The sequence below is a fragment of the Phaeobacter sp. 11ANDIMAR09 genome, from assembly GCF_001294455.1.
Lineage (GTDB): Bacteria > Pseudomonadota > Alphaproteobacteria > Rhodobacterales > Rhodobacteraceae > Pseudophaeobacter.
Window position 1 is genome coordinate 115,344 of record NZ_LIKT01000007.1, and the last position, 96,562, is coordinate 211,905.

Annotated in this window: 85 protein-coding genes and 1 riboswitch (1 of these 86 running past the window's edge); of the genes, 35 read left to right on the forward strand and 50 right to left on the reverse strand. The window is 58.9% G+C overall.

Going from position 1 to position 96,562, the window contains the following annotated elements; translation table 11 throughout:
• The 7 genes from AN476_RS08170 to bioB all read right to left on the reverse strand — a co-directional run.
• Positions 1 to 1,008: the 5' end (the start) of a proline/glycine betaine ABC transporter permease gene (locus AN476_RS08170; RefSeq protein WP_054460590.1), read on the reverse strand. Its footprint begins 1,044 nt before the window's first position; 1,008 of the gene's 2,052 nt are visible here — the first part of the coding sequence; it begins with the start codon at positions 1,006 to 1,008; the stop codon falls past the left edge of the window.
• Positions 1,005 to 2,060, reverse strand: coding sequence for a glycine betaine/L-proline ABC transporter ATP-binding protein (locus tag AN476_RS08175; protein WP_054460770.1), 1,056 nt, complete (start codon positions 2,058 to 2,060; stop codon positions 1,005 to 1,007). Before AN476_RS08175 ends, AN476_RS08170 begins: the two co-directional genes overlap by 4 nt.
• A 5-nt stretch (positions 2,061 to 2,065) precedes the next feature.
• Positions 2,066 to 3,025, reverse strand: coding sequence for an ABC transporter substrate-binding protein (locus tag AN476_RS08180; protein WP_054460592.1), 960 nt, complete (start codon positions 3,023 to 3,025; stop codon positions 2,066 to 2,068).
• Between the two features lie 400 nt (positions 3,026 to 3,425).
• Positions 3,426 to 4,724 (reverse strand): adenosylmethionine--8-amino-7-oxononanoate transaminase, encoded by a 1,299-nt coding sequence (gene bioA / locus AN476_RS08185; protein WP_054460594.1) that lies wholly within the window; start codon positions 4,722 to 4,724, stop codon positions 3,426 to 3,428.
• On the reverse strand, positions 4,724 to 5,347 hold the full coding sequence (gene bioD / locus AN476_RS08190) for a dethiobiotin synthase (protein WP_054460596.1): 624 nt from the start codon (positions 5,345 to 5,347) through the stop codon (positions 4,724 to 4,726). Before bioD ends, bioA begins: the two co-directional genes overlap by 1 nt.
• Complete coding sequence (locus AN476_RS08195) at positions 5,344 to 6,513, reverse strand: 8-amino-7-oxononanoate synthase (RefSeq protein ID WP_054460598.1); 1,170 nt, start codon at positions 6,511 to 6,513, stop codon at positions 5,344 to 5,346. Before AN476_RS08195 ends, bioD begins: the two co-directional genes overlap by 4 nt.
• Positions 6,510 to 7,550, reverse strand: a complete 1,041-nt coding sequence (gene bioB, locus AN476_RS08200) for a biotin synthase BioB (RefSeq protein WP_054460600.1) — start codon at positions 7,548 to 7,550, stop codon at positions 6,510 to 6,512. The genes AN476_RS08195 and bioB overlap by 4 nt, the downstream gene beginning before the upstream one ends.
• Positions 7,551 to 7,755: 205 nt before the next feature.
• Positions 7,756 to 7,882, forward strand: a riboswitch (TPP riboswitch).
• 119 nt (positions 7,883 to 8,001) lie between these two features.
• Here bioB and thiC point away from each other — a divergent pair.
• Genes thiC through AN476_RS08235 form a run of 7 tightly spaced genes read left to right on the forward strand, consistent with a single transcriptional unit; the run spans position 8,002 to position 14,041 of the window.
• Positions 8,002 to 9,828: a phosphomethylpyrimidine synthase ThiC gene (gene thiC, locus AN476_RS08205; protein ID WP_054460602.1), complete on the forward strand. Its 1,827-nt coding sequence runs from the start codon at positions 8,002 to 8,004 to the stop codon at positions 9,826 to 9,828.
• Positions 9,825 to 10,778, forward strand: coding sequence for an FAD-dependent oxidoreductase (locus AN476_RS08210; protein WP_054460604.1), 954 nt, complete (start codon positions 9,825 to 9,827; stop codon positions 10,776 to 10,778). Before thiC ends, AN476_RS08210 begins: the two co-directional genes overlap by 4 nt.
• Positions 10,775 to 10,972, forward strand: coding sequence for a sulfur carrier protein ThiS (gene thiS, locus AN476_RS08215; RefSeq protein WP_054460606.1), 198 nt, complete (start codon positions 10,775 to 10,777; stop codon positions 10,970 to 10,972). The genes AN476_RS08210 and thiS overlap by 4 nt, the downstream gene beginning before the upstream one ends.
• Before the next feature lie 3 nt (positions 10,973 to 10,975).
• Positions 10,976 to 11,743, forward strand: a complete 768-nt coding sequence (locus AN476_RS08220) for a thiazole synthase (protein WP_054460607.1) — start codon at positions 10,976 to 10,978, stop codon at positions 11,741 to 11,743.
• Positions 11,743 to 12,333, forward strand: a complete 591-nt coding sequence (locus tag AN476_RS08225) for a thiamine phosphate synthase (protein WP_054460772.1) — start codon at positions 11,743 to 11,745, stop codon at positions 12,331 to 12,333. The genes AN476_RS08220 and AN476_RS08225 overlap by 1 nt, the downstream gene beginning before the upstream one ends.
• The gene (locus tag AN476_RS08230) at positions 12,333 to 13,307 is read left to right on the forward strand and encodes a HesA/MoeB/ThiF family protein (protein ID WP_172684808.1); all 975 of its coding nucleotides are present in this window, start codon (positions 12,333 to 12,335) and stop codon (positions 13,305 to 13,307) included. The genes AN476_RS08225 and AN476_RS08230 overlap by 1 nt, the downstream gene beginning before the upstream one ends.
• The gene (locus AN476_RS08235; protein WP_054460611.1) at positions 13,304 to 14,041 is read left to right on the forward strand and encodes a hydroxymethylpyrimidine/phosphomethylpyrimidine kinase; all 738 of its coding nucleotides are present in this window, start codon (positions 13,304 to 13,306) and stop codon (positions 14,039 to 14,041) included. The genes AN476_RS08230 and AN476_RS08235 overlap by 4 nt, the downstream gene beginning before the upstream one ends.
• 34 nt (positions 14,042 to 14,075) lie before the next feature.
• Here AN476_RS08235 and AN476_RS08240 read toward each other — a convergent pair whose 3' ends face one another.
• From AN476_RS08240 to AN476_RS08280, 9 genes are all read right to left on the reverse strand, one after another.
• Positions 14,076 to 16,583 (reverse strand): response regulator, encoded by a 2,508-nt coding sequence (locus AN476_RS08240; protein ID WP_054460774.1) that lies wholly within the window; start codon positions 16,581 to 16,583, stop codon positions 14,076 to 14,078.
• A 349-nt stretch (positions 16,584 to 16,932) separates the two neighbouring features.
• Positions 16,933 to 17,526, reverse strand: coding sequence for a DUF2478 domain-containing protein (locus AN476_RS08245; protein ID WP_054460612.1), 594 nt, complete (start codon positions 17,524 to 17,526; stop codon positions 16,933 to 16,935).
• 81 nt (positions 17,527 to 17,607) lie between these two features.
• A complete protein-coding gene (locus AN476_RS08250) occupies positions 17,608 to 18,408 on the reverse strand; it encodes a peptidylprolyl isomerase (protein ID WP_054460614.1) in 801 nt (266 codons plus the stop codon).
• 15 nt (positions 18,409 to 18,423) lie between these two features.
• On the reverse strand, positions 18,424 to 19,155 hold the full coding sequence (gene narI, locus AN476_RS08255) for a respiratory nitrate reductase subunit gamma (protein WP_054460617.1): 732 nt from the start codon (positions 19,153 to 19,155) through the stop codon (positions 18,424 to 18,426).
• Between the two features lie 11 nt (positions 19,156 to 19,166).
• Positions 19,167 to 19,880, reverse strand: a complete 714-nt coding sequence (gene narJ, locus AN476_RS08260) for a nitrate reductase molybdenum cofactor assembly chaperone (RefSeq protein WP_054460619.1) — start codon at positions 19,878 to 19,880, stop codon at positions 19,167 to 19,169.
• Positions 19,880 to 21,403 (reverse strand): nitrate reductase subunit beta, encoded by a 1,524-nt coding sequence (gene narH, locus AN476_RS08265; protein ID WP_054460621.1) that lies wholly within the window; start codon positions 21,401 to 21,403, stop codon positions 19,880 to 19,882. The genes narJ and narH overlap by 1 nt, the downstream gene beginning before the upstream one ends.
• The gene (locus AN476_RS08270; protein ID WP_054460624.1) at positions 21,400 to 25,128 is read right to left on the reverse strand and encodes a nitrate reductase subunit alpha; all 3,729 of its coding nucleotides are present in this window, start codon (positions 25,126 to 25,128) and stop codon (positions 21,400 to 21,402) included. Before AN476_RS08270 ends, narH begins: the two co-directional genes overlap by 4 nt.
• Positions 25,129 to 25,210: 82 nt before the next feature.
• Positions 25,211 to 26,818 carry an MFS transporter gene (locus tag AN476_RS08275; protein WP_054460626.1) on the reverse strand — a complete coding sequence of 536 codons (1,608 nt, stop codon included), beginning with the start codon at positions 26,816 to 26,818 and terminating at the stop codon, positions 25,211 to 25,213.
• Positions 26,819 to 26,878: 60 nt separating this feature from the next.
• On the reverse strand, positions 26,879 to 28,297 hold the full coding sequence (locus AN476_RS08280; protein WP_054460628.1) for an MFS transporter: 1,419 nt from the start codon (positions 28,295 to 28,297) through the stop codon (positions 26,879 to 26,881).
• 258 nt (positions 28,298 to 28,555) lie between these two features.
• Between AN476_RS08280 and AN476_RS08285 the strand changes: the two genes are divergently transcribed.
• Positions 28,556 to 29,248, forward strand: coding sequence for a helix-turn-helix domain-containing protein (locus AN476_RS08285; protein ID WP_054460631.1), 693 nt, complete (start codon positions 28,556 to 28,558; stop codon positions 29,246 to 29,248).
• Between the two features lie 81 nt (positions 29,249 to 29,329).
• Here AN476_RS08285 and AN476_RS08290 read toward each other — a convergent pair whose 3' ends face one another.
• Positions 29,330 to 30,775 (reverse strand): HAMP domain-containing sensor histidine kinase, encoded by a 1,446-nt coding sequence (locus tag AN476_RS08290; RefSeq protein ID WP_083464274.1) that lies wholly within the window; start codon positions 30,773 to 30,775, stop codon positions 29,330 to 29,332.
• Positions 30,772 to 31,518, reverse strand: a complete 747-nt coding sequence (locus AN476_RS08295) for a response regulator transcription factor (RefSeq protein WP_054460633.1) — start codon at positions 31,516 to 31,518, stop codon at positions 30,772 to 30,774. Before AN476_RS08295 ends, AN476_RS08290 begins: the two co-directional genes overlap by 4 nt.
• Positions 31,519 to 31,822: 304 nt before the next feature.
• Between AN476_RS08295 and AN476_RS08300 the strand changes: the two genes are divergently transcribed.
• From AN476_RS08300 to AN476_RS08320, 5 genes are all read left to right on the forward strand, one after another.
• Positions 31,823 to 33,067, forward strand: a complete 1,245-nt coding sequence (locus AN476_RS08300; RefSeq protein WP_054460635.1) for an ABC transporter substrate-binding protein — start codon at positions 31,823 to 31,825, stop codon at positions 33,065 to 33,067.
• Between the two features lie 94 nt (positions 33,068 to 33,161).
• Entirely contained in the window at positions 33,162 to 34,034 is an 873-nt protein-coding gene (locus AN476_RS08305; protein WP_054460637.1) for a carbohydrate ABC transporter permease, read from the forward strand.
• A complete protein-coding gene (locus AN476_RS08310) occupies positions 34,027 to 34,935 on the forward strand; it encodes a carbohydrate ABC transporter permease (RefSeq protein ID WP_054460639.1) in 909 nt (302 codons plus the stop codon). Before AN476_RS08305 ends, AN476_RS08310 begins: the two co-directional genes overlap by 8 nt.
• A gap of 4 nt (positions 34,936 to 34,939) precedes the next feature.
• A complete protein-coding gene (locus tag AN476_RS08315) occupies positions 34,940 to 36,037 on the forward strand; it encodes an ABC transporter ATP-binding protein (protein WP_054460641.1) in 1,098 nt (365 codons plus the stop codon).
• Between the two features lies 1 nt (position 36,038).
• A complete protein-coding gene (locus AN476_RS08320) occupies positions 36,039 to 36,986 on the forward strand; it encodes a glucokinase (RefSeq protein ID WP_054460644.1) in 948 nt (315 codons plus the stop codon).
• A 100-nt stretch (positions 36,987 to 37,086) separates the two neighbouring features.
• Here AN476_RS08320 and AN476_RS08325 read toward each other — a convergent pair whose 3' ends face one another.
• The 4 genes from AN476_RS08325 to AN476_RS08340 are packed head-to-tail and all read right to left on the reverse strand — an operon-like array spanning position 37,087 to position 41,064.
• The gene (locus tag AN476_RS08325) at positions 37,087 to 37,878 is read right to left on the reverse strand and encodes an SDR family oxidoreductase (protein ID WP_054460647.1); all 792 of its coding nucleotides are present in this window, start codon (positions 37,876 to 37,878) and stop codon (positions 37,087 to 37,089) included.
• A 2-nt stretch (positions 37,879 to 37,880) separates the two neighbouring features.
• A complete protein-coding gene (locus AN476_RS08330) occupies positions 37,881 to 38,819 on the reverse strand; it encodes an SDR family oxidoreductase (protein WP_054460649.1) in 939 nt (312 codons plus the stop codon).
• Positions 38,816 to 39,718, reverse strand: a complete 903-nt coding sequence (locus tag AN476_RS08335; RefSeq protein WP_054460651.1) for a bile acid:sodium symporter family protein — start codon at positions 39,716 to 39,718, stop codon at positions 38,816 to 38,818. Before AN476_RS08335 ends, AN476_RS08330 begins: the two co-directional genes overlap by 4 nt.
• Positions 39,715 to 41,064, reverse strand: a complete 1,350-nt coding sequence (locus AN476_RS08340) for an NAD(P)/FAD-dependent oxidoreductase (protein WP_253279863.1) — start codon at positions 41,062 to 41,064, stop codon at positions 39,715 to 39,717. Before AN476_RS08340 ends, AN476_RS08335 begins: the two co-directional genes overlap by 4 nt.
• A 76-nt stretch (positions 41,065 to 41,140) precedes the next feature.
• Between AN476_RS08340 and AN476_RS08345 the strand changes: the two genes are divergently transcribed.
• On the forward strand, positions 41,141 to 41,785 hold the full coding sequence (locus AN476_RS08345; RefSeq protein ID WP_054460655.1) for a TetR/AcrR family transcriptional regulator: 645 nt from the start codon (positions 41,141 to 41,143) through the stop codon (positions 41,783 to 41,785).
• Positions 41,786 to 41,799: 14 nt separating this feature from the next.
• Here the strand turns inward: AN476_RS08345 and AN476_RS08350 are convergent, their stop codons facing one another.
• The 5 genes from AN476_RS08350 to ugpB all read right to left on the reverse strand — a co-directional run bounded on the left by AN476_RS08350 (position 41,800) and on the right by ugpB (position 46,992).
• On the reverse strand, positions 41,800 to 42,759 hold the full coding sequence (locus AN476_RS08350; protein ID WP_054460656.1) for a glycerophosphodiester phosphodiesterase family protein: 960 nt from the start codon (positions 42,757 to 42,759) through the stop codon (positions 41,800 to 41,802).
• Positions 42,759 to 43,829 (reverse strand): sn-glycerol-3-phosphate import ATP-binding protein UgpC, encoded by a 1,071-nt coding sequence (locus AN476_RS08355; protein WP_054460658.1) that lies wholly within the window; start codon positions 43,827 to 43,829, stop codon positions 42,759 to 42,761. Before AN476_RS08355 ends, AN476_RS08350 begins: the two co-directional genes overlap by 1 nt.
• Positions 43,830 to 43,841: 12 nt before the next feature.
• Positions 43,842 to 44,693, reverse strand: a complete 852-nt coding sequence (gene ugpE, locus AN476_RS08360) for a sn-glycerol-3-phosphate ABC transporter permease UgpE (RefSeq protein WP_054460661.1) — start codon at positions 44,691 to 44,693, stop codon at positions 43,842 to 43,844.
• Positions 44,693 to 45,574: a sn-glycerol-3-phosphate ABC transporter permease UgpA gene (gene ugpA / locus AN476_RS08365; RefSeq protein ID WP_054460663.1), complete on the reverse strand. Its 882-nt coding sequence runs from the start codon at positions 45,572 to 45,574 to the stop codon at positions 44,693 to 44,695. Before ugpA ends, ugpE begins: the two co-directional genes overlap by 1 nt.
• Before the next feature lie 116 nt (positions 45,575 to 45,690).
• Positions 45,691 to 46,992: a sn-glycerol-3-phosphate ABC transporter substrate-binding protein UgpB gene (gene ugpB / locus AN476_RS08370; protein ID WP_054460665.1), complete on the reverse strand. Its 1,302-nt coding sequence runs from the start codon at positions 46,990 to 46,992 to the stop codon at positions 45,691 to 45,693.
• Positions 46,993 to 47,127: 135 nt separating this feature from the next.
• Here ugpB and AN476_RS08375 point away from each other — a divergent pair, with 135 nt between their 5' ends.
• A complete protein-coding gene (locus AN476_RS08375; protein ID WP_054460667.1) occupies positions 47,128 to 48,036 on the forward strand; it encodes a LysR substrate-binding domain-containing protein in 909 nt (302 codons plus the stop codon).
• A gap of 16 nt (positions 48,037 to 48,052) precedes the next feature.
• Here AN476_RS08375 and AN476_RS08380 read toward each other — a convergent pair whose 3' ends face one another.
• From AN476_RS08380 to urtA, 11 genes are all read right to left on the reverse strand, one after another.
• A complete protein-coding gene (locus AN476_RS08380; RefSeq protein WP_054460669.1) occupies positions 48,053 to 48,979 on the reverse strand; it encodes a LysR family transcriptional regulator in 927 nt (308 codons plus the stop codon).
• 30 nt (positions 48,980 to 49,009) lie between these two features.
• Positions 49,010 to 50,032, reverse strand: coding sequence for an ABC transporter ATP-binding protein (locus AN476_RS08385; RefSeq protein ID WP_054460671.1), 1,023 nt, complete (start codon positions 50,030 to 50,032; stop codon positions 49,010 to 49,012).
• Positions 50,029 to 51,021: an ABC transporter ATP-binding protein gene (locus tag AN476_RS08390; RefSeq protein ID WP_054460673.1), complete on the reverse strand. Its 993-nt coding sequence runs from the start codon at positions 51,019 to 51,021 to the stop codon at positions 50,029 to 50,031. The genes AN476_RS08385 and AN476_RS08390 overlap by 4 nt, the downstream gene beginning before the upstream one ends.
• A gap of 5 nt (positions 51,022 to 51,026) precedes the next feature.
• Positions 51,027 to 51,971, reverse strand: a complete 945-nt coding sequence (locus AN476_RS08395) for an ABC transporter permease (protein ID WP_054460675.1) — start codon at positions 51,969 to 51,971, stop codon at positions 51,027 to 51,029.
• Positions 51,968 to 52,948 carry an ABC transporter permease gene (locus tag AN476_RS08400; protein ID WP_054460677.1) on the reverse strand — a complete coding sequence of 327 codons (981 nt, stop codon included), beginning with the start codon at positions 52,946 to 52,948 and terminating at the stop codon, positions 51,968 to 51,970. The genes AN476_RS08395 and AN476_RS08400 overlap by 4 nt, the downstream gene beginning before the upstream one ends.
• 206 nt (positions 52,949 to 53,154) lie before the next feature.
• A complete protein-coding gene (locus AN476_RS08405) occupies positions 53,155 to 54,711 on the reverse strand; it encodes an ABC transporter substrate-binding protein (RefSeq protein WP_054460679.1) in 1,557 nt (518 codons plus the stop codon).
• A gap of 300 nt (positions 54,712 to 55,011) precedes the next feature.
• Complete coding sequence (urtE, locus tag AN476_RS08410) at positions 55,012 to 55,707, reverse strand: urea ABC transporter ATP-binding subunit UrtE (RefSeq protein ID WP_054460681.1); 696 nt, start codon at positions 55,705 to 55,707, stop codon at positions 55,012 to 55,014.
• A gap of 3 nt (positions 55,708 to 55,710) precedes the next feature.
• A complete protein-coding gene (gene urtD, locus AN476_RS08415) occupies positions 55,711 to 56,451 on the reverse strand; it encodes an urea ABC transporter ATP-binding protein UrtD (RefSeq protein ID WP_054460683.1) in 741 nt (246 codons plus the stop codon).
• Complete coding sequence (urtC, locus tag AN476_RS08420; protein WP_054460684.1) at positions 56,448 to 57,680, reverse strand: urea ABC transporter permease subunit UrtC; 1,233 nt, start codon at positions 57,678 to 57,680, stop codon at positions 56,448 to 56,450. The genes urtD and urtC overlap by 4 nt, the downstream gene beginning before the upstream one ends.
• A 3-nt stretch (positions 57,681 to 57,683) precedes the next feature.
• Positions 57,684 to 59,669 (reverse strand): urea ABC transporter permease subunit UrtB, encoded by a 1,986-nt coding sequence (gene urtB / locus AN476_RS08425; RefSeq protein WP_054460685.1) that lies wholly within the window; start codon positions 59,667 to 59,669, stop codon positions 57,684 to 57,686.
• Between the two features lie 57 nt (positions 59,670 to 59,726).
• Positions 59,727 to 61,007, reverse strand: coding sequence for an urea ABC transporter substrate-binding protein (urtA, locus tag AN476_RS08430; protein ID WP_054460779.1), 1,281 nt, complete (start codon positions 61,005 to 61,007; stop codon positions 59,727 to 59,729).
• A gap of 388 nt (positions 61,008 to 61,395) precedes the next feature.
• Here urtA and AN476_RS08435 point away from each other — a divergent pair, with 388 nt between their 5' ends.
• The 8 genes from AN476_RS08435 (at position 61,396) to ureG (ending at position 66,602) form a co-directional block, all read left to right on the forward strand.
• Complete coding sequence (locus tag AN476_RS08435; RefSeq protein WP_253279864.1) at positions 61,396 to 62,271, forward strand: urease accessory protein UreD; 876 nt, start codon at positions 61,396 to 61,398, stop codon at positions 62,269 to 62,271.
• Between the two features lies 1 nt (position 62,272).
• Positions 62,273 to 62,575, forward strand: coding sequence for an urease subunit gamma (locus AN476_RS08440; RefSeq protein WP_054460687.1), 303 nt, complete (start codon positions 62,273 to 62,275; stop codon positions 62,573 to 62,575).
• A 32-nt stretch (positions 62,576 to 62,607) separates the two neighbouring features.
• A complete protein-coding gene (locus AN476_RS23070; protein ID WP_172684809.1) occupies positions 62,608 to 62,781 on the forward strand; it encodes a hypothetical protein in 174 nt (57 codons plus the stop codon).
• Complete coding sequence (locus AN476_RS08445) at positions 62,778 to 63,083, forward strand: urease subunit beta (protein WP_054460689.1); 306 nt, start codon at positions 62,778 to 62,780, stop codon at positions 63,081 to 63,083. The genes AN476_RS23070 and AN476_RS08445 overlap by 4 nt, the downstream gene beginning before the upstream one ends.
• 71 nt (positions 63,084 to 63,154) lie before the next feature.
• Positions 63,155 to 64,897: an urease subunit alpha gene (ureC, locus tag AN476_RS08450; RefSeq protein WP_054460691.1), complete on the forward strand. Its 1,743-nt coding sequence runs from the start codon at positions 63,155 to 63,157 to the stop codon at positions 64,895 to 64,897.
• Between the two features lie 10 nt (positions 64,898 to 64,907).
• Positions 64,908 to 65,345, forward strand: a complete 438-nt coding sequence (locus AN476_RS08455; protein WP_054460693.1) for an urease accessory protein UreE — start codon at positions 64,908 to 64,910, stop codon at positions 65,343 to 65,345.
• The gene (locus tag AN476_RS08460) at positions 65,329 to 65,982 is read left to right on the forward strand and encodes an urease accessory protein UreF (RefSeq protein WP_054460695.1); all 654 of its coding nucleotides are present in this window, start codon (positions 65,329 to 65,331) and stop codon (positions 65,980 to 65,982) included. Before AN476_RS08455 ends, AN476_RS08460 begins: the two co-directional genes overlap by 17 nt.
• A complete protein-coding gene (gene ureG / locus AN476_RS08465; RefSeq protein WP_054460697.1) occupies positions 65,979 to 66,602 on the forward strand; it encodes an urease accessory protein UreG in 624 nt (207 codons plus the stop codon). Before AN476_RS08460 ends, ureG begins: the two co-directional genes overlap by 4 nt.
• 41 nt (positions 66,603 to 66,643) lie before the next feature.
• Here the strand turns inward: ureG and AN476_RS08470 are convergent, their stop codons facing one another.
• Together AN476_RS08470 and AN476_RS08475 are read right to left on the reverse strand one after the other, a co-directional pair.
• On the reverse strand, positions 66,644 to 67,246 hold the full coding sequence (locus tag AN476_RS08470; protein ID WP_054460699.1) for an acyl-homoserine-lactone synthase: 603 nt from the start codon (positions 67,244 to 67,246) through the stop codon (positions 66,644 to 66,646).
• Positions 67,247 to 67,424: 178 nt separating this feature from the next.
• The gene (locus AN476_RS08475; protein ID WP_054460701.1) at positions 67,425 to 69,167 is read right to left on the reverse strand and encodes an ATP-binding protein; all 1,743 of its coding nucleotides are present in this window, start codon (positions 69,165 to 69,167) and stop codon (positions 67,425 to 67,427) included.
• A 545-nt stretch (positions 69,168 to 69,712) separates the two neighbouring features.
• On the opposite strand from AN476_RS08475, the gene AN476_RS08480 reads away from it, so the two are divergent.
• From AN476_RS08480 to AN476_RS08495, 4 genes are all read left to right on the forward strand, one after another.
• The gene (locus tag AN476_RS08480; RefSeq protein ID WP_054460703.1) at positions 69,713 to 70,696 is read left to right on the forward strand and encodes a hypothetical protein; all 984 of its coding nucleotides are present in this window, start codon (positions 69,713 to 69,715) and stop codon (positions 70,694 to 70,696) included.
• Between the two features lie 82 nt (positions 70,697 to 70,778).
• Entirely contained in the window at positions 70,779 to 75,158 is a 4,380-nt protein-coding gene (locus AN476_RS08485; RefSeq protein ID WP_157063710.1) for a hypothetical protein, read from the forward strand.
• Between the two features lie 41 nt (positions 75,159 to 75,199).
• Positions 75,200 to 76,249, forward strand: a complete 1,050-nt coding sequence (locus AN476_RS08490) for a hypothetical protein (protein ID WP_054460709.1) — start codon at positions 75,200 to 75,202, stop codon at positions 76,247 to 76,249.
• A gap of 378 nt (positions 76,250 to 76,627) precedes the next feature.
• The gene (locus AN476_RS08495) at positions 76,628 to 78,568 is read left to right on the forward strand and encodes a hypothetical protein (protein WP_054460712.1); all 1,941 of its coding nucleotides are present in this window, start codon (positions 76,628 to 76,630) and stop codon (positions 78,566 to 78,568) included.
• Here AN476_RS08495 and AN476_RS08500 read toward each other — a convergent pair.
• From AN476_RS08500 to AN476_RS08540, 9 genes are all read right to left on the reverse strand, one after another.
• A complete protein-coding gene (locus AN476_RS08500) occupies positions 78,518 to 79,255 on the reverse strand; it encodes a hypothetical protein (protein WP_054460714.1) in 738 nt (245 codons plus the stop codon). The two genes, AN476_RS08495 and AN476_RS08500, sit on opposite strands and share 51 nt — an antisense overlap.
• A gap of 15 nt (positions 79,256 to 79,270) precedes the next feature.
• Positions 79,271 to 80,656 (reverse strand): peroxidase family protein, encoded by a 1,386-nt coding sequence (locus tag AN476_RS08505; protein ID WP_054460716.1) that lies wholly within the window; start codon positions 80,654 to 80,656, stop codon positions 79,271 to 79,273.
• A gap of 15 nt (positions 80,657 to 80,671) precedes the next feature.
• Positions 80,672 to 81,568, reverse strand: a complete 897-nt coding sequence (locus AN476_RS08510) for a YcaO-like family protein (RefSeq protein ID WP_054460719.1) — start codon at positions 81,566 to 81,568, stop codon at positions 80,672 to 80,674.
• Between the two features lie 385 nt (positions 81,569 to 81,953).
• Positions 81,954 to 82,847: a DMT family transporter gene (locus AN476_RS08515; protein ID WP_054460721.1), complete on the reverse strand. Its 894-nt coding sequence runs from the start codon at positions 82,845 to 82,847 to the stop codon at positions 81,954 to 81,956.
• 16 nt (positions 82,848 to 82,863) lie between these two features.
• Positions 82,864 to 83,709, reverse strand: coding sequence for an ABC transporter permease (locus AN476_RS08520; protein WP_054460724.1), 846 nt, complete (start codon positions 83,707 to 83,709; stop codon positions 82,864 to 82,866).
• The gene (locus AN476_RS08525; RefSeq protein WP_054460727.1) at positions 83,706 to 84,653 is read right to left on the reverse strand and encodes an ABC transporter permease; all 948 of its coding nucleotides are present in this window, start codon (positions 84,651 to 84,653) and stop codon (positions 83,706 to 83,708) included. Before AN476_RS08525 ends, AN476_RS08520 begins: the two co-directional genes overlap by 4 nt.
• Entirely contained in the window at positions 84,650 to 85,438 is a 789-nt protein-coding gene (locus tag AN476_RS08530; protein ID WP_083464277.1) for a dipeptide/oligopeptide/nickel ABC transporter ATP-binding protein, read from the reverse strand. Before AN476_RS08530 ends, AN476_RS08525 begins: the two co-directional genes overlap by 4 nt.
• Positions 85,425 to 86,189, reverse strand: a complete 765-nt coding sequence (locus AN476_RS08535; RefSeq protein ID WP_253279865.1) for an ATP-binding cassette domain-containing protein — start codon at positions 86,187 to 86,189, stop codon at positions 85,425 to 85,427. The genes AN476_RS08530 and AN476_RS08535 overlap by 14 nt, the downstream gene beginning before the upstream one ends.
• A 10-nt stretch (positions 86,190 to 86,199) precedes the next feature.
• Entirely contained in the window at positions 86,200 to 87,771 is a 1,572-nt protein-coding gene (locus AN476_RS08540; RefSeq protein WP_054460729.1) for an ABC transporter substrate-binding protein, read from the reverse strand.
• Positions 87,772 to 88,727: 956 nt separating this feature from the next.
• Here AN476_RS08540 and AN476_RS08545 point away from each other — a divergent pair.
• Both AN476_RS08545 and AN476_RS22370 read left to right on the forward strand, forming a co-directional pair.
• Positions 88,728 to 89,213 carry a phosphoribosyl-AMP cyclohydrolase gene (locus AN476_RS08545; RefSeq protein WP_054460731.1) on the forward strand — a complete coding sequence of 162 codons (486 nt, stop codon included), beginning with the start codon at positions 88,728 to 88,730 and terminating at the stop codon, positions 89,211 to 89,213.
• Between the two features lie 15 nt (positions 89,214 to 89,228).
• On the forward strand, positions 89,229 to 89,690 hold the full coding sequence (locus AN476_RS22370) for a DUF1826 domain-containing protein (protein ID WP_083464278.1): 462 nt from the start codon (positions 89,229 to 89,231) through the stop codon (positions 89,688 to 89,690).
• A gap of 61 nt (positions 89,691 to 89,751) precedes the next feature.
• Here the strand turns inward: AN476_RS22370 and AN476_RS08555 are convergent, their stop codons facing one another.
• Positions 89,752 to 90,534 carry a DeoR/GlpR family DNA-binding transcription regulator gene (locus AN476_RS08555; RefSeq protein WP_054460735.1) on the reverse strand — a complete coding sequence of 261 codons (783 nt, stop codon included), beginning with the start codon at positions 90,532 to 90,534 and terminating at the stop codon, positions 89,752 to 89,754.
• A gap of 164 nt (positions 90,535 to 90,698) precedes the next feature.
• Between AN476_RS08555 and AN476_RS08560 the strand changes: the two genes are divergently transcribed.
• From AN476_RS08560 to AN476_RS08585, 6 genes are read left to right on the forward strand one after another with little or no spacing between them, the layout of a single operon-like run.
• Complete coding sequence (locus tag AN476_RS08560; protein WP_054460737.1) at positions 90,699 to 91,667, forward strand: ABC transporter substrate-binding protein; 969 nt, start codon at positions 90,699 to 90,701, stop codon at positions 91,665 to 91,667.
• Positions 91,667 to 93,370 carry an iron ABC transporter permease gene (locus AN476_RS08565; RefSeq protein WP_054460739.1) on the forward strand — a complete coding sequence of 568 codons (1,704 nt, stop codon included), beginning with the start codon at positions 91,667 to 91,669 and terminating at the stop codon, positions 93,368 to 93,370. The genes AN476_RS08560 and AN476_RS08565 overlap by 1 nt, the downstream gene beginning before the upstream one ends.
• Entirely contained in the window at positions 93,358 to 94,401 is a 1,044-nt protein-coding gene (locus AN476_RS08570; RefSeq protein ID WP_054460741.1) for an ABC transporter ATP-binding protein, read from the forward strand. Before AN476_RS08565 ends, AN476_RS08570 begins: the two co-directional genes overlap by 13 nt.
• Positions 94,402 to 95,472: an MBL fold metallo-hydrolase gene (locus AN476_RS08575; protein ID WP_157063711.1), complete on the forward strand. Its 1,071-nt coding sequence runs from the start codon at positions 94,402 to 94,404 to the stop codon at positions 95,470 to 95,472.
• Positions 95,473 to 95,501: 29 nt separating this feature from the next.
• The gene (locus AN476_RS08580) at positions 95,502 to 96,017 is read left to right on the forward strand and encodes a histidine phosphatase family protein (protein ID WP_054460787.1); all 516 of its coding nucleotides are present in this window, start codon (positions 95,502 to 95,504) and stop codon (positions 96,015 to 96,017) included.
• A complete protein-coding gene (locus tag AN476_RS08585; RefSeq protein ID WP_253279866.1) occupies positions 95,983 to 96,471 on the forward strand; it encodes an HAD family acid phosphatase in 489 nt (162 codons plus the stop codon). Before AN476_RS08580 ends, AN476_RS08585 begins: the two co-directional genes overlap by 35 nt.
• Positions 96,472 to 96,562: the final 91 nt, after the last annotated feature.

The following is a 96,562-nucleotide window of genomic DNA, read 5'->3' on the forward strand; positions in this document are numbered from 1 at the left end:
CAGGCTGACCAGTGCCCCCAGCGCCAGAATGGCCAGCGAGACCCGCCCATCCCAGAGCTGACGACGCTCCTGCGCCAAAGTCGCGCTCATCCGGTCGATCAGGATGGCAAAGATCACGATCACTGCACCGGCCAGCATGGCAGGACCAAACTGGGCCTTGCGCATAGTCAAGAGCACTTCCCAACCGATGTCATTGAAACCGCCAATGACGGCAGCAATGATTACCATCGACAGGGCCGCCATCAGGCATTGATTGACCCCCACCATGATCTGCACCTTGGCGGCCGGGATCTCGACCTGAAACAGCTGTTGAAAGCGGGTGCCACCGGCCATGACAGCGGCCTCTTTCACTTCGGGTTCGACCCGTTGCAGCCCCAAAAGCACATTGCGTGCCATGGGCGGCGCCGCATAGATCGCCGAGGCAATTAGACCAACAACCGGACCAAAGCCAAAGAGCACCAAGAGTGGTGTCAGATAGGCAAAGGTTGGCACCGTTTGCATTACATCCAAAAGCGCCTGGACGGGTCCCCGCAGGCGGGGAAACTCATTGGCCAGAATGCCAATTCCAGCCCCAACCACCAGGGCCAGAGGCACCGAGACCGCCACCAGTGCCAGGGTATTCATCCCCTGCGGCCAATAGCCAGAGGCCAAAACCAGCCCCAACCCGATTGCAGCCATCGCGGCCATCTTGATCCCGCCCAGACGCCAGCCCAGCGCCACAGTCGCCGCAATCAGCAGGGGCCAAGGCACCGAGGCCAGCACAGAGTTCATCGCCTCCATCGGATAGGCCATCAGGGTCGAAAACAGCCGCGCGGCGGGTTTCAGAAAGGTCAGTCCGCTCTTGACGCCAGCCCCCACGGCTTCAGTTGCAGGCAGCACCCAATCCTTGGGAAAGGTGGTGAGCCAGGGCAACAGCCCTTCGAGCAGCAAACAGACCGCGCCAACAATGACAGCCCCCAGGGCCGCGAGGCTGCCCTTGCTCAGACTTGCTAGACCGGTGCGACTCATTGTTCGGTTTCCACCTGCAGGGCCGCCGCCAGATCCGACGGGTTGATGACCCCAACCAGTTTGCCAGCCGCACAGCGCACCGGCACTGGTTCATAGAGATCCATACAGCGCGCCAGCGCCGCATCCAGTGTCATGTCGCGCCGCAGCCCGGGATCATCAGCGCCGTAGTGGTGGTGTTCGGGATCCTGCATCACCGAAGCCACCTTGGCATGGCGCCCCTTGGCCACGTCTTTGGAGAACTCGCGCACGTAGTCATCCACCGGATTGAGCACGATATCCGCCGGGGTGCCGATCTGCACGATTTTGCCATCGCGCATGATGGCAATACGATCCGCCAGCTTCAGCGCCTCGTTGATGTCATGAGTGATAAAAACGATCGTGGTTTTCAGCTTGGCCTGAATATCCAGGAATTCATCCTGCAACTGGCGACGGATCAGCGGATCCAACGCCGAAAAGGGCTCATCCAGGAACCAGACGGAACAATCCGCAACCAGGGAACGGGCAATGCCAACCCGCTGGCGCTGCCCACCTGATAGTTCGCGTGGGAAGCGATCTTCGCGCCCGCCCAGGTCAACCAGATCAATCACCTCTTTCGCCTTGGCCAGGCGGGCCTTTTTCTTCACACCCTGCACCTTGAGCGGATAGGCGACATTCTCGGCCACGGTCATATGAGGAAACAGGCCAAAGTGCTGAAACACCATGCCCAGGGTCTTGCGGCGCAGCTCGATCAGGCGGGCCTTGCTGGCAGAGACGATGTCCTCGCCCTCAATGCGGATTTCTCCGTTTGAGGCAGGCAGCAGCTGCGAAATACAACGGATCAGCGTCGATTTGCCCGAGCCGGAAAGCCCCATGATGACAAAGAGCTCGCCTTCCTTGACGTCAAAATTGGCATCCTGCACCGCAGGCACGAGCCCCTGAGCGCGCAGGGCCGCAGAGACCTCATCTGCTGATGCATGTTGCGACAGCGCCTGTTTCAAGGCGCTGTCTGCATTCTCGCCAAAGACTTGCCAGACGTTCTGGCAAGAAATGGCGGGTGTATCGGAACCGCTCACGGCACTCACTTGGTGGCAGCGTCAACAACCGGGCGCCAGCTGTCCTCATTGGCCGCCATCCAGGCTGCAACAACCTCTTCGACCTTGCCGCCATCTACATCGACCGCGCCCATCATTGGCTGCTGCGCTTCTACTGCCAGTGTATAGTTGGACAGGATTTCAAAAGCCGCAGGCCATGTTTCCGCAGTACCGGACCAGGCCGCCTTGAAGATGCGCGAAGGTGCAAAGTCACAGTCGTTTACGGCATTGGGGTTTGGACCCCAGGCTGGATCATTGAAGCAGGCCTCTTCGCCGACGGGCAGGTCAACAAACTGCACATCATAGGCAGACATCGCCCAATGGGGCTGCCAGAAGGTGATCAGCAGCGGTGTTTTACGCTCGGTCGAGGCGCGCAGCTCGGCAATCAAAGCGCCCTCGGACCCCGCAGGAACCGCTTTGAAGGGCAGCTCCAGCCCGGTCATCCGGTCCGCACCGGGGGTGCCCCAATCCGCAGGATAGTCAACCAAGCGGCCAGAGGGCAGGGTTTCAGCCGTGGCAAAAAGCGGCGCACAGGCCTTCAGCGCTTCCCAGGCAGGCAGACCGGGGCAAAGTTCAGCCACATGGGCGGGATATGCGATGCCTTCCTTGGCTGCCAACTCCAGATCGCCCAGTTCAACAACGGTGCCTTCGGCAACCTTGTTGGCATATTCATCGGAAACGTTTGAAGACCAGATTTCCAGCGTCGCGTGGATCTCACCATCGGCAATCGCCTGGAACTGGTTCATCATGCCGGCGGTGACATATTCCACCTTATAACCGGCGGCCTTCAGCATCTCACCGGCGATATGGGTGGTCACGTGCTGCCCGGTCCACTCGTTGACCGCCAGCTTGATCGGCTGATCTACAGCCCCCATCTCTGCCGCCTGGGCGGTTCCCGCTACCAGTGACGCCGCGCCCAGAAGGCATGCAAATGTTGTCTTTTTCATTGTTGATTTCCCTGTATTTATGCCCAACCGACCGCTGGATCAGCTGGGTGAATTTTTGAGGAGCCTCACGGCTCATAGGACCCAATGGGCGCAGAGGGTCGGCACCCTCTTGTCATGAGACGAGGTCAGACCCTGGCAATATCTCTGAGTGTGGCCGGGTATGCCACAAGTTTTTGAACGCTTTGCGACTCATTTTCAAGTAATTGCGGCATTTTCCGGCAGACTTCTTGATCCTTTGTTCAATTTGCTAAATGGAAAACCAACAAATGAATCTCCCACGGCGGCCGCCAGGGCTGTCCCCATTACAGGGAAAACCTCGTCTCACCTCTACCAGCCCCCCCCGATCACAGACGCGAAACCGGCTATGATCAGGGCGTGATGTCATCAGCAGCTTCGACGCTTATAGCGCGCCTGCCAGATGCAGCATTCCGGCGGTAATCTCGCTTAACTGCTCAGGGGACGTCACAAAGGGCGGCATTGTGTAGATATTCTTGCCAAAGGGGCGCAGAAAGACGCCCATCTCATGCGCCAGAGCATGCGCGGCATCTGCCGACACCACATGGTTCATCTCGATGACGCCAATCGCGCCCAAAACCCGGACATCGCGCACATTTGGCAAGGCCCGCGCAGGCTCCAATTCCTGAACCAGCTGGGCAGAGATCTCTGCCACCCGTGCACGCCAGTCTTGCGCTGTCAGCAGATCCAGCGCCGCCTTGGCCGCCGCGCAGGCCAGTGGATTGGCCATATAGGTGGGCCCATGCATAAAGATCCCCGGGGAGCCGTGGCCAATGCCCAGCGCAACGCGATCATTGGTCATGGTGCAGGCAAAGGAGATATGCCCGCCCGTCAGCCCCTTGCCAAGGCAGATGATATCCGGCTCGACAGAGCAAAAATCAGTGGCAAACAGCTCGCCTGTGCGACCAAAGCCGGTGGCGATTTCGTCAAAGATCAACAGGATGCCCAGCTCATCACAGAGCGCGCGCGCCTGGTTAAGGTATTCGGGATGGTAGAAATACATGCCGCCAGTGCCCTGCACCACGGGTTCAAGGATAAAGCCGGCGATCTTATCGGCATTGGCCTCCAGCACAGCACGCAGTTCGCCCAACCCATTGTGATCTGGATCGTCCGTCCAGGGCGCTGCCATGGGGATTGGCGGACGCGAAACAAAATGCTGCACACTCAGCGCGCCCTGAAACAGGTGGTGCATGCCGGTGTCCGGGTCGCAGACGCTCATCGCCTTCCAGGTGTCGCCGTGATAGCCCGAGCGTGTGGTGGCAAACTGACTGCGCCCGGCAAATCCTTTGGCATGCTGGTACTGCACCGCCATCTTCATCGCCACCTCAACCGAGACCGAGCCGGAATCGCAATAGAAGATCCGCGTCAGGCTTTGGGGGGTGATCTCCAGCAGCTTGCGCCCCAGGTCGATGGCCGGATCATGGGTCAACCCGCCGAACATCACATGTGGCAGGCGTTCCAGCTGATCATGGATGGCGCTTGTGATGGCTGGGTTGCGATGCCCATGCATCATGCACCACCAAGAAGACATGGCGTCAATCAGCCGGGTGCCATCCTCCAGGGTGATATGCACCCCTTCGCTCTCTTTCACCACAAAGGTGGGACCGGGTTTGGCGACATTGGTATAGGGATGCCAGAGGTGCTGCTGGTCAAACTCCAGCTGACTGAGATCCGATGCACTCATCACAGCGCCTCCCTTATCAGGTCCAGATTGATGTTCTGCGCAAAAACCTCTGCGAGGACCTCGTTGTTCAAAGTGTCCATCATCGGCAACCGCCCCAGATGCGGCACCTTGCCAAACTGCCGGATGGTTTCCTCGACATCTGGCTCAGCATCGCCAATGAAGGCCACCCCCACCGCATCACAGCCCGCATCGCGCAGCGCCTTAAGCGACAAAAGCGTGTGATTGATGGTGCCCAGTTGCGTGCGCGCGCACAGGATCACCGGGGCGCCCCAACGGGCAAAGAGATCAAGGTAAAGCGTTTCTCGATTCAGCGGCACCATCAGCCCGCCTGCCCCTTCGACCACCAAAGGCCCGTCCACCTGCGGCAGCCTGAGCCTATCGGGGTCAATCACCATCCCTTCGGCCTCGGCCGATAGATGTGGCGAGGCGGGCATTTGCAGCAGATAGCCCTCAGACAACGGTGTAACACCGGAAAGCCGCGCCACGATCTGGCTGTCGGTTTCCTCTTCCAGGCCCGATTGAACCGGTTTCCAGTAGCTGGCTGCGAGCGCCTGCACCAGACCGGCAGAAAAGATGGTTTTACCGATGCCGGTATCGGTCCCAGTCACCACCAGGGCATTCATGCAACCTGATCCAGCGCATAGGGTTGCAGGTTTGACTGCGCCAGCTCGGCCGCCAGAGTCTCAAACAGCTCGGTGATTACGGGTTTTGTCAGGGTGCCGGTCAGCGAAATCCGCAACCGTGAGGTGCCCTTGGGCACCGTGGGCGGGCGAATGCCGCGCACGTCAAAGCCCTGCGCCTGTATCCGTTCAGCCAAGGCCATGGTCGGCTTGTCCTCACCAATCACCACCGGCAGGATCTGGCTCTGATAGCCGCTGATCCCACACAGCCGGGTGGCCTCGCTATGGGCATGGGTAATCAGATCCCAGGCGCGCGCGCGTCGCCCGGCGTTCTCGGCCAGATCGCGCAGCGCCACCCGTACCAGGGCCGCATTCAGCGGCGAAGGTGCCGTGGCAAAGATAAAGCCGCGGCCGCGATTGACCAGGAATTCGATCAGTACCTGCGCCCCGCAGATCAGCGCACCAGACACGCCGAGGCCCTTGCCACAGGTATGCAGTGTCAGCACCCAGGGGTTCTGCGCATAGTCATGCGCCAGACCCCGGCCCAGATCCCCAAACAATCCGGAGGCATGGGCCTCATCCACCACCAGAACCGCCGCCTCGCGCTTCGCCAGCGCTGCAAACTCCGGCAAGGGCGCCAATGTGCCCTCCATTGAGTAGACAGATTCCACCGCGATCCAGATCTGACCGCTGCCACCTTCGGCGCGCCAGCTGGCAATCTGCGCCGCCGCATCTGCGGGGCTGTTGTGAATGAAGCTGCGGCTTTCGCCCCGGCCCAGACGCATACCATCATGAGTGCTGGCATGGATCAGCGCATCATAGAGCACCAGATCGCCCCGCTGCGGCAGGGTCGAGAAGATTGCCTGATTGGCATTAAAGCCGCCGCCCATAAACAGCGCCGCCTCGGTGCCAAAAAACGCCGCCGCCTCGGCTTCCAGCGCGATATGCTCCTCCGCATTGCCGCGCAGCAGACGCGAACCGCCTGCGCCCACAGGCACGCCGCGCTCCAGCGCCTCCAGCGCCGCTGTTTTCAGGGTCTGGCTTTGTGCCAGCCCCAGATAATCATTGGAAGAAAAGTCATGCCCCGCGCGCGGGATCAACTGGCGGAACCGCCCCTGCTCGCGCAGATCCTCCAGCCCGGCGCTGTGGCCTGGGAAAACCGCGCTCATGCCGAGGCCCCCTCGCGGGTTTCGGCGGAGCTGCCCGGACAGATCTCAGCCTGCGCCTCATCGTGGCTGCCATCCGAGCCAACGCCCATGGCGGTGATGCCCAGCTTGTCGAACAGGATCTGATCCTTGTCTTCCTCAGGGTTATCCGCCGTCAACAATGTGTCACCAACAAAGATCGAATTGGCGCCGGCAAAGAAACACATGGCCTGCAGCTCATCCGACATATCGGTGCGCCCGGCCGAAAGCCGCACGTGGGATTTGGGCATCAGGATCCGCGCCAGCGCGATGGTGCGGACAAACTCAATCGGGTCCAGCTTGGCCACATCGGCCAGCGGCGTGTCGGCCATCGGGATCAACATGTTCACCGGCACCGAATCCGGGTGTTCCTCTAGGGTGGCCAGCGCCAGCATCATGTCGATGCGGTCCATCTGCTGCTCCCCCATGCCAACGATGCCACCGGCGCAGACCTTCATGCCCGCCTCGCGCACCCGATTCAGGGTGTCGATCCGATCCGCAAAGGTACGGGTGGTGATGATCTCGGAATAATACCGTTCAGAGGTGTCGATATTGTGGTTGTAATAGTCCAGACCCGCGTCGCGCAGCCGGAAGACCTGGTTGTCATCCAGCATGCCCAGAGTCATGCAGGTCTCCATGCCGAGATCCTTGACGCCTTCGATCATCGCCTCCAGCGCCGCCATGTCGCGGTCCTTGGGCGAGCGCCAAGCCGCCCCCATGCAATAGCGCGTGGCACCGCCCGCCTTGGCCTTGCGCGCCTCGGCAATCACCCGCTCCACTTCGATCAATTTGGAGGCCGAGAGCTTGGCGCCGTTGCGTGCAGACTGAGAGCAATAGGCGCAATCCTCGGCGCAGCCACCGGTTTTGATGCTCAACAGCTTGGAGCGCTGCACCTGATTGGGATCATAGTGCTGACGGTGCACTGACTGCGCCTGAAACAGCAGATCCATGAAGGGCCTGTTATAAATCTCTTCGGCTTCGGCGCGGGTCCAGTCGTTTCGAATAGGGGCAGCGTCCAGCATGGGCTCTCCTGAGGGGTCACAGTGTTGAGGTCGAGGGCGCTAAGCCCGGCTGTCATTTTTATAGATAATTTAACCGCAAGCACCAAGGCTTTATGTTGCGACGCGGCAATAATGATCAACTTTCTATTTAACTAATTATTTTATATTACTATTTTTTATCTATTAAAAAACATGTTGACGCTCACCCCACCCCTCCCCTAGGTCTTAGCCTACGCAGGGGAGTCCCACCGAGGGGACTGAGAGGCTGACAGGACAGAGCAATCTGACCGGCGACGCGACCCTTAGAACCTGACCCAGTTGACACTGGCGTAGGAAGCTAGGACGCATTGCTTGCGGGACTGTACTCCCCCTTGCCTGCGCACCGAACCGGGAGGGCCGTACATCCTCCCCGCGCCTCCCAGCCAAGCCTCATCTGGTGACTTTTTTGAGTATTGGCTCGAGGAGCACCACAATGAACAAAGCCAGCCCCGCCCCGACCCCGGCGGTCACCACAGGCGCCCTGCCCGCCTCGCAAAAGATCTATGTCCCCGGCGAATTGCACCCCGATATCCGGGTGCCCATGCGCGAGATTTCGACCCATCCTACGGCAGGCGAAGCGCCGCTGACGGTCTATGACAGCTCTGGTCCCTATACCGATCCCGGCCATACCACCGACATCCGTCAGGGCCTACCTGCACTGCGCGCAGACTGGATCCGCGCCCGTGGCGATGTCGAGGCATATGAGGGCCGCGAGATCACCGAGGCCGACAATGGCTTTGTCAAAGGCGATCGCCTCACCCCCGAATTCCCGGTAAAGCCTGCGCCATTGCGAGCCAAAGGCGATGCCGCCCCAACCCAACTGGCCTATGCCCGGGCCGGCATCATCACGCCGGAAATGGAATTTGTCGCCATCCGCGAGAACCAGTTGCGCGAGCTGTCCCCCTGTCACCGCGACGGCCATGATTGGGGCGCTAATATCCCCGACTATGTGACCCCGGAATTTGTCCGCTCAGAAATCGCTGCAGGCCGCGCCATCATCCCGGCAAATATCAACCATCCAGAAATCGAACCGATGATCATCGGCCGCAATTTTCTGGTCAAGATCAACGCCAATATGGGCACCTCCGCCGTGAGCTCCTCGATGGAGGAAGAAGTCGACAAGCTGGTCTGGTCGATCCGCTGGGGCGCGGACACGGTGATGGATCTGTCCACAGGGCGTAACATCCATAACACGCGCGAATGGATCGTGCGCAACTCGCCCGTGCCCATCGGCACCGTTCCGATGTATCAGGCGCTGGAAAAGGTGAATGGCATCGCCGAAGATCTGACCTGGGAGGTGTTCCGCGACACGCTGATTGAACAAGCCGAACAGGGCGTTGACTACTTCACCATCCATGCCGGTGTGCGCCTGCACATGGTGCCGATGACGGTGGAACGTGTGACCGGGATCGTGTCGCGTGGCGGGTCGATCATGGCGAAATGGTGCCTGCATCACCACAAAGAGAGCTTTCTCTACGAGCATTTTGAGGAAATCTGCGACATCTGCCGCAAATATGACGTCTCCTTCTCGCTCGGCGATGGGTTGCGCCCCGGTTCGATTGCCGACGCCAATGACGCGGCACAGTTCGCCGAGCTGGAGACCCTGGGCGAGCTGACAAAGATCGCCTGGGCCAAGGACTGCCAGGTGATGATCGAGGGCCCCGGCCATGTGGCCATGCACAAGATCAAGGAGAACATGGACAAGCAGCTGGAGTGCTGCCACGAGGCACCTTTCTATACGCTTGGCCCCCTCACCACCGATATTGCACCGGGCTATGACCACATCACCAGCGGCATTGGCGCGGCGATGATCGGCTGGTTCGGTTGTGCCATGCTCTGCTACGTGACCCCCAAGGAACACCTCGGCCTGCCGGACCGCGATGACGTCAAGGTTGGCGTGATCACCTATAAGATCGCCGCCCATGCCGCCGATCTGGCCAAGGGGCTGCCAGGAGCACAGCGGCGCGACGATGCGTTGTCCCGTGCCCGGTTTGAATTCCGCTGGGAGGACCAGTTCAACCTCTCGCTGGATCCGGATACCGCGCGGGACTACCACGACCAGACCCTGCCCAAAGAGGCCCATAAGGTGGCGCATTTCTGCTCTATGTGTGGGCCCAAGTTTTGCTCAATGCGGATCAGCCATGACATTCGCGCCGAAGCGCAGAAAGAGGGCATGGAGGCCATGGCCGCCAAGTTCCGCGAAGGGGGCGAGCTCTATGTGCCAGCCCCGGGCGACAAGGCTATGGACCCGGAGACATGATCACCATCGCGGGGGCGGGGCTTGCGGGCCTCGCTACCGCATATGAGCTGTTGCAGCGCGGCGCCAAGGTGCGGATCTTTGAACAGGGTCCGGGCCCGGGCAAGGCCAGTGTGGCGCGTTTTGCCGGCGGCATGCTGGCGCCTTGGTGCGAGTATGAGAGTGCCGAGGAAGAGGTTGTCACCCTCGGCAGCCGCGCCTTCGAGTGGTGGGCCAAGATCACTCCGGTGCATCGGCGCGGCACGCTGGTCATGGCACCTGCCCGCGACCGGGCCGAGCTCACCCGCTTTGCCAAACGCACCCATGGCTATCGGGCCGTGAGTGCTGAAGAGATAGCGGCGCTTGAACCGGGTCTGGAGGGGCGTTTCACCCAGGGGCTGTTTTTTGCAGGCGAAGCCCATCTGGATCCCCGCCGCGCCCTATCGGATCTCAGTCGGGTCGTCACCGATCTGGGCGCGGAGATCGTCTATAACACCCCCGCCCCGAACCGGGTTGATCTGAATTGCACCGGCATCAAGGCCGCTGTGCCAGGCCTGCGCCCGGTCCGTGGCGAGATGGCCATACTGCATTGCCCCGAGGTTGAGATCAGCCGCACCCTGCGCCTGCTGCACCCGCGCATGCCGCTCTATCTGGTGCCACGGGGCGACGGCCATTTCATGATCGGTGGCACCATGATCGAAAGCGCCTCGACGCGCGCACCCAGCCTGCGCTCTTTAAGCGAGCTGATGAGTGCTGCCTTTGCCCTGCATCCGGGTTTTGGCGAAGCCGAGGTGGTCGAGCTGGGGGCCGGTCTACGCCCGGCCTTTGCAGACAATCTGCCCCAGCTGGTCGAACAGGAGGGGGTGCTGCATCTCAACGGGCTCTACCGGCATGGATTTTTGCTGGCCCCGGCCATGGCCCAACGCGCGGCCAGGTACTTGCTGCCCGAAATCGCATTAGAAGAGGCACTATGAAAATCACACTCAATGCAGAAACCCGCGAGATCCAGGCAACCACTTTGGACGCGGCCATGCGCGAGCTGGGCCTGACCAGCCAGGCCCTGGCAACTGCGCTGAATGGCGCCTTTGTTTCGCGCGCGAAACGCGCCGCCACACCGCTGAACGAGGGCGACCGGATCGAAGTGCTTGCCCCGATGCAGGGAGGATGAGGAATGGAAATCTATGGCACCAAACTGAACTCGCGGCTGTTTCTGGGCACCGCGCAATACCCCTCTCCCAAGGTGCTCTGTGCGGCCATCGCCGCCAGCTCATCCGAGGTGATCACCGTCTCGCTGCGCCGTGAGACCTCGGAGGGAACCGGCACCGGCTTTTGGCAGATGCTGCAGGAGACTGGCGCGCGTATCCTGCCCAATACAGCGGGCTGCCACACCGTTCAGGAGGCCGTGACCACAGCACAGATGGCGCGCGAGATCTTTGACACCGATTGGATCAAGCTCGAAGTGATCGGCCATGCCGACAGCCTGCAGCCCGATGTTTTTGGCCTGGTTGAAGCGGCGCGCATTCTCAGTGAAGATGGCTTCAAGGTCTTTCCCTATACCACCGAAGATCTGATTGTTGGCGAGCGCCTGTTGCAGGCGGGCTGTGATGTGTTGATGCCCTGGGGGGCGCCCATCGGATCCGGTCAGGGCCTGCGCAACCCGGATGGGCTGCAGGCCATGCGGGCGCATTTCCCCGACACGCCCCTGATTGTGGATGCCGGCATTGGCCGTCCCTCGGATGCCACTCAGGCAATGGAACTCGGCATGGATGCAGTGCTGCTCAACACGGCAGTGGCCAAAGCGGGCGACCCGGTCAAGATGGCCAGCGCCATGGCCCAGGCGGTGACAGCCGGGCAGATGGGCTATCAGGCCGACCCGATGCCGCGGCGCGATATGGCCGTGCCCTCGACCCCTGTACTTGGCCTTGCGGAGTTTGCATGATGCAGCGTTTTTACCTGATCACCGGCCATGTGGGCCGTCTCGAACTCCTGGTCCCACAGGGGGCCAAGCTGGTGCAGCTGCGCATCAAGGACGCACCCGAAGCGGAAATACGCCGCCAGATCGCCCGCGCCCGCGACTTCTGCGCCGTCCATAATGCCCAGCTGGTCATCAATGACTATTGGCAGCTGGCGCTGGATCTCAACTGTAACTTCGTCCACTTGGGGCAAGAGGATATGGAGACGGCAGATTTTGCGGCTCTGCGCCGCGCTGGTATCCGCTATGGATTGTCGACCCATGACGAGACCGAGCTGGAGCGAGCCCTCTCGCAGGATCCGGCCTATGTGGCGCTGGGTCCGGTCTATCCCACCGTATTGAAGAAAATGATATGGGCACCGCAGGGGCTGGAACGGGTCACCCGCTGGAAACAGATCGCAGGCCAGACCCCGCTGGTCGCCATAGGCGGGCTCACTCCCGATCGCCTGCCCGGTGTCTTTGCCGCTGGCGCAGATAGCGCGGCGGTGGTGACGGACATTCAGCTGGCCCAAGATCCGGAAGCGCGCTGCCGCCAATGGGCCGAGGCCTGCGCCTGATGTCCCGCTATGCCCGCCAGATGATCCTGCCCGAAGTCGGCGCTGAGGGTCAGGCGCGCCTGGCCGGCGCCCATGTTCTGGTCATTGGCGCCGGCGGGCTGGGCGGACCGGTGTTGCAATATCTGGCTGCGGCTGGCATTGGCACTCTAACCCTGCTGGACCCCGACCATGTGGAAGAAAGCAACCTGCACCGCCAGGTTCTGTTCTCAATGGCGGATATCGGCCAGCCCAAAGCCGCAGCCGCACGGCGACATTTGCAGGCCGCCCGCCCCGACCTAAACCTGCACAGCCATATCGAAGCCCTCGACGCAGAAAACGTGACGCGGTATCTGTGCTCGGCAGATCTGGTAGTGGATGCGGCAGATAGTTTTGCCACCTCCTATATCCTGTCTGATGCCTGCCTGGCGGCAGAAAAACCGCTGATCTCGGCCTCAGTGCTGGCACAGCGCGGGTACGTCGGCGGCTTTTGCAGCACGGCCCCCTCCCTGCGCGCCCTGTTTCCAGAGCTGCCCGAGACCGCCGCCAGCTGCGCCAGTGCCGGAGTGATGGGACCCGTGGTTGGGATGATCGGCGCTTTGCAGGCGCAGATGGCGCTGAAGACGCTGTTGCGGCATGCGCCCTCGCCCTTGGGAGGGGTGATGCAGATCGATATGGCAGAACTCACCCAAAGCAGTTTCCGCTTTGATGGGGCGCCGGAACCGGAAACCAAGGAGATTTTGAGGTTCACCAGTCCCGGCCTTGTGCCAAAGGAAGCACAGGTGATTGATCTGCGCCCAAAGGCAGAAGCCCCGCTCCTGGCCATGGCTCAGGCGCGGCGCCTCTTACCCGCAGAGCTGCCGTGGGCAGATCTCTGCCCCAGACAAAAAACCGTTTTATGTTGCCGCTCTGGCCTGCGGGCCTGGCGCGCGGCCCGGGCCTTGCAAGCGCAGGGGTTTGACCAGATCGAAATTCTGGCTATGGGCGATCCGGCATGAGCCGCATTCTGGTGATCGCCGGCACTGACAGCAGCGGAGGCGCAGGCCTCAGCCGGGACATCGCCATGGCCACCAGCCTGAAATGTTCGGTGGCCCCCGTGGTGACCGCTGTAACGGTGCAAACCAATCAAGCGCTGCGTGCCATACACCCCATCCCCCCGGAGGTGATTTCGGCCCAGATCACAGCAGCCTTTGACCCCGGCGGACAGATCCCTAGGGCAATCAAGATTGGCATGATTGGCACGGCTGAAGCCGCAACATGCCTGGCCGACAGTCTCCCTGCCGGGGTCCCCATCGTGCTAGATCCTGTGCTCAAAAGCTCCTCGGGGGGCGAGCTGATGTCGACACAATCGCTGGCACCACTGCTGTCGCGCGTAACGCTCCTGACCCCGAACCTGGAAGAATGCGCCCGGCTCAGCGAAAGTGCGCCCGCCCTCGGGGTAACACCTGATCTGGATGGGATGAGACATCAAGCTGACCAAATTCTGGCCCGCGGCGTTGCGGCGGTTTTGATCAAGGGAGGCCATGCTCAAGGTGCACAAAGCACTGATCATCTGTTTACCGCCCAGACCCATCACGCCTTTTCAGCGCCACGTCTTCCCCATGGCAAACGTGGCACCGGCTGCAGCCTGGCTACAGCTCTTGCCTGTGCTCTGGCGCAGGGAGCAAATTTGACAGAGGCCTGCCACAGCGCAAAGGCAAGCCTCCAGACATGGCTGGCGCAGGTGGCGTGAAGCAGCAGGGAGACCCCGCCGGCACAATCCGGCCTTAACCGGACAGGCCCTGGGATTCGCCCTTCCCAATCCGCAGCATGGTCAATGTTTGCAGCAAGATGGATTTGCTAATCGGTTTCTGCAAGAAATAGTCCATCCCCGCAGCCAGGCAGGCCTCGCGATCTGAATCAAAGGCATTGGCGGTCAGCGCAACGATCACCGGTTGCTCGATATCCATAGCCCGAATTTCCCGCGTCGCCGCCAGGCCGTCCAGTTCGGGCATTGCCATATCCATCAGAATAATGTCAGGCCGCGCGCTCTGACACATCGTGACCGCCTCGCGGCCATTGTGCGCCTCGCTCAGAACAATCCCCAGATCCGCCAGGTATTTTCTAACCAGAAAACGGTTGGTCTTGTTGTCTTCTGCCAGCAAGACCCGGCACCCAGCCAAGGCGGCGGTATCCAGCATGGTTTCAACCGGGGAAATGCCTACCGGGCCCTCTGCCTTGTCCAGCTGAATATTCAACAAGAAACAGGAACCGTTTTTCTTTTGGCGGCAGAGCTCGATGCCGCCCCCCATGCGTTTGGCGAGGATGCTGGAAATCGTCAATCCCAAGCCGGTTCCGCCAAAGGCGCGGGTTGTGGCAGCATCCGCCTGTTTGAAGCGATCAAAAATATACTCAGCCTGACCGTCAGAAATGCCGATCCCGGTATCATCCACCGCAATCGTCAAACGGTAGGGATCAGCCTCATCACAGTTGACGGTAATATCCACGCCGCCCTCGGAGGTGAATTTCACGGCATTGCCAATGAGATTCACCAGAATTTGCCGCAAACGACCATCATCACCATGCACCCGTTCCGGCAGTTCATCAGCAAATCTGACGGAGATCCAAAGCCCCTTTTCCCGCGCCTTGGGCCGCAGCAGATTGACGGCGCCGCCAACACAGTTGCGCAGGTCGAAATCCACCGGGCTGATCGCCAGACGACCGGCTTCGAGGCGGGACAAGTCCAGAATGTCGTTGATGATCTTCAGCAGGGCATAAGAGGAATCCCGAATGGTGTTCAGATATTCTTTCTCGTCCGGTCCCAGATCGGATTCCGACATCAGCTCGGCCATGCCCAAAATGCCATTCATCGGGGTTCTGATTTCGTGGGACATATTGGCCAGAAACTCCGATTTTGCGCGGTCGGCGCTTTCGGCTGCAATCTTGGCATCATTGAGATCATTGTTGCGCTGCAAGAGGGTTGCATTTGCGTCGATGAGCTTTTGCCGCAGATGCACATCGCGGGTGACATCAAGATTGACGCCAATCATCCGCAACCAGCCATCACTATCTGCATAGGCGGTTCCCATGCTGCGGATATGACGCACCTCACCATTGGGTAAGATGATACGAAACTCAGACGTGTAGCTGCCCCCGGCATGCGAGGCCTTGCGGTGTTCGTCCAGCGCCTTTTGGCGATCATCGGGATGTAAACGGCTTTCCCAAGTTCCAGGCTGAACCGGATCATTCAGCTTGTAGCCGTAGATTTCGCGCAGATTCGGGTCCCAAATGGTCTCATTGGATTTGGTGTTCATCTCCCAGATGCCAATCTTTGAGATATCCACCGCAATCTCAAGCCGGCGTGACAGGGTTTCCAACTGGCGTTCGCGCCGTTTCAGCGTCCAAATAACTTCGCGCCGAGCCGCCGACAGGCGGCCTGCGGTATAGATGGGAACAATAATCAATGAACCTGCTACAAAGACCAGCAACCGCCAGGGCCAGGGATTGAGATTGCGGGCCGACCAGCCGCCCTTTGGCCGCGCCAGCATCTGCCAGGATCCAACTGGAAGGGGAATATCCAGCCTGACGGGGTTATCACCCATGATGGTGGGGTCCCCAAAGAACTGCCCCCCCTGAACACCCATGCCATCCTGCCCGATCAGCCCAACCTCGATGCCCAGGTCAGGCGAATTGAAACCATGTGTCTCATACAACCGGTCTGCCTTCATAACCGAAGACAAGATCCCCCAAAAACGGCGGTTTTCCCCAGAGCCGGTAAAAACCGGGAACCGGCCTATAAAGGCCTCGCCCCCCTGTACAAGTTGAACCGGCCCGGCCAGAACCATTTCACCACTGTCGCGTACCTTATAGGCCGCTTCACGCTGAGCTTCGTTTTTGCTGTAGTCCAGACCTAGGGCCGCCTCGTTCCCATCCAACGGATAGATCATCGAAATCACCAAATCCGGTGCCGCAGCGACATGGCTGATGCCGGATTGCGTTCCCATCACCATCTCGCCCAGTTCGGAAAACCGTTCCTGAGTCATATCCGGTTCGGTGGAGAGCACGGCAACCAGCCCACGCACCAGCTGGATATCGGCATGCAACGCCCCTTCAAGGCTGGCTTGCAGTTGGCTGGCTTCGCGGCGGACATCGGCGCGCAAGGCCTGATTGTGGATTGTGAGGTTCTGACGCTCTAGATAGAACCCGGCAGCCAGAACCATAACCAGTGCAACCAACACTGGAATATAGGCACGTTTTAACAGCCCGCCAATAGGTTTTACAGAAGGACCCTTCACCAAAGAAACACCACGCACTCTCACCCGTTCAGCCCTCAGAACAGACAGCCAAACCAATTAACCGACACCAATCATTCCCCATGACATCTGCCGCAGAGGGGTTCATATCTAATTAACAAAGCCCCAATGCCGTGAAAGTCTTTGCAGAATTCTGCTGTGGCTCCCTTATATCATGGGTGCCCGGCGGCTACTCCGGGGAATTTACCACTAAATAAACGCAAAAAACCATGGCGACCTTGGGTCGCTCATGGCGCTTGGTAGGCACATCGATCCCTCTCTGTTAACCAGGAGGCCGACGAAAATCAGAACAAATCCGCCTACCGCGTCCTTTGCCCAGGTCGGCCGGGGGTCAGGCAGCCGTCGAAGACAGAGCCATGCTGGGGCCGGACGAGGCTTCAGCAATCCCATTCTCCGCAGCAAAAGGCTCTGCACCAGGCTGAGTTGCGAGCTGCGCTTTGGCCCAGACCTCCAGCGCCGCGACGTCGGGAGGGAGTGCGACGCCCAGATCCCCGATGAACTCAAAAAAGGCCTCTTGGTTCAGGTGGTTCAAGCCAACAAGAACCGGAAGGCCCAGCCCCAGTGCCTCGCCAATTGCGGCGCGAAATCCGCGCCCTTCGGCTTCGTGTTTGCCAAATTTGTTGATGATCAGCATCTCAGCCCCCTGCTGCAGAGCGCGCTCGGTCAGGGCGACAGCCTCCTCCAGAGCCGCCGGATCAAGACGGCACCCACGGGCCTCTTCGCCCAGGGTTTGCGAAATTCGGATCACTGGTCCGGCTGGCAGCACCTGCACATCCATATCGCAGCGGCAGCTGTCGGTGCGTTCCGAATTGACCTGCACCACTCCGCAGGGGGCGTAACCTGCGGCCAACAAGTGCTGGCTTAACTGGTGGAGAATTTGATCGGTGTCCCCGCGACCCTGCGCCAGCGTATAGGCAATCTGCATTGTCTTCATCCTTGACCTAAGTTAACGAGGCAAACCCACAGCCCGCCCCGGTTTTACAATGCCCCGCTTGGGGCGCGTTCCTCAGACCACCGGCTGTAAATCTGCCCCGGTGATTTCGGCTGTGGCGGCGAGATCCTGCACAAAGGCCTGCGCCGAGCGCGCCCAGGCGGCCTTTTCCATGGCGATGGTGATGGCGCGTTTGGCGGCCTCAAAGGGCAGTTCCTGCCCCTTTGCCACTGCATCCATCCGCACAAGATGATAGCCATGGCGGGACAGTATCGGCACTGGGGTGATCTCCCCCTCCCCCAAATCATGCAGGAATTTTTCAAACTCCGGCACAGTGTCACCTGGCCCCAATTGGCCCAGGGCACCGCCCGCAGATTTGGAACCGCAATCGCTGTCAGTCTTGGCCAGCGCCACAAAATCCTTGGGGTTGGTCTTGAGGCGATCATTCAGCACATTGGCTTTCTTCAGCGCCTTTTCCTTTGCCGCCTTGTCGCGGGGATCACAGGCACAAAGGATATGCGAGACCTCCCACAGAGGTGGCGCGCGGAAGCGCGAAGGATCCCGCGCCCATTCTGCCTTTACCTCTTCTTCCGTCGGGGCCTCGACCTCGACGCAGGTTTCAAGAAGGCCCCGGATCAGGGCCTCCTCATCTGTTTCAAAGCGGCCCGGCTCGACCTCGGCGGGCTCCGGGATCAACCCCTGGCGGCGCGCCTCCTGCAACAGCAGGGTGCGCACGGCAACCGCATTGGCGGCTTTGCGCCAGGCGATACCGGGTTTGCCGGTTGGGGCTTCATGATTCTGCGCCTCCGCCGCAACCACGGCATGGGGCACACATTCACCATTGACGATGAGGTCGGGGAAAAGGCCTGCTTTCATCCTATCTACTCCAGCTTACTTGTTGGCGGACCGGCCGGGGGCAACCGGACCAGCACGGGTTGGCAGAGGCACAGAGCGTCGCGAACGCACCACCTGATAGCCGGGGCGGAAGACGTAGCGCAGCGGCACCGAGAGCATGTGCACCAACCGGGTAAAGGGGAAGACCAGGAAAATGGTCAGACCCAGGAACAGGTGCAGCTTAAAGACAAGGGCCACATCCGCGATGTAGGAGGCCGCTGCACCATCAAAGACGATGATCCCCTGCGCCCAGGACATGAACTTGACCATTTCATGGCCGTCCAGATGCCCCAGCGAGGCAAAGACGGTCAGCAATCCGAGAACCAGCTGCGCCAGAAGCATCGCCAGGATAACGATGTCCGCTGTGCTGGAGGTCTTGCGGATGCGCGGATCGGTCCAGCGACGGTGGAACAGCATACCGCCGCCCACCAGCGCCATCACGCCAGCGATGCCGCCAACGACAACCGCGCCAACCTGTTTGAAGCCGTGGCTGATGCCGAAGGCGTCAAAGACGGCGATAGGTGTCAACAGCCCCACCAGGTGACCCACAAAGATCACCAGCACGCCGATGTGGAACAAGACCGAGCCCATGATCAGCTGCTTGCGGCGCAGCATCTGGCTCGAGGAGGTTTTCCAGGTGAAAGGATCCCGCTCATAGCGCGCGATCGACCCGACAATCGCCACAGTAAGAGCGATGTAAGGATAGATACCAAATAGGAAATTATGCATGAGAGCCTCCGTTATTCAGCCGCCACACCGGTGGAACCGGGTGCAGGATTTTGGGGTTCATCCATGCGCGACAGCATATCGCGCACTTGCGGACAGCCCGCATTGGGATCGGGACCAAAGAGCACTTCGCTCTCCTCCCAGACCTCATCCAGGGCTTCCAGATCATTGGGGTCCACTTCCGGCTGCTCCAGCAGCTCGGCCACGGCGGCTTTGTCGGCCTCGACGCCTGCCAGCTGTAAAAGAGCGGCGAACACAGCACCATATTGGCTTTCACGACGGGCAAGCCGTTCGCTCAAAGCACTAAAGATATGGGCTGCGTCCGCCAGAGTGTCCTGTACTTCGGCAAAGGGACGCGTCGACAGGAATTCCAACAGAACCGGCAAATGATCCGGCAGCTCGGTGGTGTTAGGCTCAAACCCACCATCGCGATAGGTCTCAATAAGCGAGACCATAGCGCCACCCCGATCCCGGCTTTCACCGTGCACATGCTCAAACAGGTTGAGGCTGAGGGTGCGCGAGCGATCAAAGAGCATGACGTATGTCTCTTCGAGATCGTAGATGTCGTCGTCGCGCAGCGCATCCACCAGAGGGCGCAGCTCGCGTCGTGCCGCAGCTGTCAGCCGGGTGTCGGAGGCGAGCACGCCTCCGACTTCCGACATGGCGCCCTGAAGCTCCCGGGTGGGGTAGCTCAAGAGCAATGAGATCGCTTTTAGTGTGCGGTCCATTAGCGCAGCTCCTCGGGCATTTTCAGGGGTTTCTTGGAGCCGCCAAACATCGAGCCTTTGCTGATACCGGGCGAGCAGCCATTGGTATCGGTAAAGCCGCAACCGCCGCGCAGGTCATAGGCCTCTTCGACCTGTTCCCGGTGGGTGGTTGGGATCACAAAGCGATCCTCATAATCCGCCAGAGCCATGATTTTATACATGTCCTCGATCATGGCGGAATCGAGACCGACCTTTTTGGCCACGGCCTCATCGCGCACACCGTCGATGGTTTTGGCCCGCATGTAGGACCGCATCGCCAGCATCCGTTCCAGCGCCAGGGCAACGGGTTCCTCGTCACCTGCGGTCAACATATTTGCGAGGTAGCGCAGCGGGATCCGCAGGTTACGCACATCGGGCATGGCGCCATCCATGCCGATCGCGCCAGCTTCGGCCGCGTTCTGGATCGGCGACAGTGGCGGGATGTACCAGACCATCGGCAGAGTGCGATATTCGGGGTGCAGCGGGAAGGCCACTTTCCACTCCATCGCCATTTTCCAGATCGGGCTTTCCTGTGCCGATTTGATCCAGTCTTCGGGGATGCCATCGGCGCGGGCGGTTGCAATCACCTGCGGATCGTTGGGATCCAGAAAGACATCCAGCTGGGCGTCATAAAGATCGGTTGTGGCGGGCGCATTTGCCGCCGCGTCGATCTTATCCGCATCATAGAGCATCACGCCCAGATACCGGATCCTGCCCACGCAGGTCTCGGAACAGACAGTTGGGTTGCCGCTCTCGATCCGGGGATAGCACAGGGTGCATTTCTCGGATTTGCCGCTCTGCCAGTTGTAGTAGATCTTCTTGTAGGGACAGCCCGAGACACACATCCGCCAGCCACGGCATTTTTCCTGGTCGATCAGGACGATGCCGTCTTCTTCGCGTTTGTAGATCGCAGCCGACGGGCAGGATGCCGCGCAGGCCGGGTTCAGACAGTGCTCACACAGACGGGGGAGATACATCATGAATGTATTCTCATATTCCCCGTAGATCTCCTTTTGGATTCCCTCAAAGTTGTAGTCTTCCGACCGCTTTGCGAATTCACCACCCAGGATTTCTTCCCAGTTTGGCCCCTTGTTGATCTTCTCCATGCGCTCGCCGGTGATCTTGGACCGGGGGCGTGCGGTGGGGAAGGCCTCCAGTTCAGGCGCCGACTTCAGGTGGTCATAGTCAAAGTCAAACGGCTCATAATAGTCGTCGATCTCAGGCAGATCCGGGTTGCCAAAGATATTCGACAGGATCCGCCATTTCGACCCCTGCTTGGGCTGGAGCTTGCCCGCTCGGGTCCGCTCCCAACCGCCGTTCCAGCGGTCCTGGTTTTCCCAATCAGTGGGATAACCCGTGCCTGGCTTGGTTTCGACATTGTTGAACCAGGCGTATTCGACACCGTCGCGGCTGGTCCAGACGTTCTTACAAGTGACAGAGCATGTGTGGCACCCGATGCATTTATCGAGGTTCAGCACCATACCGATTTGAGCGCGTACTCTCATTCTGCTGCCTCCTTCTGGGTCGCTTCCCGGTCGAGCCAGTCGACCTTTTTCATCTTGCGCACGACAACAAACTCATCGCGGTTGGCCCCCACGGTGCCGTAGTAGTTAAAGCCGTAAGACTGCTGCGCGTAGCCACCGATCATATGGGTGGGTTTCAGAACGGTCCGGGTCACAGAGTTGTGGATCCCGCCACGATGGCCGGTCTTTTCAGAGCCGGGCGTGTTCACGATTTTCTCCTGGGCGTGGTACATGAAGGTGGTGCCATCCTTCATCCGCTGCGACACCACCGCCCGCGCCGTCAGGGCACCATTGGTGTTGTAGAGCTCGATCCAGTCGTTATCCTTGATGTCGGCTTTTTTTGCGTCGGTTTCAGACAGCCAGACCACCGGGCCGCCGCGGTTCAGCGTCAGCATCAGCAAGTTGTCGGAATAGGTCGAGTGGATGCCCCATTTCTGGTGGGGTGTGATGAAGTTCAACACCAGGTTATCGCCATCGTCCTGCACGTCCCTCGTGATGGTTTTCAAATCCACCGGAGGCCGGTAGGACATGAAGCCTTCGCCAAAGGCGCGCATCCAGAGGTGATCCTGATACAGCTGCTGACGACCGGTGAGGGTCCGCCATGGGATCAGCTCATGCACGTTGGTGTAGCCGGCGTTGTAGCAGACCTTCTCGCTTTCCAGACCGGACCAGGTCGGGGAGGAGATGATCTTGCGCGGTTGCGCCGCAATATCGCGGAAGCGGATCTTTTCGTCTTCCTTGGGCAGCGCCAGATGGGTGTGGTCCATCCCGGTGTTCTGCGACAGCGCATCCCAGGCCTTGACGGCGACCTCACCATTGGTTTCTGGCGCTAGCATCAGAACCACCTCGGTGGCGTCAATGTCACTGACGATCTTGGCACAGCCCTTGGCCGGTCCTTCGGCCCATTCGCCGTTCAACTCGCGCAGGTGCTGCACTTCGTGTTCGGTGTTCCAGGTGATGCCCTTGCCGCCATTGCCCAGCTTATCCATGAGCGGACCCAGCGCCACAAAGCGGTCGTAGATCGCTGTGTAGTCGCGCTCGACGGGGATGTAGTTTGGCGCGGTCTTGCCTGGGATCAGGTCGCATTCGCCCTTTTTCCAGTCTTTGACCTGATCCTGCGCCAGTTCCGCCGGGGTGTCGTGCAGCAGAGGCAGCGCAACAATATCGGTTTCCTGCCCCAGGATCTCAGGCGCAACCTCCTGCACCTTTTTGGCGATGGATTTGAAGATCTCCCAGTCGGATTTGCTCTCGTAGGCCGGATCCACTGCGGCCTGCAGCGGGTGGATAAACGGGTGCATATCCGAGGTATTGAGATCGTTCTTCTCATACCACGAGGCGGTGGGCAGCACGATATCGGAATAAACCGCAGTGGTGCTCATCCGGAAGTCGATAGTGACCAGCAGGTCGAGTTTGCCGCGCGGGCCTTCCTCGTGCCATTTGGCCTCTTTCGGCAGTTGCCGCCCTTCTTCGCCAAGATCCTTCCCCATGACGCCATGATCAGTCCCCAAGAGGTGCTTGAGGAAGTATTCATGGCCCTTACCGGAGGACCCCAACAGGTTGGAACGCCAGACAAAGAGGTTGCGCGGCCAGTTTTCTGGTGCATCCGGGTCTTCGCAGGACATTTCCAATTCGCCAGACTTCAACTGCTCCGCCACATAGGTCGGGATATCCTTGCCTGCCTCTTTGGCCTGTTTGGCCACTTCCAGCGGGTTGGTTTTCAGCTGTGGTGCAGAGGGCAACCAGCCCATACGCTCGGCGCGGACGTTATAGTCGATGAGGTTGATGTCCCAATCGCCCGCAGGGGCGGTTGGCGACAGGATCTCATCGGCCTCCAAGGTCTCATAGCGCCACTGATCCGAGTGGGCATACCAGGCCGAGGTGGAGTTCATGTGACGCGGTGGACGACCCCAATCAAGGGCAAAGGCCAGCGGCTGCCAGCCGGTTTGTGGTCGCAGTTTTTCCTGGCCCACGTAGTGCGCCCAGCCACCGCCGGATTGACCCACACAGCCACACATGACCAGCATGTTGATGACACCACGGTAGTTCATGTCCATGTGGTACCAGTGGTTCATCGCAGCGCCAATGATGACCATGGACTTGCCTTCGGTCTTTTCAGCGTTCTGCGCAAACTCGCGGGCAACGTGGATGATCTTATCCCGGCTGACGCCGGTGATCTTTTCAGCCCAGGCAGGGGTGCCGGGCATCTCGTCGTCGTAGTCTTTGGCAACCCAGTCACCGCCCAGGTTCCGGTCGAGACCGTAGTTGGCGCAGTAAAGATCAAAGACCGTGGCGACCTGGATTTCGCCCTCAGCGGTTTTGATGGTTTTGACCGGGATATTGCGGGTCAGAACATCGGGGTGATCCGCGTCTGTTGCAAAGGCCTCGGTTGCCTCGCCACCAAAGTAGGGGAAGTCCACACCCAGCACATCATCATGATCTTCTTCGAGAACCAGCGACATTTTCAGGGTGGTGTCGGCATCCTTGGCTTTTTCCTGCAGGTTCCATTCGCCGTCTTCGCCCCAGCGATAGCCGATCGACCCATTAGGCGCGACCAGACCACCTGTCGCCTCGTCCCAGGCGATGGTTTTCCATTCCGGGTTATCCTCTTCCCCCAGCTTGCCATCCAGATCATCGGCGCGCAGGAAACGGCCCGGAATGAGACGGCCATCTTTTTCTTCCAGCTTCACTAGCATGGGGAAGTCGGAATACTTGCGGCAGTAGTTTTCAAAATACTCGGCCTGACGGTCGAGGTGGAATTCGCGCAGGATCACATGGCCAAAGGCCATGCCCAGCGCCGCATCGGTGCCCTGTTTGACGTTCAGCCAGACATCGCCAAATTTGGCAGCCTCGGAATAGTCTGGGCAGATGACGGCGGACTTTGTGCCGCGATAGCGGGCTTCGGTGTAGAAATGCGCATCCGGTGTCCGGGTCTGTGGCACGTTGGAGCCCCAGAGCAGCAGATAGCCAGAATTGTACCAATCAGCCGATTCAGGCACATCGGTCTGCTCGCCCCAGATCATTGGCGAGGCTGGCGGCAGATCGCAGTACCAGTCGTAGAAGGACATGCAGACGCCGCCCATCAGCGACAGATAGCGCGAACCGGCCGCGTAAGAGATCATCGACATCGCGGGGATCGGCGAGAAGCCAAAGATCCGGTCGGGGCCATAGGTCTTGGTGGTGTAGGAGTTCGCCGCCGCGGTGATCTCGGTCGCTTCATCCCAGGTGGCGCGCACAAAACCACCCCTGCCGCGGGTCTCAACATAAGAGGCGCGCAGGATCGGGTCGTTCTGCAGCTTGGTCCAGGCCTCAATCGGGCTCATACTGGCGCGCATCTTGCGCCAGATCTTCATCAGAGCGCCACGCACCAGTGGGTTTTTCACCCGGTTGGCGGAATAGAGATACCAGCTGTAGCTGGCGCCACGGGCACAGCCGCGTGGCTCATGGTTGGGCAGGTCCGGGCGGGTCCGGGGATAGTCGGTCTGCTGGGTCTCCCAGGTGACGATCCCGGATTTCACATAGATCTTCCAAGAACAAGACCCCGTGCAGTTCACTCCATGGGTGGAACGCACGACCTTATCGTGGCGCCAGCGGTTGCGATATGTGTCTTCCCAGTCGCGGCTTTCACGGGTGACCTGACCGTGACCGTTGGAGAACGTCTCAAGTTCTTTGGACTGAAGGAAGTTTAGCCTGTCGAGCAGATGGCTCATGGGGTCTCTCCTTGGGATAGCGGATGGATTGGCGGGCTTGCCCCGGCCAGCCTGTGGCCAGGGCGGGCGGGCTTTTGGCTCATCAGGGGTTCTTGATGTAGGCGCCCGGGCGCAGGTAGAACCACCAGTTGATCGCGATGCAGACGCCGTAGAAGATGGCAAAACCGTAGAGCGCATACTCTGGGGTTGCGGCTTTGATCTGTTCCCCAAACACTTTGGGGATGATGAAGGCGCCGTAGGCGGCCACAGCGGCGGTCCACCCCAGAACCGGGCCAGCCTGTTCTTTGTTGAAAGCCACAGCGATGGTGCGGAAGGTCGAACCATTGCCGATACCTGTGGCGGCAAACAGGATCAGGAACAGCACCATGAAGGGGAAGAAATACTGCTCAGGAGTTGCCGAGACATAGGCCTGCTTGAGGAAGTAGGCCACACCCAGGGCCGAAGCCACCATGACAATTGAGATCCACTGCGTGACCCGGGCACCGCCCAGTTTGTCAGCCATCATGCCGCCAATGGGACGGATCAAGGCGCCGATGAAGGGGCCCATCCAGGCATACATCAAGGCAGATGGGCCATTGGGGTTGGCAAGGTCATGGGTCATGACGCCATCGACTTCGACGTGGCTAAAGCCAAAGACCACTTTGATCGCCAGGGCAAAGGTCGCCGCATAACCGATGAAGGAGCCAAAGGTCATGGTGTAGATGACGGTCATTGCCCAGGTGTGCTTGTTGCCAAAGATCTTGTACTGACGGCTGAGGTTCTGACCGATCTGACCGGGGATCAGCTTTAGCAAAAACACGGTCAGCGCGATGACGATGGGCAGCACGATCCACTTCGAGATCATGAAGCCGGACCCGCCCACCTTGGCGGGCAGCATCAGCCACAGACCAAAGGCCGCTGTCACAAACCCAATAAGCAGCATGAAAGTGATGGTCGAAAAGGCACCAACAGGGCTGGGAATATCCGGGCTGACGTGCGCGTCGCGGATGTTGTTCATGCCGAACCAACCGGCAAAGGCAAGCGGGATCAGGGCCAACAACCAGACGTAGCCAGCGTTATGGATATAGGTCTCGGTCCCTGCGGGGATCTTACCGATCAGCGTGCCGGAGGTGTTTTCAAGGATCATTGGCTCGCCGCCAAACAGACCAAATGTCATCACCAGCGGAATAACGATCTGCATGGTGGTCACACCAAAGTTGCCCAGACCCGCGTTCATGCCCAGCGCATAGCCCTGCACCTTTTTGGGGTAGAAAAACGAGATGTTGGACATCGAGGAGGAGAAGTTACCGCCCCCAATCCCCGACAGGAAGGCCAGCACCTGGAACTGCCAGAGCGGCGTGTCAGGGTTTTGCAGCGCAATACCGGCGCCCACAGCGGGGATCATCAGCAGGGCAGTCGTAAAAAAGATGGTGTTTCGTCCTCCAGCGATACGGATGAAAAAGGTCGACGGGATCCGCAGGGTCGCGCCGGTCAGACCGGCAATCGCCGCCAGGGTAAACAGCTCTGACTTTTCAAAGGCAAAGCCGAGGTTGATCATCTGAACGGTGATGATGCCCCAGTAGAGCCACACCGCAAAACCACACAGCAGCGAGGGGATCGAAATCCACAGGTTACGAGTGGCGATAGCTTTCCCTGTAGAGGCCCAATAGCTCTCGTCCTCTGGGGTGTAATTTCTTAGGTCTTGTCCCACGTTATTTCCTCCTCGTCATGAGGTTGCGACAGGCCGAGGGTGGCCCGTCCTTATTAGAATTCAGGATTTAGGGGCTTCGGGGTGCTGGGCGTTCCATTGCTCCACCACAGCAACCGACTGCGCTAGGGCCGCGTTGGCGCGCTCCGCACGGACCCGCAGTGCGTCCAGAGAGGCCGCCTCGAAGTTGGCTTTCTCCTCTTCTTCCTGCGCCTCAGAGAAACGGACAAAGAAGGCAAGAACCGAGGCGCAGGCGACAGTGACACCAATGACAAAGAAGACATCGGGCCAGTCCATCGCGCCCTTGAACAAGAAGCCCGCGGCCACTGCACCGGCGTTACCGCCCGCACCCACCACACCGGCAACCGCACCAAGTGCCTTTTTGTTGATGAAGGGAACCACCGAATAGGTCGCGCCTTCGGCCATCTGAGTGAAGAGCGAGAAGATGATCAGCATCGGCAGCGCCAGAAACAGCACCTGCATCTGGCTGAACACCATCAAGGCACAGCCTTCACCCAGCAACACGATGAAGAGCCAGAAGCTGCGCCCCTTGAGACCCCAAAGCGCGCCAAAGTTGTCGCCAAAGATACCGCCCAGGGTGCGGGCAAAGATGTTCATCAGCCCAAAGGAGGCTGCAACACCACCCGCAGCCACCAGGCTCAGGTCGAAGTAGTCATAGAAATAGAGCGCCGCGACATTGTTGACGGTGAGCTCGATGCCAAAGCAGGCACCATAGATCAGGAACAGGATCCAGACCCGGTAGTCTGCCATCGCCCGAAAGTAATCCGCGGTGACCGATTTTTTCGGTGGCAGTTTGCCCTGCTCGCGCAACTCCTTGTAGTTTCCTTCGGGCGCATCCTGGGTCAGGAAGTAATAGGCGATGCCGACCACAAAGATCACAGCACCTACAACCATCATGGACAGGCGCCAGCCAACGGCCTCAGAAAACCCAAAGCCAACCACAAAGACCGAAAACACCATGGGCATGGCAAACTGGGTTACACCGCCACCTAGGTTGCCCCAACCGGCGGAGGTCGCATTGGCGGTGCCCACCACATTTGGGGCGAACATGACGGTGGTATGGTACTGGGTGATCACAAAGGCCGCGCCGATGATGCCGATCAGCAGGCGAAAGAACAGGAAGGTCTCAAAGCTGTCCGCCAGACCGATGCCGGCCACCGGAAAGGCCCCAAAGATCAACAGATAGGTATAGGACAGCCTGGGGCCAATCCGGTCACAGAGCCAGCCGATGAAGAAGCGGGCAAAGACCGTCACCGCCACCGAAGCAATGATCGACCAGCCCACCTGGGATTTGGTCAGTTGCAGTTCGTCGCGCACGATGATCATCAGCGGCGCGATTCCGAACCAGGCGAAGAAGCAGGAGAAGAAGGCAAACCATGTCATGTGGAAGGTGCGGATTTGCACCATCTTCACGTTGAAGAAGTTTCCCCAGAGACTGGTTGCCTTGTTTTGAATTTCCATCGGTGTCCCTCCGAATTTTACGAAAGACCCGCTCAGGCGAGTTTGGAGGCAGACCTGCGCCCTTAATGACCAAGGGAGTTTGATCCAGATCATGAAATCCAAATAAATGTAGCAAAATAAATGACTTAACGAAATTTGTCAGGTCAAAACCAGCCAGAGATCAAGGCAGATTGGGCGATGCTGCAAGCGGGCAGTTGACATTTATCAAGTGAATGCGCGATCAACAGAGATGAAAATACTCAGCTGGTGACGCTAGGCATGCCCGATTCATACACAAAAGAAGTACGGGATCTGCACCTGTTTTCCGACATGGAAGACCAGCATTTTCAAAGCCTTATTCGCGCGGCCTATGTGCAGAACTTTCCGCCTCAGATCGAATTGATTTCAGAGGGCGACCCCAGTGATTTCCTGCATATTCTGCTCACCGGCTCTGTCGATCTGTTTTCCAGCTGGAACGAGCGCGAAACCAGCATGGCCACGGTGCGGCCGGTCTCGACCTTCATTCTGGCTGCCTCGGTACGGGAGGCTCCCTATCTGATGTCAGCCCGCACCATGGAGAAAAGCCGCATCATGCTGATCCCCAGCCAGAACGTGCGCGAGGTCTTTGCTCAGGACGGGCAATTTGCCCGGGCCATCGTCGATGAGCTGGCCCAATGCTACCGCGGTGTCATCAAGAACACCAAGGATCTGAAACTGCGCACCTCACTCGAACGGCTGGCCAACTACCTGTTGCGTGAACAGCTACGCAGCGGCGGCGGCGCGAGTTTTCGGCTGGAGGCCGAGAAACGCCGTCTGGCCTCGTTTCTGGGCATGACCTCGGAAAATCTCAGCCGGGCCTTCAAAGGTCTGCGCCCCTATGGGGTGACGGTGACTGGCAAGCAGATCACCATCACCAACCAGGCGGATCTTGAAGGCTTTGCCAAGCCCCACCCGCTGATCGACGAGCGCTAACCGCCGGTCTCTGTCGGTCTCTGCCCGCCCCGCCTGCGGCGGCGCGGTTGCTGTCTAAAAGCCTCTCACCTATTGCCCCAACTATTGGCGCGGAATGTCCAGCAGGGCCCGCAGCCCCTGCCTGCCCTGCTCAAAGCGCAGCGCACCGCCGTGTTGCTCCGCCACTGTGGCCACAATTGTCAGCCCCAGGCCAAAGCCATCAATGGCGCTGCTATTGGCACCGCGCTGGAACGGGGCCAGCACCTCTTCGATCTCGGCCACGGTCAGCTCCGATCCTTCATCTTCCACCGTGATCACCACCCGCTCCGAGCTGGCCTCCAGCTGCACCAGGGCGCGGCGACCATATTTCAGCGCATTGTCCACCAGATTGGTCAGGGCACGTTGCAATAGGATTGGTCGTGCCATGACCAAAACCCGGCGCGCATCCGGCAAGCCTCCCTGCCCGGCACGTGCCGAAAACAGCGATTGCGCCCCCTGCACCACCTCAGGCTCCAGGCGCTGGTAGCTCACCGGTTTGTCCAGATCCTGATAATCCGCCACCAGAGCCTCGATCAGAGCTGTCATTGAGATCTGGCGCGGCACCTCAAGGCTGAGTTCCGAGCGCGTATAGGTCAGCACGCTTTCGATCATGCCAGTCATGCTGTCGATATCTGCCTCCAGCCTGTGGCGCAGGCTCTGATCCTGGATCAGCGCCGCGCGCAGTCGCAAGCGGGTAGCAGGCGTGCCCAGGTCGTGGCTGACCCCGGACAGAACCGTGGCCCGTTTTTCAATCTGGGCGCGCTCGCCAGCCAGATTGTCATTCACGGCCGAAACAATCTCTTGCAGCTCAGCCGGACCCGGGGCGGAATAGCGCTCAGCCGCCCCGCGCGCCCGGGGCTGGCGCAGCATCCTGGCAAAACCGCCAAAGCTTGACATGGTCTCACCACTCTGGCCGAGCAGGATCGCCAGCCCCACCACCGCCAGCACCACGGCGGGTAAGCGCAGATCTTTTGGCGCGGCCTGACAGCCCCAATAGTCTGCCCCGTCCACCTCCAGCCAGCCGCTGTCGCCAAACTGCGCAAAGACCTTAGGGTCACTGCAATGGCGCGCCAAAAGACGGGTCACCGCCCCCAGCTGCTGCGCGGCCGTCGCAGTGGAGGCGGGCTCAAGATCGGCCACCGCATAGCGCATCCGGCTAGAGACAATCATCAAACGCAGTCCCGCGCCAAGCCCCGGCCCCCGCTCGGATCCCGTCTGGATTGACATTTCCGTTACGATGCCGCCTTGAACCTCCGGGCGGCGCGGCTGCACGGCTTGCCCCTCCTGGCCCGAAGACGGCGCATCGGCCACAAGATCCAAGCCGGCGGGCGGCGGCGCCTTTGCTTGCAGGCTCTGGTACAGCAGCACCCCGGCCATTTCGCTGCGCGCCAGATGTTGCTCCCACGCACGGGCGGACTGCAGCCAGAGCAGCGCGGCTGCCAGTCCCAGGGCAAAACCTGCCAGGATCCACAGGCGCGCCTGTGTTTTCAGATCCCAGCCCGCACTCACGCGGGGCTCTCCTCTGCGACATCCACCGCCAGGACATAGCCGACGCCCCGTGCAGTGCGCAGCATTCTGGGATCCTTGGGATCGCTTTCGATTTTTGAGCGCAACCGCCCTACCAACATGTCGATGGCACGGCCGCTGCCCTCTCCTTCGCCAGTACTGCCGCCGGTCTGGTTGTCCGGCAGCGCCGCCTGAATCTCTTCACGCCGCAGCGGGATATGGGGATTGGCCAGAAACACCTTGAGCAGGCTGCTTTCGCGCTGTGACAGCGCCACCTGATACCCTTCGGGTGACAGCACCTCGTCGCGTTTGGCATCATAGCTCCAACCACCAAAGCGAAACAGCGCTAGGCGACGTCGATAGACCAGCGAAGCGCTGCGGCTGGCCCGCAACAAAACCGCCCGCACCCGCGCCAGCAACAGATCAGGGTTAAAGGGTTTGGCCACGTAGTCATCGGCGCCGACCTCATAGCCCGCCATGCGCTGGTGATCCTGCGACAACGCCGAGACCAGAATGATCGGCACATCCTGCTCGGCCCGGAGCCGGGCACAGATCTCAACGCCGTTTTCATCGCCCAGCATGACATCCAGCAAGATCAGATCCACCCGACCCGCCTGCATGCTGGCCCGGATCTCCGTTTCATTCTCGGCGGCATGGGCGATAAACCCATTCTGCTGCAAAAACTGCGTCAGCATGGCGCGGGTTTCCGCGTCATCATCCACAACCAATAGACGGGGTATCGTCATTGCCTCTCTCTTTTGCCTTCCTGTTGCCTGCTGACCTAAACTTGGCCCCTGTCAGCAAGACTGCCCTATTTTCCCGGCAGAAGGTACAGCTAGGTAACAAGTTGTAACGGAAGCCGCGATTTTCTTTGCTTTGAGCAGAAAGCGGACCTGCTCGGCCATTGCGACAGGCCCTGCTGTCGGCGCAGGCTGCGACCAATACAGTTGCCCAAACGGGCGACACCCGCGTTCAACTCCCCCACAAGAGGGGACAGGCGCAACGATCAGGGCCCCATGGCTCTATGATGACACTAGGGAGGAAGACATTATGAAACGATCCGTATTCACCGCCACATCGGCGCTGGCGCTTGCCCTGGCCTCCATGGTCCAGGCCGGCCCCGAGGCAGAGGTTCTGCATTGGTGGACCTCAGGTGGGGAGGCCAAATCCGTCGCCGTTCTGCAGCAGGAGTTTTCAGCCAATGGCGGCACCTGGACCGATATGCCCGTGGCCGGTGGCGGCGGCGACGCTGCGATGACAGCCCTGCGCGCGCGGGTGCTGTCGGGCAATGCCCCCACAGCCGTGCAACTGAAAGGCCCTGCCATTCAGGAATGGTATGAGGAAGGCGTTCTGGCCAATATTTCATCCGTGGCCGAGGCAGAAGGCTGGGACAAAGTGCTGCCCGCCTCGATCGCGGCCCATATGAAATGCGAAGGTCAGTGGTGCGCCGCGCCGGTCAATGTGCACCGGGTGGACTGGCTCTGGGCCAATGCCGAGATCCTCAAAGCCAATGGTATCGCGATGCCAAACAGCTGGGAAGAGTTCAACACCGCTGCCGATAAGCTGATGGCCGCCGGGGTGATCCCGCTGGCCCATGGCGGTCAGGCCTGGCAGGATGCCACCGTGTTTGAAGTCGTCGCCCTGGGCCTTCTGGGCCCAGAAGGCTTTGACAAGGCCTTTGTCGATCTGGACCCCGAGATGCTGGGATCAGATCAGATGGTGGCGGTCTTTGATCAGATGCGCAGGATGCGCGGCTATGTGGATGCCAATTTCCCCGGCCGGGACTGGAACCTCGCCACCTCGATGGTGATGAACGGCGAGGCTGCTTTTCAGATCATGGGCGATTGGGCCAAGGGCGAATTCCTGGCCGCAGGCAAGGTGCCGGGCGAAGATTTCCTCTGTGCCTCGGCGCCCGGAGCGGGCTTTCTATATAATGTCGACAGCTTTGCCATGTTCGATGTGGATGGCGACGAAAAACAAGCGGGCCAGGAACTCCTAGCCAAGCTGATTGTCGGACAGAACTTCCAGAAAGTCTTTAACCTCAACAAGGGCTCCATTCCGGCGCGCGTTGACGTGGCGATGGAGGATTTTGACTCCTGCGCGCATCTCTCGGCCGCCGAGATGACCACCAGCTCAAAAGAGGGGTCACTGCTGCCCAGCTATGCCCATGGGATGGCAATGCGTGGCGCCCAGTCCGGTGCCATCACCGATGTGGTAACAGCGCATTTCAATTCCGACATGTCCTCGGCTGATGCGGTCGACATGCTGGTCGCGGCAGTTGCAAACTCGCTCTGACGCTGCAAGCTGCACCTCATCCGCTCCACTCACATGAGCCGCCCTGCCCCGGTCTTCTAGCCGGGGCAGGCATATACCAAAAAGGCAGGACCCAATGCACGCATGGCTGGAACGTCAGATCCCCAAGATGGTGCTGGCCCCTTCGTTTGTGGCGATCCTCATCTTTGTTTATGGTTTTATCGGCTGGACCGCCTGGATCTCGCTGACCCGATCAAAACTACTGCCCAAATATGACCTATACGGGCTGATCCAGTATCGGCGCCTGTTTGCCGCGCCGCGCTGGGACACGGCTATGGACAATCTGTTCCTGTTTGGCGCCCTGTTCATCGGCATTGCCATGGCACTAGGGCTGTTGCTGGCCATCCTGCTGGACCAGCGCATCCGTGCCGAAGGCGTGCTGCGCACCATCTATTTGTACCCTATGGCGCTGTCGATGATCGTCACCGGCACCGCCTGGAAATGGATCATGAACCCCGGTCTCGGCATTGAGGCCATGGTCAGAAGCTGGGGGTTCGAGAGTTTCAGCTTTAACTGGGTGATTGACCCGGACAGAGCGATCTATGCGGTGGTGATCGCCGGAGTCTGGCAGGCCTCGGGTTTTGTCATGGCGCTGTTTCTGGCCGGGCTGCGCAGCGTTGATAGCGAGATCATCAAGGCGGCGCAGATTGATGGCATCCCCGGCTGGCGGATCTATACGGCCATTATCCTGCCCTCGATGGCGCCGATCTTTCTGTCGGCCTTTATCGTGCTGGCCCATCTGGCGATCAAAAGCTTTGATCTGGTGGTGGCGCTGACCGGCGGCGGCCCTGGTTATGCCACCGATCTTCCTGCCACCTATATGTATGCCATGGCCTTTTCGCGGGGCGATATCGGTCAGGCGGCAAGTTCAGCCATGGTGATGATGGGCGTCGTCTTTGCCATTGTTGTCCCCTATCTCTACTCTGAACTGAGGGCGAAACATGTCTGATTTTTCTGCATTCTCCGCCGCGCCGCGCGCCGTCGCAGCCCCGGCCCGCCCCGGACAGATCGCCCTACGCTGGCTGTTGTTCTCGCTTCTGGGATTGTTTGCACTGTTCTACCTGTTGCCGCTCTTTGTCATGCTGACCACCTCGCTCAAGAGCCTGGAGGAGATCCGCAGTGGCAGTCTGGTTTCCCTTCCGCGCGAGGTCACCTTTGAGGCCTGGCGCACTGCCTGGTCCGGGGCCTGTACCGGCATTCAATGCGAAGGCCTGCGCCCCTATTTCTGGAACTCGGTACTCTTGGCGGTCCCTGCGGTCTTGATCTCGACCTTTCTGGGGGCCGCCAATGGCTATATCATCGCCCAATGGCACTTTCGCGGCGCCAATCTGATCTTCTCGGCCATGCTCTTTGGTTGTTTCATCCCCTTTCAGGTGGTGCTGTTGCCAATGGCGCGCATGCTGGGCTGGATGGGGCTGGCAGGCACCATTCCGGGGCTGATCTTTGCCCATGTCATCTACGGCATCGGCTTTACCACGCTGTTTTTCCGTAATTTCTACGTCACCATCCCCAGCGATCTGGTCAAGGCCGCCAAGGTAGATGGCGCCGGGTTCTTTCGCATCTTCTGGTCGATCTTTCTGCCTCTGAGCCTGCCGATCATCGTGGTCACAGTGATCTGGCAATTCACCCAGATCTGGAACGACTTCCTGTTTGGCGTCAGTTTCAGCCAGGCCGGAACCCAGCCGGTGACCGTGGCGCTCAACAATATCGTCAACTCGACGACCGGCGTGAAAGAATACAACGTCGACATGGCCGCGGCGATCATCGCGGGTCTGCCCACACTGTTGGTCTATGTGGTTGCAGGTAAATACTTTATTCGCGGCCTTACCGCCGGCTCAGTAAAAGGCTAAGCACATGCCCCCCATCCTGGACATCAGAAACCTCAACAAGAACTACGGCGCGGTGGAAATCCTGAAAGAGGTCAATGTTTCGATTGATCAGGGCGATTTTCTGGTGCTTGTCGGCCCATCGGGCTGCGGGAAATCCACGCTGTTGAACTGCATCGCCGGGCTGGAACCCATTTCGGGCGGATCCATCAGCATTGGCGGGCGCGACATGACCCGCGTCAGTCCTAGGGATCGCGATATCGCCATGGTGTTCCAGTCCTACGCGCTCTACCCCACCATGACCGTGGCCAAGAATATCACCTTTGGCATGAAGGTGCGCGGGGTGGATGCCGCCACCCAGACGCGGAAGCTGGACGAGGTGGCGCGGCAACTCCAGATCGAACCCCTGCTGAACCGCCGCCCCGGACAGCTGTCAGGAGGGCAGCGCCAGCGGGTCGCGATGGGACGTGCCCTGGTTCGTGATCCAAAACTGTTCCTGTTTGACGAACCCCTGTCGAACCTCGATGCCAAGCTGCGGGTCAGTATGCGCTCGGAGATCAAGAAACTGCATCAGAACCTCGGGGCCACCATGGTCTATGTCACCCATGACCAGATCGAGGCCATGACCCTGGCGACAAAGATCGTGGTGATGAAGGGCGGTGAGGTGCAGCAGATTGGCACTCCGGCTGAGATCTACAATCATCCGGCCAATCTGTTTGTCGCCGATTTCATGGGGTCGCCCGCGATGAACCTGATCCCCGCCCGCACCCAGCGTTCTGGCCAAGGGCTCCAGATCGAAATCACCCGCCCCGAGGGAGCGCCAATGGTTCTGCAAAGCCCGCTGGCGCAGGATCTTCCCGAAAATGTCATCCTTGGACTGCGGCCCGAGGACATCATCGAGGCCGGGGCGCGCAATGGCCCGGCTGTTCAGGCAGCCCAGTGCCGCGTTGATCTGGTAGAGCCTGCCGGGGCGGATACCTATGTGGTTTCAGAACTGGGCGGCAAGCAGGTCACCGCGCGGCTGCACGCGGAAACCAAGGCGCAGCCCGGCGCCATGCTGGATCTGGCTTTTGACCTGGCCAAGGTGTCTTTCTTTGCGCCAGACAGCGGCGAACGGTTGAACTGAGATGGCACGACTGGTTGTAGATCTTGGCGGCACCAATTGCCGCCTGGCGCTGGCAAAGGGGGGGCGACCTCTGACAGCGGTGCAAAGCTACCAAAATGCAAAGTTCACCGGGTTCTCCGCTCTGCTGAGCCACTATTTGGCCGAGACAGACAGGCCGGTGATCTCGGAAATGGTCATTGCCGTTGCCGGGCCGGTCACTGGCCCGGCAACCGCGCAAAAGGCCGAACTCACCAATCGCGGTTGGCAGCTTTCGGCACGGGATCTGTCACGAGAATGGGGAGCTATCCCCGTACAACTCTTGAATGATCTGAGCGCCCTGGGGCATAGTCTGGCAGATCTCAAACACAGCGATCTTGCTGTCATTCACGCCACGCCGCACCCATCAGCGCAGCAAGGCCCTGTGGTTCAGAAACTGGTTGTTGGGATTGGCACCGGTTTTAACCTAAGCCCAGTGTTTGCAGATGCACAGGGCTCAAACTGTTTGAAGTCCGAATACGGCCATGTCGCGCTGCCGCTGGATTTGCATCAGGCTCTGGTGGCGCAACTCGGCGCCAAGGCCGCAGATTTCACCACCCTGGAATGCTGTTTCTCCGGCCGTGGACTTGCGGCGCTCTATGCGGCCTTTGCCCCAGATGCGGCGCCCCGCAGCGGTGCCCAGATCCTCGCAGCCTCCCGCCACAACGAGGTCACCGAATTTATCGACTTTTATGCAGGGCTCCTGGCCCTGCTAAGCCGCAACCTGTTGAAGGGTTTCCTTCCCCTTGGGGGGCTGTATTTTGCAGGCGCCGTGGCGCGAAACCTGCTGACAGGCCCTGGCGGTTCTGCCTTCGTCACCGCCTATTCGCAAAGGGATCCTAAGTTTCCCGATCTCGGCGCCCCGGTGTTTTGCATCCTGGAAGACGCCGCTGCGCTGAAAGGATGTGCAGGTTTTCGCTTTCCTGCGGCCTAGGCCCCGGCAACAGCAACCTGTCCCAACACTATCGTTTTGGCATCACAGCACGACACAGAACGCCAGCCCTCCTATCCTAAAAGACGCTCGGTCAGTCAGGTCACCCGCTGCGAGCAGCTTTGATCTGTCGCTCCATCAGGCGCTCAAACAGCGCCGGGGACAGTCGGTTAACAATCCAGGAAAGCCGTGCAATCCGCCCGACGGGGATGTAGGTTTTCCTCCGCGCCAGACCTTTGAGGATCTCCTGCGCCGCATCCTCCGGGGTCATGTAGTCCACCCCGTCGGCCGCAGATCCAGGGCGAGCAATGCCATCCGATTTGGCTTCGGCGCGGCCAATATTGGTGGCGACAAAGCTGGGAGCCGCAATCACTGTGCGCACCCCGTATGGCTTTTCCTCTGAGCGCAGCGATTTGAAGAAGCCCTCCAACGCATGTTTGCTGGCGGCATAGGCGGTGCGATGAAACAGCGGGCTGAATCCAGCGACCGAAGAAATCGCCAGATGGGTTCCCCCGGCCCGGCGGACCTCTCTCTGTAGGGCCTGCGCCATCCCAACCGCAGCAAAATAGTTGATATCAAAGACCTTTCTATGTGCCTCTGCGCCCAGATCCTGGCAGGCACCAATCCAGGTAATGCCAGCATTATAGATCACTAGATCAATCGAAGGGCTGGCCTGACGGATCTGCGCACAAAGCGCGCGCATGGCGTCGCTGTCGGTCAGATCACAGCCGTAGCAACAGCGCCCCTCCAGATCTGGCAATGCCTCCAGCGCTGGTCCAGGCAGGTCAATCACAATGGTGGACCAGCCCGCCTGCCGCAGCCCCGCCTCCAAGGCCAGTCCCAAACCACCCGCCCCACCGGTGATAACGGCGGTTTTTGTCGCTTTCCCTGCCATCCTCACAGCCCCGCCGCCTTTTGCCACAGCGCAAAGACCTCAGCGCTGGTGAGATCCGGCACATAGCCGAATTGCGCCTTCAAGGCGCCGTTGTCCAGCACCGGCCGATATTGCAAAAACCGCACCTGGCTTGGCCCATAACGCGACAGTTTCAGGGGATGCGCAATGGCCAGAGCCAGCTTGAGCAGCCAGACTGGCAGACGCAGCACCGGCTTGTTCAGGGCCTGCGACAGCTCCGACACACCCAGCGCCCCATCGCCCGCAACATTAAAAATGCCCGCAGGTCCGTCCTGGATGGCGCGTTTCAGAATGCGCGCCAGATCCCGGGTCCAGATAAAGACAAAGGGACTCTCACAGCCCTGCAGAGCAAGCAGGCGGGGTTTGTGAAACAGCGCGGTGATCTGGTTCTCCAGGCCTGCGCCCAATACCGTTCCCACCCGCAGCACAACCTGTTCCAGTTCAGGCGCGTCGATACGGGCCTGGGCCAGCATTTCCTCGACCCGGCGTTTGTGGTCCGAATAGGCGAACTCCGGATTGCCGCGTATTGGATCACTTTCGACCAGGGGATTGGCGTTTTCCGCATGATAGCCATAGGCCGCCCCTGAGGAGGTCACCACCAGACGCCGGACCCCATGGGCGTGGCAAGCTGTCAGCACATTGCGCGAGCCAACAACATCAACTGCATGGGCAAACTCCCGCGTTGTTGGCGACACGATCGAAGCCAGATGGATCACCACATCCGGGCGCTCGTCTCCGATCACCCGATCGGGATCCTCACCGCGCACATCCAAGGGCACAAAGCGGATGGCTGCGGGCAGATCGCAGGGCGCGCGCAGATCTGTTGCCACCACCTCATAGGCTGATCCTTCAGCCTGGGCGAGTTCCCGCAGCAGCGCCGAGCCCACATCGCCTGCAGCACCAGTAATCAGGATCTTTGTCATCGCTTTGCCTCCCGTCGCGACATCAACTTGGCGAGGGCCAGGCCTGAAATGGCGTGCCAAATACCCCAAAGGGCTGCCACCACCGCCATGCCCCCCAGCCCGTTGAAAAAGCCAAAGATCAGCACCAGCCCCAGGCCCGAGTTCTGAATCCCTGTCTCAATCGTCACGGCTCGCCGGTCATAGTTAGACAAGCCCGCCAAGGTGGCAGTTCCATAGCCCGCCGCCAGGGCAATGGCATTGTGCAGCACCACCAACCCGCCGACAAAGGGCGCAAACTGCAAAAAGAAGGCCCAATTGGCTGCCAGCGCCAAGACCACAAAACCCAGAAAAATCAGCATCGACAGGTTCTGCATTGGACGGCGCACCCGATCCGCAAAGGGGGCATGCCGACTGTTGAGATAGATCCCCAGGACCAGTGGCAAGACCAGCATCAAGGAGACAGTGAGAGCAATCTGCACCGGATCGATCTCTACCCGGTTCAAGATTTCGCGCGTAGGCGCATAAAGCTGCCCCCAAAAGGCGATGTTGAGCGGCGTGATCAGGATGGCGCCCACCGTGGCAAAGGCGGTCATCGACACCGACAGCGCCGCGTTTCCCCCGGCGCGGTGAGTAATGAAATTGGAGATGTTGCCGCCCGGGCAGGCCGCAACCAGGATCAGCCCCAGCGCAATCGAGGCCCGGGGCTCGACCATCAGAACCAGCAGAAAGGTCAGTGCAGGCAGGAGAATAAACTGCGAGGCAAGCCCGGTCAGAACCGGTTTGGGCGCGCGGATCAATCGGGCAAAATCGCTGATCCTCAGATCCAGCGCGATGGAAAACATCACAATGGCCAGGATTGCATTCATCACCAGCAAGCTGGAGGCACTGAAATTCAGAACAACCGTATCAAGATCCGTCATGATGCCCCCTGCGTCAGCGCGGAGATCCAGCCCGTGACGGCTTTGCGGTAGGTTGCCTTGTCCACGTAATAGGCCATTCGCGCCAGCTTGAGGTAGTTCATACCGCCGGTGGCGCGTTCAAAACCTGCGGATTTTTCCTGTTTCAGCTTGGCCGCACCGGCCTGTCCCTGCTGCAGCCCCTTGAGATAGCGGGCCACCATTTCCGCCTGTTCGTGCCGTCCCTGCCAGCCCAGTCCAGAGGCCTCAACCATGCCCAGCACAAAGAGATCATCGCGCTCGGGATGCATGCAGTTGAGATAGAGATGCGGCGCGGCGCCCTGCCAATTGAGCAATTCCTTATCAATAAAGGGATAGTGCAGCAGGTAGCCAGTGGCGGTCAGGATCATGTCATAGTCGGCCTGTGACCCATCGGTGAAATGCACCACCTTGCCCGCGATATGATCGATATCCGGGCGCACCTTTAGATCGCCGTGCCCAGCGTGAAACAGGATCAGCGAGTTCACCACCGGGTGGCTTTCATAAAGCGCGTAATCCGGTTTGGGGAAGCCATATTTCTGCGGATCCCCGACAAACCATTTCAGGATCATGCCATCGACACGGCGTTTCAGCCACATGGGCAGGCGAATCGCGCCGCCCATGGTATCGGCGGGCCTGCCAAAGACATATTTGGGCACGAAGTAATAGCCGCGGCGCATCGAGATATCGCAGCTCAGCCCGTGGTGGATGGCATCCACCGCGATATCGCAGCCGGAATTTCCAGCCCCCACGATCAGCACGCGCTTGTCCGCAAACTGTCGCGGGTCGCGGTACTGGGCGGCATGGATCATCTCGCCGTCAAACTGGCCTTTGAAATCGGGCTTGTTCGGCTCGGCCAGGGTGCCATTGGCGATCAAAACACCGGCAAAGATCTCGCTATGCTCCTGACCCTCGCCGTCGCGCCAGGTGACCCGCCAGCCCACGCCGCTCTCGCCCAGAGGATCACAAGAGAGCACCTCGCAATTGAAAGCATAGTCCTGGTAGAGATCAAAATGGCGGGCAAAATCGCAGAAGTAGCGCCGCATCTCTCGGTGCGAAGGATATTCCGCAACCTCTTCGCCCATCGGAAAGTCGTCAAACTGAGTCATCTTTTTGGACGAAATCAGATGCGCGGTTTCATACATCGTCGAATGCGGCGCATCGATATCCCAGAGCCCGCCCACATCCGAGTGCAGCTCGAACCCCTGGAAGGGAATACCCTGTTCTTTCAGAACTTTCGCCATGGCGAGCCCCATGGGCCCTGCGCCAATCAAAGCATACCTATCCGCCGCAGCACCATTTTGCGCCGCGTTTGCCTGTGCCGTCATCATTTTTCCTCCCTCAAGCACCCTCGGGGCGCGCTTTTAGATTGAACGACTGTTAAAAATAGGGCAAGATGTTTTTGAAATGAGTGGAAAAGTACAAGAAAATCAAAGACAACGCGCACCCAGCAAACGCTCTTTGGCAACCCGAGACCGCATCTTTGATGCCGCAGAGCAACTCTTTGCCGAGCGCGGTTTCGAGGGCGCTTCGATTCGTGATATTGCCAAGGCAGCAGGTGTTCAGGGGGCTCTGGTCAATCATCACGGCGGCAGCAAGGAGGCGCTGTTTACCACCGTGGTGGCCCGACGTGCTGAAGAACTGGCACAGCTCAGACAGGATGCGCTGGCCGCTGCCAAGGCTGCAGGGTCGCTGACCCTGCATCAAGTTTTGACCTGCTTCATCGCCCCCTTCATCGACAGAACCCTGCACGGCGGCCCCACTTGGTCCGCCTATGGTCGATTGATTGCCCATGTCTCGTCAGACATACGCTGGCAGCACATTGCCCAACGCTATTTTGACCCGACCATGGAGATCTTTCTGGCAGAGATCGCCGTGTTGCTCCCCGATGCCTCGCAGCAGAAGATCGGCGCTCATTTCATCTTCATGGTCTCGGCGATGCTGGCGCTTTGCACCTCGCGCTGGCGTATTTCCGGCCTCGAGGACGGGGCAACCACCCAGGACCTGACGGCAACCCTACTGGATTTCTGCGCGGCAGGTTTTCAAGCCTAAGACAGGCAGCCCCCCTAGACGGAGAGCGCGGCCTGTGTTTCGGACCAGACAAAGCCTTTTGTCAAAAGCCTGCGCTGCACCCGTCCGGGGTAATCCGTCACGATGGCATCCACCCCTAACCCGATCATCCGGTCGATATCAGCGACCTCGTTGACGGTCCAGACCGCAACCCGCAGACCCAGTTTCTGAGCGCGAGCCACATCCGTGGCGGTAACATCCAGGTAATAGGGACACCAAAGCGCGCCCCCCGCCTCCAGCACCTGATCCGGCAGATTGGCGCCCTCGCCCGTCAGGTCATAACTGACTGAACTGGCATGATCCTCCCCCACATCCGCCGCGTTTTCAGGCCGTTGCGTCAGGAAGGATGTCGGCATTTCCGGCGCCTGGCCCGCACATTCCGCCAGAAGCTGCCAATCAAAACTATGCATCAAGGTGCGATGCGCCAGCCCCAGGGCGCGTACCTCCTTCACCACGGCCGCAACCACCTCGCTGCGGGTTGCCGCCTCTTGCAGCCTGGCCGGATCGGATTTGATCTCGAGCATCAGATGCACATCCTGATAGCCGGGCTGGGCAATCAGTTCACAGAGATCGCTCAGACGCGGAATACGGGCCCCGTACAAAAAGGCCTGATCGGGAAAGCGCCGACCATAGTCACTGTGTCCGTCCAGCCCGCCTACATCCAGCGCCGCCAGATCGCCCCAGTCCAGATCAGCAACCTTGGGCGTATTTCCCTGGAGCCAATTGCCCGCCCCATCGCGGACAATCGAGCCGGTGAGGCTGTGGTTATGGGTGATCACCGGCACTCCATCGCGAGTCATCACCACGTCAAACTCCAACAGGCGTACCCCGCAGTTCAGGGTAAAGGCAAAGCCCTCCATGGTGTTTTCCGGCATCACGCCACGGGCACCCCGGTGCCCGATCACCCGGATCAGCCCATCGCCCCCGGTAAAGGCCGCCAACTGGGGGAACTGCATTATGTCTCCAGCCGTTTTTCAGTTTTTGGGTCAAACAGATGCAGCAACTCTGGCGCCGCTGAGAAACTGTGCTTGCTGCCGGGTTCGGCCGCGACATGGCCCGGCACCGAAGCGACGATTTCGTGCTGGCTGCCGCTAAGCTTGCCATGCAGCAGAGTATTCGCCCCCAGCTGTTCTACCATATCGACATCAATGACAATCGGGCCGATCTCATCCGGCACCAGGTGTTCAGGACGGACCCCCAAAAGCACCGCACTGTTTTGCGCCAGGTCAGCTGACACCTGCGGCGCGGCCAGCTGGACGCCGGTGGACAGGATCAGCGCCTCCGCTTCTATGGAGGCGGGCAGGAAATTCATCGCCGGGCTGCCAATGAACCCAGCCACAAAGACCGAGGCAGGCCGATCATAGAGCTCGATCGGGGTGCCGAACTGTTCGACATAGCCGCCGTTCAGCACCATCAGCCGATCCCCCAGGGTCATCGCCTCGACCTGATCATGGGTCACATAGATCGAGGTCACCCCAAGGCGTTGCTGCAATTTGCGGATCTCCAGGCGCATTTGCACCCGCAGCTTGGCATCCAGGTTTGAGAGCGGTTCGTCAAACAGAAAGACCTGCGGGTCGCGCACGATGGCCCGCCCCATGGCGACCCGCTGACGCTGCCCCCCGGACAACTGCCGCGGTTTGCGATCCAGATACTGGCGTATCTCCAGAATATCGGCTGCTTCTTCGACGCGACGGTTGATTTCCGCCTTGGAGAGTTTGCGGATTTTCAGCCCGTAGGCCATGTTTTCACGCACGCTCATATGGGGATAAAGCGCGTAGTTCTGGAACACCATGGCGATATCGCGCGCCGAAGGTTCCAGCTCGTTCACCCGACGGCCGGCAATTGCGATCTCGCCAGATGTCACGGTCTCAAGCCCAGCCACCATCCGCAGAAGGGTCGATTTTCCGCAGCCCGAGGGGCCAACGATGACGATGAATTCGCCATCACTGATCTCGCCCTCAACATGGTGCAGCACTTCGGTGGGACCGTAGGATTTGGTCAAGTCGGTTAGTTTAATTTCAGCCATTTGCGGGGCGTCCTATTTATCGGTTTCCGTCAAGCCCTGCACAAAGAGCTTTTGCATCGAGATGACGACAAAGATCGGCGGGATCATCGCCAAGAGTGCCGTCGTCATGATGATATTCCATTGCGGGCTTTGCTCGGCCGCCTCCAGCATCTGCTTGATCGACATGACGATGGTGGTCATCGAGGTATCCGTGGTGATCAGCAGCGGCCAGAGGTACTGGTTCCAGCCAAAGATGAAGAGGATCACAAAAAGCGCTGCGATATTGGTCCGCGACAGGGGCAGCAGGATGTCAAAGAAGAACCGCATTGGCCCTGCCCCATCAATGCGCGCGCTTTCCAGCATCTCGTCCGGGACCGTCAAAAACACCTGGCGGAACATGAAGGTGGCGGTGGCCGAAGCGATCAGCGGGATCGACAGCCCCCAGTAGCTGTTGAGCATCCCGAGGTTGGCGACAACTTCAAAGGTCGGCAGGATCCGCACCTCGACCGGCAGCATCAGGGTGATGAAGATCATCCAGAAGCAGGTCATGCGGAAGGGAAAGCGGAAATAGACGATGGCAAAGGCCGAGAGCAGCGAGATGGCGATCTTGCCCAGCGAGATCATCATCGCCATGGCCAGACTGTTGAGCAGCATTAACCAAACGGGGGCGCCTTCCGTGCCGCTGAGGCCCGCGCCAAACAGGGTCTGGTTCAGGTTGTCCCACAGATGGGTGCCGGGCCAGAGCGGAAGGGGCACTTGATTCATACGGAACTGGTCATGGGTGGCTGCCACAAAGGTGATCCAGATCGGCAGGGCAATGGCAATCACGCCTAGCACCAGCACAAAATGGGTAAGCAGCGAGGTGAGTGGACGACGTTCAACCATCAGTATTCCACCTTTCTTTCAACATAGCGGAATTGGACAACGGTCATGGCAATGACCAGCACCATCAGGATCACCGACTGCGCCGCAGAGCCGCCCAGATCAAGGCCGACAAAGCCATCGTTAAAGACTTTGTAGACAAGGATCGTGGTCGAGGTGCCCGGCCCGCCCTGGGTCACCGCATGGATGATGCCGAAGGTCTCAAAGAAAGCGTAGACCATGTTGATCACCAGCAGGAAAAACGTGGTGGGCGAGATCAGCGGCAGGATGATGGAAAAGAAGCGACGCCCGGGGCCTGCGCCATCAATGGCGGCGGCCTCAATCACGCTATTGGGGATCGACTGCATCGCCGCGAGATAGAACAAAAAGTTATAAGCCACCTGCTTCCAGGCCGCGGCAAGGATCACCAGCGCCATGGCCTGATTGCCATTCAGATAGTGATTCCAATCAATGCCGACAAAGTCGAGAAAATAGGGAAAGATCCCCAAAGTCGGGTTAAACATGAAGACCCAAAGCGCCCCTGCCAGAACCGGGGCCACCGCATAGGGCCAGATCAACAGGGTTCGGTACACCATGGCGCCGCGCACCACCCGCTGGGCAAAGCCCGCAAGGATCAGCGCAACCCCCATCGAGAGCGCCGCCACCAAGAGCGAGAAAATACCGGTGCGCCAGAAAGCATCCAGATAGTGCTGGTCGCCCCAGAGAACCTGAAAGTTCTCAAACCAGACGAATTCAGAGCCGAGGCCAAAGGCGTCTTCGATCAGAAAAGACTGATACATCGCCTGACTGGCGGGCCAGATAAAGAACACCAGCGTAATCGCCAGCTGCGGTGCCACCAGCAGATAGGGCAGTGGCGAAGAAGGAAAATGGACGCGTTTCAGCATGGAGTGCCCCGTATTGTGCCCTGTCTAGTACCCCGAAGGGATGCGCCGGCAAAGCAGCGCATAAAACGAAACCATGCCGCCTCTGGGGCGGCATGGTTCAGATCATGTAGCCGTGTTTATTTGGCGGAACGTTCGAACTTGCGCAGCAGGGTATTGCCACGCTCAGCCGCTGCGTTCAGCGCGTCGGTTGCAGACTTGTCGCCCGCCCAGACAGCTTCCAGCTCTTCGTTGATCACGTCACGCACCTGAACAAAGTTGCCAAAGCGAAGGCCACGGCTGTTCGGGGTTGGGGTGTTCAGGCTCAGCTGCTGGATCGCAGTATCGGTGCCGGGGTTGCTCTCATAGAAACCCTGCTCCTTGGACAGCTCATAAGCAGCTGTGGTGATCGGCACATAGCCGGTCTCCTGGTGCCACCAGGCCTGAACCTCGGGGGAGGACAGATAGGTCAGGAACTGGGCTGTGCCCTTGTACTCTTCGCTCTCATGGCCTTCGAGCACCCAGAGGGTGGCGCCACCAATGATCGAGTTCTGAGGCGCATCAGCCACGGATGTATCCAGCGGCAGCATGGTCTGACCAAATTCAAACTCGGCCTGGCTCTTGATCGAGCCGTAATAGGCAGAGGAGTTCATCCACATGCCACATTCGCCATTGGTGAACATGGGCAGGCTGTCGCCGCGACGGCCACCGTATTTGAACAGGTTGCCGTCGGTCATGGCAGCGATGCCATCCAGACGGGCTGCAACGGCTTCATTGTTAAAGCTGAACTCGGTGTCGAACCCGGCAAAGCCGTTTTCCTTGGTACCCATGCCGATGTTGTGCCAGGCCGAGAAGTTCTCAACCATGACCCAAGACTGCCAGCCAAAGGACACGCCGCAGTCCATGCCATTGTCGACCAGTTTCTGCGCGGTTTCCTGTACCTCATCCCAGGTTGTGGGAACGGCAGCACCCGCTGCGTCCAGCGCGTCTTTGTTGTACCACATAACAGGTGTGGAGCTGTTGAAAGGCATCGACAGCAGTTCCCCTTCGGGGGTCTCGTAATAAGACACAACCGCAGGCAGGAAGGCGTCGCCGTCAAAGGCTTCTCCGGCGTCTTTCATCAGTTTCTCAACTGGGTAGATCGCACCCTTGGCGGCCATCATGGTGGCGGTGCCAACTTCAAAAACCTGAACAATTTGCGGGTGCTCTTTGGCACGGAAAGCCGCAATCGCCGCTGTCATGGTTTCGGTGTAGTTGCCCTTGTAGACAGGAACAACCTTGTAGTCACTCTGCGTAGCGTTGAAATCTTCCGCGATTTTGTTGACGCGTTCGCCATTGGCCCCACCCATTGCGTGCCACCACTGAACCTCGGTTTCAGCAAAGGCGACACCCGCTGTGGCAGCCATAAGAGCCGAGCTGCAAAGAAGCGTTTTGATAGACATGTGAATAATCCCCGTTCATTTGATGCCTAAAGAGTGAGCAGAAAGCGACATAATGCAAGTGAAAGTTTTTTGACATGCATCATAATATAATGTTATATTATCGTCGATTTTCCACTCAAAGTCAGGGCTAAGTCATTGAAATTTAAATTGAGACAGTTAGAGGCCTTTCAGGCCGTGGCCCAGACCGGATCGGTCACCCGCGCCGCAAAATCCTTGGGGATTTCGCAGCCTGCCACCAGTCGCTTGCTGTCGGACTTTTCCAACTCGGTCGCGATCGAGCTGTTCCAGCGCAAAGATGGCATGCTGATTCCCACCAGCGAGGCGCGCTATCTGCTGTCAGAGGTCGGTCGGGTCTTTGAAAGCCTGCGCCATCTGGAAGAACTCAACCGTGACTTGACGGATCGCACCGCCGGGCATCTGCGAATTGCTTGTCTTCCGGGTTTTGCCAGCTCCCATTTGCCACAGCTGCTGGCCAAGTTTTTGCAGCAGCGTCCGGGGGTGAATCTCACACTTGAACCGGACCGCCCGGAACGGATCCTGGAATGGATCATAGGCGAGCAATATGACTGTGGCATAACAGATGGCTTCTCTGGCCATCCGGCTGTTGAGCACATTGATATAGCCATCAAAACCGTCTGCGTTTTCCCGCGCGGTCACCGCTTGGCCAAGCTGGAGCGTATTTCACCACTGGACCTGGCAGATGAGCGCATCATCCACACCCGCAAGAGCAGCGCATTCTTCAAAAGCCTGTCGCAATCCTTCTCGGATCATGGTGTCTTGCTTAATTCCTGGGTCGAGGTGCGCCAGTTTTCAACCGCCTGCTTGATGGTGGCCGAAGGTCAGGGCGTATCGGTGGTCAGCGCCCTGGATGCGGATCAGTTCAAGTCAAAGAATGTCGAAGTGCGGCCCTTTGAGCCAGAGCTCTATCACTGGCTATCGATCCTGCGCCCGGCCTCCGGCAGCCGCTCGCTGCTCTCGCTGGATTTTGTCGACACTTTTCTGGAAAGCCTCGCGCCCTATACCGTCAAGGCGGCAGCTCCCTGATCCGGCCGATGGGATCTCAGCGATTGCTCTGAACCGCAAGTGCCGCCTGCATGTCCTGCCATAGGCGGTTCAGCGTTGGTTTGCTGTTCTCCTTGTCCCGGTAGAGCCGAATTTCCAGCGGGTGGCGCTGTTCGGGGCCACCAACAATCTGCATCCGTCCCTCCGCCAGCTCCTGCTTGCACAGCTCATGGGGCAACCAGCCCAGACCAAAGCCCTCCATCACCATGGCCTTGACAGAACTGGCCAGCGCACTTTGGTTCACCACCAGCATCTTTGGGCCATCCGTGTTCTGCCGCAGCGCATGTTCCACCACCGAACGCAGCGCCGATACCGTACCGTAGGACAGCAGCGAAATCGGTTTTTTGGGCGTGCTTTCAAAGCGGTGCAAGGGACCCTCTGGACCGGATTTCGACACCGGTACAAAGACATCTTCGCTCAGGGTGATATAGTCGCAATTGCCCAGGGCCAGCGGCGCCAGCGCATCCATTGCAGGGTGCCAATAGGTCAAGATCACATCGCAATAGCGTTGCTGCAGGGCCGAAACAAACTGATCCGCAGCCCAACCCGTGGAGTTCAGGTCAATCTCCAGCCCGCCCTCATCAACCATCGGGGCGATGTGGGTCTTGTAGTGGGTCATATAAAGCGACTGTGAGGTGGCAAAACGAATGACGTTTTCCCCAGCCGCATCAATGATCTGACAGCGCTCTAAGGTCTCATCATAGGTGCGCAGCATCACCTTTGACTGCGCCAGAAACACCTCCCCCGCAGGGGTCAGCGACAGCGGCAGGGTTTGCCGGTTGATCAGCTTGACGCCAAACTCCTCCTCCAGCGCCCGAATGCGCCGGGAAAAAGCCGGTTGGCTGACATTACGCTCCTCGGCCGCGCGCGAGAAATTCTTCTGCGCGACCAAGGCCTCAAAGTCTCTGAGCCAGGCTATGTCCACTGTAAAATCCCGTTCCGCCCGTTCAGGCCCTTAGCCGTCCAAGCGGTCTTCTTCGACAGCATGGCAAGCCACCAGGGCCCCGTCGGGCTGTTGCTGGGGGCGCGGTTTTTCAGTCTGGCACCGGCTATTGGCATGGGCACAGCGACTTTCAAAAGGACATCCCTGCGGCAGGTTGATTGGTGTCGGGATTTCACCGCGCAATCGGATGTGGTTGGGATGATCATCTTTTAACTGCGGAACCGCAGAAAGCAAAGCGCGGGTATAGGGGTGTTTGGGGTTTTCAAACAGGGTTGCCGTGTCGGAAAGCTCACAAACCGAGCCCAAATAGAGCACCGCCACCTTGGTGCCAAAGTGCTGCACCACGCTCAGGTCATGGGTGATGAACAGATAGGTGAGGCCGCGCTCATCCTTGGCCTCGAGCATCAGGTTCAGCACCTGCGCCTGAATAGAGACATCCAGCGCCGAAATCGGCTCGTCGGCGATGATGAATTCAGGGTCCACCGTCAGGGCACGGGCAATGGCAATCCGCTGACGTTGGCCTCCCGAGAATTCATGTGGATAGCGTCCGGCCCAACTGGGGTCCACCCCCACCGACCGCATCACTTCTGCCACCTTATCGCGCACCTCGCCCTTAGACAGAGCAGGATTGTGATAGCGCACTGGTTCTTCCAGCGCCTGCTGGATGGTCATGCGCGGGTTCAGCGATGCATAGGGGTTCTGAAAGATCATCTGCATCTTTTTGCGCAGCGGCATCAGGGCCCGGCGGGAGCGATCGTCAATACGCTCGCCTGCATAGTGGATCTCACCGGCACTGGGGGTCAACAGCCCCGCGATCAGCCGCGCCACGGTAGATTTTCCGCAACCGCTTTCCCCCACCACACAGAGCGCCTCTCCGGGCGCAACCTCTAATGAGACATTGTTGACGGCATGGACCTCGCGCTTTTCCTGCACCAGCTTGCCGCCTTTGAACTTGAGAGTTTCGAGAAACCCACGGTCCAGTTCAAAGCGTTTTTCAAGATTGCGAATTTCCAACAGGGGCTGAGGCGCGCTCATCCGATCATCTCCTCGGCTTTGTCGCTGTGCAGGCGGTTCACCTCGTGGCAAGCCACTTCTACATGGGTGTATTGCACCGGCTTGGGGGCCTCGGTGAGGCAATGGTCCTGGGCGTATTCGCAGCGCGGGCTAAAGGGGCAGCCCCGCGGAATGGCGGTGAGCGAGGGCATATTGCCCGGGATCTGTTTCAAACGCTGCCCCGGTTTGGTCTGCTGTGGCAGCGCATTGATCAGCCCCTGGGTATAGGGGTGTTGCGGATCATTGATGATCTCGCGGGTGCGGCCTGCCTCGATGATGCGCCCGGCATACATCACTAGGGTGCGTTCGGTCATCTGGCTGACCACGCCCAGGTCATGGGTGATCAGGATCAGGCCGACCTTGTTGGATTCGCACAGCTCAAGCAACAGCTCCATGATATCCGCCTGAATGGTCACATCCAGCGCCGTTGTTGGCTCATCCGCGATGATCAGCTGCGGGTCCAACAACAAAGCAATGGCGATGATGATCCGCTGGCGCATCCCACCCGACAGCTCATGCGGATATTGGTTCAGCCGCTCCTCCGGCGAGGGAATATAGACCTCGCGCAGTTTGACGATGGCGATCTGCTCGGCCTCGGATTTGCTCAGCTTGCGATGGGCCTGCAGGGTTTCCACCATTTGCTGACCAATGGTCAGCACCGGGTTCAGCGTCACCATCGGATCCTGAAAGATCATCGCCATCTGATTGCCGCGAATGCTGCGCATCTTGGCCTCGGACATCTCGGTAATGTCTTCGCCCAGAAACTGGATCTTGCCGCTGTCGATATAGCCGGGGCGGCTCAGCAGGTTCATCAGGGCAAAGCCGGTGATGGATTTGCCAGCGCCGGATTCCCCGACGATTCCCAGACGTTCGCCTTTGCACAGATCAAAGCTGATCTGATTGAGGGCGGTTACGGTATTGTCGCGCATGGCGAATTTCACGCTCAGGTCGCGCACGGAAAGCAAGGACATTGCGCTTATCCCTTATAGAGTTTGGGGTTTAGGGCATCACGTAGCCAGTCACCCAAGAGATTGATCACCAGCACCAGAACCACCAGTACCACGCCGGGAATGGCGGTGATCCACCAGCTGCCCGAAAAGATGTAGTCAAAGCCGGAGGAAATCAGCGACCCCAGCGAGGGCTGGCTCGGCGGCATACCAAGGCCGAGGAAAGACAGCGAGGCCTCGGAGATGATGGCATTGGCCACCTGCACGGTCGAGATCACAAAGATCGGCGACAGCGAGTTCGGCAGGATGTGACGCACCATGATGCGAATGGGGCCAAAGCCCAGAACCCGGGCGCTGTCGACATATTCCTTTTTCTTTTCCGCCAGCACGGTGGCACGCACGGTGCGGGCATATTGCGGCCATTCCGCCACGCCAATTACCGCAATCAGGAAATAGATGGCATATTGGTTGAAGGTTTCAGAGCCAAACATCGCCTGAGTCACCGCCAAAAAGATGATTGCCACCATCAGGGTCGAGAAAGACAACTGGATATCGGCCAGCCGCATCAGCAGGCTGTCGATCCGACCGCCGACATAGCCAGCGATCAACCCGATCGAAATGCCGAGGAAAGCCTGCAACCCCACCGCACATATACCGATCAGCAGCGACAGCCGGGTGCCATAAAGGATGGTGGACCACAGATCGCGGCCCTGGTCATCGGTGCCCAGCATGAACAGCGGGTCAGCCCCATCCACCCAGACAGGAGGGTATTCGCTGTTCATGATATCGATCTGAGCCGGATCATAGGGATCAAAAGGCGCAATCAGCGGCGCCAGAAAGGACATCACCGTGATCACCGCAAAGACCAGCAGCGAGACAACGGCCACCGGATTGCGCCGGAAGCTATAAGCGATGTTGGAGTTCCAGATCTGCGCCCAGCGCGATGGTTCGGAATTGGTGCTTAGGCTGCTCATGCGCCCATCCTCGCAAGATTTACGGTGGGATTGACCAGCCCGTAGATCAGGTCAACGATTGTATTGGTGACAACAAAGATAAAGCCAACCACGATCAGATAGGCGACGATCAGCGGGGTATCGACGCGGTTCACCGCCTCCAGGAACATGAAGCCCATGCCCGGCCACTGGAACACCGTCTCGGTCAGGATCGTATAGGCTACCATGGTGCCGATCTGCACGCCGCCCACTGTGATCACCGGCAGCAGAGTATTCTTCAGCGCATGGACAAAATAGATGCGCCAGGGCCGGATACCCTTGGCCTTGGCGTATTTCACATATTCGCTCTGCAACACTTCCATCATCTCGGCCCGGATCAGGCGGATAAAGAGCGGCAGCATGATCGAGGCCAGCGCAATCGAGGGCAGCAGGATATGCGACCAGCCGTCCAGGCTGGCAAAATTGGTATCCCAATAGCCAAAGACATGCACCACATCGCCGCGCCCGTAAGAGGGGAACCAGCCATATTCGACAGAAAACACAAAGATCATCAGGATTGCGGTCAGGAAGACCGGGATGGAAATCCCGATGATCGACAGCCCCATGACCAGGCGGCTTAGGATCGAATTGGGGTAGATGGCGGTAAAGACCCCCACCGGGATCGACAACCCGATAATGATGATCGAGGCCCCTACAACCAGTTCTAGCGTTGCGGGCAGTTTTTTCAGGATCACATCCAGCGCCGGTTCCTTGAAGAAGTAGCTGGTGCCCAGATCCCCTTGCAACGCGTTCCCGGCAAAGCGCAAATACTGCGTCAGGAAACTGTCATTCAGCCCCAATTCATCGCGCAGCTCCTGACGGACCTCTTCGCTCACGGATTGTCCGACCAGCTCGCGGAGCGGATCGCCGAGATTGTCCTGAATGGCAAAGCCGATCAGCGAGATGACAAACATCACCGCGATAGCCTGGAACACGCGTTTCACAAGGTAAGCAAACATGCTTTTACACCTTCTTCCTGGGATAGTGGGGCCTGGGGTCGTCGGGCCTGGAACAAATAGGGCCTAAAACAAATAGCAAAGGGCATCAAACCTTCCCTCCCTGCACAGTCAGGAAGAATACCCTTGGCAAATTGTCTTGGAGAAATGCCGGAGATGAGGCCGGAGCAAGCCACGCTGGCCTGCTCCGGTCTTGGATTGTGCTGACCTTAGTCGACGACGAGGTCACCGAAGTAAGGGAAGTTCAGCGCGTTCACGATGGATTCCGCGTGCACACCTTTGCGGGCGCCCCAGGCCAGGTTCTGCCAGTGCAGCGGGATGAAAGCCGCCTCGTTGTAGAGGATGGTTTCCAGCTCTTTCAGCATCATCGCACGTTTGTCGGCATCGGTTTCCGCATTGGCCTTGGCCATCAGCATGTCCGCCTCTGCGTTGCAGAAGTTGTTGGCATTGTACTGACCATTGCCGGAAGCCTCATCAAAGCAATGGCTCAGGAACTGGTGGAAGTTGGCCGAGTCCTCGGTATCCGAATGCCAGCCGATCATCATCATGTCTGCTGCGCGCTCGTCAAAGGCGGGCCAGTACTGGGCCTTTGGCATGGTCTGCAGGTCAACCTTGATGTTGATCTTTGCCAGCATCGACGCAACAGCCTGCGCGATCTTGTCGTCGTTCACATAGCGGTTGTTTGGCGCCATCATCGAGATTTCAAAACCATCAGCATAGCCAGCTTCGGCCATCAGGGCCTTGGCTTTTTCAACGTCGAAACGAGGGGCCAGGTCTGGGTTGTGACCCAGGTAGCCGGCGGGGCTGTACTGGGCGCCAACGGTACCAAAGCCGCGCATGATGCGATCCACGATACCAGCGTTATTGACGGCATAGTCGATGGCCTGACGGACGCGGGCATCCTTGAAAGCCTCAACACGGTCCTGGTTCATCTGGAATGTGATGATACGGGTGCCGGGCATGGTGATCAGATTGGTGCCGTCATTGTCCTCAACACGGGCCAGATCGGTTGGCGGCACAGGCGCGATGAAATCAACGTCGCCAGAGAGCAGCGCAGCCACACGGGTGGGGCTTTCCTTGATCGGGGTCAGGATGATCTTGTCGACGTTGCCGGCTGTTTCGGTATCCCAGTAGCCGTCAAAACGATCAAAGACCATTTTTACGCCCTGCTCACGCGAGGTGACGGTGAAAGGACCGGTGCCGGAGATATTGCGCGAGGCAAAGCTGTCGCCGTGCTTGACCAGCTCAGCGCGGTCTTTGCCATCTTCGGTGGTGCCGGAATAGAACTTGCTATCCATCGGGAAGATATAGGTCACCGTGTGCAGCACCAGCGGATAGGGCTCGGAGGTGATCAGGTCAAAGGTGTGATCGTCGATCACTTTGACATCGGTGAACTGGCTGAAAATGCCCTTGAAGTCGGGGCTTTCTTTCAGGCGATCAAAGGTCCAGTCAACATCTGCTGCGGTCAGCATGTTGCCAGAGTGGAATTTTACACCGCTACGCAGATGAAAACGAGTGGTCAGCTCGTCGATCTGTTCCCAGCTTTCCGCCAGGCGTGGCTCAAATTGCAGATCCTGGGTCCAGCGCACCAGCGGATCAAAAGACATATGCGAGAACTGCAGCGTGCCCCCGGACAGCTGTTCATGCGGGTCCAGTGACACCGGATCGGCGTCATAGGCGACTTTGACTGTGACTTCGGCCTGAGCCACGGCGCCAAAGGCGAGCGACATCACACCAGCCGCAGCAATGCGGATAAATTTGTTCATTCTTCCCTCCATGTCGGTGGCCTTGGTTGGCCTCCTGAAACAGTGGGGAATACCTAAGCCATGGCGTCGATCCGGGGCCAATGCCAATTTCAAATCATCCATGCAAATCAGGAATAGAGCGCATATCGATCGGGAACATTCAAAGACGCACGGTCTGCGGCAACCTGGGCCAACCCACTGACTCCAAGTCACTTTAACATTTCACGAGGGGTAATCTTGATTGAACCAACCGCTCAAATGCCACACTCCGCCTGGGCCTGGATCAGTTGGATTTCCAAAGCAAAACCAGCCTGCGCTAGCTCAAACCGAGACCTTGGGCAGCAGCTCTTCGCGGCGGGTTGCAGCCCTGGCACCGTCAAAGATGACCTCGCCGCGGCGCAGCACAACGATGTGATCCGCCAGGTCATAGGCAAAATCAAAATACTGCTCCACCAGCACAATCGCCATGTCGCCCCGCCCCCGCAGCAGGCGGATGACCTCGCCGATTTGCTGGATAACATTGGGCTGGATGCCCTCAGTCGGCTCATCCAGCAGCAAGAGTTTTGGCCGGGTGATCAGCGCCCGCGCAATGGCCAGCTGCTGCTGTTGCCCGCCCGACAGATCACCGCCGCGCCTATCGATGAAATCCTTCAGGATCGGGAACAGGTCAAATATTTCATCGGGGATGCTATGGTCGGATTTGGGCAGGCAGGAAAACCCGGTTTCCATGTTTTCGCGCACGGTGAGCTGCGGAAAGATCTCGCGCCCCTGGGGCACCACAGCCACGCCCTTTTGCGCCAATTTGTGCGCAGGCATGGGCGGCAGCTCTTCACCATCCAAAACCATACCCCCGCCAGAGCGCTGATGCTGGCCGCAGATCGCCCGGATCAGACTGGTTTTGCCCACTCCATTGGTGCCCATCACGCAGGTCACCGCGCCCGCCTTGGCCTCCAGCGAGACCCCATGCAAGATCTGCGAATGGCCATAGTGCAGGGTGAAATCGTCAAGTTTTAGCATCTGTCAGCGCCCCAGATAAACGTCAATGACCTGGCTGTTGGCGGTCACGTGATCCAGCGAGCCTTCAGCCAGAACCGCCCCCTCGTGCAACACCGTGACCCGGCAATCCAGCCGCCGCACAAACTCCATGTCATGTTCCACCACCACCACGGCTCGGGTCTTGGCGGCCTCCACCAGAATGGCGGTGGTATGCTCGCGCTCGGCTGGGGTCATCCCTGCCGCAGGTTCATCCACCAACAACAGCCGGGGTTCCTGCGCCAGCAACATGCCGATCTCCAGCCATTGCTTTTGACCATGGCTCAGCTCGCCCGATTTGCGCGCCAGAGACTCCAACAGGCCAATCTCACTCGCCAGTTCCTCGACCCGGTCCAGGTCTGCCCGGTTGGAGCGATAAAACATCACCGCAAAGGGGCTACGGTTGGCCCGCAGCGCCATCAGCAGGTTTTCCAGCACCGTCTGATCTTCGAACACGGTTGGCTTCTGGAACTTCCTCCCCACGCCTTCGCGGGCAATGCGCGCTTCGCTCATCCCCAAGAGCGAGACATTGCGCTCGCCCCAGATCACCCGCCCCTCATCCGGCCTGGTCTTGCCAGTGACGATATCCATAAAGGTGGTTTTTCCCGCCCCGTTGGGACCAATAATGGCGCGCATTTCTGCCGGGCCAATGGCAAAGCTGAGGTTGTTGATGGCCTTGAACCCATCAAAGCTGACGGAGACGCCGGAGACTTCTAACAACATGCTCATTTGCTGGCCTCCTTCTCGCGCAGGGCCCCGGCGCCAGGTCCCAGATCGGCTCCATGGCGGTCGGGTCGGCGCCGCTCACTCCACAAATCAACAAGGCCGCCAATGCCACGTGGCGCAAACAGTGTCACCAGAACAAAGCTGAGCCCCAGCACAATCAGCCACCAATCGACCCATTTCAGGGTGTAAAAGCCGAGATTTACATCAGGCGCCTGGCCGCCGGTAAACCAGGACGACACCAGGCTGACAAACACGGCACCAATCACCGCTCCGTACAGACGCCCACGGCCGCCGATGGCGACCCAGACCGCCAGATAGATCGAGGCCACAGGGGCAATTTCCGCCGGGTTGATAATCCCCGCCTGCGGGTAATAGAGCGCGCCGGCGATACCTGCGATGATCGCTGTGACAGTAAAAATGAACAGCTTGTAGCCCTCGACCGAGTACCCCAGGAAGCGCACACGGGCTTCATTGTCGCGAATGCCGCGCAACACTGAGCCAAACTTGCCCGAGACAATCCAGGCGGCAAACAGATAGCCCAGCGCCAGCGCCGCCGCCGAGGCCCAAAAGAACCAGATCGACAGGGTGGCCTGCGGCACATGATCCATGCCCGGTAGGTTCTGCAGGCCTGACAGCCCGTTGTTGCCACGCAAGCCGCTGTCGTTTTGAAACAGATAGAGCGCCAACCCCAGGGTCATCGCCTGGGTCAGGATCGACAGGTAAACGCCAGTGACCCGCGAGCGGAAGGCCAGCCAGCCAAAGACCAGCGCCAGGATCCCCGGCACCGCCACCACCAACACCAGCTGCAACACCAGACTATCGGCGAAGATCCAGATCAGGGGGAACTCGCTGGAGCCCACCACGCCAAAGATCTGATTGCCAATGGCATCGGTAATTTCGCTCTCGGTGGCCGGGATGGAAGCTTCGGCCAGGGATGACATCACAATGGCCTGCGTGCGGGCATACATCAGCCACATGCCGATCATATAGCCGCCAAGGCCAAAGAAGGCGAAATGCCCCAACGACAGGATCCCCGTGTAGCCCCAGACCAGATCCATCGCCACAGCCACCAGCGCCAGACAGAGCGTCTTGCCCAGAGTTTTGACAAAACTGGTGGAGATCACCCCGGCGCCGGCGCCCTCAGCCAGCAGGGTGACCGCCAGAACAAACAACGCCAAAACCGCCAGAAAAATCAGGACCGAGGGGTTCCGTTTGAGAAAACTGTCGGACATCGCTTAATCTCCCGCCGCCCGGCCTTTGAGGGCGATGATCCCTCGTGGGCGAAATTGAATGAAGACGATGATGAAGAGGATCATATAGGTCTGCGCTGCCAGTGTATTAGACGGGTTCAGCCACTCGACGCCCTTTTGGAAGAAGCCAATCATGGTCGCCCCCGCCAATGTGCCCCAGATATTGCCCACCCCGCCAACAACCACGGTCATAAAGCTTTGCACGATATAATCAGAACCCAGTTCCGATGTGACCTTGGCAAACAACCCGATGGCGACACCCGCAATACCAGCGATGCCGGACCCCAGCCCAAAGGTGAGCATATTCACCCGCTCCGGGTTGATCCCCATGGACCCCGCCATAGCCCGGTTCTGGGTGACGGCGCGGGTTTCCAGCCCCAGCCGGGTGCGGCGCATGATGAAGAGGAAGACCCCCAGGAAAATCAGCGCCAGCATAAAGATGGCGATGCGAATATAGCTGATCGAGACCACATCGTTAATGATCCAGGCGCCATCCAGCCAGCCCGGCGCGGTCAGGGGCCGGGCCTGGGTGCCAAAGATATTCTTGGCCAGCTGTTGCAGCGCAATCGAGATACCAAAGGTGGCCAGCAGGGTCTCTAGCGGGCGATTATAAAGCCAGCGAATAACCAACCGCTCCATTGCGACGCCTGCGGCAAAAGTCACGGCAAAGGCCAGCGGTACCGCCAGCAGGAGAGAAACGGTATGGTTCGGGATCACCTGCTGTACAACATAGCCGGTATAGGCGCCCATCATGATGAATTCGCCATGGGCCATATTGATCACCCCCATCACCCCAAAGGTAATCGCCAAACCAATGGCGGCGAGGAAATAGATCGAGGCCAGCGACAGCGCATCCAGTGTCAAATCCACCGTCTGGCCAATGACCACCTGGGTGTCAATGGATGTGAGGGCCGCCTCAGCTGCCGTGGTAATCGCCTGCGATGGTTCATGATAAACCTCGGCAAAGATATGGTCATTCAAGCTTTGGGTGACTTCGGCCTCGGTGATTTGCGCCGGAGCCATTTCCGCGGCAACCAGGGCCGCATAGGCGCGCGCACGGGCCTCATCTGTGTTCAACTGGGCAATCGGCACACCGCCGACCTTACCGCCGTCGATATGGGCGGCCAGCGTGGTGCGGATTTCATCCTTTGAGACCAGAGGCGGAGCGAGTTTGGCCCCGACCAGAAGGCCATAGGCGGCATCGCGGGACAGCGCATCATCGCCAGGCATCACCGCGCGAGCGATGTTCAGCCCCTCTGGCACAGCCCCGCCAAAGGCCTGCAACTGGGTCGCCACCAGCGGGTTAAGCGTCGCCCGCACATCCAATCCCAGATCGCCGGACATGGCGTTGATAGTCTCGACGCGGCGCGCCTCATCCGCGTCATGGGCAATGGTCAATAGCTGCGCAATGCGTGTTTTGCGCGCCTTAATCCCTGCGTCAGGTTCAGTCTCAATCGAGGCCCGCAACGGAGCCAAAAGCGCAGCAGCGGGGGCACGCTCGATCGCCAGCAGGGCCTCTTGGCGTCGTACAGGGTCCGGGTCCGACAGCTGAAACTGCACCAGTGCTGTGGCGATCATGGCGCGGATGCCGCTGTTGGGTTTGATCTGTTTCAGATCCGATTTAGGAAATTCGCCAATCACTTCACCGCTGTCAAAATCAAACAGGCGGTAGCTTTTGCTTTCCAGCTTTTCGCCGCGAAAGAACAGACCATCCGATTTGCGCATCCACAGCGCCTTGACCTGCCAGGCCTGCAGCACCGCCTGCGCCTGGGGCAGCTCGCTACCCGCGATCGCTGCAATCGCCGGGGCAATTGTCTTGCGGGAACTCTTTAGGATGACAGCGCTCTGCTCTTGCAGCAGGCTCTGCATTGGTGCGGGCTCATCCAGAGCCATCTGTGCAGAGGCCTGCTGCGCAAGGGCAGCAAGGCTTGTAAGAAGGACCATGAGGCCCGCCAATAGGGAAATTCGCATGGGATATGGTGCCTTCAATGTCCCGCAGAGCCGAGGGGCCCTGCGGGACTGTTACGATCAGTAGTTCGAGTTCAGCTGAACGCAGGATTTGGTTTCGGTGTTATACATACCGCAACCGATGTCTTTCCAATCGGACATCAAAACAGCGCTGGCCGGCAGGAAGTCGGTCCAGGCATCGCCGGGGACTTCGGTGGTTTGGCTGATGATATCGAACTGGCCGTCTTCCTGGATTTCGCCAATCAGCACTGGCTTCGCCAGGTGGTGGTTTGGCAACATCACGGCGGTGCCGCCTGTCAGGTTGGGGAATTCCTGGCCATACATCGCGATGCGCACCGCATCCACATCGGCAGTTTTGGCGGCTTCAACCGCATTCACCCACATGTTGAAGCCAATGTAATGCGCCTCCATCGGGTCATTGGTCACGCGCTCATCGCCCATGGTTGTTTTCCAGGCGTCGATAAAGGCCACATTGGCATCGCTTTCAGCCGACTGGAAATAGTTCCAGGCTGCCAGATGGCCAACCAAGTTAGAGGTATCCAGGCCGGACAGCTCTTCTTCACCCACCGAGAAGGCCACAACAGGAATATCATCGGCAGAGATACCGGCAGCGGCCAGTTCTTTGTAGAAACCGATGTTGGCATCGCCATTGATGGTGGAGATCACGCCGACCTTTTTGCCGTCCGCCGCCAGCGCCACAACATCACCCACGATCTTAGACCAATCAGAATGGCCAAAGGGCGTGTAGTTCACAAAGATATCTTCGCCTGCAATGCCCTTGGACTGCAGGTAGCTTTCCAGGATGTTGTTGGTGGTGCGGGGGTAGACATAGTCGGTGCCCAGCAGAGCGAATTTCTCAACACCCAGTTCTTCAAGGAAGTAATCCGTCGCCGGGATTGCCTGCTGGTTGGGCGCGGCACCGGTGTAGAATACGTTCTTGGAGCTCTCTTCGCCCTCATATTGCACGGGGTAGAACAGCAACCCGTTCAGCTCTTCGATGACGGGCAGGACAGATTTGCGGCTGACGCTGGTCCAGTTGCCAAAGATCACGTCGACATCATGGACTGTCAGCAGCTCACGCGCTTTTTCCGCAAACAGCGGCCAGTCAGAGGCCGGGTCAACAACAACCGCTTCCAGCGCACAGCCGAGCACGCCACCGGCGGCGTTTTGCTGGTCGATCAGCATCAGCATGGTATCTTTAAGTGTGGTCTCAGAAATTGCCATGGTCCCGGACAGGGAATGCAAAACGCCGACCTTGATAGCGCAGTCTTCGGCAGAGGCCGCAGTGCTCAGCGCGGCGACGGCGGCCGTGGCGGCCAGTGTGGATTTAAGATTGATCATGTTTATCTCCCGGCGGAGGGGGTCGGGGGTGCTTGCGTCAACGCGCATCTTTCCGTACCCAGTCCCCGCAACCTTTGTTGCACCCGTGTGGCGGCCATTCAGAGCTGCAATTCGTCTGGTCGTCACACACCCCTGGAAAATCAGCTGCAAAACCACCTGCATCCCTCGGGCCCCCACAGTGGTTCTGCATTGCGGCATTTGAGGCAACTCGGGCTGCAGTGTTTTCCCGTTCCATCTTCGACAATGATCAAAACTTGCGCATTTGCGCGTGGGGTGACCTAAAAAATGGGCAACCCTTTTCCCGCAAGTCGGTTTTTTGCAGGTTTTGGTGGAGAAGCGACCCGTTTCGCCAAAAGAAAAGGCAACACAGGTGCACTGCGCCGCTGCAGTGACTTTGCCACCAAAGGAGACAGGCATCACCCTGACCACCGACATATCGCAGCAAATGGCTCAGGCCATTCGACCTGCCCAGCCCCGTGCTTGCGGCGCTGTCGCGCTTTCGGTCAAACAGACCAAGCGGGGCACAGCGCTGCAGGGCTTGCGTCAGTCAGGGTCATTTAGATGTCTGTTTCCCCGGTCCAAGAGCCCCAGGCTAGAAGCCGTTCTGGTCAATACCGCTGGGGGGATCACAGGAGGCGATGACATGCGGGTCAGTGCTGAGGTTCACGCCAAAGCCGCGCTGACCCTAACGACGCAGGCTGCAGAGCGGGCCTATCGCGCCCAGCCTGGCGAAATGGGACAGTTGCAAACCAGGCTCACGGTCGCCGCTAAGGGCCATGTGAATTGGCTGCCGCAGGAAACCATCCTGTTTCAGGGCTGCGCCCTGTCGCGGCAGCTGCAGGTCGATCTGGCTGAAGATGCCAGCGCCCTGCTGGTGGAGCCGCTGGTCTTTGGCCGCCAGGCAATGGGCGAAGAAGTGACACAGGGGCAATTCATCGACCGGGTTCTGCTGCGCCGCAGCGGGCAGGAGCTCTACCGGGACAGCCTTCGTTTTGACGGCAATATGCAGGCTCAACTTGACCGTCCCCATGTGGCCGCGGGCGCGCGCGCTCTGGCCACGCTGATCTATGTGGCCCCCGATGCCAGCGGTCAGCTGCCCCGGCTGCGGTCCATGCTGCCGCTCCGGGCCGGAGCTTCGCTGATCGGCGCAGATCTGCTGGTGCTGCGCCTGCTCGCGGCGGATGGCCACGAGCTGCGCTGCAGCCTGGTTCCGATCCTCAACCACCTGACACAGGATACCCTCCCCCGATGCTGGATGATCTGACATGAAGCTTACCCCGCGTGAAAAAGACAAACTGCTGATTGCCATGGCCGCCGAGGTGGCCCGCAAGCGCCTGGCGCGGGGCGTCAAGCTCAACCACCCCGAGGCCATTGCGCTGATCAGTGATGCGGTGGTCGAAGGCGCCCGCGACGGGCGATCTGTGGCGGATATGATGGAGGCCGGCGCCGAGGTCATCTGCCGGGATGACTGTATGGAGGGCATTCCCGAGATGATCCAGGACGTCCAGGTTGAGGCCACCTTTCCTGATGGCACCAAGCTGGTGACCGTCCATAACCCCATTCGATAACGACATTCGACGCCCCTGACAGGAGACACCCCATGAAACAGCTGCCCGCTCTCGCATTGGCCATCCCAATCACCGCAGGTCCGGCCCTGGCCCATGGTGGGGCCCACCTGCATCCTCACGGGGCCGAGACCTGGTTGCCTGCGCTGCTGGTGGCGCTGACCCTTGGTGGCGCAGCCGTCTTGACCTATGTGAGGGCGCGCAAATGATCCCTGGCGAGCTGTTCCCCGCCCCTGGTGCCCTGACCCTGAATGCCGGGGCCACACCGCTTACTTTGATGGTTGCAAATACCGGTGATCGCCCCGTGCAGGTGGGCTCGCACTACCATTTTGCCGAGGCCAATCCGGCGCTGAGCTTTGACCGCGCGGCCGCACATGGCCATCGTCTGGATATTGCCGCGGGCACCGCCGTAAGGTTTGAGCCGGGTCAGCGGCGCGAGGTGCAGTTGGTACCGATCGCAGGCCAGCGCCATATCTATGGTTTCAATCAACAGATCATGGGGCCGCTCTGACAGCCCAGCTCCCCCGCCGGGGCCATCAAAACGGCCTCTCCCTCGAACTCCTTTGCCAAGGTTCCACCCCTATGCCCACCCAAATCTCCCGCGCTGAATATGCCGCCATGTTTGGCCCCACGACAGGGGACAGGCTGCGTCTGGCGGATACCGATCTGATCATCGAGGTAGAGCACGATCTGACCGCAGACCGTGCCGCGGGGTCAGCCAATGCGCCACTATATGGTGAAGAGGTCAAGTTCGGCGGCGGCAAGGTGATCCGCGACGGCATGGGGCAGTCACAGGTCACCCGCGCCGCCGGGGCTGTGGATACGGTGGTCACCAATGCGCTAATTGTCGATCATTCCGGCATCTACAAAGCGGATGTCGGCCTGCGCGATGGGCGCATCGAGGGCATTGGCAAGGCAGGCAATCCTGACACCCAGCCCGGTGTTGACGTCATTGTTGGTCCCGGCACCGAGGTGATCGCTGGTGAGGGGCGCATTCTGACGGCCGGAGGCTTTGACAGCCATATCCACTATATCTGTCCACAGCAGATCGAGGATGCCCTGCATTCGGGCCTGACCACAATGCTGGGCGGCGGCACCGGGCCGGCCCATGGGACATTGGCCACCACCTGTACGCCCGGTGCCTGGCATATCGGTCGCATGTTGCAATCCGCCGATGCCTTTCCGATGAACCTGGCCTTTGCGGGCAAGGGCAATGCCGCCCTGCCCGGCGCCCTGGAAGAACAGGTTCTGGGCGGCGCCTGCGCCTTGAAACTGCATGAGGACTGGGGCTCAACGCCTGCCGCGATTGATTGCTGCCTCTCGGTGGCTGACGCCATGGATGTTCAGGTGATGATCCACACCGACACCCTGAATGAAAGCGGCTTTGTCGAGCATACTGTCGGGGCCATCAAAGGGCGCACCATCCATGCTTTTCACACCGAAGGTGCCGGCGGAGGTCACGCCCCGGATATCATCAAGATCTGCGGCGAAGATCATGTTCTGCCCTCTTCGACCAATCCCACCCGTCCCTTTACCGTGAACACCCTGGAAGAGCATCTGGATATGTTGATGGTCTGCCATCACCTGGACAAATCCATCCCCGAAGACGTCGCCTTTGCCGAAAGCCGCATCCGCCGCGAGACCATCGCCGCCGAAGATATCCTGCATGACATGGGCGCCTTCAGCATCATCGCCTCTGACAGCCAGGCCATGGGCCGGGTCGGTGAGGTCCTGATCCGCACCTGGCAAACCGCCGACAAGATGAAGAAACAACGCGGTCGTCTCGCCGAGGAGACAGGCGACAATGACAACTACCGGGTGCGCCGTTACATTGCAAAGTACACCATCAACCCCGCCATCGCCCATGGCCTGAGCCATGAGATCGGCAGTCTGGCCGAGGGCAAGCGCGCCGATCTGGTGCTCTGGGATCCGGCCTTCTTTGGCATCAAACCCGAGATGGTCCTGCTGGGCGGCTCCATCGTGATGGCCCAGATGGGGGACCCCAATGCTTCGATCCCGACGCCGCAACCCGTCTACTCGCGTCCAATGTTTGGCGCCTTTGGCCGTTCTGTTGAAAACTCCGCTGTGACCTTTGTCTCAGAAGCGGCGCAGCAAGCTGGGATCGGCGATAAGCTGGGGCTGGCGAAACAGACACTCGCCGTAAAAAACACCCGCAGCATCGGCAAAAAGGATCTGTTGCTGAATGACGCCACCCCGGTGATGGAGGTGAATCCCGAAACCTATGAGGTGCGCGCAGATGGCGAGCTGCTGACCTGCCAACCCGCCGATGTCCTGCCCATGGCGCAACGCTATTTCATGTTCTGAGGAGAGACAGATGGAGTATCCAACGGCCCGAGAGGTGATCCACAGCCATCAGGGGGACGATCAAGTCACCCTCACCTATGACGCACGTTTTCTGCGCCGCAAGGTGCTGACCACCGCCGGGGGAACGAAGTTCCTGGTGGATTTGGCCCAGACCTCATCCGTTGGGCTGGGGGATGCCTTCAAGCTCAGCGACGGGCGGTTGATCGAGGTGGTGCCTGCCAGCGAGACCCTGTTGGAGGTGACCGGTGATCTCGCCCGGCTCGCCTGGCATATCGGCAATCGCCACACCCCCTGCCAGGTGGAACAGGACCGGCTGTTGATCCAGGAAGACCACGTGCTGCGCAACATGCTGGAAAAACTGGGCGCAACCCTGCGCGAAGTCATTGCCCCCTTTTGCCCCGAAGGCGGTGCCTATGGCCACGGACGGACCCATGGCCACAGCCACTAACGCCCAAATCCTGGTTCTGAGCCAATGGCTCTCTGCCGCCTACCCCGTTGGCGCCTTTGCCTATAGCCACGGGCTGGAGGCCGCGGCGGATCAGGGCTGGGTCACAAATGGGACGGATCTGGAGAACTGGCTGCAAGAGGTGCTGACCCTTGGCGCAGGACAGTCGGATGCGCTTTTTCTGGCAGCCGCCTGGCGGGCCGAGACAGCCCAGACGCTTGCCCAGCTTGACGCAAGCGCCCGCGCCTTTGCCGCCAGCAAGGAACGGCTGTTTGAAACCAGCCAGCAAGGCCAGAGCTTTGGCCTTGTGACCGAAACGATCTGGGGCGGGGCGCTCACTGGGCTCACCTACCCGGTCGCATTGGGGGGGGCTGCCGCCGCGCAAAACCTGCCCCTGGATCTGACACAGATGATGTATCTTCAGGCCTTTCTGTCCAATTTGATCGCAGCAGGTCAGCGTTTGCTGCCGGTGGGCCAGACTGAAGGGCAACAGATCCTGCAGCGCCTCAGCACCCGCCTGCCCTCGATCGCCGCCGAGACTGGGTCTGGCGATCTAACCCAGCTTTCCGCGACCGCCTTTCTGGCGGATATCGCCGCGATGAAACACGAAACACAACACTCAAGGATTTTTCGCACATGATTAGCCCCAATGGTCCCCTTCGTATTGGCATCGGTGGTCCGGTTGGCGCCGGCAAGACCACGCTAACCGCGGCCCTAGCCGAGATCCTGCGCGACAGCTTTTCCATTGGTGTCATCACCAATGACATCTACACCCAGGAAGATGCGGAGGCGCTGGTGCGCCTGCAGGTGTTGCCTTCGGACCGGATCATCGGGGTCGAAACCGGCGGCTGCCCGCATACAGCCATCCGGGAGGATGCCTCGATCAATCTGGCGGCCGTGGCCGAAATGGTTGCGCGCCATCCGGAGGTCGAGATCGTGCTGATCGAAAGCGGTGGTGACAATCTGTCAGCCACTTTCAGCCCAGAACTGGCGGATCTGACCATCTATGTGATTGACGTGGCGGCCGGCGAAGAGATCCCCCGCAAGGGTGGTCCGGCCGTCACCCGATCAGATATTTTGGTGATCAACAAAACCGACCTGGCCCCGCATGTGGGGGCTAATCTGGAGATCATGCAGCGCGATGCGGCCCTTATGCGCAAGGCCTTGCCGAGCTACTTTACCAATCTAAAGTCCCGCATCGGGGTGCAAGAAGTCTGGGAGGAAATCCGCAAAATCGGTGGTCTGGCCACTGCAGCGTAACCGCCCAGGCCTAGGGCGCCCTCCTGCGTCATGGGAGCTGGCTAGGCCGCCCGGCTGCGCACAGAATTGGCATCGGCTTTCATGTGATAGGCTTGGCAAAGCTCGCCCCCCACTTCCAGACGAGGGCCAGCCGGGGAAATTGACAGCCCCGTGCGCCGCATCAACAATCCTGCCGCAACCGAGGTCAGGCAGATGTAAGAGCTAAAGTTCCAGGCTTCAGCCAACCGGGCCAGGGTCAAGCCGATTTCGGTTCTGACCCGCATCCGAATTCGGCTGTTTAACGTATCATCAACAAACACCCGACTGACCTCCCAGGTTGCAGGATCCTGCGGCGCAGGGTCGTCCAGGAGGTTCTCGGGCATATCCGGCAAGAGGCCCAGCTGTGCATCCCGCAGCATATAGCTTGCGTTGAAGTTATGGGCGGTGGTGGGGGTCACCCGCAGGCCGCCATAAACCGTAAGTCCATCGTGAATTACGCAGTAGATGCTCTCTGGGGTGTCATATTGATCGAACTCCAGCCCCCGCGTATTGGGAAGTTTCCAGCCGCGCGCTTCGATAAAATGGTGATACCGGGCACGCAAAAGTGCCGTGAACAAAGTTCCGGTTTCCCCCAAGTTATCAAAGGTGATTTCTGTCGATTGCATCCGGGTGCCTACCCACTTGGTTGAATCACTTAAGACACAGTCTCGGGTGATTTGCTAAAATGTAAATCAACTTTTACAGGCAATCGTAAATTTTACATTAACTTGCGTGTACTTACTTGGGGGCAAAAGCGAGATCATGCGCAGCGCGCCTGGCAGCCTGCACTATGGTCGAAACCCTCTAGGCTTGGGCTGCCGCAATCCTGCGGATTTCAGAAATCAAAAGCGACTTCTTCACTGGCTTGGCAAGGTAGCCAAGGGCGCCCAGATCCAGAAACCGTTGACGATCCTCAGGAGCGGCATTCGCCGTCAGCATGATCACCGGCGTTTCTGCGATCCGCCCCCCGCGCCGCGCCATCTCTGTCAGGGTTTCCTCGCCATCCATGACCGGCATCTTCATGTCGAGCAAAACCAGGTCCACAGGGCGCTGCTCCAGACATTTCAGCGCCTTTGCTCCATCCTCTGCCTCAATAATCTCGACATCGCTCTTTTTGAGAAAGGCGCGTACAACCATGCGGTTTGATTGGGTATCATCGACCAGAAGGATGGATTTAAGCCCCAGATCCCGATCGGAGGGCGGCGGTCCATCTGGAGCGCCTGCAACAGCGAGAGTGTCGGCGGCCGGGCTTGGCTCTTCCAGTGTTTTGAATTGGCTGGTAAAGGTGAAACAGCTGCCCTGCTGTGGGGTCGAGCTGATGGAGATGTCTCCCCCCATCATCCGCGCAAAGCGGCGCGCAATGGCCAAGCCTAGCCCGGTGCCCGGAACCGTTGGCGCATTCTTGTCCACCGCCCGGTAGAAATCGGAAAAGAGATAGGGGATTTGATTGGCGGCAATACCGCGCCCAGTATCCGAGACCGCGATGCTCAAAACCGATTTATCTGTGCCAGGTTCCGCCGTCACATGGACGTTAATTTTTCCGGTTTCCGTAAACTTGACCGCATTAGAGACAAGGTTTCCAATCACCTGTCTGAGCCTCAAGGCATCAAATTCGGCATAGTCCGGGACGCTCTCGCCAAAACTGAGAGAAAGCTGCAAGCCCTTGGCCACTGCGGGAGACCGAAACATCTCAACAGCGCTTGTTATCTCAACCCGCGGCGCGGCAGTGGTCAGGTTAAGCTCCAGATGTCCGGCTTCGATCTTCGCATGATCCAGGATATCGTTTAGAATTCCGGTCAGAGCCTCAGCGGACTTCCGCAACAATTGGCTGCGTTCCTGCTTGGTGGAGGGGTCCGTTTCTTCCTCATCCAGCAGTTCGGCCATGCCGCAAATGGCATTCAGCGGCGTGCGGATCTCATGGCTCATGGCAGCCAGAAAACGGCTTTTGGCGCGACTGCCCGCCTCCGCAGCGCTCAAGGCGTGGCGCAGTTTGTCGGTCATCAGATTGAGCGCCCGCATACTATGCGCGATATATCCGGCCCCCAGCACCAGAATGACCACGGCGATCCCGATCTCAACCGGGCTGGCAAAGGCATGGAGGAAACTGACAATCATGAACCCCACGGCACAAATGATTGGCAGCGCCGTCAGCAGGCCAAAAAACATCCATTCAGACCGGGCAACCACGCTATGATTAAGCGCGATCACCAAAAGCATGGTTCCTGCTAGTTTGGGAAAGGCCTCGGGCTGCAGAAAAAGAAGCAGGGGCAAGGAATTGAAGAACAAGATGCCGATGAAAGCAGAGACGGTGAACAGCGCAACACCGCCAACGGTGACACGATGCCGCAACATCCGGTAGACCACAATCCCGACCAACTCGATCACCGCGAGACTCAGATAGATGAAACAGACCGTTTTGAACGGCAGATAATAGAGAGACAGAAGCGCAATGACTGTGATCGACGCAAACCGAGAGGGCAGGTCCTTGCGGACCAGCTGGTTTTGAGCTGACACCGAAGCCTTGAGGTTTGGTGATAATGTCAACATTCGCATCGTCCTTGCGGTGTCCTTCACATCGTTCTTTGTCTGGCCAAACAAACGCCGAGAGCAACCGTTCACCACATTCCGAACTGGAGCGGATCCACATTCCCCAGTTAGCCTAGACCCCAAAAGTGTGCGGTCCTTTCATCTCAGCCCCTTCGTCACGAGACACTGCACCGATCAGATTTTCTGTTTCAGTCGTGCCGCAAGTGTTGCCCGCTAGGTGGCCTCCGATCAAGCCTATCTAACACAGACGGGACCGATGATCAGGTCTGTTGAGTTGATTTTCTCCTTAAAATTCATCTTGTTTCAAACTCTTGCCAAGCGACACAGCCAGATCTTGGGCCCATTTTAGCTAGGTCAATCTTTCGCGATCACTGGTGATTTTTGATGGCAGAGAACCCTGAAAACAGCCCTCTCGCTGGTCCGTTTTGTTAAAACAAGCACAACCTCAAGGCGCAATCAGAACAGAGGGGTGACACAGCCCCTCTGTTTTGCTTAGCCTCGTAAATGTAACGATTCCCGACGCCCTGCATTTCAGGAGCATTTTTATGAGTAATTTCAATCCACGCGGCTCTGAGCTCAAGGCTCTGCTCAAGCTTGCGCGCAAACAGCCCGTCGCTTTTGCCTACAACCCAGGAAAGAACGCCAAAGAAGACTATTTTGGTCTCCATCGGCAAAAATCGCCAGAAATCATCATGAAACAGGCGCGGAGCGAGGGGCCTGGAAACAAGGTCGCCTTTGGCACATTTACGGTCGACGGCAAGGATCTGTCGTTGACCTGCCTGAAAACCCTGCCTGCCCTGGCAAAAAAACTACGCGCCTACCTGAAGGCGGAAAAAATTTCGCTCAGCATTCGTGTTCTCGACGCTGACGGCACCGAGCTGGAAGCAGATTTGGACGAAGCAGAGACTCAGGCCAAGCCTGCCTCCCAAGAAACCTCCGCTGCGGCTCCCGTAGATGACCAAGAAACCGAGGCGCCAAATGACCCGTCGTCCCACCCAGCCCCTACAGACGATGAGGGAGCAGCGCCAACTATTGTGGCGCAGGAAGCGAGCCTAAAACAGAGACTGGCGTCCCTGACTGCGGATGCAAAGCAGACTGGCCTGGCTAAGACGCTGTTGCCAAGGGCCGCCAAGAGCCTGGTCCAGTTCATGAAGGCTCAGGATTTTGCCAAGGCAGAGGCCCTGCTTGGGGCGCTGGAACAAAAGCTCGCGGATCAGGGCGCGACGCTGGTGACTGAATGGGAAAAGGCCCACAACAGACTGGCGCTCCAGGTAGAGCAGGCCAAACAGGCGAGCCCCCAGGCTGCTGACAAGCTGGACAAAGCCTGGGCAGATATCTGCAAACAGGCAGAGGAAAAACGCTTTGACGCAGCTCTCAAGATGGCCGCCAAGCTGGCGCCTCTCTTGCAAAAACAGATCGACCGAGCCCAAAGCGCCGAAAGGGACAAACAGCCCGCCAAGGAGAGCAGACTGCCGAAGCTTGCGGCGCTGGAAAGGCGGGTCGACTCGCTTCTGGCTGCCCTGGCCTGACACGGGAGCCGTATTTCCGTAGCCCTTTTGTGTCCGTCAATTTTCACAAGCATTTCCCAACCAACGCATTCTTGGAGGCCCCATGGCTAGGAACATAAAGTTCGCTCAGCTCGCAAAGGTCGAAGCCGAAGTCCAGCGAATGACCGCCGAGGAAGCAGAGCTGCGCCAGCTCTGTCTTGCGGACGGCATCATCGACGCGGCAGAACAGATGGCACTGGATCGCATCAAAGACAAGATCGCCAATCTCCAAAGCACCGCCCAGGAAATCCGCACGACGCTGGAGAAAAACAAAGCTCATTTTGAAAGCCGGGCTAAGGAACTCGCCAACCTCCGGGACCGGTTGACGCAGCTCAAGGATGACGGCCACCCCCAGGCGGAAAAACTTCAACAAGGCCTTGCCCTCATTCGGAAATGCCTGGCCGACGAACGCTGGGCGGATGCTTCGGTGGCGCTTGTGGTCTGCCTGAAACGCCTTGCCGCCATCGACGGCGCGCAGCCCGCCCCGGTCGCGCAAGCATCGGAAGACGAAGAAGAGGTGATCAGCGATCTGCCCACCATCATCCGGCGCGCCCGCAAGCACCCGTTGAATTTTGCCTGCATGCTGGGCAAAGAGACCGTGGTTCTGAACGCGCACAAGCGCAAGGCAGTGGGGCTGCTGGCCAAACAGGCCAAACAAGAGGCCCAGTCCAAGCGCGGCGCTTGGGGGCAGATGCAGGTGGAGGCACGTTTTCTCGTCCTCACTTGTGAAGAGACCCCACCTGCCCTGCTGGCCCGCGCACTCAAACTGCATCTGCGCAACAATGGGGTTAAGCTCGGGGTGCGCCTTGTCACGCCTGAGGGCGAGGTCCTGGGCGAGGAGGAACAGGATACAGGGCTCTCTGCCTTGCAACAGGCTTTTGAGGATCTTGATCCAGAGGCAAAAGATGCAATCAACCGCAAGACGGATGCCGCTTTTTATAAGGCCACGGGCTTTCCCAGCGGCGCCAAACTGGAACGCTCTGATCCGCGCTATGCCGAACTTGCCCCGACCTGGATGCAAATCCGCGACGATCAGGTCGCCACCGCAGCCAATCTGGCGAAGGTTGATGATCGCATCTTTAACATTCTCGCCTTTTCTCGCGATGATCCAGAGATGACGCCGGAACTGGCCCTCACCCTGGCCAGTCTCTCCGCAAAACTCTCCTCGCTGCCCACCCGCGAGCTTGCCGCCTTTTGGGATGGCAATGAGCTGCGCAAGGAAGACCTGGCCGACTTTGCCAAGGCCTCCGACCAACTGATGCAAGAGCGGTTCGAACGGCAGGAAATGGGCGCCGGGCCCAAGACATTTGTGCCAGGCAAGGCCACTGGCACGGTTGTCGCCAAAATGAAGGGCGTGGACATCAAGGCCGAAAACCGCGAGGCACGGGATTTTGGCTCTAGGGATGCAGCCGTCGCCTTTGCCCGCTCGCTGAAAAAGGGGGCGGCCATTCTGGAAGAAGACGGCCGCTATGTCGTCTATCACGCGGATCTGAAATCGAATTTCATCTGGGGCGCAGATCTGGAACTGGATGATATCGACATAGATTTCACCAAGTCTGACGTGGATGACACCTGGGTTTCCAGCAACGCCAGCAATCTTGCCGCCATCATCACCGATGACGACTATGTCGTCGACACCCGGCGCGGGATCAAGACCTTTGCCGAGCTGGATCGCGTTGGCAGCCCGCTGGGCCCCTATGACGCCCATATGCAAGCCTTTGGGCCCGGTCTGTCACTGATCAAGGACCAGGAAAGTTTTGAGGCGCAGTTCGAATTGGTGATGCGCGACGCCACCTATGATGCCATTGCCAAGGCCGAAACCGCAGCCAAGGAGGCTGTCGCCAAATACCGCAATCCGATGACGGCAGAGGATAAGGCGGTGGCTGTTGCGGTGCTCGACAAGATCTCAGTGATCAACAAGGAGCTGGAAGCAAAAGAGAGCGAACTTCTGTTGGCACGGGCCGTGCTTTACACTGGTTACGTCGATTTGCTGATGGAATTCGGCAATCCCGCATTGATCCCAACGGCCCTGTTGGATTCTTTGATCACAAAAGGCGAGCTCATCGACACCAAAAAGAGCGAAGCCGATAGGGTCGAGGCCCTGAAAAAAGAGGTGGCGGCCCTCAACGCCAAGCGGATTGCAGCGGCTGGCCCCTTCCCGCTGGCCCTCAGAATCGAAGATCCAGAAGCCTTCAAAAATCAAGGTGGTGCGGCAAATGCTGCCGAGCTGCGGAAGATCTGCACCACCATACAGGAGGACATCAAAACCACCCGCCAGAACGTCGACGATGGTGATTTCAATTTCTGGACCATGCCGGAAATCGCCGGAACCGCCATGTCTTCGACGGGGCTACAGGGGGATCAGCTAAAATGGGCGCAGGAGCGGATGCGCGCCGAGGGTATCGAGGACATGGTCTGGTCCGGGGCCGAGGCGGTTGTCACCATCGGGCTTGCCATCGGGGCCATCTTTGCCTCGGGAGGCACCGCCTTGGTGCTGGGCGGGGCCGCCTTGGTTCTGGGCGGCGCCAGTGCCGTCAATATTACCGAGGAATACTTCCGCAAAGGCTCAGCTGCCAATATCGCCCTGGATCCGACCCAGGGACTCTTGGACCCCAAAGATGTGCCCCATTGGGGCTGGGTGGTCGCCTCTTGGGTTGGTGTTGGCCTGGATGTGGCAGGCACTGCCGCCGCCATCAAGGCCACTCGCCAGGCCGTAGATATCCTCAAAGGCGCGCAGGATCTGAGCGAGGGCTCCGAGGCTGTGCTCAAGGCGGCAAAGTTGATGAACACCACGCCCGAGGTCATTCTGGCCTCGCTCAAGGGGCGTCAGGCCTCCAACTTCAAAGTCGCAATGATGGGCGAAGCGGCCTTTGACGCTTCCTTTGGCCGCACCGCCTCTGAAGCCGCAACGGTCATCCAAAAGACCGCCGATGGCGGCTACAGCGCCACCGTTGTTGTCCGCGCAGGCGCCGATCCAGTGGTGCGCCAGATGGCGGTTGCAGAAGAGATGCGCCATATCGCCCAACTCAATGACGCAAAATTTGCCGACGACGTGGCCCTGCTGACCGAAGAGGCGCTCGCCAATTGGCAGACCAAATCCGTGATCGACAAACTGCGCTCGGCCCGGGCTCAGATCCGGCTGGAGACCGACAGCCAGGCCAAGGCCCTGGATCAGCTGCGCAAACAGCTGGGCGATGGCGGGGATGAAACCCTGCTCCGCAAACTGCAGTATCAGATTGACGATGCCGAGGGCGCCCTGGCGCAATACTCGAAGCAATTGGACGAGGTCGAGGACGCGCTGAAGACCGGCGACGTGCCAGCTGGGCTTGACCTCTCTTCGCCCCCGCGCCTGTTCAACACCCCCAATTTCGAACTGCTCAGGGCAGAGCTGAACCTGCGGGAAAACGCAGCGCTGAAGAAGGCGATTGACGACTATTTCCAACAGTCCGGAAATTTGAAACGCGAATATTACTACCTGACCAAAAAGGGCGATGACTGGGGCCTGCATGTCTCGAAAAAGGGCAGTGTCGCCGACGAGGCAGTGCCGACCCTGAAAATCGAGGTCACCGAGGATGGCATCAAGGTTGTCGAAAAATCGCGACCCAATACCAAACAGATGCGGGCCCAGATCGAAAAGCAGTTTGGCGCCAAAAGCGTCGTCGAAGGCTTTGAAACCGCGCTGGACTTCCTCCAATCCCCCTATCAACGCGCCTATACGCGCAAATATGAAGAAGCCTTGGTAGCGCTGAAGATGCTGGAGGGGGGCGAGCCCCGCTCTGTCGACACTATCATCAGAAAGGTGATCCAGGACAATGGCGGCGACGCCAGCAAGATCACTGATGCCACCTTTGAATCCGCTTTTCGCCGGGAAATGCGCAGCCAGATCGCAAAGGCGGTTTCAGAGATCGAAGGTCCGGCACATGCTCAGGCGCTGCAGGACGCGCTGAAGGCCATGCCGGACAACCCTTCCAAGGGAGCACTGTTCACGGATATCCGCCGCACCACCCTGCGCAAGGCAAAAGAGCTTGCAGATTCTGGCGAAGACGTGGTGGATCTGTCCATCGTCGATCGTACCCCGGGGGACTTGAAGTTCACCATAGATGGCAAGACCTATATGGGTGACGGCATCGTTGCCACTTCGCAGGATCTGGCCCTGGCTGGTGGCAAGGGCCCCAAGAAAGCCGGGGCAAACTACCTGGTAGAAGACAAGAGTTCCTATGCTGCCTTTGAGATTGACCAGTTCAAACGCTATGTCCAAATGCTACAAGGCGGGAAAGGCTTTGCGACCACCAACCAGAAAGTCATGAGCGGTGTGACCTATTTCTTTCCCGATATAGAAACCGCCAGAAAAGTGATCAGACTACTTGGGAAGAAACGTGTCAAAATCCCCGATGACATACACATTGGCGGCTACTTGCCGGATGGATCTATTGCTTGGCTGTAAAGTTAGCCTTTAAGAAAAGAAATTGAGAAAGGCGGGACAATATGGATTTTGTTCGACCCATTGCACTGACCTACAATCTGGTCCTTGGTCCAGAGGTTTCGATAGAGGCTTTGATTGCATTCGTGCAGGAGGTTATCTGTGACACCGAAGGCTTTGAGGCCGAGACATGGGAGCTCTTTGCTGAAAGCGACCTAGATGACAGTGCAATCCATCAAGGCTCCCTGCCCCAAAATCTTGCCGAAGAACGCAGCCCAGAGGTCCTTGAAAAAGGTTTTGCTGTCGACGGGAAGCAGGGCGGTGCCTATCTGAGAAAAATCGAGCATCGCGCGGATGATCCGGACTATGGGGAGACTCACGGGCATAGGTTCGGCTGGCAGCTCACCTATAGTGTTGACCTGTTTGACGCCAGCGAAGCGGGCTGCCGCACTGCAATCACCTTGATGTCAGAAGTCATTGTCCAAGCCGGCCATCGCCTTGGGGCGCTTTGGGGAGAATTGCTGCGCGAAAGCAGCGGCTCTCTCGGGCCCACCCCGCCTCATGCCGACCCGGAAGTGCTGGTGCAGATTGTTCAGACCGACGAGATTGCCCGGGCCTATCCCGATCCCGAAACCTATTGGGCGCAATGGGACGAAGTGAATTATGTCGGCCAGGGCCGTGCCATTGTCAGCCGCGGGTTGGGCATCACTGATGAAACCGCCTTTAAGGAAATGGTGGCCGAACGCGGCATTGCGCTGTGTCAGACCGCCCGCCCCGGCCTGTCAAAATTCCTGCAAGGCCCCTTGAGCGCGGAAGAAAAAGCCATGCTGCAGACCCAGGAGAGTTATCTTGATCAGGTCGGCCTGGACCCCGACACGCATATCCTTGAATTTGCGGCCTATGTTCCCGAAGACAGCTATATGACAGCGCGCGACTACAAGACCCTGCTGACTTTCACCTCGCCACGGACCAAAAAGACAGAAGGGATCGAATCCGTTCGCATCGCCTTTCCCGACGAGGCCATGGCACGGCGTGAATTCCCCCTGCTCAGCACTTTGGAGGTGGATATCATCTACATGAGCGATGCTGGTGTCTGGGCGCCACTGACCTCATAGCACCCTGCAAGAAGGCCCCTTGAAGCGTTGCAAAATCGGGTCATTTGGGGGCCGCAAGATTTTGCCACGACCACCACCAATACCGATTGGTTCAACGGGCCTTCAGATCCAAATCAGGGTCTCATCTTCGTTTTCGTCGATGCCGATGCAGGTTCTTGCGGTTGCCAGAACAGCGCCCATAATTGGAAAGGCCGTTCCTTGGCATTTTCGCCTCCACAAACACCGGGTCCACCCGATGTTTTGCCCCCGCAAGCTGAGCCAAGTGATTTCCGCAGCGCGTAAAAGCGAAAACGAAATAGACCAAGCAAGCAAAAATAGCGCGTAAGACGTGGGGAATGTTGCATTGCGTGGCTACGGCTTTCTTAGCATAGTAAGCCCATGAAAACTTCGCCCGAAACCTTTGTTGAATTCCTGTCTGAGATAAAGCTGAAAAAGGCACGGGCACTGGCGGTCTACCTGGTGATTGAACCCGGGCGCGAGCGGCGTAGCGAATTGATAATTGACCTGCTTTGGCAGGACGCACAGCTGGACAAGGCCCGCGCATCATTGCGCCAGGCTGTGCGGCATTTGCGGACGACATCCGAGGCCCGGTGCCACTTTCCACTGATCGCACGCAATGGGCAGATATTGCTGGATTACGCGCGCGACTGGCGCCTGTTTGACGATGTGACTGAGGCCTTCTCCGATCCCGACCAGTTCCAAACCGCGCGGCGCACGGGATTGGATCTGCTGAACGCCTTCGAACAGCTGTTGGGACTTTCCGATAATTTCGACAGCTGGTTGGCCATTGCGCGCAATACTGCGCTGTCCGGCCTTTGCACGGCATTGGAACAGGTAATGTCGCGCCCGGACGCTTCTCTGGGGCAAGAGGCCGCGCAGTTTTTGCTGGAGCTTGACCCCTGCCACGAGGCCGCGGCGCGGTTCTTGATGCTGCAGTATTGGAATGCGGGAATACCAAACCGGGCGATTGAACTCTACAACCGGCTCTATCAAGCGCTGGATATGGCCTATGATCAGGACCCGGAAACCAGCACCATCGAATTGCTGGCGGCGATCAAGCTGAACCCCGAAAGAGGCCCAAGCAAGAGCGCATCAAAATGGACAAGGCCCAGCCTGGTGACGATGGTGGTCGAAGAACCCCAACAGGGGGTACTTGATGATCGCGACAGCAGTTTTCAAACCGTTCTGACCACCGATCTTCGCAGCAGGCTGGGGCGGTTTCGCGAATGGCAGGTCATCGCTTCGGAACCCGCAGACAGCGACTTTCTGGCGATCCGGCCCCGCCTCTTCCAGCTGGACGGGCAGTATCGCTTTTTGGTCGAGGTCGTGCACCCGCGCAATCGCGAGCTGATCTGGTCAGAGATCATAGAGGACCCGCATACCGACTGGGTCGGCAAAGTACGGATGTTGATATTGAACATCGGGAACGCCTTGCGGGTGGTGGTTGCGGACCGTCAGGGTAAGGACGAGCGCGCCGAACTATATGATCGCTGGCTTCAGTCGCTGGCGCTCAAAGGCACCTGGACCCATGAAGACGAAGCCCGTGCCGTGGCGCTGCTGCGCTGCATTACACAGGAGGCGCCGAGCTTTGGCCCGGCCCATGCGGAACTGGCTGGGATCTACAATATCCGCCACATTCTGCGCCCTGGCACCCGGCAAGACCCCGAACTGCGCGACAAGGCATTGACCCATGCGCTGGACGCGGTTGCGGCAGATGCGATGGACACACGTGCTCATCGGGTTCTGGCGTGGTGCTATTGCCACAAGGGCGAGTTCGATCTGGCAGAGTTCCATTTTGAACAGTCCCTGCAGCTGAACGCGCAGAACACGCAGACCCTGGCGGCCAGCATGCTGGGTTTTGCATTTTGTGGCAATGCGCCCCGCGCCCGCGCCATGTTGTCCGAATTGGAGCGCCTGCCTGAGACGCTACAACCGTTTCATTCTGTCTACCTGGCGGCGGCCAGCTATCTACTGGGGGATTTCGATGTCTCGGCACAGCACTGCATCGGCGCAGATGGTCTGATGTCGACCACTGGCGGCTGGCACTGTGCCGCCCTCGCAAAACTGGGCGATACTCAGGCTGCCCGTCAACGGCTGGAGCAATATCACCAGGAGATAAGCGCGCTTTGGCACGGGGGAAAGGCACCGGACCTGCGGGACGTGATTGATTGGTATGTGGCCTGTTTCCCGTTGCGCAATGACGAGGTGCGCGAGGATCTGCGTCGCACACTCTATGATGTTACGACGCAGCCTTTGGCAACGGAGGCCCTAGTCGCACATATTGGTGATGTAGATACCCACCGCCCGGTGGAAGGCTGACACCGGCGAGGACAGAATGCGGGCCATGGATTTGCGGGTGGGATCTTCCTCTTCTTCTTCGGAGCTGAGGTCATTGTTGATCGCCGTTGAATCGGCCCAATTGGCGTTCACCTGCGCCTTGATCGCCGCCTTCGTTTCATCCGTCAGCGCGACACCGGCCGTTTGCACCTCGCTCAGCGCCTTATCCAGCAGCCCATCGTAGAAGTGTTTCATCATCAGGAGGTCAAGCGTGTAGGTCAGTGGCGGCTCGTAGCCCGGTTGGTTGGCCTGGGAGCTGAAATAGGCTTCGCGTTCGGCCAGAGTGTCCTGCACCGGGATCACCAAAGTGCGGGTGTTCACGTCGACGCCGTCCTCCGCATCGGGGCTGCGTTCGTCCCATTGCAACCTAAGACGAAACTTGTCGTGGATCTTTGTGATCATCGGGTCGTTCAAGTCATGCATCTGATCCATTGGCACAACCGCCATGGATTGGCGCAGCAGTTCGGTCGCCTCTTGGTAGGCCGGTGTATCCTCGTCCAGCGGGCCACCCCGCGACAGTTCAACCACAGTCTTGCCGATGAATTCCACGTCCAGCGCCTTGCCAGGCGCACCATCCTTGGTTGGGTCGACGTTGATATCTCCGTCTGAATGCAGGTACTTAGCCCCGCCGCCATCAACCTTACGCCCTACGATGATGTAGTTGTCCATCTTACTCCCTCCTTCTCACGAATTTACAGTATTGATTATCTGAACAAAGCGGCGGGGCCTGGGCAATGTCGGCGCCACGGCGCTGGGGTCGATCATGCGCACATTTGCAATGGCGTCTTCGATTTTGCATCGCAGCAGCAGGCTGCCCAGCGGCCCAAAGCGGCCGTTTTCACCATAGAGCTGGGCCTCAATCATCAGGATCAGATGAATATGACAGCGTTCGACCTCGGCTTCAGTCAACTCCAGCCCCAGAGGCGCAGCCACTTTTTGGGTAAAGTCACGGGCTAGCGTCGCCGGGGCAAGACGCCCCGACCAATGCGACGGCATCCGCGCCAGTACCGCCTGAATATCGGGACCGTCCAATCCCTGAGGACCAAGATCCCGCGCCGTTCGCGCATCAAGCTCGTCGATGGTCACGCCGCCTCGGGGCCGGAAGGCAGGTGAAAAGCTGGCCGAAATCCCGGTCTTGGTGCCCTCGCGTGCGGGATCAAAAAACAGCGACCAGTCAAGCGGCCAACTGCTGAGTTTGCGTTCATGTTTCTGGGGCGAGCGCAGGACCAAAGCGCCGAGGTCGCGCAGTTCGGGGAATTTGTAGGCCTCGCGCGGCAAAGCATGGAAGGCACGCATCAGCCCATGCTGCATGGTAACCGAGTCAATGACCCTGTATTGTCTCAGCTCCTCCATTGACATCGTCGCGACCTGGGGATCAAGGAATTGAGGCAGGAAATCCGCACGGATGATCGCATGCCAGCTATGGAGAACATGGTTGCGCGCCATGGAAAACGCCAGCATGCGACGGTCCTTTAGGGCCGGGTCCAGCGCATCGTGGAACTGCTGGGCAACCCGGTTGTGGTAGCGCATCATGATCGCTGTGATCCGGTGCAGAATGTGGACATCGCGATTGCGGGCGTCGGCGATGGCACGAACGCTGGGATCGTCGCGCCGGTGGGGCAGCGTGATGACACTCATCGGGTTGATGCGGAACAATAGGGTCTTTTGATCGTAGAGATGCGGCAGAACACGCGGACCAGCGCCATAAAGCGTTTCCAGCGTCAGCGGGTTTTCAATGGCATTGTGGCGCTTGGACGGACTGCTGCCAGCGTCGCCGGGGCGCACCGCATAGGGCACCTGGCTGATCGGCACGCTGTGGCCCATATCATGCCCGATCAATTGCCCCAAGTAGGTGTACCCGGCAGGAATATGCTTCTTGGATGCGATGCAGGCCTCGCGCCAGGCCTTGTCGGCAAAGTCGATGACTGAATGTACCTCTTCCACCGCCTTGCGATTTTCGCAGCCCTCGCCAGAATTTCTCGGAACACTGATCCAACTCTGACTTTGGCAATGACCGGCCTCGCTTTGAAAGGCGGCGATGGTTTCCTCGGCCTCTGTGTCAATTTTCATTCAACAATCCCCCTGTTACATGAATGGCGAGCCTTGGCCTTCGAGGCGGCAGGCACTGCTATCCGGCAATGAACAGCACCAGACGCGGCGCAGCTGGCCGGGTGGCGTAACGTCCCGAAACGTCATCCCCTCGATACTCGCCGCCTCAGGATTGGACAGCGAAGCCTGTGGCTCAATTCCGCCCTCGTCGCGCAGCAGCGCGGGGCAGCGGCGGGCATAGGTGGCAATCTTGTTTTCGATGGCACTGGTGTCCTGGTCGCTATGCCCGCTGCGCGCGGCGAGCACCTCGCCGAGATTTAGCTCCATCAACAGCATCTCGCGCAGTGCCTTGCGTATAGCGCGCTCGGGATCGGTATCCGCACCAAAACCCAGGATCGGGTCCTGTCCGCCAACGCTTTGCGCCCGACCGATGCCCACCGTGATGGAGCCGGGGTAGTCTAGGAGCCAGACGCCAGTCTGGCGGCGCAGCGCCGCGCCCTGGCGCACCCTGCTTAGCCAGGCATCAATGCCCTGCCCCTCCAGCCACTCCGGCGCGACGGGTAAGGCACTTGTTTGGCCAAACCACCAGGCCCAGATCGCGGCACGTTCATGGGCTTCGAACAGCGCGAGCTGCTGCGCCATTTCGGCATCTGAATGAGCCGCCATGCCGGTTTGTCCGGTAGCAATCGGGGGCAAATCTGCTGCGCGCAAGGCCGCGTGAGCTGCAATTTCGGCCGTTTCACCCAAACAGCACTCCAACGCGTCTTCGCGGGTGTCGCCGGCCCCACTGGCAGTCGCCCGGCCTGTCGTCAAGGCCTGCAGAACGCAAAGATTTGGCGCCGTCAGAACCTCGCGCCAGTCATGGCGTGTCCAATGCGCAAGCAGCTGGTTGGCGTCCTTGATGCTCTGTTCCTTGCAATCGGGTTCTCCCATGCCTTGGAATTCCTTTGTGTTCTGCCCTACCGTTCCCAGTCCTGTTGTCCGGTCTAGGTCGGGGCTGTGAATTTCCTGTGACCCGGGCCGACACCGGGAACCCGGCTCTGCGTCTGGGTGTTTTCGCTCGCGGCACAACCAACCAGTCGACATAATCCACAAAGAGATTTAGGAAAGGGCGCGGGCTGATACGGATCCCTGGTTCAGACATTGACCAGGTCTCAACCTAGATCGCACAGGTTGTCTAAGGCGGCGATGGCGGGCGGGGTATCGGCTTCGGCCTTTGCGCCCGATCTGCTGCCAGATCCATCGAGAGGACCGCCAACGCTCAAAGGCCCATGCGCGATCAAGAGCTGCAGCATGGGCTTTGCTTATGTGGCGCTCATCAACTGACCTTAGAGGCCTGTGTTCCTGGCGGTTGACGATCGCGCAATGTCGTGACCCACATTGCGGCAAGGATCATCAGCGTAGAGAGGTAGAATGCCCCTTCTGGCAGCAAGCCAAACAGCAAGAAATCCGCAAGGACCGCAAAGATCAGCGAGAGATATTCAAAGGGCGCAAGTTTTGAAATCTCGCTGTGCTGCAGGGCCAGGGTCATCATGATATGCGCGATGCCGCCCGCGATCCCTGCACCGCAGAGATAGATGAGCTGCAGTGGTTCAGGGCGGACCCAGCCCCAGACCACCGAAACCGCGCCGACACAGGCGCAGGTCAGCGCAAAGTAAAAGGCGATCGCCCCGGCGTTTTCTGTCTGGGCCAGACTGCGGATCTGGATCTTGGCCCCTGCTGTAAAAACCGCCATGCCAAAGGCCAGGACCACTCCGGTCAGATAGGCTTGATCCAGCTCAGCGGACTGGACACCCGGCACCACCAGGACCAGCATGCCCAGAAACCCCAGAACCACAGCACACCAGCGCATACTATTCACTTGCTCCCCCAAAAGGAAACGCGCCAGTACGACGGCCAAAACCGGAGCCAGGTAGCCGATGATCGAGGCATGGGCCAGGGGCAGGTACTTCAGCGAAGCAAAGGAGGCAAAAAGCGCCGCGCAGCCCAGGAGGCAGCGCAGGATATGGGCGATAGGGCGTTTTGTGCGCAAACCACTGGGGAAATCTCCTGTCCACATCAGGAAGAACACCAGCGGTATCAGGGCAACGGCACTGCGAAAAAACACCACCTGGCCCAGTGGCACCGCATCCGCGAGCAGCTTCACAAAGATGACCATCACCGTGAAAAAGAAAGTCGCGCCGATGCGTAGTGCAATGCCCGTTGCTTCCATTTTTCTGCCTCCAAGGTTATTTTTTTGCCGCCAAAAGGTCTCGAAACCGGTCGCCCGTCAAGTTGATAACCAGGACTGAAACCAGCACCGCGAGGCCAGGAAAAACCATCAGATGCGGGGCGGTCTGCATATAGGCTTTGCCATCCAGCAGCATCGCCCCCCATTCCGCAGCGGGGGGGTGCACCCCAAACCCCAAAAAGCTGAGACCAGAGACCGCCAGGATGGTGCGCGACCAGCTGCTGGTCCACAGAACCAGCAGGGAGGGAACAACATTTGGCAGAATATGGCGCACCAGGATCAGCCCCCCTGACAGGCCGTTCAGCCGCGCTTGGGTGACAAAATCCTGCTCTGCGATTGTTTTTGCCAGGCTGCGGGACAGGCGGGTGAATTTCATCCAACTCACCAGCGACAGGGCAATCACCAGATTGGCCGTGCTGGGGCCAAACAAGCCCGCAAAAGTCACCGCTGCAATCAGCTCAGGAAAAGCAAAAAAGCTGTCGGTGACCCGCATCAGGGCCAAATCGGGCAAACGCCCGGCTGCTCCCGCCACCAGGCCAAGGAACGTGCCAACAACCAGCCCCGCCAGCGAGACAACAAGGGACAGCCCCAAAGACCAGAAGGTGCCAAAGAGCAGCCGGGTGCCAATGTCGCGGCCCAGATGATCGGTGCCAAACCAATGCGCCGCTGACGGAGGGGACAACCGGTTGAGGAAATCGGCCTCGGTCGGACCATAGGGGGTGGCCCAAAGCCCTGTACAAAGGGCCAGCGCCAAAAGCGCTATGCCCCCCAGGGTTCTTTGGGTGAACCGGAACAGCGGGCTCGGCTCTGTTTTGGATTGGGTCTGGAGGCTTGAAAGGGTCATGAGGTGTTCCTTTCCCTCTGCCGGGTCGGGTCACTGGCGGCCTGCAGCGCATCGACCAATGAGTTGATGACGACATAGGCGGTGGCAAAGAACATCACCAGAAACATCACCACCGGCAGATCTCGCGACAGCACCGAACCGGCCAAAAGGGAGCCGAGACCGGAGCGGGCAAAGGTCAGTTCGACGATGATTGCGCCTTCCAGAAGGCTGGCCAGATCCAGCCCTATCATGGTCAGAGCCGGGACCATGGCGTGCCGCAACACATGGCGAAAGAAGATTTCGCGCTCCGGGATACCACGCAGGCGCAGTGTTTCGACAAAGGCCTGGCTGCCGGCTTCCAGCATGAAACTGCGCAACAGCCGCGTTTGCGAGGCCATGACCCAAAAGGCCAGCGTCAGAGCTGGCAAAACCAGATGCGCCAGACTGCCGGTTCCATAGGACGGCGCCCAGCCCAGATGCACCGCAACGCCGAGAATGAGAAGCAGCCCCAGCCAATAGCTGGGCATGGCAGCCCCAATTGAGGACAGCAAAACCGCACCGCGATCCAGCCAGCTTCCCGGATTGCGCACCGCCAAACTGGCGAGACAAAAGGCGACAAGCAGCCCTATCCCCAGAGAGGAAAAAGCCAGCGTCACTGTTTCCCCCAGATTGGCGGTAAAGATCTCCCAAACCGGCGTTTGCGAAGAATATGAGAGGCCAAAATCCCCGCGCAGCACATCGCCAAGCCAATGCAGGTACTGAACCGTAAAAGGCGCCTCAAGAAGGAATTCATCGCGGATGGCCTGCAGGAGCTCGGGTGGGAAGGCAATCTCTTCGGGGTAGCGCGCATGGGCAATTGCAGTGGCGCGGTCGCCGGGGGCAAAATAGCTGAGCGTGAAGGTGATCAGACTGACCCCCAGGAGCACAAGAACAAGCCCCGAAAGGCGCGAGAGAAGCTGTTTCATGCCGTCTCCTTCGTGAAATCCAAAGTCCCCAAACGACGCGCGGCCCCGATCAATGCGGCGGCATAGGCGCTGTCGGGTTGATCAAAGAAGGCATTGCGCGATTGATAGGCCTCTACCTGCCCCTGTCGCAGCACCAGAATCCGATCCGCATAGGCAGCGGCAAAGCCTAAGTCATGGGTGACCACGATATAGGCGGTCTGGGTTTTGCGCCGCAGGGCATCCATCTGCCGGGCAATCTTCTTTTGTACCAGGGCATCCAATGCGCTGAGCGGTTCATCAAAAAAGATCAGCCGCGGCCGGGCAATCAGCGCCCGCGCCAAACAGGCTCGCTGCGCCTGCCCCAGCGAGACCTGCCCGGGCAAACGGTGATAGAAACCCGGTTCCAACTCCACCTCTGACAGGGCCTCCAGTACCGCCACCTTGCGGGCTTGAGCCGAGATTTTTTGAGTGTGGAGGCTTTCGCCGATAGAGGTGCCAAGCGTAAGCTGCGGGTTCAAAGCCGCAAGCGGATCCTGCATGACCCAGCGACTTTGCGGCAGACCGGTCATTGCGGGCACTGCCCCGGATATGCGGACCTTCGCAGGTGAAAACGCCAGACTGCGGCATGTTGCAGGCAAAAAGCCCTGCAAAGCCTTCAGCAATGTCGATTTTCCTGCGCCGCTCTCCCCGATTACACAGACCATTTCTGCCGCTGCGACGCCAAAAGACACATCCCGCAGCAGGGTTTTGCCGCCAAGGTCCACACAGAGGCCTTCTAGGTGAAACAGCAGATTATTCGGCGGCATGACGACGATCCAGTTCGGCCCGGTGCCAGCCTCGATAGGAAACCAACTCACGGGAATAGGGGTGTTTTGGATCGCAGAGCAATTGATCTGCCGAGCCAGATTCAACAACGCGCCCCGCCTGCATGATGGCGATCTGGTTGGCAAAACGCGCCGCCAGGGAGAGATCATGGGTCACCATCATCACCGCGATATTGCGTTCTTTGGACAATCGTTGGGTTTCCTGCAGGACCTGCGCTGCAATCAGCGGATCCAGCGCCGAAGTGGGTTCATCCAGGATCAGCAGCTTTGGCGCATCCGCCAGCGCCATAGCCAAGAGCAGGCGTTGCTGCATCCCGCGGCTCCATTGGTGCGGATAACTGGAGCCCAGGTCCGGCAGGCCCAGGGCCGCCAGGATCTCGCGCCGGTCTCTGCCAGCCGCCACCTGATTGTGACGCGCCAGCTGATCCCACTGCCAGCGCAGACGGCGCAACGGGTCAAACCCATGGGCCGGGCTTTGGGGAACAAAGGCGATGCCAGCCATTCGTGCCTTGTTTGCATCCGCAAACCTGCGCGCCTGGCCGTTGAATTCGATCTGCCCCGCAGTTGGGCGCGCCGGGCGTAAGAGGCCCATGACCGCCCTGAGCAGGGTCGATTTACCCGCACCCGACCCCCCAACAACTGCCAGCCAATCCGACTGCGCCATCTCTAGATTGACATCCTGCAGAATTTCCTGCCCGCCAATACTGGCGGACAGGTCCTTTATTCTCAGCATGGGGGCTGGGTTAGTCGGCAATTGCCAGCTCCGGGTTGGCCAGGTAGGTTTCCGCCGGGTGAATCCGATAGCCCTGCACCTTGCCGCTGCCCACCGAAACCTGGGTCTTGTGGAACAAAGGAATTACGGGCAGGTCGCGGTTGATGATCGCCTGAACTTGGGCATAGACGGGCCTGCGCTCTTCGCTGGAAAACAGGCCGCGGCCCTTCTCCAACAGAGCGTCCAGCTCTGGATTGGAATAGCCCGAGACATTATAGCTGCCGCCAGTGGCCACCAGGGTACTGGGGAAGTAGTCCGGGTCTCCCAAAGGCGCTGTGCCCCAAGCCTGCAAGTGCATGTCGATTTCGCCGGCATTCAGCGCTTCGTTATTGGCGCCAAATTCACCCATGGCAATCTCTGCCCCCAGGCCAATCTGCTGCAGCATGATCTGCGAGATCTCAAGCGTTGGCTTCAAGGCAGCGCGCCCTTCATAGCTGCGCAGTTTCAGCACGATGTCCTCTCCATCCAGCTCGCGGATACCATTGCCGTCGCTGTCAATGATGCCTGCTTCATCCAGCAGCGCCTGTGCCTTGGCCGCGTCATAGGACAGGGTGATATCCCCGTTGACCCAGGATTTCATGCTGGCTGGAAAAATACCATTGGCCGACTGGCCACCTACACCTGCAAGGGTCGCCGCAACGATGGTGTCGCGGTCCAGCCCCAAAGAGACAGCGTTTAGCACGGTCTTATTCGACAGGGGGCCGGCGCTCAGGCGCGGCTGGAAGAAGAACAACCTTGAGGTTGCTTCTGAAAACAACTGCCCCTTGCCCTGATCCTGAAGCTTGGCAAAATCCGGTTCCGGATAGTGGGTCACCAGATCGACATCACCTGCCTGCAGGGCGAGTGCGGCAACCGAAGGGTCGCTGATGGCATCAATCACCAATCGGTCCAGTTTGGGGGCGCCGCCCCAATAGTCAGCAAAGTCAGTAACCACATAGGTTTTTTCGGCTTCGGCCTTTTCAAACACAAAGGGGCCGGTGCCAACCAGCGGCAGCGCCTCTGTTCCCTCTTTCATCACCGCCGCCGAGGGTTCCGTCAGCGACCACAAGAAGGCGGAGCTTGGTGAGTGGGTGCGAAAGATCAGGGTCTTGTCGTCGACCAATTCAATCGAAGCGATATTCAGCAGTTTGACCAGACGGGGGTTGTTGCCGGGGTGGCCTTCCTCACTCAGCTTTTCGAAGGAGGCCTTGACCGCCTGGGCGGTGACCGGGGTGCCATCGTGGAACAGAACCCCCTCACGCAGGGAGATTTTCCATTCCAGCTCCGAGATGTTTTCAAAAGCCGTTGCCAGACGCGGCTGCAGGGTCATGTCATACCCGATGCCAATCAGCGTTTCCGAAACACCAGCCCGATTGCTTAGCCAGCCGTTTTGGCGGGCGCGCGGATCAGGGGTATCGCTTTTGGGTCCAAATGGAGCCGCAATCACCATCTCTTTTGCGGTTTCAGCGCTGGCCATTGTGGGCGCAGAGCAAAGCAGAGCTGCGGCACAGGCCCCTGCAGCAAAAGTTGTTTTGGCCCAGAAGGTGCGGGAAGGGTTTGGCATATCCGTGGTCCTTAATTTCCGACAAAGTAAGTCGGGTATGACCAGTAACGATAATGTAATAACATCACAAGTATTTGTTTGAGAGGCTCCCCCAAAACCCAGGAGACGAAAGATTGCACCTTTTTCGTCTCCTGGAGCACCGTGCCTTAGACAAGCGCCGCTACAAACGCCGCAATCGGATTGTGATCATGTTTGGCAGAGTGAAAGACCAGCGCCCTGTGGCGAAGTGGTGCGACAGGTGTTCCAAATTCTTCCTCTTAGCCATCGCTCTCGCCACTTTGGCCAAGTCTACTGGTTCTTGCACGATCCAAACTAGCTCACATCGGTCCATTGAAGGTTCTCCAAGATGCGCTTCGACGCTTTGCACGGGCCACTTACTGCTGAGACAAGACCCTCTCGCGTCAGCCTGTGAAGAACCCCCAGTGCACCTGCACAAGCTGCAGGGAGACCCGTGTAAGTGTGACCGTGCTGACAAATGCCCGACCCTCAGAAATCGTACTGTAAATCTCTCCCGTGCAAAGCATCGCACCTATCGTCGCTTACGACCCAGAGCCGCCGTTCGCTGGCTATTTGAACGCTGCGCTGTGGCTTTTCGCATTGAGGTTATTCCTGCATCGTGCACCCTTCTGACGACTTAATCTTCGCTCAAAGAAGCTCGGCGATGTCGGAATACGACACAGAGAAAACTGGCTTGTGGATGGTGAAACGTGTTTCGCAAAAGCTCAGGCTCATTACGCGAACCTCAGTTGCCGGTCCGGCGCAGAACGCAGCGTGACAATCCGCCGCCATGGAACCGACAAGACCCAGCCCCTATCTCTGGACGCAGCTGTGCAGGCGCTGGTCACGGAGACGCAATCCCCTGCTCAGCAAGGATGATGCTGACGATCGATCAGCCCAGTAGCTCCGCGCTCCACTGCGCTCCGGACTGTTTGAAGTAATGACGAAAGGAACATCTCTTGCAGATCACTCAGGATGATATCGAAACGGCCCTGGCAACCTGGGGCAAAGGAAAAATCGCCATTTCTAAGGCTTTTGAGGAAGGCGGCATCGAAGCGGCTCGCGAAGTCGCATCTGCCAATATTGACAGCTATTATGGCTACGACCTTGGGCCGGTCCTGTTCAAACCAACCATGGCAAGCGGCGCCCAGACCTTCCGCCCGACCAAAGCGGGCGCTTTGGCCTATTTCTGTGGCCACTGCAAAGAATACCCGCGCGACAACGGTTTTGCGATCATGGGCTGGCGCGCGATGGAAAGCATCCCTTCGGCCAGCTTCCTTCAGGGCGATGTGGCCATGTGGATGGGCTGGGTCAAACTGACCAACAAGGACGGTTCTGTCACCACGGTCGACAAAAGCTTTGGCTACAAGAAGGACAAGACAGGCACACTGCGGATCGTCCTGCACCACTCATCGCTGCCATACCAGCCGCCGGGTCAACCCTGAAACAGAGACCCTCAAATGATCCTCGCCCCCCCTGCACTCGATGGCTGCACGACTTTTGCTTCCACACCTGGAACTCTGACTGCCATTCATCAACCAAACTGTGCTGCAGCGGTCTGGCAGTGTAAACCGCTGACGCGCTTCCAGGATTGGATCGATAGGTTGCCACCCGATCAACTGCCAAAGACGCGGATGATCTTGCGGCCAGAGGCAGTTTGTGATGCGCAGATCGATGTTACTCGCCGATGCGCGATGCCGGATTGTTTCGAGCGCAAAACTTTCAGCGAAGGCACCCGTGCGCTGGCTTCCATTTTTGCAAGCGTCATGAATAGCGCAGACCTGAGAGTGCCATTTGAGGTGATCACCTCCAATGTTTGTCGCCAGTTCCACGTCCCTGCAGAGAAAGCAGGGCTGGTCTGTACCTATCGCGGCGCTGGTATGCAGACAAGAGAGCTACAGCCCAAAACGCAGACGATGTAAGGCTCCAAGGCAATACACTAACCACGACCTTATTGTTCAAATCACATCTGAAGTCCCGCGCCTAACGTAGCCAATGTTGTTCGGGGACGATAATGCGGCAACCCGCCTGACGGCACTTTTGGCGGATCTCTTTGCTTAATTCAGCCTCAGTCACAACAACGTCATAGTCCCAAATTTGGTGCATAACGCAGGGAAGATCGCGCCCGTATTTTGCGCTGTCGACCACCAATATTTTCTGCTTTGCGCAATCTGAAACAGATGTGCGCGCGGTTATCTCGTCCGAGTTATAGTCAACGATATCACCGCTCTTGGACAGGCCTCCGCAGCTGAAAATGGCATAGTCCATTCTAAAGCCCGCAAAGAAATCGCGAACCGTTGTATTGATCACGTCTAAATCGCGCAGCCTCACGGTGCCGCCTGCCAATTCAATAACAGCGCGTGGAGCATGCTGCAGCGCCATGACGGCGTGAATGCTGTTTGTCACCACAAACAAGTCCTGCAGCCCGGCAAGTTCGCGCGCACAATGCTCAACGGTGGTGCCTGTTCCCAACGCAATGCGCGCGCCATCTCCGATCAGCGAGGCTATGGCCACTGCGATCCGCTTCTTTTCTGAACTGGAGGCATCCAGACGCGGTGCATAGGCAATGTTCTCTAGGTTCCTTAGGCGCACTGCGCCGTTCTTGCGCTGCACCAAGGCTGCGGCGTCCAAGTCGCGCAGATCTGTACGAATGGTCTGTACTGATACGCCAAGCTGCTGCGACAGCTGATGCGCGGAGAGCACCCCTGCATCTGCAAGCAGGGCTATGATTTTGTCATGCCTTTGGCTTAGAATCTTACGCCTCATATGTTTCCTTCGAAAGCAAATATGGTTTTGTCAGGGTTACTCTCTTCAACTTTCTCTCAGTTGGGAAGAAAAATATCCCTATGTCACATAAGTTTTGCACGAATCTTGAATAACCACCACATCGATAACTTTCGTTCGAAAGATCGCTTCATTGGAGAACTGTGATGAAAACCATTCTGACTGCCGCAGCATTTGCCTGTGTCGCCTCTGCAAGCTTCGCGGACACGCTGACATTGTACACCTCGCAACCAAACGCCGACGCGCAGAAAACCGTTGATGCCTTTATGGCTGCCAACCCAGGCACCGAAGTTGAATGGGTGCGCGATGGCACCACAAAACTGATGGCGCGCCTACGTGCAGAAATCGAAGCAGGCAATCCACAGCCGGATGTGTTGCTCATCGCCGATACCGTGACGCTGGAAGGTATGGCTCAGGAGGGTCTGCTGACCGCCTATCAATCCCCGGAAGCGACAGCCTATGACCCAGCCCTGTACAGTGCTGATGGCTTTTACCACTCTACCAAACTGATCACGACCGGTATCGTTTATAACACGGGTGCCGAACAGGTGCCGACCTCTTGGGCTGATCTCAAAGACGCCTCCCTGAAGGGGCAGATCGCAATGCCGTCGCCATTGTATTCTGGGGCTGCGTTGATCCACCTTGCGACCCTGACTGGCGATGCGTCACTGGGTTGGGATTTCTACAACGAGCTGGCCACGAACGAAGCCCGCGCCAAAGGCGGCAACGGCGGCACATTTAAAGCCGTTGCTGCAGGTGAGAAACCCTATGGCATGGTTGTCGATTTCCTCGCCATCCGCAACAAAGCCGAAGGCTCCCCGGTTGACTTCGTCTTCCCGGAAGAGGGCGTTTCCTATGTCACCGAGCCTGTCGCCATCCTCTCCACTGCCAAGAACGTCGAAGGCGCACAGAAATTTGTCGACTTCCTGCTGAGCCAGAAGGGCCAGTCTCTGGTTCTGGACATGGGATACATCCCTGCGCGCGGCGACATGGGTGTACCAGCAGGCTTCCCGGCACGTGACGACATCAAACTCATGGCGTTTGACCCCGCCGTAGCGCTGCAAAATGCCGAAGCGAATAAAGCCAAGTTCGCAGATATCTTTGGCGCCAATTAATGATTGCGCAGAAAACAGCGAAAGGCAGCCGGTCCGAAGATCGGCTGCTTTCCTTTGTCCTACTGATTGCTATTACGGTAACGCTGACGCCGGTTCTGCGGCTGTTTCTCGAAGGTGTGACAGCGCAGGACCGTTTCAGCTTGAGCCTTATGCGCGATGTCTTGGGACAAGATTCGACACACAGAGCGTTGTGGCACTCCCTCACGACTGCGGGATTGGGCACGCTGGTCTCCGTTTTGATCGGTAGCACCTTTGCCTTCCTCGTGGCTCTGACTGACCTGCGTGCCAAAGCGGCACTGGTGTTCTGCCTGATGATCCCGATGATGATCCCGCCGCAAATCACTGCGCTGTCCTGGACGCAGATTATGGGTCCCTCGTCAGTTTTGCTGAAAACCATCGGCATGGCACCGCCTCTGGGCGCCCCGCAACCGCTGTATTCACCGGCTGGCATCATCTTGCTGCTGGGGGTGCAACATAGCTCAATCGTTTTTCTCACGCTGCGTGCGGGTCTTCGGGCGATCCCCCAAGAGGTGATTGAAGCCGCACGGATCAGCGGCGCCAAAGGGCTGCGGGTTTGGTGGCAGATCATTGTGCCACTGTGTCTGCCAAGCCTGGCAGCGGGCATTGCCATCACCTTTGTAACAGCCCTTGGCAACTTTGGCATTCCCGCGATGCTGGGCATTCCTGCAGGCTATGTCACCCTGCCGACCTTGATTTATCAAAAACTTGCCGGACTGGGCACCAGTGTTCTGGCAGAGGTGGCCGTGCTGGCCATGTTGATTGGCTTTGTGGCGATCTGCGGGATCCTGCTTCAGCGGTTCTTTCAATCGCAGCAAAGAGTGCATTTGGTTGGGTCCAGCTCACGCCCCTTGGCCATTGCATTGGGTCGCGCGCGCCTGCCGATCGAAGCCCTGCTCTGGATGATCGTTGCGGTTATTCTGCTGCTGCCGATGCTGGGATTGCTGGCCACCTCGCTGGTTCCGGCCTATGGTGTCCCGCTGCGATTTGACACTGTCACGCTGTCGTCTTGGTATGAGACCCTGTTCCGCCAACCCGCCACAAGCCGCGCCTTTTTCAATTCCTTCAGCCTTGCCATCGGGACCGCTGTTGTGCTGATTGTGATTTGCCTGCCATTGGCCTGGCTGATGGAGCGCAACCCAACCCGTTTGGGGCGTCTGTTTGATGCTTTGGTTGACTTGCCCTATGCATTGCCCGGCGTGGTTTTGGCGATCGCGATGATCCTGCTGCTGATCAACCTGCCGTTCACCGACGCCACCCTTTATGGAACAATTTGGATTATCTTCCTCGCCTATCTCGCGCGTTTCCTGACGGTTATGTTTCGTCCGATACAGGCCAGCATTCGCCAGCTTGACCCGGCAATGAACGAGGCGGCGCAATCAGTTGGCGCGTCGCTGTGGCAACGGTTGCGCACGATCATTCTGCCGCTATCGGCACCCTCAGCCGCGGCCGGAACCATCCTGGTTTTCTTGACTGCATTCAATGAATTGACAGTCTCAGCGCTGCTGTGGTCCTCGGGCACGGAGACGCTGGGTGTCATGATTTTCAACCTTGATGACAGCGGTGAAACCGTCATGGCCTCTGCGCTTGCCATGACCATTGTACTGGTGGTGATGGCCCTGATGGCGGCCATTCAACTGTCAGCCCGCAATCTTCCCAAAGGAGTTGTCCCTTGGCAGACATAAGACTGGCCTCCGTCGCAAAGCACTTTGACGGTGTGCCTGCGCTTCACCCCCTAACAGCCCATATACACGATGGAGAGTTTGTCGCGCTTCTTGGTCCGTCGGGCTGTGGGAAATCCACGCTTTTGCGTTTGCTTGCAGGCTTTGAGGCCCCCAGCCAGGGCAGTCTTATGATTGGCGACACGGAGGTTGCAAATGCGCAGAGTGGCCAAGCCGTACCACCTGAGGCGCGCAATATTGGTTTTGTTTTTCAGTCCTATGCCTTGTGGCCGCATATGACGGTCCGCCGCAATGTCTCCTATCCATTGGAAGTGCGCGGCCTGGGCAAGGCCGAGCGGATCGCGCAAACGGATGCGGCGCTGCAGGCAACTGGCCTCGAGAAATTTGCGGACCGCATGCCTTCAGATCTGTCTGGCGGGCAACGCCAACGGATCGCTCTTGCCCGCTGCCTGGTGTCTGATCCTCAGGCGGTTTTGTTGGACGAACCGCTTGCCAATCTGGACGTGGCGCTGCGGGCTTCAATGCAGGACGTCTTTTCAGATTTTCACAAACGCACGGGCGCGACGATGGTCTATGTCACCCACGACCAGGCAGAGGCCATGGCCATGGCGGACCGCATCGCCGTGATGTTTGAGGGCCGGATTGTGCAGCTTGACACGCCCGAGACCCTCTACGCTCAACCGCGGAGCACCTTTGTGGCGGGCTTTGTGGGGGAAGGCACGGTGCTGCCTATCAATGGCATTGAACGCCAGGACAACATCACACGGGCACGTTTGTACGGCGAAAGAATTGCCATTCGAACCGATGCAGACCACCCCAATCAGATCTGCATTCGGCCGGAAAATATAAACATCACTGAAACCGGTGATCTGCGGTCAATCGTCCAGCGCAGCACCTATCTGGGGGGCCGCTATCGTCTGACCCTTCAATTGCCAAACGGCGCATTGTTAAAGGCCGAAAGCCCTGAGCGCTACGCAGATGGCAGGCAACTGGGGCTGTCGATCCAGATGCCCTGGGCATTTACAGAGGCATAAATGAACGAAATTAGGATATTATCGGGCATCGGCGACAAGGGACCTGCCTGTATGCAGCTGCGGGTGAATGGCAAAACCTGGCTGCTGGATTGCGGCCACGGCCCAGAGGCCAATGCGCATTTTGACCCGGATTGGCTAGAGGGCGCAGATGCGGTGTTTATCACGCATGACCATATCGATCATATCGGTGGGGCGGCCTATGCTGTTGAAGCCGGCTTGCCGATCTACGCCACAGCGCAAACCGCCAAGGCTCTGCCCCCTGCGGCTGAGGTGCGTCCCCTGCCAGAACAGGGTGTCGTCGACATCGAAGGCATCGGCCTGACAACCGGTCGCAATGGCCATGCGCTTGGTGGGATCTGGATGCATTTTGATATCGGCGAGGGGCTCTTCTATTCAGGCGACTGGTCAGAAGAATCCCATTGGTTCGCCTTCGATGCCCCACCTCCGGCAGCGACGGCAATCCTGGATTGCTCTTATCATCTGGATAGCATCCCTCAACGGGATCGTTTCATGGCCCTGGACAGGCTGATCGACAGCCTGCCAGGGCAGGTTCTTCTGCCCGTGCCGCCCTCAGGGCGCGCCGGTGAGATAGCGCTGCATCTGGTCAACCGCTTTGGGCTTGATGCGGTCATTCTGGACCCAGAATGCCGCAGCGCATTGCGGGCAGCCTTGGCCAGCGACGGTCTCAACCCACGCGCACAGGAGATCGCGCCGCTTTTGGAGCGGGGGGATCTGGAAGATGCGCGCTTTTTGATCTGTGACACCCCAAATGCAGACGGTGGTGCCGCTTGGGGATATGCCCGCGCCTGGCGTGAAAGTGGTCGTCTGGGTCAGGATGCGCATGTGGTCTTCACCGGCCATATGACCGCTCACGCACGCGGCATCTGCTCGGTCCCCGGTGGCTACTTTCAGCGGTGGAATGTCCATCCCCCCCTTGGCGACCAGATCAAAATGCTGCGGCGCCTCAAGGCAAAACGCTTTGCGCCGGCCTTTTGCAGCGCCCCAGAGGACTATCTCGTTGAAGATGCGCTTGGCGCCGAGGTGTTCATGCATGAAAGCATCCCCCTGTGACCCATAGATTGCCAAAGACATCTTTCTGTTTGATCCGCCACGGCGAAACTACTGCCAATCGCGATGGGGTGATTGCCGGGCGGTTGGAGGTCTCTCTGACCGAAACAGGTCGGGCTCAGGCGCAAGCCTTGAGCTTGTTAACATGGCCCGATGCCTATGTGCTGTTCACCAGCCCGATGGAACGGGCCAAAGAAACATGCCGTTTCGGATTTCCCTCGGAGAAGTTTCAAACCCATCCCGGATTGCGGGAACGAGACTGGGGTATGTTTGAGGGACGGCCCCTTGCTGAGCTACCGCCACGCGACGGACGGCCGGACCAAGGGGAAGATTGGGGGGAGATGATCAATCGCGTGGCCGAGGCCATTCATGACAGCTACCAGTCCTCGCATGGCAGGCTTCCCATATTTGTTTGTCATTCCGGCGTAATCCGCGCAGCGCGAATTCTTGCTGGGTTCCACAGCGTCGGCACGCGCCCAGCAAACGCGCGTCCTATTTATTTCAACTGGACCGGTGACGGTCATCAGGAGACCACTCATGACGTTTGAACCTGCAAAGTCCTGCGTCGTTTTTGACGTCGATGGCACGCTTGCCCATTTTGATGCCGACCGCCTTGGCCACCTTGTGCATGGTCGAGAAAAACACTGGAAAGAGTTCCATGAGGCCATGGCAAGCGCCCCTGAAATTGCGCCGGTTGCACATTTGTTCAGGCAGTTGAAAGGCGCGGGCGAGACAATTGTGATTTGTTCAGGACGTCCTGAAGCCTGGGCGGCGTACACAGTTGCATGGCTACAAAAACGGGACTTGGCTTTTGATGCGATCTATCTGCGCCCGGCAGGGGCAGATTCTGCAAGTGACCCAGAAGTAAAACGCGTGTTGCTCCAAAAAATGAGGGCAGATGGGTTAGAGCCCTGGATCGTTGTGGATGACCGCAGCAGCGTTGTGGAAGCCTGGCGCAAGGAGGGTCTAATCTGCCTGCAATGCGCCCCTGGTCTGTTCTAAGGGTCCTTGGCCAGGCTCATGACTCATAGCCAATAAATGACTAGTGCTGCGAGGGCTATGGTGGACAGGAAAACCTTGGGACAGCGGTCAC

Coding starts and splice junctions, on each gene's coding strand:
- AN476_RS08310 (WP_054460639.1), top strand. CDS start 34,027: ATGTCTGATTTTTCTGCATTCTCCGCCGCGCCGCGCGCCGTCGCAGCC.
- AN476_RS08525 (WP_054460727.1), bottom strand. CDS start 84,653: ATGAAACAGCTTCTCTCGCGCCTTTCGGGGCTTGTTCTTGTGCTCCTG.
- AN476_RS08250 (WP_054460614.1), bottom strand. CDS start 18,408: ATGAAAGCAGGCCTTTTCCCCGACCTCATCGTCAATGGTGAATGTGTG.
- AN476_RS08565 (WP_054460739.1), top strand. CDS start 91,667: ATGATTGCGCAGAAAACAGCGAAAGGCAGCCGGTCCGAAGATCGGCTG.
- urtE (WP_054460681.1), bottom strand. CDS start 55,707: ATGCTAAAACTTGACGATTTCACCCTGCACTATGGCCATTCGCAGATC.
- AN476_RS08330 (WP_054460649.1), bottom strand. CDS start 38,819: ATGACAAAGATCCTGATTACTGGTGCTGCAGGCGATGTGGGCTCGGCG.
- AN476_RS08270 (WP_054460624.1), bottom strand. CDS start 25,128: ATGAGCCATCTGCTCGACAGGCTAAACTTCCTTCAGTCCAAAGAACTT.
- AN476_RS08345 (WP_054460655.1), top strand. CDS start 41,141: ATGAGTGGAAAAGTACAAGAAAATCAAAGACAACGCGCACCCAGCAAA.
- narJ (WP_054460619.1), bottom strand. CDS start 19,880: ATGGACCGCACACTAAAAGCGATCTCATTGCTCTTGAGCTACCCCACC.
- AN476_RS08350 (WP_054460656.1), bottom strand. CDS start 42,759: ATGCAGTTCCCCCAGTTGGCGGCCTTTACCGGGGGCGATGGGCTGATC.
- AN476_RS08315 (WP_054460641.1), top strand. CDS start 34,940: ATGCCCCCCATCCTGGACATCAGAAACCTCAACAAGAACTACGGCGCG.
- ugpE (WP_054460661.1), bottom strand. CDS start 44,693: ATGGTTGAACGTCGTCCACTCACCTCGCTGCTTACCCATTTTGTGCTG.
- AN476_RS08180 (WP_054460592.1), bottom strand. CDS start 3,025: ATGAAAAAGACAACATTTGCATGCCTTCTGGGCGCGGCGTCACTGGTA.
- AN476_RS08300 (WP_054460635.1), top strand. CDS start 31,823: ATGAAACGATCCGTATTCACCGCCACATCGGCGCTGGCGCTTGCCCTG.
- AN476_RS08530 (WP_083464277.1), bottom strand. CDS start 85,438: ATGCCGCCGAATAATCTGCTGTTTCACCTAGAAGGCCTCTGTGTGGAC.
- AN476_RS08515 (WP_054460721.1), bottom strand. CDS start 82,847: ATGGAAGCAACGGGCATTGCACTACGCATCGGCGCGACTTTCTTTTTC.
- narH (WP_054460621.1), bottom strand. CDS start 21,403: ATGAGAGTACGCGCTCAAATCGGTATGGTGCTGAACCTCGATAAATGC.
- AN476_RS08280 (WP_054460628.1), bottom strand. CDS start 28,297: ATGGAAATTCAAAACAAGGCAACCAGTCTCTGGGGAAACTTCTTCAAC.
- AN476_RS08395 (WP_054460675.1), bottom strand. CDS start 51,971: ATGAGCAGCCTAAGCACCAATTCCGAACCATCGCGCTGGGCGCAGATC.
- AN476_RS08405 (WP_054460679.1), bottom strand. CDS start 54,711: ATGAACAAATTTATCCGCATTGCTGCGGCTGGTGTGATGTCGCTCGCC.
- thiS (WP_054460606.1), top strand. CDS start 10,775: ATGAAAATCACACTCAATGCAGAAACCCGCGAGATCCAGGCAACCACT.
- AN476_RS08575 (WP_157063711.1), top strand. CDS start 94,402: ATGAACGAAATTAGGATATTATCGGGCATCGGCGACAAGGGACCTGCC.
- AN476_RS08225 (WP_054460772.1), top strand. CDS start 11,743: ATGCAGCGTTTTTACCTGATCACCGGCCATGTGGGCCGTCTCGAACTC.
- AN476_RS08445 (WP_054460689.1), top strand. CDS start 62,778: ATGATCCCTGGCGAGCTGTTCCCCGCCCCTGGTGCCCTGACCCTGAAT.
- AN476_RS08195 (WP_054460598.1), bottom strand. CDS start 6,513: ATGAGCGCGGTTTTCCCAGGCCACAGCGCCGGGCTGGAGGATCTGCGC.
- AN476_RS08355 (WP_054460658.1), bottom strand. CDS start 43,829: ATGGCTGAAATTAAACTAACCGACTTGACCAAATCCTACGGTCCCACC.
- AN476_RS08495 (WP_054460712.1), top strand. CDS start 76,628: ATGAAAACTTCGCCCGAAACCTTTGTTGAATTCCTGTCTGAGATAAAG.
- urtD (WP_054460683.1), bottom strand. CDS start 56,451: ATGAGCATGTTGTTAGAAGTCTCCGGCGTCTCCGTCAGCTTTGATGGG.
- AN476_RS08455 (WP_054460693.1), top strand. CDS start 64,908: ATGGAGTATCCAACGGCCCGAGAGGTGATCCACAGCCATCAGGGGGAC.
- AN476_RS08485 (WP_157063710.1), top strand. CDS start 70,779: ATGGCTAGGAACATAAAGTTCGCTCAGCTCGCAAAGGTCGAAGCCGAA.
- AN476_RS08460 (WP_054460695.1), top strand. CDS start 65,329: ATGGCCACAGCCACTAACGCCCAAATCCTGGTTCTGAGCCAATGGCTC.
- narI (WP_054460617.1), bottom strand. CDS start 19,155: ATGCATAATTTCCTATTTGGTATCTATCCTTACATCGCTCTTACTGTG.
- ureG (WP_054460697.1), top strand. CDS start 65,979: ATGATTAGCCCCAATGGTCCCCTTCGTATTGGCATCGGTGGTCCGGTT.
- AN476_RS08540 (WP_054460729.1), bottom strand. CDS start 87,771: ATGCCAAACCCTTCCCGCACCTTCTGGGCCAAAACAACTTTTGCTGCA.
- AN476_RS08320 (WP_054460644.1), top strand. CDS start 36,039: ATGGCACGACTGGTTGTAGATCTTGGCGGCACCAATTGCCGCCTGGCG.
- bioA (WP_054460594.1), bottom strand. CDS start 4,724: ATGAGTGCATCGGATCTCAGTCAGCTGGAGTTTGACCAGCAGCACCTC.
- AN476_RS08210 (WP_054460604.1), top strand. CDS start 9,825: ATGATCACCATCGCGGGGGCGGGGCTTGCGGGCCTCGCTACCGCATAT.
- AN476_RS08285 (WP_054460631.1), top strand. CDS start 28,556: ATGCCCGATTCATACACAAAAGAAGTACGGGATCTGCACCTGTTTTCC.
- AN476_RS23070 (WP_172684809.1), top strand. CDS start 62,608: ATGAAACAGCTGCCCGCTCTCGCATTGGCCATCCCAATCACCGCAGGT.
- AN476_RS08475 (WP_054460701.1), bottom strand. CDS start 69,167: ATGTTGACATTATCACCAAACCTCAAGGCTTCGGTGTCAGCTCAAAAC.
- AN476_RS08520 (WP_054460724.1), bottom strand. CDS start 83,709: ATGACCCTTTCAAGCCTCCAGACCCAATCCAAAACAGAGCCGAGCCCG.
- AN476_RS08325 (WP_054460647.1), bottom strand. CDS start 37,878: ATGGCAGGGAAAGCGACAAAAACCGCCGTTATCACCGGTGGGGCGGGT.
- AN476_RS08505 (WP_054460716.1), bottom strand. CDS start 80,656: ATGAAAATTGACACAGAGGCCGAGGAAACCATCGCCGCCTTTCAAAGC.
- urtC (WP_054460684.1), bottom strand. CDS start 57,680: ATGTCCGACAGTTTTCTCAAACGGAACCCCTCGGTCCTGATTTTTCTG.
- urtB (WP_054460685.1), bottom strand. CDS start 59,669: ATGCGAATTTCCCTATTGGCGGGCCTCATGGTCCTTCTTACAAGCCTT.
- ureC (WP_054460691.1), top strand. CDS start 63,155: ATGCCCACCCAAATCTCCCGCGCTGAATATGCCGCCATGTTTGGCCCC.
- AN476_RS08295 (WP_054460633.1), bottom strand. CDS start 31,518: ATGACGATACCCCGTCTATTGGTTGTGGATGATGACGCGGAAACCCGC.
- AN476_RS08335 (WP_054460651.1), bottom strand. CDS start 39,718: ATGACGGATCTTGATACGGTTGTTCTGAATTTCAGTGCCTCCAGCTTG.
- AN476_RS08245 (WP_054460612.1), bottom strand. CDS start 17,526: ATGCAGATTGCCTATACGCTGGCGCAGGGTCGCGGGGACACCGATCAA.
- AN476_RS08555 (WP_054460735.1), bottom strand. CDS start 90,534: ATGAGGCGTAAGATTCTAAGCCAAAGGCATGACAAAATCATAGCCCTG.
- AN476_RS08440 (WP_054460687.1), top strand. CDS start 62,273: ATGAAGCTTACCCCGCGTGAAAAAGACAAACTGCTGATTGCCATGGCC.
- AN476_RS08305 (WP_054460637.1), top strand. CDS start 33,162: ATGCACGCATGGCTGGAACGTCAGATCCCCAAGATGGTGCTGGCCCCT.
- AN476_RS08470 (WP_054460699.1), bottom strand. CDS start 67,246: ATGCAATCGACAGAAATCACCTTTGATAACTTGGGGGAAACCGGAACT.
- AN476_RS08400 (WP_054460677.1), bottom strand. CDS start 52,948: ATGTTTGCTTACCTTGTGAAACGCGTGTTCCAGGCTATCGCGGTGATG.
- AN476_RS08235 (WP_054460611.1), top strand. CDS start 13,304: ATGAGCCGCATTCTGGTGATCGCCGGCACTGACAGCAGCGGAGGCGCA.
- ugpB (WP_054460665.1), bottom strand. CDS start 46,992: ATGTCTATCAAAACGCTTCTTTGCAGCTCGGCTCTTATGGCTGCCACA.
- ugpA (WP_054460663.1), bottom strand. CDS start 45,574: ATGCTGAAACGCGTCCATTTTCCTTCTTCGCCACTGCCCTATCTGCTG.
- bioB (WP_054460600.1), bottom strand. CDS start 7,550: ATGCTGGACGCTGCCCCTATTCGAAACGACTGGACCCGCGCCGAAGCC.
- thiC (WP_054460602.1), top strand. CDS start 8,002: ATGAACAAAGCCAGCCCCGCCCCGACCCCGGCGGTCACCACAGGCGCC.
- AN476_RS08490 (WP_054460709.1), top strand. CDS start 75,200: ATGGATTTTGTTCGACCCATTGCACTGACCTACAATCTGGTCCTTGGT.
- AN476_RS08220 (WP_054460607.1), top strand. CDS start 10,976: ATGGAAATCTATGGCACCAAACTGAACTCGCGGCTGTTTCTGGGCACC.
- AN476_RS08535 (WP_253279865.1), bottom strand. CDS start 86,189: ATGCTGAGAATAAAGGACCTGTCCGCCAGTATTGGCGGGCAGGAAATT.
- bioD (WP_054460596.1), bottom strand. CDS start 5,347: ATGAATGCCCTGGTGGTGACTGGGACCGATACCGGCATCGGTAAAACC.
- urtA (WP_054460779.1), bottom strand. CDS start 61,007: ATGATCAATCTTAAATCCACACTGGCCGCCACGGCCGCCGTCGCCGCG.
- AN476_RS08385 (WP_054460671.1), bottom strand. CDS start 50,032: ATGAGCGCGCCTCAGCCCCTGTTGGAAATTCGCAATCTTGAAAAACGC.
- AN476_RS08230 (WP_172684808.1), top strand. CDS start 12,333: ATGTCCCGCTATGCCCGCCAGATGATCCTGCCCGAAGTCGGCGCTGAG.
- AN476_RS08340 (WP_253279863.1), bottom strand. CDS start 41,064: ATGATGACGGCACAGGCAAACGCGGCGCAAAATGGTGCTGCGGCGGAT.
- AN476_RS08480 (WP_054460703.1), top strand. CDS start 69,713: ATGAGTAATTTCAATCCACGCGGCTCTGAGCTCAAGGCTCTGCTCAAG.
- AN476_RS22370 (WP_083464278.1), top strand. CDS start 89,229: ATGATCCTCGCCCCCCCTGCACTCGATGGCTGCACGACTTTTGCTTCC.
- AN476_RS08500 (WP_054460714.1), bottom strand. CDS start 79,255: ATGGACAACTACATCATCGTAGGGCGTAAGGTTGATGGCGGCGGGGCT.
- AN476_RS08510 (WP_054460719.1), bottom strand. CDS start 81,568: ATGGGAGAACCCGATTGCAAGGAACAGAGCATCAAGGACGCCAACCAG.
- AN476_RS08390 (WP_054460673.1), bottom strand. CDS start 51,021: ATGTCCTTGCTTTCCGTGCGCGACCTGAGCGTGAAATTCGCCATGCGC.
- AN476_RS08560 (WP_054460737.1), top strand. CDS start 90,699: ATGAAAACCATTCTGACTGCCGCAGCATTTGCCTGTGTCGCCTCTGCA.